Here is a 103,689-nt window from a genome sequence, read left to right as displayed (position 1 = left end):
CTGGCACAGACCGTCGATGACTATGAGGCGCTGCTGCCTTGGAACATCGAGCTCGGCGGCGCGTAGGCCGCCCTGCGCCGATCGGTTCCAACATCACGCGCAAGGGCGTGGTTTATTGACTGCTTACACACGATCGACATCGCCGTACCGTTTCATTGCAACTTCTGCCAACCTCAAAAGGAGTGCGCTGAAGGGCGCAGCGATCGGTTGTTTCTCCGAGCGCTGGCAGAAGTCACACGTGTCTTTCTCGGCCAGGGAACTAACCAACGCGCTGAGAAACTTTTCGTGAACGCATTCCGCGCATACGAACCTTCCCGTCGCGTCGTGCCAGCCTCTTCGATCGATCTCGTTGATGTAGTCCTTGACTCGGCCCATGTGCTCGTCGCTCCTCATACTGTTGCTCACGCCCGGCAGCGAAGGCCGAGGAGACTTGCTGCGCTTCTGGCTTCCTGCGACGGACGGCGAGATTCACGAACTCGCTCGCTTTCCGACGGTGTACCACGGGCGTCGGCGGCATGCATCGCAGAACTGTGAGGAGCTAGGGCGCGTGCGATTCGCCAAGGGTGGGCACACAAGCTGATCGAGGCCGGCAATTGATGCAGCGTCGATCACATCGGTAAACGCGTCCTTGCGCCAACAGCGTTTCAGCTGTCTTGTCGTCAAACGCCGATCGTCTCGTTTCCGCATCAGAAGATGGCGGCCTTGTGGTCACCATCCAAAACCCTGGTCGCCATCTGCGGGAGACGAAGAAAGATGCCTCGACAGGCCTGAGGCGAAGCTTAAGGTCAGCCAAAGATGCTTCGCCAGTCGCAAATCGGCACGCCCTGCATCGCCACAATAGGCGCATGCACCTGCTGCTCATCGAAGACGACCTGGATCTCGGCCGCGCCTTGCAGTCCGCATTGAAGGTCGAGGGCTTGTCCAGCGAGTGGCGACGACGTGCGGCCGATGCGCCGGTCCTGCTCGACGACGAGGCCTTCGATTGCGTGCTGCTGGACCTGGGCCTGCCCGACGGCAGCGGATTCGACCTCTTGGCACGGTGGCGTGAGCAGGGCTGCGTCGCACCCATCATCGTGATTACCGCGCACGGCGCAGTGGAAGACCGCCTGCGCGGACTCAACGGCGGCGCCGACGACTTCGTCCTCAAGCCCTTCGTCACCTCTGAGCTCATTGCCCGCATCCATGCCGTGCTGCGCCGTGCCGCACGACAGGCCAGCGAGCGCTGGGCTATCGGAGACCTTGTTATCGAGCCGCGTCGGCACAGCGTACAGCGGGCCGGCCAGCCGGTGGCGCTGTCGCCGCGCGAATTCCAGATCCTGCTCGAACTTGCGCGCGAGCCCGGCGTGGTGATGGCGAAGAACCTGCTGGCGCAGCGCATGACGCCCTTGGGCGAAGCGCTCGACTCCAGCGCGCTCGAAGTTCATGTCTCCAACCTGCGCCGCAAGATCGGCGCCGACTGCATCCGCACCGTGCGCGGCGTGGGCTACCTGCTGGTGACGCCATGACCCAGGCCTTGTCCCCGCCATCGATGCTCGGCGGACTGCGCGAGCGCGTGACCGAACCCACGCTGCAGCGGCGCGGCGTGGCCTCGGTGCTCGTCGCCTTTCTGGTCATCTGGGCCGTGCTGTTGGGCTACCTCTACGTGCAGGCCCAGCGCATCGAGACCAGCGCTCCAGGCCTCAACCGGTTCAGCGAGGACTTCAGCGAATCGCTGGCGCCGATCAGCGACATCGGCCAGGTGCAGGCCGTGATGGCTGCCACCAGTCAATGGCTCAATGCGCGGCGGCAGGCGGAGGGACGTTTTCCCGGTGTGCGGCTGTTCGAATTGCTGGACAACCAGGGCCGGCGCGTGTGGGCGTCGCCGGCGCTGCGCGACACCGTGTTACCTGATGCGCCTCGCACTCTCGTGGCGGTGGAGGTGGGTGGTGTCGCGCACAACGTGTACGAAGCGCGCTCGAAGCGCTGGACGCTGCGTGTCGTCGAGCCGTTGCGTACCGACGCCGCCTTCCTTGCCTACAACGGCCGCTCCCTGCTGCCCTACCTCGTGCTGGCGCTGCCAATTGTCCTTGGCGCCGTCTGGCTCTCGGTGCGCAACGGCCTCACGCCGCTGCAGCAGGTGGCCCGCACCATTGCTCAACGTGCGCCAGACGATCTCACACCGCTGGCGGTGCATGTGCGGCACCGCGAACTCAAGCCATTGGTGAAAGCGATTGACCACCTCCTTGCGCGACTGAAGCAAAAAGTCGACCGTGAGCGCTTCTTCGTGCAGGATGCGGCGCACGAGATCCGCACGCCGATGGCCGTGATCACCGCGCAGGCCCATGTGCTGGCACGCGCCACCGACGCACAGGTGCGGGAGGAGGGCTTGCAGCACCTGAACCATGCGGTGGTGCGCGCCTCGCACCTGGCCCAGCAACTCCTCTTGCTGGCCTCGCTGGACGAAGGCCAACGTCCCGTCCTGCAGCGCAGCGACGTCGCCCAGGCCCTGCGGCAGTGGCTGGCTCCGATGGCACACGCTGCGATGGTGCGCGGTATCGAGCTCGAACTGGAGGCGCCGGACGCGCTGATGGCCCCGGTCGACCTGCCCGGGCTTGGCTCCATCGTCGGCAACCTTGTCGACAACGCCATCCGCTACGGCCGGACCAACGGGCGCGTCGTCGTGCACCTGCTCGACGAGGGCGAGCGGCTCACTCTGCTGGTGCGCGACGACGGTCCGGGCATCCCCGCGGCAGAGCAAGCGCGCGTGTTCGAGCGTTTCTGGCGCGGCAACAACCACATCGACGTGGCTGGTTCGGGTCTGGGGCTGTCCATCGTGCAACAAGCCGCGCGCGGCATGGGGGGCACCGCGGCCCTCATTGGCGGGCTGGACGATCGCGGTGTGGGATTTCTGGTGAGCGTGCCTAACGCGGATTTCCGAGCTGCCTGAAAAATCAGGAATACCCAATGGACAAATGCATGAAGAAGGCTCGTGACATCCTGCGGTCAAGGCCGCGTCGCGGCACGCTGCTGCTCTCAGGTCTGCTGACCTTCGGTGTGTCTTGGGCGCAGCCACCCAGCTTCGCGACCGACCCTGCGGAACTGGCGCGCATGGGGCTGCGCGATGAACGCGGCTCGGTCTCGGTCGGCGTGCTGCATGCGGGGCAGGCGCGCTTCGCTTTCATGCAGAACGACGAGGCGGCGGCCGCGCGCGATGCCGCGCCGGCCGAAGCAAACGACACAGACGCCCAGCCGCTCTACGAGGTCGGCTCGATCAGCAAGGTCTTCACCGGCCTCCTGCTGGCGCAGAGCGTGGAGCGCGGCGACCTGGCGCTGGACGACAACCTGGGCGCGCTGCTCCAGGGCAAGGCCGTGCTGTCGCCCGAGGTGTCTGCCATCACGCTGCGTCAGCTCATCACGCACAGCGCCTGCCTGCCGTGGGACCCGCCGGATTTCGAGGGTTACGCCTCGGCCGATCCCTTTTCGAGATTCAGCCGCCGCCGCTTGCTGGCGGCGTTGTCCAACCAGCCCATGGCCAAGGCGCCGCCTTGCGTGGCCGGCTACAGCAATTTCGGCCTTGGCGTGGTGGGCCTGCTGCTCTCCGAGCGTTACGGCAAGCCCTGGCAGCAGCTGGTGCGAGAGAACATCACCGGCCCGCTCGGCATGCAGGACACAGTGCAGGACCTCGGCGACAAGGCGGCGCGCATGGCGCCGGCCTTCAACAACACGGTCGCCGCGCCGTTGTGGGACTTCGATGCCCTGGCCAGCGCAGGCGCGTTGCGCTCCACCGCCTCGGATCTGCTGATCTTCAGTCGCGCCCTGATGGCCGGCCGCGACGGCCCGCTAGGACCCGCGGTAGAACGCCTGCTCACGCCGCTGGGGCGCTTTCGCGAAAGCGAGATCGGCTATGCCGTGATGATGCGCGGACCTCCGGAGAAACGCACTTACTTCCACTTCGGTGTGACCGCGGGTTTTCGCACGCTGTGGATGATGGCGCCCGATACGCAGGAGGCCGCAGTGGTTCTCGCCAGCAGCGCGCATGCGCAGCCCGGGCGGGTCTTCATCGGCCTCGCGGCCAGCCGCTATCCGGTGTCGCTGTCTGCCGTCGCGCTCGATGCCGCGTCGCTGGCTACCTATGCGGGCGTCTACCGGATCGATCCGAAGACGGCATTCACTTTCGTGCCGCAGGATGGCAAGCTCTATCGCCGCATCACCGGCAGCGGTTACCGGGCACTGCGACCCGCCGGCAACGACACCTTCATCGACATCGATGCCGGCGCCGTCTACGTGTTCGGCCGTGAGAACGGGGCCTCGGCCCGTGTCGAACTCACGCAGGGCGGCGGCCGCACGCGGGCCGTGCGCACCGACACGGCGGCGCCAGCCCTGGCGGTTGTCGCGCCCGATCAGGCGGCGGGCTATGTGGGCCGCTATCACATGAGCCGGACCTTGCGACGCAACGTCGATCTCGACGTGAAAGTCGAAGACGGCCAGTTGGGCGTGCGCTCGGCCAACTGGGAGCGCAAGCCAGTCTTTCCCATCGTGGATCGACCTGATCGCTTCGCCTACGAGAGCGGGCGCAGCCAACTGCAGTTCGAGCGCGATGCCAGCGGTCGGATCGTCGCGCTCGTGCTGTACGAAGGGGGCGAGTTCCGCATGCAGCGGCTTGCCCACTGAGTTTTCGTAGCTTGTGGCGTATCTCGGTGCAGGGCTACGATCCCCGTTTTGGCTCAGGGGGTTGAACGATGGACGATCCGACAAGCAGTCGAACGCGGCGAGCGCTTTCCATGTGGCCGCCATCACGTGTGCCGCGCTTCGCCGCCGTCCTCGCCTTGAGCTGCACGAGCCTGTTGTCGACGGCGCCCGCCATGGCGCAGTCGGGCAATGCCTCCCTGGCTGCCGCGGCCGGCAGCGCTGTGGAGGTGGCCTCGGGGTCTTCGACGTTCGGTGGCGTGGTCGTCGCGCCTGCCCTGGTCGCAACGCCGTGCCACCGCCTGGGCGCATCGGCATCGCCCTTCAGCGTGCAACAGGGCCAGAACCGATTCCCCGCTGAATTGATCGCCGCCGACGAGGACCGCAACGTCTGCCTGTTGCAGGCGCGCGGCCTGAATGCGCCGGCCGCGCAGATGGGGCGAACCCGCGACAGCTCGACGTTGGGCAACGTGCATGCGATGTCCTTGCAGGAGGGCCTGCTGCGCCGCATCGACTTGCACGTTCCGTATCTGGGCAAGGTGGTGGATGGCCTGTACCTCGGGGTGGCGCAGCCCCTGGTCGCCCCGCCCGCCCCGTTGCGCGACGGTGTCGGCATCTACAACGAGCAGGGTCAGTTGCTCGCGATGGTGGTCATGGAGAGCGCCGATGCCAACGCACTGAGTATGGCGCTCCCGGTCGAATGGATCGGCTACGTGCTCGAGCGCAAGCCGCGCGCGCCGGCGTCGCTGGGCACGACGGCCTGGATGAATCAGGCACGGATCTTCGATGCCAAGGGGGATGCCGCCGGACTGCTCGAGAACAACCTGCGCTGGACCGAGGCCCAACCCCGCAGTGCGTGGGCCTGGAACAACCTCGGCAATGCGCACATGAGCAGCGGCGAGAAAGACCGCGCCACCAAGGCTGTCGAGGCCTATCTGAAGGCCGTCGAGCTGGATCCGCAGCTCGCGCCGGCATGGAACAACCTCGGCAACGTCTACAGCGAAACCCGTCGCTCCCCCTTGGCTATCGAGGCCTACCAGACAGCCACCCGCGTCGACCCCAGCTATGGCATTGCCTGGCGAAACCTTGGCGAGCTGTACCGCAAGAACGGGCAGCAGGATCGCGCGATCGATGCGCTCAAGCAGGCGGCCAAGGCGGGCACGGGCGGCGAACGCGCCATCGCGCTCAATGGCCTGGCGTTCATCTACGGCGAGGGGCCGCAGGCGATCCAGGCGCTCCAGGAAGCCGTGACGGCCGAGCCGCGCTTCGGCCTGGGGTGGAAGAACCTGGGCATCGCCTGGGAGAGGTCGGGGGACAGGCAAAAAGCCATCAAGGCCTACGAAATCGCATTGCGGATCGATCCGCGCGACGGCGTCGCCTGGACGCGGCTGGGAGATGCGTACACCTGGACCAAGCAGCCGGACGCGGCCTTGCAGGCCTACCGCGCGGCGACCGCGCTCGAGCCGGGCAACGGCGCCGCCTGGAAGTGGCAAGGCGTGCAGTACCTGGAGCGCAAGGACTACAAGCAAGCCATTCCCGCACTCACCGAGGCGCTCAAGAACGGGGAGTCGAACGCGTTCGTCTACGAGGAACTCGGAAAGGCCTTCCAGGAGAACGGCCAGGCCTCAAAGGCCGAAGAGAGCTTCCTCAAAGCCATCGAGCTGGCGCCGCTGAACGCCATGCCGAGCATGCGGCTGAGCGAGCTCTATCGAAAGCTCGGTCGGCCCGACGAAAGCCTCAAGCTCGCGGAAAGCGCAGTGAAGCTGGCCCCCACGGACGCCCGTGCGTGGGACCTGCTCGGCACGGTTCGAAGCGGCAAGGGACAGCTCCAGGAAGCCATCCAGGCCTATCAGCGCGCAGTGGCGCTCGATCCGCAAATGCCCACCGCATGGATCAACCTCGGGCTGCACCTCAACGCCGCGCAGCAGATCCCCCAGGCCAAGGAGGCGCTGACGCAGGCGCTTCGCATCGATCCGGACAATCGCGCGGCGCTCACCAACATGGGGGTCTCGCACATTCGCAGCGGAGACCCCGCTACGGCCGTTTCGATCTTCGAGCGCCTCGATGTTGCCAAGCCTTCGGATCCGCTGGTCCTCGCGAACCTGTGCGCGGCCTATAAGCGCGCGGGGCGCATGGACGACGCCATCAAGGCCTATGGACGCCTCCACGCACTGGATCGCAACCTGGCCGCCAAGGTGTACGAGCAAGAACTCAAGGGCCTTACTGCTGCGATCCAGTCGTAGGTTTACTTCCGGTAGTGATTTGCCCGCGACGTCTAGTGCCAAGGCATGGCGCCAGCGGCGCTGACGGGCCTCATCGGTTTCGCCGCATTTCGAGGCCGTCGATCGCGCCCAGCACACGGAGCACCGTCTCCAAGTGGTGGAGGTGGGGATCTTCCGTCTCTGCCCTGAGGAGGCGCGGTCCATCCAAAAGCGGGCGCTAGATGCAGTTGGGTCAAGTTAGCCTACTCTCCCAAGTTCTGCCACCGCCGCGCGCGGCGGCTCCTGGCCCGTGCTGTGCCACTACATCGAACGGCCGGTTTTGGTCGACCTTAGCCGGACGTGTTGCCGTCGAGAGGGGCCTCGACGCTCTGGCAGCCCGCATCATCAATCGCCAGACGTCTCAGGCTTCAAGATTTCCGAGAGGCGAGCAGCGATTTCTGCTTCAGCAACGCCTTCGTCGGAGCCCATATGAAAGACGGCACAACTCGCCGTGTCAACACCGTAGACGCTGCGGTAGACAGCCACTACGCTGCCCGGCCCAGCTCCGGTGTGTCCGCACAAGGTCAAACCCATATTCACGACGCCTTGCATCAGGCCGAGGCCATATCCGGGTGAAGTCCAAGGGCGCTCAAGAAGAGGTCCGCCGAGGATGCGTGCCGTTTGCATCTCCTGCAGTAGAGAACTAGGCAGGAGGTGTCCCGCTAACAGGCGGTCCAAGAAAAGGGCCGCGTCCGAGAGAGGGCCGACAAGCAAGCCGTGATAAACCCATCCTGGGTCATATGCGGTTGCGGCTCCCAGGCACACGCCGTCCAAGTCGGCTCGCGTCTTTGCGGCGCGAACTCGCGACAAGTCCAGCGGCGCCAGCGCTTGTTGCATCAGCGCTTCCTCGAGCGCGAGTCCAGTTACACGTTCGATAAGCCTCGCGACGTACATGTAGCCGACGTTCGAATACCGCCAACCGACTCCAGGCGCATAACGCAATCTCGTCGCATCGAGGCGTTGCAGCATTTCATCCGCCGGCCAGGGCGCTTCGCCGCGAGCAATGGCGGCGTGGTATTCGCCAAGCTCGCTATAGTCCGCCAGCCCGGTTTCATGCCTCAGCAGTTGACGTAGCGTGAATGGACCTTCGAGGACTGGGTCATCGAGTCGAACCAACCCATCACGCACAAGTGACAGGGATGCCGCCGATAGAACTGTCTTCGTAAAGCTCCACCAGGGAACCACCGCATTGTGCTCTCCGGGCCGCACTGGCGACCCGTTCGATACGAGGGAGGAGAACATTGCGGATTGCACTTGATGTGAAACAGGTTGGCGTATCGGAAGGCCGCACGCCCATGCCGAGAGATCTAGCGCCGTTGAGCCGCGAAGATCATGAAGTCAACCTCCTTCAATGAAGAAGTAGGCTTGTTGACTTAAGCAACAGCCGACCTTTCGAACTCAGACAGTAAGAGTTCGATGATTCCCCTTTGGGGTTCACTAAGTTGGTGGATCCGGCGCGTCAGATCTTTAGCAGAAGACGTCCGAGCGCTGCCGTCATGCAGCCCCGATCCTTTAAGGCTCGGATCCGGTCCATACGCGAGCCAATGCTCTGACACGTCAAGCCATCTTGCTAACACGGACAACCGCTCAGGGCGTGGCACCGCGGTGCCGTTGAGCCATTTATGTGTCGTCTGAACGGAAAGAATGTCGGGGAACTCCCCTGCAAGTGCCTCAGCAAGCTGAGTTGCTCCCAGCGAGCCCAGCCCCTTCCGCTGCATCGCTTGGCGAAAGCGCGCGGCAAAAGCGGTTGGATTGTTGGAGAGCATGTTAATCATTTTCGTCAACAATTGATTTTTATCGTTATCTCTATAAAGAGAAATTTATCGTTTCTGAGAGAATTTGCTTGTCCTGACTTCCACCTGCTGCGAGTCAGCTCATGACTTCGCCAACTGAAAACATGTTTTTCGGATCAACGTATCGATAGGGGACGCGCCGTATCCGCTGCAACAGCAAGGGCTGGTCAACGCGTCAAGCCGAAAGCAACTTTGGAGCTGGAAGGACCTGGAGCGCCCGGGCTTCGATCTCCAAATGACATTGGTCATCGTGTTGCCCGGAAATGTCCGGTTCTGGATGGAGGTCTTAGGTCAGTTGGAGGCACTGCCCCGCGCTGCGCCAGCACCGAGCTCAATCATGCGTCAGCTCGGACGAGGCGTCGCCTCCAAGCGGAGACATGACGATGGCCCTTCGCATTCAACTATCAGCCGAACTCCTCAATTCTCAAGGGCGGGAGATTTTTATCTCTCTCACGAACGAGATAAAATTCTCTTCATTCAGAGAAGAGTGAATTTGGCCATCTTTGCCGAAACAAGGACTCGACGAATAGTTTTCTGTAAGCAGTATCAAAAGCAGACAAGGATGTGACCTGATGTCGATGCTTGATTCGCCCACTAGACTAGCTGACGACGGCATAACTTTGTTCAATCTGGAGACTGCTCACCAGCTTGTACGGGAGGGTCATGCAGTCAAGCGCGGGAGTTCAAAATCACGGCATTCTGAGCTTGCCGTAATTGTGAAGCGAGACGACGAAAGTTGCCCCACGGCGGTGTACAACGAATTGGTAGCCGCCCGGCTTGGCGAGTTGATCGGGGTGCCGGTGCCGACCGGCGTTCTCGCTGAAGTGAGCGGCGAAGTTGTCTACGCCAGTCTTGCCATGTCCAAGCCCGATGCTCACGTTTCGCACGTCGATTCCAGACTTGCGCGGGTGACCGCAACGAAGTACCCGTGGGAGGCCGCAGGCCTATTTGTTTTTGACGTCTTGATCGGCAATTGGGATCGACTTGGCAACGTGAAGGCAGTCACCGGTCCCGGCAACATCCGATTTCTCGTTGGCTTCGACCACGCGAATTCATTGCTGATGGCCAGCAGTCCGCGTTACTTTCTAAGTACGAAAGCGCTTCGGGATGGGTGCCCAGTGTTGCATCACCACATGTTCGCGCGCCACCTTTCGATCCCGATGATGGAGGACTGGTTGCAACGCATCGCCAAGGTGCCGGCAGACTTGTTCTGCATGCGTTGTTTCGTGGGTCGGGATGTCAACATTGTGGATACGACCGCTCAGGACTACTTGGCGAGCGCACTCGAATTTCGGTTGCGGATGCTTCGGTCGCTTTGCCATGAAGTCCTTGATCGGGCATGCTCGACGATTGAGCGGGCAAAATAGAACTTGCCAGCAGGCGGGTCGTCGTCAGTTCTTTGAGTCGCAGCGTGACAGCAAATCCAGTGCGGTGGATAAAGAGTGTGGACAGCGGTCTGTAGACGGGTTCATCCTCTGAAACCAAGCGACTCGTCTCGCCTGCGATTGACGCTTGAGAAGGTGCTCAACGATTGCCGCACTACGGCGGTCCTCAAGCCATACTTCAGCGAGCAATGCCGTTGGTGGATTCAACCGGGTGAACATGCTGGCTTTGCCCGCCTTGTGAAGTTGGTAACGACGCTGAGGATTCGCGGAGATGCCGGTGTAGGTCCTGCCGCCGTCGCAGGCAAGGAGGTACACGACGCAGGAGGGCATCAGCGACGTCCGGCTCGCTGCGCGAGCTCCTCTGACACTCGAGGCGCGAAGGCCTCGCTGTACGTGAGGGCAGACTGATCGGAGATCCCTAGACTGCGCACCAGGACCTTGGGGATCTTCAGGCCTGCGCGGTACGCCTCAGCCAATGCGGTAGCAAAGAGTTTGGGCGCGGCCAGGCCCTGGAGGCCCATCACATAGTTCAGTGAGGTGCGACTGAAATGATGTCCTTCGATGTGGCCAGGGAAGACGTATTCTTCCATCAGCAAAAGCCTCCCGCACTTGGCCTCAAGCTGTTCGAGGTATCTGCTCAGTATCCGCGCAGTCTCCTCATCGAGTTCGATGGGCACGCGGCCAAAATTGGCCGTGACGATCCCGCTTGTGGAGATCGAAAAATTGCCACGTTTTAGCTTACAGGCTTGCGTCGCGGTGCGCGCATAGACCAGCATAAATAAGAGCAGCAATGAATTGCGATCTTCGCTTTCTGAGGAGGTGGTCCATTTGCCGATCAGGCTGGACGCCTGGACGGAAGGCAGCAGAAGATGAGCTGCGAACGGCGGTTGCTCACCGAGAATTTTCAGTGCCTTGAAAAGCTTCTCTTTTCTGTTCATGAAATCGACGAACCGCCGTAGGCTGTTGCGCCTGCCTGGACTTTGTGTAAGGAATCGATCCAACAACTCCTGGTCAAGACTTTGCGGCGAGACCGCTGCATCATGGCTGCTCAAAACAAAAAAGTGAGCAGCGCTCAAAGCGGTGGTGATCGTATGCGAGAGGAAGCGTTGGTGTGCACCGGTCCAGCCACGTCGCTGCCAAGCAACTTGATAGGTCTGCAGATGCGCTAGGTAGCGGGTCATCAGCTCGCGTTTCCAACCTTCCGGTGTTCGTTCGAGCAAGCCTGACTGGGACAGGCGTTCCGATTCCTCCGTCAAATTGTCAACGGTCAGGAACTTGAGGTAGCCCTTCTTTCTAAGCCAGGAAAACGGTACGTACGCCCGATGTACCTGCAACGGCGTAAAAGCTTGAAAGAAAGGACCGCCGTCGATGGCCTGGGGTTTGTCTGCGAGCTTGGAAAGATGAGCGAAGATGCTCGCGTGCTTTTTCAAAGCCGCAGGGCGGTGTTGATTAGGGATCGTCGCGTCAATCCACTCCTGCGCGAATGCTTCATACAGCCTCCTGTACTCGACGTTTTCTATGCTTGTGGTCGCCGATGCGGCGGAGATCGTTGCACGCTGTCGCAAGTAGCATGCGGAACACATGGACGCACTGTGCCTGCGCCCTGGTGCATGGCACTTCGGGCAAACAAAAGGGCCTAGCGCGCAGTGCCGGCAGAGTGGCCGACCGGCTTCGTTTAGAACGGCAACCTTGCGATTCTTGCCACAGTCGTCGCACGCTGCATATCGACCAGGGTTCTTGCAATCGCTGCACCTTGTCAGTCCAGGGCTACCCGGGATGTTGAAGACATGCCGCGAGGTTCGTCCGCACGTTGAACAGGTTTTTGGTGGATCGGATTTTTCAGCGCACCGAGAGCAGATCCGGCCGTTGGGTGTCATCCGGGACATCGCACTTACCGGATGCTTCCCGCATGTTGCGCATTGCGCACGTTCTCTACAGTAGGAGCACAAAGCGGGAACTATGCCGCGGTAGCTCTTCGTAGGTCTGGCACATGCGTTGCATTTGACGCTGCAGAAGTCTTTGGCATAGCAAAGCGAACATACAGGGCCATGCTCGTACCGTGTCGCAACGCGGCCAGTGATGGGAAGGAGGCAGATTATGCAAGCGTCGACCATCAATCATCCGTCTTGGTATCTCCGGGCTTGGGCACCACCCGAATGTGGGAGCGAACCGTGGGCGGGCCGAGAACGCCCGGCGGTGTGGCGGGTGGTAGCTCGGGACGATGTGTGACCCTCTTCTTTGCGTCCGATACCAGAGGCGCCTGTGGTTCGACGGCCTCAAGCGTGACGGCACGAATCAATTCGTTCGCGCTGCAGTCGAGCACAGTCATCAAAGCGGACAGCACTTTGGTGTTGAGCCGGTCAGGCATCTTCGCGACGATCCGGGAAAGCTGATGGCTCGTGATCTCGACGCCGTAAGGCTGCAGACGCCGGTGAAGTTCAGTCGCTGTCCGGATGCCGCGATCGGCCATGACAGCGTGCAAGCGCCACTGGAGAGCTTTGATGGGGGAGTCGACAATTTTCGGTTTCGTCGTCATGGCGCGGTGCGATGCTTGCTCGTGACCTGACCGAAGCGGCGGCACGTTGCGGGCACATCCAGGTCGGTGAAGGGAAGATAATTTTTGATGAAGGTCATTCGATGTGCTTCGTACATTCGAACTCTGGAAGGGTCGATGTTGGCCTCTGCGACGTCGCCACGAACGGCCACATCTTGGTGTTTACTGCCCATTGCCCGAGGCCTTGGCATTTTTCATCCTCGCGCGTGTGATGCGGATGTGTTCTCCGCGGACATACTCGTCGGCTAGGTGCGTGTAGGCCTGCGTCGACGAAGCGTACGTGTGACCATGTTTCTTTTGTGTCATGGTCAATGATGAGCCGGCCATCGTGTCGCTGGAGATCGACGTGTGGCGCAGCGAATGGGGCGTCAACTCGACGGGCATGTTGCTCAGCTCTGCACAAATTCGAAAGCGGCTGTAGAGGCCGCTGTAGGTCAGCCGTGTGCCACGCTCCGAGAGAAACATCGCCTTCTCATCGGGATTGTCCGCTGAGAGGAATAACGGGCGTACATTCTCCACGTACCACTTGAGCAATGGAGGAAGCGCGGGATCGTCGATCGGGACGGTGCGCCACGCCTTGATTTTCGCGCCCCAGATGCGAACCATGCCGTAGTCGCCGAACTCTGGGAAATCGGGATTTTCCTCAAACGAGTCGACGTTGACAGTGACCGTTTCTGTTTCTCTGGGTCCCGCGATGGTTTGAAAGAAGAACGTCACTTGATCACGCTGCAGAGACCGCAATGACTTGCTGCCGTTCGCATGAGCAAAAGCGATTCCCTCTTTGATTCCTCGGAAAAATTGTCGCTCTTCCTTTGCGGAGAAGCTGCGGCGCTGCTTGTCCCCGTTGAGCTCGCGCGGTTGACGATGAGTGATCGAATTTTCGGGCGTTGAAACTTGAACGATGTCGCACCCGACCTGTGCACGAACGTTGTTGCGGATCGCGGAGGAATCCACCCAGTACCTGTAGGCTGCACGCACATCGTTTTGATACTTACGCTGCGTTGAGGCGACCACCTGCCGATCCATGACCAGCGAGTTTGTCGACCACTGCTCGAAATCTTCCGGCTGGGTCTCGCCCGGCACTTTTCGACAATAGCTCCAGAAATCCAGGAGCGTGTTTCTTTGCGACCTGATGGACAGAGCGTGGTTGCCTTTGCTCGTGCGGTGATTTCTTAGGGAAACCAGACATCGATCTGCAACAGCAAGCTGCTTGGCGTTCATCCAAGCGGGAAGCGCCGCGGGAAACGCAGGTGTCGGCAGACGTCGAGTGCTGGTGGCCACGCTTCACTGTTACGAGAACTTGGATGCCAGACATCAGACCATGACGTAAAACGCGTGTCAAGGACGTTAAACGTTCAAAACTTGCGTTTTCTGTCATAAAAATCGTTCCGGCAGGGGAGCGACACCGAAACAGGAACCTTAGATGTTCGAAACTCGCACCAAGATCGTTCAGCTCTCGCCTCTAACTCGTTGATTTAAAACTGTTTTTAAGCTCGAGCGACACTGAAGGTTAGACACTGAAACAGTGAATAGTTGGAAATTCGTCGAGGAACAGCACGCCGTGGTGCGCTCTTGAAATCTCGCCCGGTCGCGGCGGCGAGCCGCCGCCCACCAGCGCCACTGCGCTGGAGGTGTGATGCGGCGCCGACGTCGGCCTGCACATCCACCGCTCCGTCGCGAAGCGCCCGCCCAGGCTGGCCACGGCGGCGCTCTCCAGTGCCTCGTCGATGCTCATCGCCGGCAGCAGGCCGGCAAAGCGCTGCGCGAGCATCGACTTGCCCGAGCCCGGCTCGCCCACCATTAACAGGCTGTGGCCGCCAGCCGCGGCGATCTCGAGCGCGCGCTTGGCGCCGGTATGGCCCTTGACCTCGGCCAGATCGGCATACGGCGGTGCGGCGATGGCCGGTGTGACGTGGATCCGCGCCCAGCCATCGTCGGGCGGCTCGGGCGCCGCGGCCTTGTCGTCCTCGGGAACGAACTGCCGCACCACATCGAGGAGGTGCCTCGCGCCGTAGACCTCGCCGCCGGGCACTAGCGCCGCCTCCTGCGCGCTGTCCATCGGCAGCACCAGCTTCGTCGCGACGCCGCGCGTGTGCAGGGCCAGCGCCATGGCGAGCGCACCGCGCACCGGCCGCAGTTCGCCCGACAGCGACAGTTCGCCCGCGAACTCGTGCCCGGCCAGCCGCGCACCCTGGATCTGCCCGCTGGCCGCAAGGATGCCCAGCGCGATCGGCAAGTCAAAGCGGCCGGAATCCTTGTGTGATTGAAAACGATTTATGAGAAACTGGTCAACCGCTATTTGAGAACGGGTATCCGATGAGTCAGGAAAGCGTTCACGATCAGCTGTTGGCCTTCTTTACACAGAAGGAAGAGGCCATGGTGCAAGGTGTGGTGCGTAAAGTGCGCGAGAACCCGTTCAGTGTTACCGCGCGGCTGTCCAGCGGAAAGCTTGGGCGCACGGTTCAAGCAGAGTCACTGCTGGAATACGATTTTTTGAACATTCTCGACTTCGATCCGAGGGTGGAAAAATACGGCGAGCAATGTCTGACCGTTCCGTGGACGGGGCCTGATGGCCGCCATCGTCGCTATACACCAGACGTGCTTGTGAAGTTCACGCGCGAAGCGCGAGAGGCAGACCGTCGACTGGGGGGCACGATCTTTGAGGTCAAGCCTGTGGCTGTGCTGGCCGATACCTTGGCCGAGCTGAAACCGAAGTATCGAGCCACCATGCGCAGTCTGCGAGGGACTGGAGTCCGTTTCAAACTGATTACGGACCGCCAGATCGACAGGGTCTTCGCAGGCAACGTCAGGTTCCTTCTCAACTACAAGGTCGAGCGATTTCAGAACAGGAAGGACCCACAGGAAAAATCCATGGATGCTGCGTTGCTGAAGATGGTCTGGGATTTGAAAGAGCCAACGACCCCGCAGAAACTCCTCGATGAATTCGGGCAGAGCTTTGAGCTACGTGCCCGCCTTTTGACCAGGCTTTGGTACTTTGTCGCGACTTGCACGCTCGACGCAGATCTAGTCGAGCCCTTGACGATGAGCAGCGCTGTATGGCCTGGTGTTTTCCATCGATCGTTCCAAGCTACATATCCAATCCCGAAGTGGAGACAGGAGGCGTATGACTGGTATCGCTAAGGTCGTTGCCGGTGCCATCGTGAAACTGGACGATGACAGGGAATACGTGGTCCGTCGGTTCGAAACGCCAACGCGCGTTGCGATTCGCGACATGGATACCAACGAAGTCAAAGTCGTTCCGCTCGAGCACCTGCGATGCAAGGTTCCGGCTTCCCGCCGTCATAGCGCGGATCTCGATGCAATCGCGGAGCCACGTCTTGATGCTGCACAGGAGAAATATGCCGCGCTCAAGCCGCTGTTGGATGTCGGCAAGTGGACGCCAGCCGATATTGACACTGTGGCAGCACGAGCAGGAGTTGCACGCTCCACGGTCTACCGGTGGTTGAAGGATTTTCAGCAAGGCAATCTCGTCTCGAATCTGATGCGAAAGACGCGCAAAGACGTCGGTGTCCAGCGGTTGCCATCTGAGGTTGAGAAGATCACGCGGGAGGTAATCACCGACTACTGGCTGACGCCCGAACGGCGTAGCGCGACTCGCGCGCACAGAGAAGTCAAGCGGCTCTGCTGGAACGCCAGCCCGCGGCTAACGCCGCCGAGCCTTCCGACTTTCATGGCGCGAATCGCACAGATGGACAGCAAGCATGTTGCCAAGCGGCGGATTGGCCAACCGGCTGCCGACAAGCTCAAACTCGTCGACGGCACGGTGCCCTTTGCTGATCGACCATATGGGATCTTGCAAATCGATCACACGCTGATGGACATCCAGTTGGTCGACGAGGAGCATCGAATCCCAATTGGCCGCCCATGGCTCACTCTTGCCATCGATGTCTATAGCCGCATGGTGGCGGGCTACTACATTTCATTCGACCCGCCCGGCACGTTGGGCACGGGTATCTGCGTGGCCAACGCCATCTTGTCGAAGAAGAGCCTGCTTAGCAGGCTTGGATTGACAAATGAGTACCCTTGCATGGGAAAGCCTCAGATCATCCACATGGACAACGCCCGGGAATTTCATGGCAAGGCGCTTGAACGCGCTTGTCTTGAGTACGGCATCGACCTGGTGTTCCGAAAGATCAAGACCCCACGATATGGAGCGCACATCGAGCGTCACCTGGGAACACTGGGGCGCGAGATTCATGCGCTACCAGGCACTACATTCTCCAACTCCGGGGAGCGCGGCAGCTACGACTCAGAGGGGCGCGCCGCCTTGACACTCAAAGAGCTCGAGCTATGGCTCGGAAACTTGATCATCGGTCTGTACCACAACCGAGTTCACGGCGGCACCGATGAAGAACCCATCAGACGCTACACGCGCGGCATTCTTGGCGATGCCAAAAGTGCTGGCGTCGGCCAGGTGGAGGTCGTCACCGATGAGGAGCGGTTGCGCATCGACTTTCTGCCGTTGTTCGAGCCGACGGTGCAGACCTATGGAATCAAGATTGACCACATCTGTTACCACGCAGACGTGCTCAGGCGGTGGGTCGGTTCGGTCGATCCGAAAAGGAAGGCCGAGCGTCGGAAGTTCATTTGCCGAAGAGATCCACGAGACATCAGCAGCATCCTGTTCTACGACCCGGATGCGGAGACCTATTTCAGGGTCCCCTATCGTGACATGACGCACCCTGCGATCAGTCTCTGGGAACTGCGCGCCATACGTGCTCACCTTCGTGATCAAGGCAAGAAGGATGCCGACGAGGAGCTGATTTTCCGCGCCCTTGACGAGATGCGACGGATCGAGGAAGAGGCCGTGCGGACGACGGCCAAAGCTCGGCGTAGTGAGAGCGCGCGACGTTCCATGCGTCGACGTGACTCCCCGCAGCCGCCCGCCGGCACAATCGGCGCCGTCGAAGGCGATCTGGAAGACGTTAGCGATGACATAGAGTCTCCATTGCCAGGGGCGATCGTGCCGTACGACGAGGTCGAACGTTTTTAAGGGACGCATGGATTCGAGCAACGATCCCGAACTTCGCATTCAAGCGTTGAAGCAGCCGCTGTGGATCGGCTATGGGCGTGCGGTTGCGCTTCGACAGCAAATGGAGGAGTTGTTCAACCACCCCCGCATGCACCGGATGCCTAACCTCGCCGTCATCGGTGAGTCGAACAATGGCAAGTCAATGCTCTTGAACAATTTTGCGCGTCGGCATGACCCAACGCTTGCGCCGGGATACAGCGTCAACGACGACAAAATTGAACGGCCTGTTTTTCTCTTTCAGGCGCCGCCAGAGCCCGACGAGGGGCGCCTCTACAACCGCATGCTCACGGAGCTGTATGCGCCTGGATCGGAGCGCGAGCCGGCGGAAAGCAAGCTGCGGCGAGTCAGCGTTATCCTCAAGGCGTTGAACACGCGCATGGTGCTGATCGATGAGTTCGGCTTCTTTCAGGCGGGCACACCGATGAAGCAGCGAAAGCTGCTCAACGCTTTGAAGTTCCTCGGCAATGAACTACAAATCCCGATCGTCGTCGCAGCGGTGCCGGAGACGTTGAACCTGCTGCAATCCGATCCTCAGGTGGCAAATCGATTCGAGCCAGTGTTCCTGCCAAAATGGAAGATGGGCGAGGACTTCCAGAAGCTCCTCGCCACGATGGAAAAGACGCTCGGCCTGCGGCTTCCTTCCAACCTTGCAGCCGAATCATCCGCTCAGCGCATCCTCGACGAAAGTAACGGCATCATCGGGTACATGAGTGAGCTGCTGCAGAAGCTGGCCATCGATGCGATCAGGAGTGGCGCGGAGAGCGTGACCTTGAACGCGCTGAAGGAGGCGAATCTCAAGCGACTTGGATGGGTTCACCCAAGCCGTCGGCACCGGTACGCGGGCTAATTCGTGACCGCACGTGTTCTGCCCGTGCGATTTCCTCCGTTGCCTGACGAGCTGTTGTCGTCATGGTTTGTTCGACTCGCTCACGCCAACGGCGAAAAGTCGCACAGTTTGGGGTTCAGGATCTTCCGCGGTGAATGCAACTTCCTTCGCGGAGGCGATCAGAAGCTGGATCGCGGGCATGACGTGCAAGCTTTGACGTTGCTGGCTCAAGCGACCAAGACGTCGTTGCAGCGAGTTAAGGCATCCACCCTTGGCGCCTACGCCGGCTACCTCTGGGACGAGATATCAACGCGTGGGGTGCGGCGGTGGGTCATGCCGGTTTTGGACAGAGGCGGGGAGCGAACTCGGCATGGATTACAGGCGTGCGCTGAGTGCTTGCGCGATGATGCCGCACCTTACTTCAGACGATCATGGCGGTTGGCGTTGCAAGTCGCTTGCCCTTTTCATGGCAGGCTGTTGATAGATCATTGCCCTGAGTGCAACGCGCCGTTGGTGATGCATCGTGGTGATGTCGGCATCTTTACGCCGCAGCCTGAATCCTCAGCTCGTTGGTGTAGCTATTGCCGCGCGGATCTCGCGGGAGCGGCGGCCTCGTGCGAAATTTTGGACATCGATGCGCTTGATTTTCAAGTGCTGCTGTTGGATACCTTGCGACGAGGCTGGATCAACATAGCGGGTCGCGTGATTCATTCGCTGCTATTTTTCGAGGGGTTGCGTATGCTCTGGGCGTTCCTCGATGCACCGGCTTGGTCGGCTGACTTCCGTAGATGCCTGGAGTTGCAAGGCTTTCCATTGGGCGAGGTGCCGAGAAAGCGCTACGGTGGCGCCGACGTGCAGCGGAGCGAAGCACGATGCAGGCTGCTTGCGGCCTCCGGATGGTTGCTGGCCGATTGGCCGAGTCGATTTCTGAACATTGCCAGCGAGGCGAATGTCTCAAGCAATCGTCTCCTTCACTTCAGCCTCAAGGGTCAGGTCATGACGCCTTTTTGGCTGTGGGAACCTGTTCATATGCGTTTGGATCGATCGATGTACGTTCCGAGCGAGCAGGAAATCGTGAATGCCTTTCACTATCTTGTTCGCGTTGAAGGAAAGACCCGACACAGAGACCTCTGCTACCTGCTCAACATGAGGACGAACCACAGTCCTAGGGTGGCTATGGTCATCGACTCACTTAAATCTGAATGTAGCCCGTGACAACAAGTGATGGGCTGATTTGACTCACCTCGATGCCCTGCAGTCGTAGGATGTCTCCATTCTGGCATTTCACGGGGGGGGAACCCTTTGATTGGGCAATCCAGTAATCCTCCCGCCGTTGACAAATCTCTGATGCGTTACCCCTTTTAAAGGATCGAGGACAAATTCAAATATTCCGTTTTTCCCATTCATTTGTCCAGGCACCTGGAAAAATGAACGCCAAGACCCATCGCCGCCGCGCATCGTAAAGGAGGTGCCTTGGGCTAATTGCTCACGCGAGAGATAACTGGCCGCTCTATGGACGGGGTCGCTTTTAAGGGCACTTCCGCTTCTGCTCCAGCCAAGTATTTCATTAATCTGCCACCCTGATATATTAAAGGCGGATCTTCCGTATGTTGGAGTTATTGGCGCCTTCAGTCCTTCCAGTAAGCGCGGTGTTATCGTTTTAGGAGCCCGAGGACCCAGCCCGCCAAATATGCCATTGAAAATCTCCCAAGGCGCCATCATTTGATCAAAACGCTCATTCGCCCCGCGGATGTTTGCAATAATCCGAGCATTCTCCACCATGCTCCAAATTGGCAGCGGGTAAATGTGCTCTAAGTCGTATATTCTTTGGGCATTTGCATACAAATCTGCGTTTGACCTGAAGTCCATCAGATTAATTGTTGAGTCACGGTACTTGCTCCCATCTAAGGCTGAACCGAAATCGGTCGCCTCAAAGTATGACTGCCCAGAACCACAAAGGGCTGTTGGGGGCTGAGGGCACAACGATGGAATATTGGGTCCATTTTTCGCAGCAACTTCCTTTAAAAACGCATCGGCATCAGCATTGTTCTCAACATCTTTAAAGCTGATGTCTACATTTTTCAAAGCTTGAATTGTCAATTCTGATTGGGCGAGCTCAATGTCCGCTTGAGTGCATTCATTGATATTCTTGCAAAACCCCCTCTTTACTGCATAGTCTCTTGCGTTTTCGCGAATTAATCTACCTTCCTCCGAATGAAGTTGCCGATTGTTCGTGTCGGAGTTGTAGGCGGCAACGCCGCCGGCAGTTCCGCCAACGGCGATACCTAACCCCGCTGCGATCCCCGCGCCGACAGCCCCTTTGACGCCATCTGGCAGATCCTTGGTCAGTTCGTTGATGGTTGGCGCAGCAGCAGCAGCAAACGCTGCCCCAGCCGCCCCCTGTACATCGCCGGTCAGTCCGCCCACCACAGCATGGGCCAGCACGCGGTAGGTGCCCCCCTCGTCCCACATCTTGGCTTCTTCAATCTTCCCTTCGCGCCGTAGCGCCTCGGCCCTGGCATTGGCATAGTCTCCAATGGCCTTGCTCGCCACCTGCCCGAAGCCCTGGGTAATCCGCGCCTGCGCTGCCACATCCTTTACCAGACTGTCGGTGTTCCAGGTCTTTACCAAGGCATTGGTGCTGTCGACGCCGGTGCGCACGCTCTGGTCACCCGCAATGCCCGAAATACCCGCTTTGGTCACGCTGTCCTGGCTCCCGGACTCCTTGCCGGACCCGGCGCTGCCGCCGGTTCGCGCAGGAACCGTGTTGCCGTTCGCGTCCTTGGTCTGCGAGGTATAGCCAATGCCAACGGTGTAGCCGCTGGCCTTGTAGTTGTCGCGGTTCTCGATGTCGCTGATTGCGAGGCTGGCCGTGTCGAAGCGGTTGCGGCCCGCATTGATCGCCGCTTGCGTGCTTTCGATGACGCCGCCCTTGAGCTCTGTGTGCCCCTTCACGTCGACATCGAAACCGCCATCGCCGGCCTTGATGCCCGACTGCTCTGTCACGCTCGCATGGTCGCCCTTCGCCTTCGCGTTGCTCAGGTTCACGTTGGCGCTCCACACGCCGGCACCAATGCTGATGGAGCCTCCCGCGCTTTGCTGTTTGCTATCGGACTTGCTGGTGTCCTGCAGGCTTTCGATGAGGAGGTTGCCGCCAATGTCGGCGTTCACGCGATTCGCTTCGACCACCCCGCCGCGGATGTTGGTGTCGCCCCCCGAGACGATGTTCACCGTATCGCCCGCCTTCACATGGCTGTTGGTGTAGCTGGTGTCGGAGCCGTCGGACTTGCCCTTGCCGCCACTGGCTCCCGCGTTGAACATCAAGCCGCTGGTGCCGACGCTCACCCCCACACTGGCGGAGCTGCTGCTGTTCTTGCTGTGCCGCTCGGCGTCGTTTTTGGCCGCGAGGATATTGACCTCGTTGTCCGCCACAAGCGTGGCGTTGCGTGCGGCCGTGATGTCGCTGCCTTGCACGGAGATGTTGCTGTCCTTGCCGCCGCCAGTGGCCAGCAGGGTCACGTTGTTGCCAACGACCTTGCTGCCGACGCTGGTGTCCGTGACCTCCGAGCTGTTGCTCTGGCTCTTGCTAGTGCCAAGACTGATGGAGATGTTGATGCCTGTGGCCTGCGAGGGATTGGCAGCGATCGATTTGGCGAGCTCCCTGGTCTGCAGGGCAATGGTGGCCGCGCCCAGGGCTTGCATGCGCGCATTGGAGGTCTCGCCCATGGTCGTCACGGTCTGGACGGCGCTTTGCGCAGCATCGAGGATCGGGTTGGAGAGTGCCACCGTCAGCCCGGAGGTTCGCTGGCGCTGCTCGGTGTCAGTGCGACTGGTCTCCCGCGCCTCCTGAATGCGAATGTTCTTCGCGGCAATGGTCACATCCCCCTGTGGGGACATGACATCGCTGCCAGTCTGGACGTATTGGTTGCCCGCCACCAGGGTCGTGTTGCCGTTGACGCTGCCTACCGTGCTACGCGCAGCCGTGGTGGTTTGCGTTCGTCCGTCCTGGGCCTGTTGCTGTGTCCCGATCATGAACCCAATGCCACCGGTCCCGAGAAGGCCGGATCGCTTTTCCTGGCGGTCGTGACGCTCGCTGCCTTCGTTGATCGCGGCCTCGATGCTGAGGTTGTTCTTCGCAACAAGGGTCGTGCCGTTGTCAGACACGACGTTGCTGCCAACCACCCGGATGTCATTGCCACCGGCTACGCTGACAGTGGAGCCACCGACGTTGCTGGCGACGCTGTCGGTCCTGTCGACCTGGTCGCGCGTCGCGATCTTCTCTTTGAACAGGAAGCCCTTGGTGGTGTACTGGTGCGCTTCGTCCAGGCTCAGCGTGCTCTTTCCGTCTTCGATAGCTACATCACGCCCGGCTGTCGCGACCACCGCACCTTTCGCGTCCACACTGGCCGCCCGAAGCCGGATGTCGTTGCCGGCAGAAATCTGCACCGCACCTGCCGTTTGGACCTGGCTGCCGACTTCAGCGCTCAGGTTTTCGGAGCGGAAGTTCTTTGGATCCCAGACAGTCCTGTCGCTGCTGGCCGTCGTCACCGTGCCGAGCTTCACGTTGCGCTCGGCGGCCAGCACGGTGTTTCCGTCCTTGCCGGCGTTGACCAGGATGGCGCCGACCACATTGAGATCGTTGCCGGCGCTGGCCACCAGCAGGCCACCGGGATTGGTCACGTAGACACCCGCCACCCGGTCGATGCCGGTGCGTATGCCCTGTACACCGGCCTGTGTAGTCGTGGTGGTCTGAATATTGATGTCGCGTCCAGCTTGGAGCACCGCTGAATCGCGGGCGGTGATGCTGCCGCCGATATTGTTCAGGTCCCTGGCTGCATCGAGGCGGACGCTGCTGCCGTCGATGCGGCCGCCGAGGTTGTCAATGTTGTCTGCGTGGATCGCGACGATGTTGCGCCCGGCGATCGTGCCGGTGTTGGTCACGTCCCCGCGACTTTTGATCAACGTGGCGCCGGCGCTGATCAAGGCGCCACTGCCGTTGATGTCGCCAGGGCGCACGCGCACATACACCTGCGGCGCGAGCACCTTCTGCGAGGTGCCATCTGGCAGGGTGACGGTCTGTTCCACCAGCCAGACAATGTCGCTGGTGAGCTGCGCCATCTGTGCTGCGCTGAGTGCCACGCCAGGGCGCAATCCGTATTGCTTGGCGAAGGCCGCGCCCGAGTCCATCAGGGCGGCGTATTGATCTTCGTCGCTCTGGAATCCATCGAGATAACGGTAGCCTGTGAGTTGCGCGACCTGCTCGCGAATGAGCTTCTGCTCGTAGAAGCCGTCGCCTAGGCGCTTGAGCGTGTTGTTCGGGTCGGTACCGAGGCTGTTGAGCAGATAGTCGCTGCTGAGCCAGTTTCGGTAGTTGGCAAAGCGCGGATCTGTCTCGACGAGATAGCCTCCTCCGGCACTTCGAACGCCGAACAGGCTGGCGGTGGGCACCGTCAGATTCGGCAGGCTCGTGCGCACGACCATCGGAGGCGCGCTCGCACCGCCGGTGCCCTTCGGCCCGGTGGTACCGCCATTCGTCTCCACCCCATTGACGTTCAACGCGGTGGCCGTTCCGTTGACCGGGTCGGTGTTCGACTTGGCGGCCTCGCCGGTCATCGCATTGACCGTATCGCCGGCCGATTTTTCGACGGCACCGATAGCCGACGGCACTTCGACGATGGCGCCGTTGCGATTGGCTCCATCGACTTCGCCCGCTGCCCCAGCTTGCGCACTGACGCTCACCGCGCGTGCGGCGCCGGGCCTCTTGTCGGACGCCTCGTTGGCATGCTCCTTGAAGACGAATTCGTCCAGCGTGAATGTGCGGTCGGGCTGCTGGACGTCGTAGTCGGTTGTGTCGTTGACGCGTATGTCCTTCCTTGGTCCGAAGAACCCGTACTTTCGCCCCCCCTTTTTCGTGTACGAGTAGGTGACTTTGCCAACATCACGAGTTCTCTCCACGCCGTCGATGCCGATGTTGCGCAGAGCGCCAACATCGCCCGTCAAGGCACCTCCAATGACGATCTTGCTGCTTTCGTTGCGCAGCTCATCGCCCTTGAACGTCAGGTTGCCACCAGCGACGATTCGTCCAGGATCCGCGCTGCCAGGGACGATCTCGGTTGTGGTTTTGGTCCGATCGTATTCCCAGATGTACCAGTTTTTTGCCACGATCCTCTGACCGTCAATCGTGGTGTAGTAAGCGTCTTTTGGCTTTGGTGTAAAGCTGCCACCACTCAGACGATCGGTTTCTCCCTTTGGCGCGTGTTCAACGCGATGCTCCGGAGCTCCGGTGACTTCCTCTGTGCGAATGTGCGCATCGAGATTGCGAACACGGCTCGCTGCCAAAGACATGTCGCCGAGCGATTCGATGCTGGCACTGGCGTTGACGATTTCCGTGGCACGACCCGTAGCCTCGCGCTTGCTGTCCAGTGCGCCGCCAACGAATAGGGTATCGCCGCTGAAGATCATGGCGTGTTCGCGGTTGTTGACCGTCTGCGCGCCGATGTCCAGTCGCTTGCGCGCTGCAATGGTCCCGGCCTTGGTCTCACCGTTGACGGTTTCGGCGTCGTTGTCGAGGGAGCCCGCGACAATCGAGATCCGATCGCCATAGATGCGCCCTGTTCCGATGTTTCGGACGGTACCGGTTCCCGTGAGGGTCCCGTCCGCGTCGCTCGTGGCGCCCGCATTGATCTGCGTCTGCCCCACGCTGTCGATCAGGCCGCGGTTCTCCAGCTTCGACGCGGCATTGACGATCGTGTTCGCCCCGGACATCTCCGCGTTGGCGTTGTTGAACACCTCGTTGCCGCCGACCGTGAGCGTCTGCCCCGCGAGAAGTTTGCCGTCGTTGACGAACGTGCCCGTGGTGGTGTAGCTGAGATTGCCGTTGGCCGCGACTTCGGATCTGTTGGTTGTGTCGCCCACGAGCGCCACGCCCAGATCGTTGGCCGATACCAGCTTGCCGTCATTGACGAAGCTCCTGGCGTCGAGCCACACGCCGCCGAAGCCCGCTGTCTGCACCTTGCCATCGGCATCTCGTACGGCGGCCGTGCCGCCCACCAGGGTCCCGTTGGTGTTCGTGATCGAGAGCGTCTTGGCACCAGGGTTGCCCGCGTTCGGGTCCTTGATGGCCAGTGTGTCCATTGCGGAAATCAATCCCTGGTCGTTCCTGACGTTGCCGCCGCTGGTGATCGTGACGTTCTGGTCCGCGCGAATGCCCCCCTTGGCGTTGTTCAAGTCGTCAGCGCCAATCACGACGTTCTTTCCTTCGATCCCCCGATTGGCGATGAGCGTGTCGGCATTGACGAGCGTGCGGGCATTCAGCGAGGTCGTCGCCGAAGACCGGATCAGGCCATCGGCATTGTTGATGCTGCCGGCGTCGATGCTCAGATCGCCCGCGGCCAACGTCTGGCCCCCGCCGTTGTCGTAGGCCGCGCCGGCCGTGTCGATCGCGACCGTCGATCGGCCAAGCACCGTGCCGCCACCGGTGTTGGAGAACTCCTTGGTGCTGGCTGTCAGTGCGCCTGCCGCACCGATGAATCCAGCCTTGTTGTTCACCACACCAGCGTCGATGGTGAGCGCATCGCTGCTGCTAATGCCGCCCATCGGATCTTCGGGATCTGTCCTGTAGCCCGCCGCGTTGGTGTTGACGAGCGCCTGGCCGTGGGTGTCGATGGTCATCGCCCCGCCCGACTGGATCAGCCCGGCGTCGTTGTTCAAGACCCCGGAGTTGACTGCAACGGTGGTGGTCGCGGCCAGAGTGCCTTTGGCGCTGTTGTCCAGCGTGTTGCCACGCGTGTCGACGGACAGGCTGTCGCCAAAAATCTTGCCGCCGACATTGTTCAGGCCGTTGTTGGCGAGCGCGGTTTTGCCGCCTGCCTGCAATGTGCCCCCGTTGTTCGTCGTCGTGCCCGTGGTCGTGACAGTCAGGTCACCGTTGACGGCAGCGACGACGCCCAGGTTGCTGTTGTCCAGCGTCCCTGCAATAACCGTGGTGTTGCCATTCGCCGCCAATGTGCCGCCGACGTTTATCGCGGCACCGCCGATGGTGGCCACGAGATCGCCGGCGGCAGTGATGCCGCCAAAAGTGTTGTTCAGGCTTCCCGCCGAGATGACGGCATTTCCGCCCGCGCCGATCTCGCCTCCTTTGTCCTTGTCTCCGTCCTTGATCTGGCTGTTGTCCAGCGCACCGGTCACGGCAACGTCCAGGTCCGATGTTCCGGCCGCGCGGATCGTGCCGCCGCGGTTGGTCAGGCTGTCGGCCGCGATGATTGTCTTGCCGTTGCTCGCGATGGTCCCGAGGGTGTTATCCAAAGCGTCGGCGACCGTGATGCGCATCGCGTCGGCACCGGTCTGGACGATCTGGCCGCCGCGATTGCTCAACGAGCCGGCATCGATGGCAATCTGCTCGGCGCCGGTCGTTCCGCCGTCCTGCCTGAAGGCGCCTTCCATGGCGACCGTCAGCATTTTGTTGGTTGTGATCTGGCCATCGACGCCGCTGTAGTCGCCGCCCGCGATGCTGAGCGTGCCGCTGCCGGCATGTTCGATCTTGCCGCTGGTGTTGGTCAATGTGGCGGCGCTCAAGCTCAGGTCCTGGCCGTTGCTGGCGATGCGTCCACCGTCGTTGTTCAACATACCGGAGACTGCGATGGTCGTCGCACCGTCGCCGACCTGCACGATCTCCCCACCATGGGTGTTGGCGATGTTCGAGACTCGTAAGTTCAGTTGCCCGGCGCTAAGTTGACCCGCATCGTTTACCAAGGTCTGGCCGGTCTGGGCATTCGCCGTGACGCTCAAGGTGCCCGGCGTGACCACCTTGGCCGTGCTGGTGATAACGCTGCTCTGCGTGGCTGTGATCGCGATGTTCGCCGCGCTGGTCTGACTGCCCGTGAGGTCGACGTTCGCGCCTTGCAGCGTGGCTTGGCCGGCTGCGAGATTCGTCCCCTGCGCCAACAGCGCGCCACTGGCGCTGACGCTCAAGTCACCCACCACGCCGACATTGCCGTCGCTCTGGATGCCGGCCCCCAGCACACTGCTCCCCCCGCTTTGCACGCTGCCGGCTGTGATGCCGGTATTTCGGCCCGCCGTGATACTGCCGTCATTGGTCAACCGCTCAGTCACAGTCACCGAGGTGTCGTTGCCACCATGCAGGCTGCCGCTGTTGGTCAGTTGGTCGGCCTGAATGCTCAGGTCGGCTGCGGCACCGATGGCGCCCTGTTCGTTGGTCAGCCCACCGGTCACATCCAAGCGGGTGGAGGCTTGAAGCGACTGGATCGAGCCCTTGCCGTTGGTCAACAAACCTGCATCGACCTCTAACGCCTGGTTGGCGACGAGCGTGCCCGCTGCGTTGTCTAGCGCCCCCTGAACGGTCGTCGCTAAGTTGCTCAGCGCTGAAACCGTACCCCCGGTGTTGTTCAGGTTTCCGGCAGTCAGGGTCGTATTGCCGTTCGCGGCAATCGAACCGCCTTGATTGCTGGTTGCGCCGCTCGTGGTGCTCGACACATCGCCCACGGCCACGATACGCCCGGTGTCGTTGTCGAGGCTGGCCGCTTGCACCGTGGCGTTGCCGCCAGCACCGATCTCACCCTTGCTGCTGTTGTCCAGAAGACCTGTCACGGTGATCGCCAGGTCTGTTCCTGGGGCGGTTCGGATGGTCCCGCCCTTGTTGCTTAGGCTCGCGGCGGCGAGGGCAAGCCTGCCATTACTGGCCAGAGTGCCACCGCTGTTGTCGAGGGTGCCTGAGATCGCAACGGTTGTAGTGCCGGTGCCGGTCTGAATGATCTCTGCGCCATTTGTGTTGGCAAGATTCGAGATGTTCAGACTCCATTGAGCCGCATTCAGCTTTCCGGCATCGTTGACCAGCGTCTGCTCCGATTGCGCATTGGCCGCGATGTTCAGAATTCCCGGCGTGACGACCACGGCTTTGCTCGTCGTCACATCGTCTTGGGTGGCCGTGATCGCTATGTTGGCCGCGCTGGTCTGACTGCCAGCGAGGTCAACGTTCGCACCTTGCAGCGTGACATTGCCGCCCGCGAGATTGTTCCCCTGGGCAATCAATGCGCCGGTGGTCGTAATGTGCAAATCACCGATACCTCCGAGACTGCCATCGGCCTGGATGCCCGCCCCGAGCACGCCGGCACTGTTGCTTTGCAGACTGCGGGCTGCGATCGCCGCATGGCGGCCGGCGGTGATGGTGCCCTCATTGCCCACCACGTCACTGACGGCGATGTTCACGTCGTTCGCGCCGCGCAAGCTGCCAGCGTTGACGAGCGAACCGGCCTGAACGTTGAGATCCGTGGCTGCACCGATGACACCGCCGCCACCGTTGGCCAGTTGGTTGGCTACAGCAAGCCGCACACCGGCCTGTACTGACTGGATGCTTCCCTTGCTGTTGTCCAGCGATGCGGTCTGAAGCGTAAGCCCTTGGTTGGCAATGAGCGTCCCGGCATCGTTGGTCGTGGCGCCGGTTACGTTGGCGGCGAGCGTGCCGACTGCCGAGACGGTTCCTTGCGTGTTGTCAGCCTTGCCGCCGATAGAGAGGTGGACATCGGCAGCGCTGGCAAGCGTGCCATCGACGTTGATCAGATCCCCGCTGCTCGCAATGTTCAGACTGCCTGCATTCAGCTTGCCTCCGGTGTTGTCGAAGCGATCGACATGGGCGTTGAAACCATTGCTGATGTTCAGCGTGCCGCCATGGTTGTCGAAGGTGGGCTGATTGACCGTCATGCTGGCGAGGCCCATGGTCCCGCCGTTGTTGTTGATGTTCGCGCTCTGCAGCGAGATCGGACCGCCGGCATAGATGCGGCCACCGTTGTCGTTTCGGATTGCGCCTGCCGCGGTGACGGCGCCCGGCGACGGTGGGGTATATGGGGCAGGGGCTATGGTGCTGGTGGACCCGGTGCCGCTTTCCGCGGGGGGCGTGCTGGTTCCAGGCGTACCCGGGGTACCCGTGCCGCTTCCCTCGCCATTGGGTTGCGTTGCCCCCTGCGAAACAGGCTCAAGGCCGATAACGCCATTGCTTGTGTTGCTGAGGGTTGCTGCGCTCAACGCGAGTCCGGTGGAACTGGTCTGGCGGATCAGTCCCGCTCGGTTGTCGATGTCGCCGGCTGCGCTGCTCAACTCCAGCCGTCCGCCCTCGAGCGTGCCGCCCGCGCCATGAAGAGAATTGGTCAGGTTGTCCTGCGTGGCGATCTTGAGGTTCCCGCCACTGACAACACGACCGCTATTGGCGAAGCTGGGTGCCGCGAGGTTCGCATCGGCAGTGGCCTGGATAGATCCAGTGTTCTCCAGCCGGCCGGCATGGGTCACAACCAATTGACCTGCACCCGCCAGGTTGTTGCCGGACGCTGCACCGGGCACGGCCTGGATGGTGCCCGCGTTGCGCGCACCAAGACCAGCCTCAGTCCCGACAAGCACGATCTTGCCGGCATACATGCCGCCGAGCGCGGCGACGTCCAGGGCGAAGGTGGGTGCGGCGCCGGTGCCGGCAGTCGGTGCGATCTGGCTGTGGTCGGCCGACACCTGGTTGGCGCCGGTCACCACCTTCAGTTCGCTGGCCCAGATGCCGGCGTTGGCCTCCACCGCGCGTGCCAGGATGGCCGCATAGTCGGTCTTGCTGGCGTCGAGGCCCGCACCGTTGATGGCGACGGTACCGCCGCGCACAAGGAAGCTCTCCAGGCCGCCGAAGGCGTTGAGCTGCGGTGTACCCGTGGTCAGCGTGGCGCGGCTCGCGTTGATGAAGCCGCCACCGTCCACGCTGATGCCGGCGGGGTTGGCAATGATCACCTCCGCACGTTGACCGCCGACTTCGACATAACCCCGCAACTGGCTCGGATTCCCGCCGTTGATTTCGTTGAGGATGATTCGCGCCGGCCCGTTGGCAAGCCATGGATTGCCCTGCACCCAGCCGCCGAGTTGGGTCTGCACATTGCCCCGGCTGTTGTTCAGGATGGCGCCGTTGCGCATCACGTCGAACTGGTTGTAGACGTTGCGGCTGACGCCGCCTGCCGAAGGTGTCCGGATGTTGACGAGCGGCACGCCGTTGGGTGCCACGAGCACGTTCGGGCGCAGATTACTGGGTGCCATCGGGCTCGGCACGATCTGTGCACGCGCCGGGCTTGCAGTCAGTACGCCGGTCAGGCCGGCGCCAACGAACATCGGACCAAGCAACGCGACAGTTCCCACCGCGGCAGAAACCGTCGCCTTGGCCGCTCCCTTGCCGATGCTGGTCGCTGTCTCCTGGACCACCATGCGCATGCCCCGCGCGGCGTTGAAGATGATGCGGTGAAGATGCTTGTTCATTGCTTTTCTCCCTGCAGCTCAGAAACTGAAATTGAGGTTGAACCCCGTCGTGACCTTGGCCGTTTGGTAGCCCTCGGGCTTGCTGATCGGCGCTCCGACGAAGACGTCGTAGCTCAGCCCCTTCCACGCTCCGCGCACACCGACCACGCCACCCGCCAGGTGATTGCCTTGAAGCAGCGCGACCGACTTGCCGCCCACGTGGCCGTAGTCGATGCCGACATAGACCTCCGCACCGCTCTGCCCCACGGCCCAGCCGATGTCGTTGCGCAACAGCCAGCCCCGCTCGCCGAGCAGGCTGGTCTCGCCGTCAAAGCCGCGCACGGTGTAGCGCCCGCCGATGCCGAAGCGGTCCTGGGGCGTGAGCTGAGTCTGATTCCACTGCGCTCGCCACTGGCCGGCGTAGCGGAACTTCTGCTCACCGAGCTTGAAGGGCGCGTTGAGGCTCACGTCGGCCATCATGAGCCGGAAGCGGCTGGTGCCTTCGTCGAAAGCTTCTTCGGGCGCGCGCTTGGCGCCAAAGGCACCGGTGCCTTGGCGAAATGCGAAGGTGCCGTCCAGCGTGGCTTCGCCAATGAACTCCTTGTGGCTCAGGCTGGCCTCCCAGCCGCCGACCACGCGGTGCTGGTTCTCGATCTCGGTATCGTCGATGACATTGCGCGACTCGCGGCGAAAGGCGCGGATCGCGAGAGTAGTCTTGCGGTGCTGGTCGCGATAGATCAAGCGCGAAAGCTTGATTTCGGCGTTGTTGGTCTTGCCGGCGTAGATGTAGTCCTGGTTCAGACCGGCCACGGTCTGGTGGTACTGGTTGTTCGATGCGGTAAAGCCCAGCAGCCAGTAGCCCCAGGGCAGCGAATAGTGAGCCGTCTGTCCTTCGGTGCCACGGCGTTGATTGCCAAGAAAATGCCCGTCGATGCTGTGGTTGGCGTTGATGTAGAGAAGGTCGTTGAGACCAAAGAGGTTGTCGGCCGAGACAGTGGCTCCGGCCTGGTACTTGCCGGTGGCTTCGGTGCCACTGTCGTCCAGACTCAGCGTGCCGCGCAGCATGCGGCTCTGCACATACTTGACTACAAGGTCGCTGTCACCAGGCCGAGCATCGACGGCGGTCGACGGCTCGATCTGGATGTCGGCTTCGGCCGTGGGGGCGCGCTTGAGGTTCTCCAGGCCCTGCTCGATGTCGCGGAGGTTGAGCAGGTCGCCGGGGCGCGCGGGGATGGCGCCCAGCAGCAACAGGCGGTTGCTGCCGAAGCGAGTGCTCGAATCGGGTGTGGCTCGGATGGCGGCGATGCGGCCGGGAACGAGTGTGACCGTAAGGGTGCCGGTAGCCAGGTCCTGCGGCGCAGCCAGCACGCGGGTTGTGACAAAGCCCTTGGCGATGACGGCCTGCTGCAAGCGGGCCATGACGGTGTTGACGCCCTGGGTGCCCATGCAGCGGCCGATCGGGCCGTCGTTCGCCTCGGGGCCGGCGGCAGCGTCCAGCGCCCACTGAAACTCGTCGGCTCGCTCGCCGGCGAGCACAAGACGCTCGATGCGAAAACACGGCGACTCGGTCTCGGGCAGGCGACTCGCATCGGCTTTCGGCGCTTCCTGCAGGCGGCTGTCGACCGACTTCTCTTGCTGTTCCCGCAGGGCACGCTCACGCTCTTGCTGGCGCAGTTGCTCAACGAAGGGATTGGGGGTCGACGGGTTGGTTTGCGCATAGGCGCCGCTTGATGCAGCTATCAATGCAGCTGCGAAGATATACAAATGCGGCTCGAACGCGAAAAATCCCGGCGACTTTGCACCGAAGCCTTGAATTGGCACATGTTTCTCCCTGATCGCTAGCGACATTACGTTGCGATACGGAGGTTGCCTAGTGCGAAGTTGTCAACTCAGCATTGGCTGACAAAGATTTTTGAACTGATCGTTGAAAAATTCCGGACGCTATATCCAACTAGGGGAAGCGGGCTCAATTCAATGAGGTATTAAGTACTGCAAACAACAAGCGCTGCGTTAGTGAACATCAGCGCAATTGTCGGGCGACACGAAAAGTGAAAAACGCGCCAAGTAAGTGAAAAAGCTCCGACGCGGAAAGTGAAAAATTCCCGCATCCTCTATCCGGATGCGAGATCGCGCCTCTCAGAAGTCCATGGGAAGAAAAGCATGGCTGTTCTGTGGGAGCAAGTTGGCCGGTCAACGCGCATCCGTGGTCATGAGCCTGGTGCATTCAGCACGCCTGCACGGCCATGATCCTCATGCCTACCTGCGCGATGTTCTCGAGCGCTTGCCCACGCATCTGAACAGCCGCATCGACGAGTTGCTTCCCCAACAACTGGCAGCGTAAGCCTCCAGAAACTTGAGGCTTGTAGCGAGCGGGTCGGCGTTTCCGATGGCAGGCGTTCGCCGCGGCATCCAAGCCACTATTCCATCGTCGTCTCCAGAACTTCGCAGGTTCTGCGCAAACCGTCCTGACTCTCCATTTGCGTGGCCAGTTGCTCACAAGTGAGCCGTATCGAGGCGTCGCCCGACAGCGCCTGTAGCGACTTGTCCAGCCGCGAGCCACGGTACGCTCTTGGCAGCAACTCCTTTGCCGCACCCAGGCGGCATGCCCGGCTGGAGTTATCGAACTGGTCATAGGCCATTGGCCGGATGAGTTGCGGGATTCCAGCTCGGAGTGCCTGGCTAAGAGTTCCTATGCCCCCATGGTGAACCACGACCGCGGAGCGCGAGAACAGTTGGCTGAACGGGGCATACGCGACATGGATGACGCCCTGCGGCAGAACTGCGGGGAGCTGACTGCGCTGGCCTGCCACCAGAATGCCTCGCATGTTGAGGCGCTGACACGCCAACGTTGACTCCGCGTAGAAACTTTCGGAGGTGGTATTGGCCGTTCCGGCAGTGAACACGACCGGCGCTGGGCCGGAGGACAGAAATGCCTGCACTTCGGGCGACAGCACTTCTTCCTGATGGCCGTCGTACATCGGGAATCCTGTAAGTTTCAAGTGGACTGGCCAGTCAGGTTGACGTGGCGCCAGCCAGTCCGGAAAGAGGCCCACAGTCACGGTTGCCTGGTGAATCCACTCGTGCAGAACGCGTCGAACAGGCGGCAGACCAAGATCTGCCCGGATTTGATTGAGCGGCGCGCCGAATGCCGGGTCCAGAAAGCGGCGGTCCATAAGCGCCCACGTTGCATGCTTGATGGCGCGCGGCCAACGTTCGAAGTGCCCGAGAGGCGACATGCGAGGTGCCAGGTAGTCGGAGCGAAACATCGACGGTGCCAGGTGCACTGCTGCAAAGGGCAGTCGCTCGACTTCGGCCAACAGACGCGGCGCGAAGGCCAGTGATGAACCCACAAGCAACGTCTTCTCCGGCAACACGTCGCGAGCCATTGCTTGGTAGGCGGACATGACGGTCGTCATGACGCCTTGCGCGACCATGCCCAAGCCCGACTTGGTCTGGGTGGCGCGTTTGTCGGCCAATGCGTCGCGGGCCAACTGTGCATCGCTCGTCTCGACAAAGGTAAGACCAGCTTTGTCAATCAGCGTGCCGAACATGCCGTTTCCATAGAGCCGAACTTCATGACCGCGGTCACGCAAGGCACAGCCGAGGCCGATGAAGGGCAGCACATCGCCGTGACTACCGACGGCAGAAATGAGAACGCGCATGGCAAAATCCCTCAATGTGTACGTGTGTTAACTTTGGATAATATAAACGATGTCGACCTCCTATACGCCGAACTCGCGCGAGACCTACCATCACGGAGACCTTCGCACCGCGTTGCTGGATGTGGCCGATCGTCTGTTGGACGAAGGCGGGCCCGAGGCCGTCAGCTTGCGCGAAGCTGCTCGGCGCGCGGGCGTTTCTGCCACCGCCGCCTATAGGCACTTTGCCGACAAGGAGTCGATGCAAGCAGCCTTGGCCGTACGTGGATTCGACGCATTTGCAGCCGCTTTGGCCGAGGCGGCATCGAACAATTCAGAGGAGCCTCTGACTGCCATGGGCCAAGCCTACGTGCGCTTTGCGGTGGCGCGTCCAGGCCGCTTTCGATTGATGTTCGGCACCTCCGTCGCGGAGCGCGAGCGCCATCCTGAATTGCTGGCCGCCGTCGAGCGCGCATCGGTGGGCTTCCGCAGTGCAGTGACCTCTCCCGCATCGTCCGACAACAGGCTGGCGATGCTTCGCGCCTGGTCCATGATTCATGGACTGGCGCAGTTGATCATTGACGGGCTGCTGCCTGGCTACGACCCGGAATTCCTGGCGCGAGCGGTGACGACAGAGAAGTAGTGGACGAGAGCGACCATGGAAGGCCCCGCACAACTTTCACTTCTGGTCGTGGAAGTCTGGCCTTCATGCCCGAGACCCACTTTGTCAAGACGCAATGGCTAGCCGTACGGCTCTGGAGCCGAAGCTTGAAGCCCGAGATTGCCGCCTCAGGCTTTTTGCGTTTCTGGGCAGGATCAGGGGGTGGTTGAACTTGGGCTGCTTCCGAGGTCTCCTTTCTTCGACGAACGGATGGGGAACTCGGCGGCCGCGAAGTGCACCTGGGCGATCCACCCGGCGACCTCTTGGGTAAGCGCGAAGTAGCCGCGGCGCTTCGGCAACGTGAACGGGGCACTTCGATCGTGCCGCGCCGGCGTGCCTGGCGCAGTAACGCCGTGCTCACGTGGCCGTGCGCGAGCGTCGTGCCGGTGAGCATCGGGCCAGCAGAGCTGGCCGCACTCTGTCTATCTCGTCTCCGCCCGAGTTGCCACAAGCGAGGCGATTCGTGTCCACGTCTTCCCGCCATCGGTACTGGATTCACTCTCCCAACCAAAGCCGTTGTGCGTGATATTGCTGAATCGGATTCTCGTTCTGATGCTTCTGCCTGACCGTGAACGCTATCCCAGTTAGACGGCTCTGACCTAGAAGACGTCGCCGCGCCCATCGAGGAAAGGCTTGTCGAGCTTGCCGCAGCGCCAGGCTGGGTCACATCAAGGCCGACCGTCGTAAATCAGAAGACGGAAGTGTCCGCCAGTCACCCTGATGACTTGCCCGACTGGGACCTTGGCATCAACTTGGCACTACCAGACTCAGGCAACGAGCCTGAAGGATGGTTCGGAGACGTTGAGCGCGTCGCCGGGTGCTTGGCGAAGCTGCACTCGACATTCGCCCGCGAGTTCGTCATCGGCATTGCCGACAACGTGACGGGTGTCACCGAGGACCTCTTCTTCGTCGAGTCCGATGCGCCGGACCTTGGCAGGCTGCGGAGCGCCATCGGTGTTCGCGGCGGCTAGTATCAGCGCCTTCCGGCCATCACCGGTCGGTCGCTGCGTCGGGCACACTCGGCGAAAAGCAGCCCTTCAACTATCGACTCAGCCACATCAAATGCTCGAACTGAATCCTTCGGAATACCATCGTGTCGCTTCCTTTTTCGATAGTCTTCCGTACGGTCTTAGCGTTCCCAACTCGGTCATTGCAGGCATCGGGCATGGCAGGGCGTTTGCGAACGACCTAGCAAGGCCAACCGCGGCCCTCGTCTACAACAACGGCGCATGTACGGTCGCCGGTATCGTTGACGACTTCGTTTTTGCCAAGCAGGTGTGCCAGTGGCTACTCGAATACCACGGCTCGGACTATTTCATCTTGTATGCATTTCCCGAGGCGTGGGAGCCCGTGTTGGAGGGCTTTCTCGGGAGCGCCACGAAAAGGCGGCGGCGTTTCGACTTCGACTTCAACCGTGCAAAGTTCATCCAACATGGTGGCCGTGTGGAAGGTGTTCCGACGGGGTATGAAATTCGTCGGATTGATGAGCCGTTGATGCAGCAGATACGAGACGTGGCGAATCCATACAGCCGCAGCTATTGGAAGTCGGCTGCGGCATTTGCACAGCACGGCATCGGCTTTTGCGCTCTGCACAACGATGCCATCGTCGGCATGTGCTACACGGCGTTCGCTTGGCAAGGTCATCATGACATTGACATCCTGACCGTTGAGGGGCACCAACGCAGAGGGCTTGGTACGTTGATGGCGCGTGCGTTCATCGAGGACTGCCTGCAGCATGGCCTTGACCCAAATTGGGATTGCTGGACCGACAACCAGCCTTCCGTGGCCTTGGCCGAGAAACTAGGCTTTGAACCGCGAGTCGAGGTTCAGACCTTCCACGGTGTGCGGCCCTGAGGGCATGTGATAGCAACTACCGCTCTCGGAAAGGTCGAACGGCAGGTCAGGCCCTAACCTGCCGCTGGATATTGCCGAAAGCGGTCGTTGCATCGCTTTCAGGTCACCAAATCAAGGCACCGAAGATCGTCCACCGCGTCCTGAATGCGGGTGAGCTGCGGCCACCATACATACGCGGACATCTTCCTTACAAATCGCGCGATGGGCGTGCGCATATGCAAGAGGACCGCGAGCCGATAGTCTTCTTGAAGCGTCTCGCGCGAATAGCCTGTAACCCCCGAAGCAGAGAGTGCCGTGTGATAGCGATCCAGCAGCGGCATCTCGAAGCGTTGGCGTACTCCACGGTCCCACTGCACTGCCATCATGTATGCAAGGTCCCAGGCACCGACGCCGAGATGCCACCCGTCCCAGTCGAGAAGCTTCGGCTCGTCATTTATGCCCTCGCGCGGCAACATCCAGTTCCAGACGTGGGCATCCCCATGAATGAGCGTCCTCCCCCGGAGCCGCTCGGCCTGCTCAATGAGCGCAGGAAAGCCGAGTCGGAATCGCGCATAGGCATTTCGTGTGCGGTCGTCTACCGCGTCACCAGCTTGAGCGAACAGCTGATCGCATCCGGCCTCAAGCCAATCTGACGATCGAAGCCGCGCCCACATCGTCGGGCCCATGTCGTGCCAGCCATCCTTATTCCATCCGGCGGCATGAAACCGTGCCAATGCTTCCACGATCTGAACGTTTCGCGCGAAGCTCGGCGGCAACGGGGCATCGCTGGGGCGCTCGTGCGAGGCAGACAGGTCCTCCATCAGCAGCCATGTTCGCCCCGTCGATTCGTCAATTCCACCGCCGTAGAAATCGGGCACGACGGGGCAGTTCAAGCGCTTCGCCACGTTCTCGTAGAACGGCAGTTCCGGCTGACCAAATCCGGCATGAGACACCTTCAGCACAGCGCGAGTCGGTGCGTCATTCCGGCCGGTCCACGTCAGCGTCACCCCAGCCAAGTCAGAGAGGTAGCCAGGAGCATCGACATCTCTTGGTTCTGCCGATAGCAGCAGGGCACCGTCCAGCTGAACGTGCCGTGCAATCTGTTGCATCAGGTCTGTCGGGGCGAGCAAACGCTCCAAAATCAAACTGTCCAATGTGATTCCTTGAAAAGCCATGAGCGGCTGCTTCTGGCCGATTGTGTTGAAAAACTCGCCTCGAATCTTGCTTGCATTAGCGATCGCGCAGGATTCGCGTAAGCGACTGGTCGTCCCATCTTGACGCGCGGCGCAGCAACCGGGCCAAGCGCTAGGAGCTGACTCCCTTGCAACGGCTGGCCGTTTTTAGCTGAGACCAAGCGGAGTCAGGGCAAGTGGTCTTCCGACATATCCGGCAGTGTGGTGCTATGGTGCTATTCCACGCCCGACCGAGCCGCGCTGCAAAAGGATGCGCGCCAACCTCTCAACGTGATGAAGCCATGGACGAGACAATGCCAACGGATCAAGAGTTCCACGATGGGTGGAGTTTCCTGTATTTCATTTCTCGAGACGCCGAGGATGGCATGTTCGTCGGCATTGCAGAGATCCAAAAGCAGGGCAAGTTGCATTGCAAATTGGTCTCCGTCCGCCGAGAAACCACCAACCAATTTGCCATCGACCATTTGCGGGAGCAGTGTCGAGCGTGGACGGCCGATTGGGCGGCTCGTGCTCACAGAGGCGACACGGACACTATCCCGCGGGAATAGTCGCGGTGGCCAATCGGGCCGCGTCGGCTTGGCACGGTGCGGTTATCGCGCTCGAGCTTTCCACTGCTTCTGCCCTACCTCTCACAATCGGTCGAGTGCTGCCATGCCGTCGTCGGTGATGCGGGCCACGATGGGGCCGTTGCTTGCCGTTCGCGCAGAGCGACGGCGTGAATGCCGATGCATCGCGATAGCCAGATCGCTGAACTTCTGCCACATCACTGGCGGCCTGCGGCGATAGCGCGCTGCTTCACTTCATTCGCCAACGGCGATCTGCGCTGCGCGTCCAGCCCTTGTGTGGGGTAGCGCACAGAGCGTGAGACCAGGAAGTGCCACCATCGCCGCATGGCAAAGATTCCCGCTACGACGAGCAAGCCGATTCAGCAGTGTCCGCGCCGAAGTAGAACTGAGCCACCGGGGATGCGGACAAAAACTTGGACTACCAGGAGGTAGTTCATGTATTCATACGAAGACAGAATTCGAGCGGTCGAGCTGTACATCAAGTTCGGCAAACGCATCAGGGGTAAGCAGTCAATAAATCACGCCCTTGCGCGTGGTGTTGGACCCGACGTGTGCGGACGGTCTACGCTACGCCGAGTTCGATGTTCCAGGCAGCAACGCCTCGTAGTCGTCGACGGTCTGCGCCAGAGGCAGCTTCTTGAAGAGCGCGGCGAGATAGCGATAGGGCTCAATGCTGTTGGCCTTGGCTGTCTCAATCAGCGAATAAAGGTTTGCGCTTGCGTTGGCGCCGCCGACGGTGTCGGCGAACAACCACGACCGTCTTCCGACGACGAAGGGTCTGATCGCGTTTTCCACCGGGTTGGAGTCTAGCGGCCATGTGCCGTTGTGCAGGAAGCGCAAGAACTTGGGCCACTGCCCGTGCAGGTACCGTCAGGGGTTGTAAGCCCTAAGCAGATTTTTTTCCGCGGCTCTATCGCCGCTGGCCGCCGAAGGCCTCGCGCAGCTGGCCCGCTCGCTTCGCCTCGTCGGTATGAAGGTAGGTCGAGGTGGGTGGATTTTGCAAAATTGAAGGGGCATTCGTCGAAGTGTTCGCCGCTCGGCAGAGGTGCGGCGGAAATTTTGGGTAATTTGGGCATTGATCCATGATGGTCGGACCTTTCAGCGGGGCGGGACCACCGTGTTCCGTCAGCTCTCGTCAGCTCTCGTCAGCTCTCGTCAGGCCCGCAGTGTTCCCGCCCCGTTCCGGGGGCGTTCGATGGCCCGTTGCGCCGAGGATGAGGCGCCGTGCCCATGATCTGCCGGACGCCAGAAGCAGTCAGCGGCTGCAACAGCTGGGCCAGGAAACCGGGCGCGACATGGCCGTCGATGCCAATGTCCGCCGGTGGCCGCCGCGGAGGATGGAAGTAGGTACCGAACAGCAGGTCCCATAGCACGAGGTTCTCGCCGTAGTTGCGGTTTCCTTCCTCGAGTACCTTCGAGTGGTGCCAGCGGTGGAGGGCGGGCGTGCTGAAGATTCGGTCGAGCCAGCCAGTGTGCAGTTCGATGTTGCAGTGGGTCAGCAGTCCGGTGATGGCGGTGACCGCGCCGACCCAGGCGAACACTGCAAGCGGCGCACCGAGCAGGTACAGCGGGATCTGTCCGAGCGCGGCCTTGAAGGCGCTGTCGATCAGGTGAAAGCGCCCGGTGTTCACCACCCAGAGCCGCTGCACGCTGTGATGCAGCGCATGGAAGCGCCATAGCGGCGGCCACTCGTGGGCCGAACGGTGCGCGAAGTACAGGCCCAGTTCGGCGACCACGAGCGCCAGCACCACCTGTGCCAGCAGCGGCCAGTGCGCGGGCCAGAGGTCGAACATTGCGGGGGCAGACGGCCGGACGATCGTCGCCACGGCCATGGGCGCGCTCGCTGCCGCTGCCGCGGCGAGCTGTGCGCCGCCCTTGGTGAGCAGGGTGTGGGCCAAATTGCAGGGGGTCTCCCCGTCGTCGACGAGCCAGCGTAGCTCGTGCGGCATCCAGCGTTCCAGCACCGCGATCACCAACGCCACCGACAGGTAGACTAGGTTGAACCACGACAACGGCGCGTGGCTGGCGAAGGCCAGCCCGGCGCCGAACAGACCCAGCCCGTAGAGAGTGGGCCACAGCAGCCATGGCAGCGCGGCGCGCACCCGCCGCTGGATGTCGCCAGCCGGTGTGTTCATGCGGGTGCTCAGCGAAGGGACAAGGAGGGAAGGCGATCCGCCGGAACCGGCGGCAAATGCATGCGGAACTGCGTGCCGCCGCCGTTGGGCGCGTCGTGCACCGAGATATCGCCTTGGTGCATCTGCACGATCTCCTGTACCAGACTCAGCCCGAGCCCGGCACCGGGTCCAGTGGCGTGCACGCGATAGAAGGGTTTGAAAACCTGCGCGCGCAAGGCCGAGGGAATACCCGGTCCGTCGTCGATCACATCGATGTTGCCGGCGGCATTGACCCGCACCACCACGCTGCCTTGGCCGCCGGCATGATCGATCGCGTTCTGCACGAGGTTGGTCAGCGCGCGCGCCAGCGCATCGCGATCGCCTTCCGCTTCGACGCCTTCGGTCGCAGGCTCGAACGAGATCTCGTAACCGGCGGCCAGCGCTAGCGGAGCCATCTCGGCGACCACGTCGCGCGCCAGCTCCAGCAGATCGACGCGCTGGAGCCGGCTGCCACTGCCCTTCATCCGCTGCAGGTCCAGCAGTTGTCCCGCCAGCACCGACAGCCGCGCGGCATCGGACAGCAGCCGCACCTTGTCGGGACTGTCGGGCAGGTTCTCGAGCCGGGTGTTGAGGATCGCGAGTGGCGTGCGCAGTTCGTGCGCGGCATCGGCCAGGAAGCGCTCGTGGCGCGCATAGCCGTCGTCGAGGCGCTGTAGCGCGTCGTTGAAGGCGCCCACCAGCGTCGCCACCTCGTTAGGGACATCGGTCAAAGGCAGCCGAACGCCGCGCTGGTCGATGTCGATCTGGCCGGCGCGCGCCGCGGCCGCGTTCAGTCCGGCCAGGGTCCGCTTCACCACGAAGTGCGTGGCCAGCAGCGTGGCCGTGATGGTGATGGCCATGATCGGCAGCACCAGTTGGGCCAGGAGCAGCAACAGCGCTAGGCCCAGGTTGCGCCAGGTGACGGGGCTGTCGGGTCCGGTGAGTATCTGCACGTCGCCCGCGGCAGAGTCCACCCAGCGCATGCGCGCGGCCTGCCGTGGCGGATCGCCGATATTCCAGCCCAGCCGTGCCTGGCGCACCGCGTCTAGTGTGTCGCCGATGCGTGCGAACTCGGACGGTATCCGGCCTTCCACCACTTGGCCGCCCTGGTGGTCGCGGATGGAGAACCAGAGATGTGGCACGGTCTCGCGCAGCGTAACCAGGCGTTGGGTCGACCGCACGATGAGCTTGCCGGTCGCATCGTGCGCCACCGCCTCCTGCAGGATCTCGACGGTGTTTTCTGGCGAGCTGAAGTCGATCAGGTAACCCGATGCGGCCAGCGTGCCGATGACCAGCAATTGGATCGCAACTTGCAACAGCACCAGCTGGCGGATCAGCCGGCGCTTGAGCGAAGGCGATGCCGGGGTCATGGCAAGGGCCGCAGCAGGTAGCCGACGCCGCGGATGCTGCAGATCTCGACGCCCGCACCGAGCTCCGCGAGCTTCTTGCGCAGGCGTGAGAGATGGGTGTCGAGGGCGTTGGACTGGATCTCGGTGTCCAGCCCGAAGACGGCATGCTCGAGCGCGCCGCGCAGCACGGTGCGGCCGGCGCGCCGGACCAGCGTCTCAAGCGCCAGCAGTTCGCGGCGCGGCAGGTCGAGCCGGTGGTTCGCGACGCTGGCCTCGCAGTGCGTGAAGTCGAACGCGAGGTCTCGGATGCGCGAGATGTCGGGCTGTGCCGTAGCGGGCCTGCGCAGCAGCGCGCGCAGCCGTGCCAGCAGCTCCTCGACCGCGAAGGGCTTGCCGAGGTAGTCGTCGGCGCCCGCGTCGAGCCCTGCCACGCGGTCGTCGAGGGCATCGCGCGCCGTGAGCATGAGCACCGGCACGTGCTGTCCGGCGCGGCGCAGGTCCGACAACAGCGAAAGGCCGTCGCCATCGGGCAGCCGGCGATCGAGCACCAGCGCGTCGTAGGACGTGGCGCGGACATGGCGCGCGCCATCGGCCAGCGTGCAGGCATGGTCGATCAGGATGCCGCGCTTGTGCAGCGCCGTGCGAAGCACCGACACCATTTCGGGCTCGTCTTCCACCAGCAGGATACGCACCGTGAGATTCCTTCCACAAGCCAACCGCCGGACCGGCGGCGTGCAGGACTTTAGGCAGGGCGCATTGCGACAGCATTGCGCGCGGGTCGCCGCCCCGACGTCATGTTCACTCCATGTGGCTGGACAAGGATCGGCCGCATGTCCGTCCTTCGAGCGGACGTTCTGGAGCACTCGCATGCGCATCTTCCAAACCACGTTCATTGTCGAGGTGATCATCCTGGCGGCGGCGGTCCTTCTGGCATCGACGGCGGCCGCCGAGGTGCGGTTGGGCTTCGAGGCGCCGCCACCGGCCTACGACCCCTGCAGGGATGGTCGCTACAGCTACGGCCGGGCGATGAGCTGCGATGAACTGCTGCAGCAACTGGACCATGCGGAGGGGGCGCGGCGCCTACGCTTTCGCGACGCGGATCGCCGGATCGACGATCCGTGTCGCGACGGGCGCTACAGCACCGGGCGGGCCATGACTTGCGGGGAGTTGCACGAGCGACTGGGCCACCGCGAGCGACGGCGGTACGCTCCTTAGTGTTACTGTGCCAGAAGAGAGTCTTACGCTTACCCTTCCGCAGCAGGGGCACTGTTCAAGACGAACGATCAACTGGTAGCTTACCCCTCATCCGTCGAGATCGAGCCCTCGCAGGATGGCGTCCAGATCGATGGCTTGAGCGCCTTCGCGGAAGGCGTAGCGTCCGTTCAGATGCACGTGCCGCTAGGCCACCGGCGACGTTGTCGTGATGAGTGCCAGCGCCGTCTCGTTCCCGCTGGCCTGGTACCTGCTCAGTAGGCGCGACAGGATCGCGGAGTTGTAGTACACGATCGCGTTGGCGATCAGCCTGGCGCATTGGTTGCTGATCTCGATGTCGAGGTCGGTACGCCCGGTGAGTTCTTTCTTGCCGCCGACCTGTGCGATGGCCGAACGCAGCTGATGGTAGGACTCCAGGCGGTTCTGCGAGCGGTGGACATGGCGTTGCAGTTGCGGGTCGCGCAGATAGCGCAGGGTGTAGATGCTGCGGATGAGCTTGTCGTACTCGAAGATCGCCTGGCGCGTCGGGTCCGCGTCGTAGGTGCACAGCTTGCGCACGAGCGTGCCCTGGGTCATTTCCTTCAGGCTGCGCGGCCGCCCCTGCTCCGCCGCATCGGCATGCGCGATGTCCTTGCCGAGCAGCTCGACCTTGCCCGCGGTCGGCGCATCGAGCCCGCCCATCAGGTGCAGCAGCGTGCTCTTGCCCGAGCCCGAGGCGCCGACGATCGCCAGCGTTTCGCCGGCGTGCACGTCCAGGTCCACGCTGTGCAGCACCGTGAGGTCGATGCGTCCTTCGTGGAATCGCTTGGTGAGGCTTCACTCATAGCGCAGCGCCTCCGCGGGGTTGACGCGACTGGCGCGCCAGCTCGGGTACAGCGTTGCAAGGAAAGCCAGGACGAGGGAGATGATCGCGATGGGCATGATGTCGCTCTGCTGCGGGTCGCTCGGCATCTTGCTGATCAGGTAGATGTCCTTGGGCAAAAAGCTCGCGTGAAAGAGCTGTTCGAGGAAGGGCACGATCACGTCGATGTTGTAGGCAATGCCCAGGCCCAGCAGCAGGCCGGCCACGGTGCCGATCACGCCCACCATCGCGCCCTGCACCACGAAGATGCCCATGATGCTGCGCGGTGAGCTGCCCAGCGTGCGCAGGATGGCGATGTCGGCGCGCTTGTCGGTCACCGTCATCACGAGCGTGGAAACCAGGTTGAACGCCGCCACCGCCACGATCAGCGTGAGGATGATGAACATCATGCGTTTCTCGACCTGCACGGCCGCGAACCAGGTCTTGTTCTGGCGCGTCCAGTCGCGGATCAAAAATTCACCCGGCAGGCTCACGGCCAGCTGGTCGGCCACGTCGCGGGCTTCGTTCAGGTCCTTGAGCTTCAGGCGGATGCCGGTCGGGCCTTCGAGGCGGAACACCTTGGCCGCATCCTGCTCGTGCACCATCGCCAACGCCGAGTCGTACTCGTAGTGGCCCGAATCGAAGGTGCCCACCACGGTGAACTGCTTCAGGCGCGGCACCACGCCAGCCGGCGTGACCTGGCCGCCCGGCGCCACCAGCGTGACCTTGTCTCCCGGCTGCACGAACATCGAGCGCGCGAGCTCGATGCCCAGCACGATGCCGAATTCGCCCGGCACCAGCTTGTCGAAGGTGCCCTTGCTCGCGATGCCGCCGGTGTCGGTGACCTCGGGCTCGAACTTGGGATCGATGCCGCGGATGATCGCGCCCTTCATGTCCTCGCCGCGCGCAATCAGCGCCTGCGTGTTGATGAAGGGGGCCGCGCCGATGACCTCTGGGTTCTTGCGCGCGGCGGCCATGATCTCGTCGAGGCTCTGCAGCGCCTGGCCGTCGCGCGAGAAGATCTCGATGTGCGACACCACGCCGAGCATGCGGTCGCGCACCTCTTTCTGGAAGCCGTTCATCACACTGAGCACAATGATCAGCGCCGCCACGCCCAGCGCGATGCCAAGCATCGAGACACCGGAGATGAAGGAGATGAAGCCGTTGCGCCGCGTCGCCCGGCCTGCGCGCGTGTAGCGCCAGCCGAGCTGCAGTTCATAAGGGAGTCGCATAGGGGCGGGATTGGAGGTCCTTTTGCTCTTCGTGCGTTTTAGGACGTGAGCCCCCCCAGCATTCATGCGGGTTTCCAGAGCAGACCCTCTTGCAACCCGCATGAATGCTTGACTTTCTGAAACCCTTTGCATCGCGTTTTATCTCCAGTTCGTTCCCAAGGAGAAACATTGCAAGATCAACCTCGATTTGCCCTGGTGCGCGCAGCAAACAAAGGGATCCCAGCATGAGCGCCGGATGCCTTGCAGATCCACCGGCGGTCCTTTACCCGAAAAAATGGCTCAGTTTCCGGACGGTGTCAACAGATGACATTTACATCGGCGGCGCCGAGACCTCTTGACTCCGATGGTCCTGCTAGAGGATTCACTCCAATCAACACGTTGCTGCCAAATCCTTCCAAATTGCTGCCCGTTGTGGCGGTTCGATTTTCAACGCAAACCTTCAGCAGCGAAATCAAGCTGAGCAGCGAAGTGACTTTGATCTAAAAGATTAACCGCAATTACTTCCGAGACTGCGCAAACAACCAATCTCGCCACCAATATCCTGGATAGATTTCACCAGGCAATTGATGCTCCAAACCTTTGTACTCCCTGAATTGGATATTTTTCCACCTATGCGTAGAACTTCATTGAAAAACCTGCGATTGGAGGCTATCGAGTTTTCATTGTCCGCGCTTCCGTGAATCACCAGTGTAGGAGTATTTTTAAAGACGGGGGCAAACGAATCTGCTGGTGCGACTCCAGAAATTGGCATCACTGCCGCAAATAGGTTTGATCGGAGAGTCGGTGAAAGCCATGCCGCCGAGCCGCCCATTGAAAATCCAATGGCGTAGATTCTAGATTTGTCAACGGCATGATGTGCAGCGAAGTCTTCCACCAGTTCAAGAGCAGCAATTAAAGCCGAGCTTGGCTCTGCATGTTGCTCTGGCGACGGCGGCCCATAATTGGCACTTCTAATTGGAAATTGGGGAATTAAAATGTAAGTTTGATAACGTTCGCGCACATCTGACACCGCCCATGTTTTGGCGAGCCGATCGAGTTGCGTCACATTGTTTGTACCAACACCACCAGAACCATGTAGTTGCAGCACAAGCGGGTAGGACTCTCCTTGGACTCTATGCGACGGGGGCAAGAACCTGTATCGCAGTATTGTTCCGTCAGAAGACCGAAACTCGGCCGCGTCAAATTCTGACGGTTCGATTGAGATAAAAGCATTTTTGGAAATGGACGTAGAATTTTCGATGACGTTGTATTTTTGAGTTCTATATGCGCAACTACTTGCGACAATGCACGACATCAAAATAAGGCCGGACAGCCAAATATTTTTCATTAACAACCTTTATTTTTGATGCGCCACCCGATTTGGATTAGATCGAAAATTGGTAAAAATTAATTTTTCAATTAAACTGCGATTTTGTACGGGCACAACTAAAATCACAAAAACAAGGCTCCCAATTAGAAATTTGGGCTTGCAATGAAATAGAGTCATGCAGGTTTATATCGAGTGTGAGAGTGGCAGGATTATTTGGTTTACTCCGCAGGCGATTCAGTCTGCTTGGACTCGCCCGATAAATAACGGTGTCGGCCTTGGTGACGTGAGTGCGCGACATCGTGAACTGCCGTCGGTCGTTGCGCTGCGTACGGCCTTCAGGACAAGCATATTCATTGCACTCGGGCTGCCACTGGAACTCGCGAATCGACAGACGTCCATCGTTGTGGACCGTCTTGTCCACGCACACGGGCGTGGCGCTCGATCTGCTTCTCTTCGACTGTCCAGCCGAGCAGCGGGGCTATGCCGTACGCGGTGTCGCCCACGAGCCGTCGCGACCTGATGTCGAAGCGCTGCACTACACGAGCAATCATCGTGCGAGTGGAGTCAACCTCCGGCGTGCGGTGCGCCGTTGCCTCCACGTCCATGATGATTCCGCCGACTGATCGATCATGTCGTTGGTCGAGTAAGCGTAGAACGCCGGACCACCAAGTGCTGCGCTCTGCTGCGTAGCGAAGTCAGTCGAGCAGACGTTCTGTGATGCAGCCGCCACGTTGTGCGTCTCATCAAGTACATCCTCACGTGTCAACGACGATCTGGTAGAGCTGATGCCGTTCTTCGAACAGTTCGAGCAAGAGCTGTCTTGCGCGGTTTTTTCACGCGATGAGGCCAACAGCGCGTCAGCCATCTCGATCAATGCGGCATCGGCGCGAAGGTGCGACACGAGTTCAACCCCTACGCCCGAACGCTCGGTTCAATGGTTCGGAAAAAAATTGCGCCACGGCTTGCCCTAGCAGGCCCGAAGCTGCGACCGTTGCCATGAACCACAGCGGAATCCACGCAGCCGGCACGCCGGCCTGCTGGTAAAGCCAGGCACCGGGAATCACGACGAACATGTGGGTCAAATAGATCTCGTAGCTGTTGCGCCCGAACCATCGCAGCGGCGCGGTGGCCGCAATGCCGCACCACCTCCACGGCCGCCAGTGGCTCGTCACCAACAGCAGCGCGATGCCCAGTTCCAGCAGCGTCACCTGCAGGCTGAAGCGCGTCAGGCCGAGCTGGAACACCTCCTTGCGAAAACAGAAAACTGTCACACTCAAAACTATGCCCGAGAGCAGCATCAGTCGCTGCACCGCAGCCGACGGCACCTTCGGCACGCGGTGTGCGAGCAGCGCTGCGAGGCAACCGAAGGCGATGCCGTCCATGCCCGACAGGTACGAATGGTCCTGCCACAGTTCGTTGTCGCTGAATACGCTGCGCGCGAGCGGGCCGAGCATGATCGGCACGAGCAACATCAGGCGCAGCCGGCGCTCGCTGCCGCTCAGCACGCAAAGCAAGGGAAATATCAGATAGAAGGCCTCTTCCACCGACAGTGACCACAGTACGCCCCACGGCCCCGGCAGGTAGCCGACCTGCGCTTCCAGCCAGTTGAGGTGCAGTCCGAGCGCTGCCAGAAGCGCACGCCACAGTGGCACCTTATCCGCGTCCAGCGCGAACCACGTGCTACCTGCCAGATGCAGCCCGCTCAGTACCGCCAGCAGCAACAACAAAGTCGGCAGGATGCGCGCGGCGCGCATGCGGTAGAAGGCCTCCAGCCGAACCTGCGACAGATCGCCCCAACGCCGAATCGATGCGCTCGTGATCAGGTAGCCCGAGAGGACAAAGAACACGATCACCGCGTAGTAGCCGCTGCGAAAAAGAATGCCCGTGAGCCGCAACCCGAGGACCTGTGCCAGCTCCGGTGGCCCGAATGGAATGCGCAGATTCGCATGCAGCAGGATGACGAACACCACCAGCAGCCCGCGTAGCGTGTCGATATGCGCCAAGCGCGGTAGCATCGTTGCGCGAGGAGTCGAGGATGATGAAAGGGCAACGGAAAGAGCCATCGCCAAGCATTCTGTGCGAGCCTGAGGCTTCGTCCCTGAAGGGCTGCTGAAGCGTCGGCAACGATGCGCTTGCCCGGCCGATGTGGCGCGGCTGAGAAGGCGATTCGAGCACGGGCGTAGTCACATTCGATCGACTGCCTCTAGCATCGATTTCAAAAAACGATGCGGCGTCATACCTGTTGGCGGATGATTTCGAGTTCTACCTTCCAGGCCATCCATAGCTTCCTTGGGAATGCCGGCCTGTCCTTTCTTTGCGATCGCTTTCACCAGGTTGCGTATGCAGCGGGCTTCTCCCGGAAGGGCAGTATTTTCCATGTTCCAGAAGAAAAGGATGCTCGTTTGCCGGAAGGTTCCACCAGTTGCTCTTGGCTCAAAGTCCAGCAGGTAACGCGTAATCGAGCGGCCAGATCGTTCCCGTGTGAAGGTGACGCGAATGCACAGGGCCCGCTTACGGAACAATTTTTCCTCATCGCGATAGAGCCAAGCCAAGGCCATGCCATCGACCAGGGCGGGAACCGGAAAATAGTAGCCTTGTTGCCGCGGCATGACAACTAGTGAGGGCTCTGCTGTCCATTTGGCTTCTCCATCCAGGACCTCAAAATGCTCGCCGGAAAGCAGTGCATGAGCAAGCTCGCTGATATCGCCGCGAACAGGTGTGATGTCGTCGCTATCGAAGGCGTCTGTGTGATTCTCTCCCCGGATCAATCCTTCTGGTGCCAGATCTCCCGACGACAGAGCATCTGTCAAGGTTGAGATCTCTTCGGCCCACTGCTGTAGCCGGATCACGGCCTCTTGTTGATTGACGTACTGTGTATCCGTTTGCGGGAGCTTTTCCACGCTGATGAAGCTCAATCCTGGGAGTGAGTCCGAAAGATGCGCCATGCTGATTTCAATGGAGCCTTTCTGACTGGCATGTGGGTCGCTCGTCATCGTGGCTGATTGATCGAGCAACGTCACAGGCGGCCCGCCGAACTGGGGCCGGTTTATGGGTAGCTTGTCGCCTTGGTCGCCGTGCGCGACCTCGTCAATGGTTCGTCCATCGTTGTCTCTATCGAACTTCAATTCCTTGATCGAGGGGGTATAGCCGCAGTTCGAGATGCATTGAATCAGCATGGCTGGACCATGCCTGGTCGTGATCGGCTGCTGCAACACGCGTAGTGGGATATGGCCTTGGTAGGGCGGCAGCGCGCGAATGCATCGGCGATCCGTTTCGCGAGGCGCTTGAGCAAGATACCTGTAAATGTCAGCGCCGGCGCCGAGCGCATATTCGTCGAACGCCAGCGTTGCAATGAACGCAGCATCGTCGTCTAGCATCCACTGTCTGAGCCAGAGTCGGGCCTCGCGGCCATCACTGCTCAAGTACGATTTTCTTGCGTCGAATATGTAGCGGTTGTAGTCGACAAAGCGCCCATCGACCATGAGTTGGGCCCACTTACTGGAACGCGCCCAGAAGAATTGGAAGATGGTTGTGCAGGGGAAGACAAAGGCGTGGGGGTTGGCGTTGTCTCCGGCCGTCAGCAGGAGGCCCTCGTATTCCTGATCCCCTACAGGGGTGCGTCGCCCGCGAGGCAAGAATCGTCTGCCGTCTGGCTCAAGTGCGACTCGCTCAACGAGACGAAGATTTTGGCGCGTAAGGTCGACTGTGATGTCCTCCCACGTCGCAGTGGGGTGCAACGGCATTGCTGGGATGATGAGTCGATCGGCGAAGACGGTGCCGAGTGGCAATGCCGGGAGATCTGAGACCGGAAGGTCGACATGCACCACATCCGGTAGTCGGTCAACGATTTGGCCTTCCAACAACTCGACGCGGGCCAGATATGCCCGGATAAAGGGCGTTTGCTTAGCATTCGGGCTGTCGGTGAGACGGCCGAACCAGAAGAGTTGCCAGGCACCTGCAGGAATATTCAGTGCCTTTAGCAGGTGGATTGGCTTCCGCTTCTGCTGGGCGTTCACTCCGAATGCTCTTACCACGCGTCCTCCTCGGCCTGAATCGGCGTCGACGATGGAGGGCTATGGTATTCGCAGAAATCGCTTTCTTTTCTCGAACATCGCTTTCTATTCCTGAATAGCGTTTTCGGTGATACCTTGGGCAAGTCGGCCGGCGCAAGGCTGACCACGATCTTTTTATTGTTTGGAAACTCCAGCCCCGCGTTCTGGATGGCCGAGCGCACGCGGTCGCGCGATTCCTTCACCTCGGTCTCCGCCAGCCCGACGAGCGTGAAACTGGGCAAACCGTTCGCCAGATGCACCTCGACCGTGACATCGGCCGCTTCCAGCCCTAGCAAAGCACGGCTTTGCACCAAAGACAGACTCATTCTTCCCTCTCTCCCCAAGATGGTGCATCCATCTTTTGTTGACCCACGGCCGCGCGGCACGCTGGTGCCTGCAACCGATCGAAACATTCCTTGTAACGAATTGGCGCTCATCGGCGGCCGCTCGTTCCCTCTGGTACGGGCCGTATTCGTGCACTTTGGCACGCTCCCTGCTTTGAGCGTGTCAGGTCCCACAACACTTACTTACTTGCGAGGAGTTTCCCGATGACGCACCGTTCCGCCGCTCAGGCGCTGATCGTTCTGGCCACTGCATTGACCACGTCGGGCGCCGCCCTGGCGCAGACAGCTCCGGCGGATCCGGCGCCCGCCCCGGCCCCCTCGCTGACCGGCAACATCTCACTGACCAGCAACTACAAGTTCCGTGGCCAGGACCAGGACATGATCGGCCGCAACGACTACGCCAAGACCAAGGGCTTCAAGCCCGCCATCCAGGGCGGTTTCGACTACGCCTTCGGCGACAGCGGCTTCTACGTGGGCAACTGGAACTCGAGCGTCAACTGGCTCAAGGGCAACAGCATCGAGACCGACCTGTACGGTGGCTACAAGTTCAAGGCCGGTCCGGTCGATCTGGACGTCGGTGCGCTCACCTACATCTACCCGGGCAACTCCGTGGGCAACACCACCGAGCTCTACATCGGCGCCACCTTCGCCACCGAAACCATCGGTTCGTTCACCGCCAAGTACTCGCACACCGTCTCCAAGGACTACTTCGGCTACGCCGGCAACAAGCTCGGCTCGGGCCTGAAGGGCCAGAACACCGGCTACCTGAACCTCGCGTACAGCAAGGAAATCGTGCCCAAGGTCACGCTGAAGGCGGCCGTCGGCTTCACGAACATGTCCAGCGACATCCGCAGCCTCGGCTACAAGAGCTACGTCGACTACAACGTCGGCGCCTCGTACGACTTCGGCAACGGCCTGTCGCTCACCGGCTCGGTGCAGGGCGCCAACAAGAAGACGAACTACCAGGTCGTGGCGAACCCGGGCCTCGAGATCCCCGACTTCGGCACCTTCAGCCCCACCTACTACTCGCCGAACAAGGCGCGCTTCATCCTCACGCTGACGAAGACGCTCTAAATAAAACAACGAGGTGCGGCCCAAGCTGCCGCACCATCCCATTTCCATCCAAAGGAGAAGTTCACATGAAGCTGGTCACAGCCATCATCAAACCGTTCAAGCTCGACGAAGTGCGTGAAGCACTCTCGGCGATCGGCGTGCAGGGGATCACCGTCACCGAAGTGAAGGGCTTCGGCCGCCAGAAGGGCCACACCGAGCTCTACCGCGGCGCGGAGTACGTGGTCGACTTCCTGCCCAAGGTCAAGATCGAAGCGGCCGTCTCCGACGACCTGGTCGATCGCGTGATCGAAGCCGTCGAAGGTGCCGCGCGCACCGGCAAGATCGGCGACGGAAAGATCTTTGTCTACAACCTCGAGCAGGTCGTACGCATCCGCACCGGCGAAACGGGCCGCGAAGCCCTCTGATCGTGTTTGGCACTAAAGAACAACGACTATGAAAAAACTGCTTGTCTCTCTTGCGCTCGGCCTGAGCGTTCTCGCCGCCGGCACGACCGGCTTCGCACAGACGCCCGCCGCGCCTGCTGCAGCGCCCGCCGCATCCGCGCCGGCTGCCGCAGCACCCGCGGCCGCTCCCGCTGCTGCAGCGCCTGCCGCTGCCGCAGCAGCACCCGCCGCGGCCGAAGCAGCCCCTGCTGCCGCACCCGCGCCGTCCTTCAACAAGGGCGACACCAGCTGGATGATGCTGTCCACGCTGCTCGTCATCATGATGACCATCCCCGGCCTCGCGCTGTTCTACGGCGGCCTGGTCCGCAGCAAGAACATGCTGTCGGTGCTGATGCAGGTGATGGTCACCTTCTCGCTGATCGTGGTGCTGTGGCTCATCTACGGCTACAGCATTGCCTTCACCGAGGGGAACGCCTTCTTCGGCGGATTCGACCGGCTCTTCATGAAGGGGATCTTCGATCCGGCCACCGGCGTGTTCGCCGCTGGTGCAACCTTCAGCAAGGGCGTCTACATCCCCGAGCTGCTGTTCGCCGCCTTCCAGGCCACGTTCGCCGGCATCACCTGCTGCCTGATCGTGGGCGCCTTTGCGGAACGCGCCAAGTTCTCGGCCGTGCTGCTGTTCATGGTGATCTGGTTCACCTTCAGCTACGCACCGCTGGCCCACATGGTCTGGTTCTGGATGGGCCCTGACGCCTACACCGCCGCCAACGTGGTGGACGCACAGAACGCCAAGGCCGGCCTGATCTGGCAATGGGGCGCGCTGGACTTCGCAGGCGGCACCGTGGTGCACATCAACGCAGCCGTCGCCGGCCTCGTGGGCGCCTTCGTGATCGGCAAGCGCGTGGGCTACGGCAAGGAAGCCTTCACGCCGCACTCGCTCACGCTCACCATGGTCGGCGCCTCGCTGCTGTGGGTCGGCTGGTTCGGCTTCAACGCAGGTTCGGCCCTCGAAGCCGGCACCAGCGCCGTGCTCGCCTTCATGAACACCTTCTCGGCCACCGCCGCTGCCGTGCTCGCATGGTGCATCGGTGAAGCGCTGATGCGCGGCAAGGCCTCGATGCTGGGTGCCGCCTCGGGTGCCGTTGCAGGCCTCGTGGCCATCACCCCGGCCGCCGGCAACGTCGGCCTGATGGGTGCCCTCGTGATCGGCTTCGTCGCCGGCTTTGCCTGCCTCTGGGGCGTCAACGGTCTGAAGAAGCTGCTCGGCGCGGACGACTCGCTCGACGTGTTCGGCGTGCACGGTGTCGGCGGTATCGTCGGCGCGCTGCTCACCGGCGTGTTCAACACCCAGGCACTCGGCGGCCCCGGCCTCGTGGGCGACTGGGTCACGGCCAGCGTCGTGTCCAACGGCATCGGTGCCCAGGTCTGGATCCAGCTGAAGGGCGTGCTGCTGACCATCGTCTGGTCGGGCGTGGTGGCGTTCATCGCCTTCAAGATCGCCGACCTCACCATCGGCCTGCGTGTGTCGGAAGAAGAAGAGCGCGAAGGCCTCGACATCTCCGCCCACGGCGAGACTGCCTACAACCGTTGATCGGCCACTGCGGAGCCCTCCGGGGCTTCGCAGCCGGATGACCACCATCCTTTTTCTTCACAAGAACAATTCTTCGTCACGAGTTTTCAAGCGAGGTCTCCTTTGGATGTTCAGCCCGCGAGCGCTCCGGCGCCAGCGGGCTTTTTTTTGCCCGTCGCCGTCATCGCGAGGGGCACAATCGCCACACCATGTGGACCTCCATCGAAGACAGCCTCTGCGCGCTCGGCGAATCGCCGTTCTGGCACCCTGAAGAACGCGCCCTCTACTGGCTCGACATTCCGGGCCGCGCCGTGTTGCGAACGCGCGGCGACATCGGAACGCCATCCGCCACGGTCGAGCGATGGGCGCTCTCCACCGAACCCGGCTGCATGGCGCCGGCCAAAAGCGGCGGCCTCGTGATCGCGCTGCGCGACGGTATCTACCGTGCGCGCGAATGGGGCGGTGAACTGGTCGCGATGGCGCGCGTGGAGCACGACGTGCGCACCATGCGTTTCAACGACGGCAAGTGCGACCCGCTCGGGCGCTTCTGGGGCGGTTCGCTCAACGAGGCGAAAGACCGCGCCAACGCCGCGCTCTACTGCTTCGATGCGCGCCCCGGCACCGACATCGCGCCCACGCTTTCGCAGATGGCCAACGAGTCCACCACCGCCAACGGCCTCGCGTTCTCCCCCGACGCACGCACCCTCTACTGGGCCGACACCGCCGCGCACGTGGTGTGCGCGTGGGACTGGGACGCCGAAGCCAACGCGCTCTCGCACGCCCGCGTGTTCCACCAGTTCGATGCCAAGCCTGAAGGCTGGACGCCCGATTCGTCCGTTCGCTACGAAGGCCGTCCCGATGGTGCGACGGTCGATGCAGAGGGTCACTACTGGGTCGCCATGTTCGAAGGCGCGCAGCTGCTGCGCTTTGCGCCGTCCGGTGAAATCGTGGCCTCGGTGCCCGTGCCTGTTCAATGTCCGACCATGCCGTGCTTTGGTGGCGACGATCTGAAGACGTTGTTCGTCACCAGCGGTCGCAAGGGGCGGCCTGCGGCGGAGATCGAGCGGCTTCCCGCATCGGGCACCGTGATCTCGATGCGCGTCGATACGCCTGGGTTGCCCGTCAGCTTCTTCGAGGACTAGGGTGAGCCGTTCAGGGCGCGAGCACGCCGACGGGGTACCTTGCTCCGCGAATGTCCCCGGTGGCCTGTGCACTCGCCCCGAACAAGAGGCCAAAGCGTAGGACCATGGCCCTCCAGCACATCCCACCGATCCAGTGCCTCCTCACCTTCGAAGCCGTGGCCAGATTGCGCCACGCTGGTCGCGCAGCCGACGAGTTGTGCGTCACCCCCAGCGCAGTCAGCCACCGCATCAGGCAACTCGAAGCGCACGTCGGCTTCAAGCTTTTCGGCCGCAGTGATTTCAGCCTGACGGCCGACGGCGCTGCCTACCTCGCGAACGTGCGCACCGGCCTCGCCGCATTGCAGGCCACGCCACTCGCCAACGCCGCACCGCGTGCCACGCGCCTGCGCATTGCCGTCACACCCACCTTCAGCCGCCAGTTCCTGATGCCTCGGCTGGAACTGTTCCGCAACATCTACCCGGACATCGAACTCGTGCTGCAGGTGTCGATCCCGTTGCTCGACGTGACGGCGGAACAGGCCGACCTCGAAGTGCGCTACGGCACCGGCGCATATGCCGACTGCGAACACCGCCTGCTGCTCGAGGAAGAAGTGGTGCCCGCCTGCAGCCCCAGCTACCTCAACGAGTTCGGCCCGTTCGATGGCTTCCGCACCGCGGTCGAGATCGCGAGCGCGCGGCTCATCCGCAGCCCGCTCGAACCCTGGGGCACCTGGTTCGCGCACTGCGGTATCGACCAGCCCGAGCCGCATGTCGGCTCCCAGTTCAACGACCTGGGCCTGGTCTACGACGCGGCTGCGAGCGGCTTCGGCGTGGCGCTGGTGCGGCAGAAGATGGGCGCTGCGTGGTTCGAATCGGGGCGCCTCGTGGCGCTCTCTGACCTGGCGGTGCCGTCGCCGCACCGGCACACCATCTGCTGGCAGCCCGGCACGCTCGAGCGCTGGGAATGCGCGGCCTTCGTCGACTGGCTCGCGCAGAGCCTGCGCTGACGGTTTCGCTCCGGTTCGGTCCGCCGGCAAAGTTCTCTCAAGCGCCGCGCGAAAAAGCTTCAACCCGGTGCGGCCGCATTTCCGTAGAGTGCGGTACACCACGAGACATCCGCCAGAACAAGAGAAAGACGAGGCCCGCCGCATGAATGCGCCGCTCACTGCCGTCCAGAACGACTCGCTACAGAAAACGGAGCGCCAGTCGCAGGTGGTGCGCGCGCTGCAAGCGCACTTGCCCGCGCATGCGTTGATCTGGCACGCCGAGGACACCACGCCCTACGAGTGCGACGGCCTCACCGCTTACCGGCAGCGGCCGCTCGTCGTGGCCCTGCCCGAGACCGAGGCGCAGGTCGCCGCCGTACTCAAGACCTGCCATCAGCTTTCTGTGCCGGTGGTTGCGCGCGGCGCGGGTACCGGGCTCTCGGGCGGCGCGATGCCGCATGCACTGGGCGTGACGCTTTCGCTCGCCAAGTTCAACCGCATCCTGAAGATCGATCCGGTGAGCCGCACGGCCGTCGTGCAGTGCGGCGTGCGCAACCTCGCGATCAGCGAGACGGCTGCCCCCTTCAACCTCTACTACGCACCCGACCCGTCGAGCCAGATCGCCTGCACCATCGGCGGCAACGTGGCCGAGAACTCGGGCGGCGTGCATTGCCTGAAATACGGCCTCACGCTGCACAACGTGCTGCGCGTGCGCGGCTTCACCGCGGAGGGCGACGCCATCGAATTCGGCGGCGAGGCGCTCGATGCGCCGGGGCTCGACCTGCTCGCGCTGGTCATCGGCAGCGAAGGCATGCTGGCCGTGACCACCGAAGTCACCGTCAAGCTCGTGCCCAAGCCGCAGCTCGCGCGCTGCATCATGGCCAGCTTCGACGATGTGCGCAAAGCCGGCGATGCGGTCGCGGCGGTGATCGCGGCCGGCATCATTCCCGCAGGGCTCGAGATGATGGACAAGCCCATGACCGCCGCCGTCGAGGACTTCGTGCGCGCGGGCTACGACCTGGACGCCGCCGCCATCCTGCTGTGCGAATCCGACGGCACGCCCGAAGAAGTGGAAGAAGAAATCGGCCGCATGACCGCCGTGCTGCGCGGCTGCGGCGCCACTGCCATCGCGGTAAGCAACAGCGAAGAAGAGCGCATGAAATTCTGGAGCGGCCGCAAGAACGCCTTTCCGGCGTCGGGCCGCATCAGCCCCGACTACATGTGCCTGGATTCGACCATCCCGCGCAAGCGGCTGGCGGACATCCTGCTTGCGATTCAGGAGATGGAGAAAAAGTACAACCTGCGCTGCTGCAACGTGTTCCACGCGGGCGACGGCAACCTGCATCCGCTGGTGCTGTTCGATGCGAACGACCCCGACGAGCTGCACCGCTGCGAGCTCTTCGGCGCCGACATCCTGGAGACCAGCGTCGCGATGGGCGGCACGGTGTCGGGGGAGCACGGCGTGGGCGTGGAGAAGCTCAACAGCATGTGCGTGCAGTTCACCGCGGCCGAGAACGAGCAGATGTTCGGCGTGAAGCGCGCCTTCGATCCAGCCGGGCTGCTGAATCCCGGCAAGGTGATCCCGACGCTGCAGCGCTGTGCCGAATACGGCAAGCAGGTGGTGCGCGGGGGGAGGCTGCCGCATCCCGATCTGCCGCGCTTCTGAGAACAACAAGAAGAGACCATGGATCAAGCCCTCAGCCAGATCGTCGAGCGCATCCGCGCCGCAGCCGCCGACGCCACGCCCCTTTGCATTCGCGGTGGCGGCACCAAGGATTTCTACGGCGAGGCGCTGCAAGGCAGCATCCTCGACACCACAGCGCTCGCGGGCATCACGAGCTACGAGCCGAGCGAGCTTGTCGTCACCGTGCGCGCCGGCACGCCGCTCGCCGAACTCGAAGCCGCATTGGCCGAGAAGGGGCAATGCCTGCCCTTCGAGCCGCCGCACTTCGGCAGCAACGGCACGGTGGGCGGCATGGTCGCCGCCGGCTTGAGCGGCCCCGCGCGCGCCAGCGTGGGCGCGGTGCGCGACTACGTGCTCGGCGCCACGCTCGTCAACGGCCGCGCAGAGGTGTTGAGCTTCGGCGGACAGGTGATGAAGAACGTCGCGGGCTACGACGTCTCGCGCGTGCTGGCCGGCTCGCTCGGCACGCTGGGCGTGATCGCCGAAGTGAGCCTCAAGGTGCTGCCCGTCGCGCCCGCCGAGGCCACGCTGGAGTTCGCGTGCAGCCAGGCCGATGCGCTGCGCCTGCTCAACGAATGGGGCGGCCGGCCGTTGCCGCTGAATGCGAGTTGCTGGTTCGAATACGCGGGCGCCGGCGTGCTCTACCTGCGATTGCGTGGCGCGGTCGCGGCCGTGGAGGCGGCGTGCACGCACCTCGGCGGCGAGCGCAAGGACAACGCACGCGCCGCGGCCGACTGGCAGGCGCTGCGCGACCAGCAGTTGTCGTGGTTCGGCATCGCCGATGGGCCGGATGCACTCTGGCGTCTCTCGGTGCCGCAGACCGCACCGGCGCTCGCCATCGACGGCAACGCGCCGCTGATCGAATGGCACGGCGGACAGCGCTGGTACAAGGCGCCGCCAGATCGAGCCGCACGCATTCGCGAGATTGCGCACGCGGCGGGCGGGCATGCCACGTTGTTCAGAGCACCCGCTTCCAATATCTCCCGCTTCGATGCAATGAGCGCTCCGATCGCCCGCATCCACCGCGCGCTGATGCACGAGTTCGATCCGCACCGCATCTTCAATCGCGGCCGGCTCTTCGCAGACGAATAGGAAAAGAAACGACACCCCCGCGATGCAAACCGAACTCGCCCCCGAATTCCGCGACACCGACGAAGGCCGCGAGGCCGAAGCCATCCTGCGCAAGTGCGTGCACTGCGGCTTCTGCACAGCCACCTGTCCGACCTACCAGCTGCTGGGCGACGAGCTCGACGGCCCGCGCGGGCGCATCTACCTCATCAAGCAGGTGCTCGAAGGCAAGGCGCCGACGCGCAGCACGCAACTGCACCTGGACCGGTGCCTGACCTGCCGCAACTGCGAGAGCACCTGCCCGAGCGGCGTGCAGTACGGCAACCTCGTGGACATCGGCCGCAGGATCGTCGACGAGAAGGTGCCGCGTCCCGCGATGGAATCGGCCACGCGCTGGCTGCTGAAGGAAGGCTTGCCGTCGCCGCTCTTCGGCCCTGCGATGAAGCTCGGGCAATCGGTGCGCGGCTTGTTGCCCGATGCGCTCAAGGCCAAGGTGCCCGTCAGGCAGGAAGCCGGCGCCTGGCCCACCGCCACGCATGCACGCAAGGTGCTGATGCTCGCGGGCTGCGTGCAGCCGTCGATGATGCCCAACATCAACAGCGCCACCGCGCGCGTGCTCGATGCGGCCGGCATCCAGGTCGTGATCGCGAAGGAGGCCGGCTGTTGCGGCGCGGTGAAATTCCACCTCAACGACCAGGAGGGCGGCAAGGCGCAGATGCGCGCCAACATCGATGCGTGGTGGCCGCAGGTCGAACGCAACGAAGTCGAGGCCATCGTGATGAACGCGTCGGGCTGCGGCGTCACCGTGCGCGACTACGGCCACCTGCTGCAGCACGACGCGGCCTACGCGGCGAAGGCCGCACGCATCAGCGAACTGACGCGCGACCTGAGCGAGCTGCTGCCCGATCTCGTGCCCGCATTGAAGGCACGCGTGCGTGCACCTGAAGGCGTGGTCGCCTATCACCCGCCGTGCACGCTGCAGCATGGCCAGAAGCTGCGCGGCGGCGTCGAGACGCACCTGCGCGCGCTGGGCTTCGATGTGCGCGTGGCCATGAACGAATCGCACCTGTGCTGTGGCTCGGCCGGCACGTATTCGGTGTTGCAGCCCGAGCTGGCCTACCCGCTGCGCGACCGCAAGCTGGGGCACCTGAAGCAGCTGCAGCCCACCACCATCGCCTCGGCCAACATCGGCTGCATCACGCACCTGCAAAGCGGCAGCGGGGAAACGCCGGTGCGGCACTGGGTGGAGCTGCTGGACGCCGCATTGAACGCGCAGGGTAGGGCCTGATCGCACAGCAGCGCAGGGCGTGGTCCGACTCCCGCTGCGGGCGTTGGCGGCGCAACATGGCAGCACCGAATCTGCAAGGAGCCTGTGCCATGTCCCACCCTATTCAACTTCCGCTGCGACGCGTTCTGCTGGCCTGTGCTTGCGCGGCCGGTGCCGTGGCGGCGCACGCCCAGTCCGGGATGCCTGCATGGCAGGGCGAGGGCTCGACGCGCTACGTCTGCGGCGGCATCGGCTCCGACGAATCGAACGCGATGCGCGCGGCCATGAAAGAGCATCCGCTCTCGCTGCTGTTCGCGCGCGCCGACGGCGCCTACATGGCCAGCGTGGACGTCGCGATCAAGGGCGGCAATGCCAACTCGTCCGCCGCCATGGCCTTTCGCGCCGGCGGGCCGGTCTGCCTGATCGACATTCCCGATGGGCGCTACACCATCGACGTCACCGCGCCCGGCGGAGAAGCCAAGAGCCAGACGGTGACGGTGGGCGGCGGCGCGAAGACCGCCAGCTTCCGCTTCTGAAGAGGGCGGTCAGCCCGCTGCGAGCGCCGCCTCGACATCGCGCGTGAGCGAGGCGGGTGTGTCGAGCGGTGCATAGCGCTTGAGCACCGTGCCGTCGCGCCCGACGAGGAACTTGGTGAAGTTCCACTTGATGGCCGTGAGGCCCAGCAGGCCCGGCTTCTCCTTGGTGAGCCATTGGTAGAGCGGCGCGGCATTGCTGCCGTTCACGTCGATCTTCTCCATCATCGGAAAACTCACGCCGTAGTTCTTGGTGCAGAAGGCGCCGATTTCCTCATTGGTGCCCGGGTCCTGCGAGCCGAACTGGTTCGACGGAAAGCCCAGCACCGCAAGGCCCTGGTCGGCGTACTTCTCGTGCAGCATCTCCAGCCCGGCGAACTGCGGCGTGAAGCCGCATTTGCTCGCCGTGTTGACGATCAGCAGCACCTTGCCCTTGAAGGCGGAGAGCTTCACCGGCTTGCCGTCGATCTGGTTGGCCTCGAAGTCGTAGACGCTGGTCATGGGGTCTCCTCAGTGAGTGGCGCAAGCGCTGGAGCGCGCGATCATCGCCCCGCACGGGCGTTCGCGCAAACGCCGACCAGACCGCGCCCGCCACGATCAGCGCACCGCCCAGGAGGATGCGCGAGTCCATGGTGGCCGCGCCCAGCGCCACCGACGAGACGCTGGCGAACAGCACTTCCGACAACATGATCACCGAGGCCGCGCTGGAGGTGAGCCGCGCGGCACCGTACTGCAGGCACACATTGGCCACGATGAAGCCGCTGCCCAGCAGTACCGCCCAGCCGAGCCAGCCGGGTGTGGCCAGCAGCGGGGAGGCGATGCCGCCGACGCTGGAGCCGATCAGGGCCGTGGTGCCGCCCACTACGGCGCAGCCGCAGAACATCGCCAGCGCGCGCGACTCCCCCGGCGCTTCGCGCAGATGGCGCAACGTGATGTTCGTCACCGCGAAACTGAAGCCCGCCGCCACGCCCAGCCAGTCGGACAGGCTCGACGGCACGGGCCAGTCGGTGCCGGGCGCCTTGAGCACCACGACCACGCCGGTCAGCGCCAGTGCCACCCGAGCGAGCGCGCCGCCTGTGGGGCGTTCACCGAGCAGCAGCCAGGCCAGCAGCACGTTCCACAGCGGCATCAGGTAGAACAGCAGCACCACGCGCACCACATCGCCCTGTGTCGCGGCCCAGTTGAAGCCCATGTTGGTGAAGCCCGCCGCAAGGCCCAGCACCATCAGCATCGGGAACGCCGTGAAGGCCTTCCATGCATGCCGGCGCAGGAGCCCCATCGCGACCGCGATGACCAGGTAGATCAGGCAGGTGGTCCACAGCGGATGCAGCCCGTGGCCGGCGAGCTGGCGGAACGGAAACCAGGAAACGCCCCAGACGAAGGCGTTGAAGACAAGTGCGAGCGCGGGCATTGCGGCGTTGGAAAGGTGAAGGCTTCGGCGCGCCGGCCGTCTCACCAACGCAGTTGCGCGAGGTCAGTGATGTTTGTCGCTGCGGGCGATGGCCAAGAGGTGCTCGACTTCTTCCGGGTACTTCTTCAGGTTGTTCTCGTGCCAGCGCTTGATGAGCCACATGCAGCCCGCCACCACGAGGCCGAAGGCGCTGATCGCGCCGTAGGCCGACAGACCCAGCCCGGTACACACGCTGTAGAAGCCGCCCAGCAGAAGAATGCAGGCCTGCTCGTTGAAGTTCTGCACCGCGATCGAGCGGCCCGCGCCCATCAGGTTGTGGCCGCGGTGTTGCAGCAACGCATTCATCGGCACCACCAGGAAGCCGCCGAGGCCACCCAGGATGATGAGGAACGGCACCGCCAGCCACACGTTGCCGATGAAGTTCATGCAGATGACCATCAGCCCCATCGCGATGCCCATCGGGATCACGCGGGTGGCCATGTCCAGCCGCATGCGCATCGAGGCCACGATGGCGCCCACGGCCGTGCCGATGGTCACTACGCCGGTGAGCGCCGAGGCCTGCGTCGTGTTGTAGCCCAGTGCCAGCGATGCCCAGGCCAGCACGATGTACTTGAGGTTGCCGCCCGCGCCCCAGAAGAGCGTGGTGGTGGCCAGCGAGATCTGGCCCAGGCGGTCGCGCCACAGGCGCGCATTGCAATGCCAGAAGTCGGGCAGCAGCGCGGCGATGTTGCGCGCGAAGCTGTGCTCGGGGTTGGAGCGCAGCGGGCGCATCTCGACGCCGGTGTGCGGGATGCGCGTGTTGAACCAGGCGGCCAGCATGTAGACCAGGATCAGCACCGAGATCGCCGCTTCGGCCGGCGAGTCGATGCCCGTGTCGATGAACGGAAAGTCGAAAGCCAGCAGCTTGGCGGAGATCGCATGGCCGACCAGCGTGCCGCCGAGCACGATGCCCAGCAGGATGGAGGCAATGGTCAGCCCTTCGATCCACCCGTTGGCCTTGACCAGCTGCGAGGCGGGCAGCAGCTCGGTGAGGATGCCGTACTTGGCGGGCGAGTAGGCTGCGGCGCCCAGGCCCACGATGGAGTACGACAGAAGGGGGTGCGAGCCGAACAGCATCATCAGGCAGCCGATCACCTTGATCGCATTGCTGATGAACATCACCTTGCCCTTGGGCAGCGCATCCGCGAACGCACCGACCAGCGGCGCGAGCACCACATAGAAGACCGCGAAGATCGGCACCAGGGCCGCGCGTTGCCATTCGGGCGCGCCCGAACTTCGCATGAGATCGACGGCAACAACGAAAAGCGCTTGGTCGGCCAGCGACGAAAAGAACTGGGCCGACATGATCGTGTAGAAACCGCGCTTCATCGATGGGCTGGCTGGCCAGAGGGGTCTGCTGGCGGTAGTGAAAAAGTGTCGCGTCCGGAGCGAATGGGCGGTTATAGCATGGGGGTACGACGCGGAAATGGGCATCCCTTCCGTATTCGACCCCATTCCCGGAAATGCTAAAACGTGGTCTGAACTTCCCCCCAGTCCGCCTGCAGCCTGCCCAGAGCACCCCATGCCGCGCCCCATTCTCGCCACCGTCCACACCGCAGCCCTCCGCAACAACCTCGAGCGGGTCCGCCGCTCGGCCCTCGACGCCCGTGTCTGGGCGGTGGTCAAGGCCAACGCCTATGGCCACGGCATCGAGCGGGTCTATGAAGGCCTGCGCGGCGCCGACGGTTTTGCGCTGCTCGATCTGGCCGAGGCCGAGCGCGTGCGCGCCTTGGGCTGGCGCGGTCCGGTGCTGCTGCTCGAAGGCGTGTTCGATGCGCGCGACCTGGAGCTTTGCTCGCGCCTGGACCTCTGGCACACCGTGCATTGCGACGAGCAGATCGACATGCTCGCGGCGCACAAGACCCTGAAGCCGCAGCGTGTTTTCCTGAAGATGAACTCGGGCATGAACCGCCTGGGCTTCACGCCCGAGCGCTTCGGCTCGGCCTGGACGCGCCTGAACGCGCTCACGCAGGTCGACGAGATTTCGCTGATGACGCACTTCAGCGATGCCGACGGCGCCCGCGGCATTGCGCACCAGCTCGAGGCCTTCGAGCGCGCGACGCGCGACCTGCCGGGCGAGCGCTCCATCGCCAACAGCGCCGCCACCCTGCGCCACCCCGATCAGACGCGCGGCGACTGGGTGCGCCCCGGCATCATTCTGTACGGCAGCGCCCCCGACTTCCCGGTGAACGACGCGGCGCACTGGCAGCTGCAGCCGACGATGACGCTGTCGACGCAACTGCTCTCGGTGCAGACGCTCAAGGCCGGCGACACCATCGGCTACGGCTCCAACTTCACGGCCGAAGGGCCGCTCACCATCGGCATCGCCGCGGTCGGCTATGCCGACGGCTATCCGCGCCACTGCAACACCGGCACGCCGGTGCTGGTGAACGGCGTGCGCACCCGCATGGTGGGGCGCGTGAGCATGGACATGATCACCGTCGACCTCACGCCGGTGCCCGATGCGAAGTTCGGCTCCGAGGTCACGCTGTGGGGCCGCTCGACGGTCACCGATGCGGTGCTCTCCATCGATGAAGTCGCGCAGGCCGCGGGCACCGTCGGCTACGAACTCATGTGCGCCGTGGCGCAACGCGTGCCTTTCGCCGCTCCCGCCGACGAATGAAGATTCTTTCCAACTGGCGCTCGGTGCGCCTTTGGGAAACGGAGGTCGAGCGCGACCTGCACCGCAACTACAGCCTGCGCACGCACGGCATCCTGATCGGTACGTTCACGCTCCTCTTGATGTGGGCCGTGTCGGCGCTGCAGATGCACCTGTTGCATGTGGACTCGCTGGCGGTTCGCTATTTCCTCACGCTGGGCGTGGGGTATCTGGGCTACCTGCTGGTGCTGCGCTGGTGGGCGAAGCGGTTGGTCGAGGGGCGCAGCGTCGATGTCGATGCCAATGCCGATGCCGATGCGCCCGATATGGACTTCAGCGGCGGAAGCTCGTGCGATCACGTGAGCGTTGCCGACGCCGCCGATGGCGGCAGCGTGCTGTCCGACGTGGCCGGTGGCGTGCTCGACGTGGCGGGCGGCGCGGACGAAGGCGCCATCATCGTGGTGCCGGTGCTTGCCATCTTCGCGATCTGCGTGGCCGTGCTGTTCGGCGCCGGCTATCTTGCGCTCTTGTACTTCAGTTGGGACGCGCTGCTGGCCGTGGCGGTCGAGGTGGCGTTCTCGTATGTCTCGGCTCGCGCCGCGGTGCGCGTGGCGCGCGAGGGCTGGTTGATGGCCGCGGTGCGGCTGACCTGGAAGCCGCTGCTCGGCGCGGTGATCTCCGCCGTGATCCTGGGCGCCGTGCTCGACCGCTTCATGCCGCAGGTCAATTCCTTGCCCGAGGCGGTGCGGGTCTTGCTCAAGAAGCACTGAGCTTCTTGTGCTGGCGACTCGCCGGGCACCACGCGATGCCGGCGCTGACGCTCACCGCGGTGCAGTCGGGTGTGATGGCGGTCGGTGCGATGGCGATATCGCTCGTTGCCTCCAACGGCGCCTGGCACATGCCGCCCGCAACGGCTTCCTTCTGGTGGGGCATGGCGTACCTCGTGCTGCTGTGCACGGTGTTCGCCTTCTTCGCGCAGAACCATGCGGCCTCGCGCTCGAGCCCGAGCCGGGTGTCGCTGCTGATGGGGAGCGAGCCGGTGTTCGGTGCGCTGATCGCGGTGTACGGGTTCGGGGAAACGGTCGGGGTGTGGGGGTGGGCCGGCGGGTTGTTGATCGTGGGGGCGGCGTGGTGGGTGACGATGCCGCAGAAGCCTGTTGTACGGCCGCAAATCCCGTGAATTTGTAGCCGTGCGGTGTCGAGCAGTGCCCTCCGCCCAATGAAAATGCCGGCCGGAGGAAGAACAACCCAAATGATCTCGACGCACAAGACCCGCGCTGCATTCACTGCTTGCAGCATTGCGATGGCAACCCTTGGCTTCTCGGCGTACGCCGCAGAGCCGGACGTGCCGGCGCCACCCGCCCCGTCCGCGGCGATTGCCGCGGACATTCCCGCTCTCTCGCAGCCATCCGTTGCGCCGCCCGCTGAAGCGGCAGTCGCGCCGCAGACCCGCGTGCGCTTCAACCGCGCCGCCTACAAGTCGGGCATCGAACGGCTTCGCGTGGTCCGGCGCGAGAACACGGGCAACCAGATTGCAGGGCAGATCGCGCTGAACGTGGCGCTGTCGCTGATCGCCGGCGGGGTGTCCGTCGGCGCGCAAGGCTTCTCGAAAGACGAACTCGCGGGCACGACGCTGGAAGAGCTCAAGGACGATCCGGTGAGCGCCAACCCGGCCATCGTCGAACTCACCGACGCCCTGAGCAAGGTCGCCACCGACATCTACCGCAAGCGTGCCGAGGCTGCGCATGCCCTCGCGCTGACCGACGGCTCCACGCCCGAGGAAATCGAGGAGGCCGGTCGCGTGCAGAAGGAAGCCGACACGCCGCTGAACCCGGGCGCCTGGCACCTGGTCTACGAGAACCTGACGGGAACGGACGAGTTGTTCCGCCTGAAGTTCGGCGCCCAGCTCGGCCGCGCGGGCTTCATGCGACCGCCGGCTGCGTGCTTCTACCAGTCGGAACCCATCGCCTGGACGCAATGGCAAGCCGACAACTGGCAGCGGCTGCGCGAGGAGCGCGCCAAGGCGGTGGCGAGCTGCACCGAGACGCTGGCCGCCACGCCCGAGAAGTTTTGGTAAGCGGAGCGGCGCTCAGTACAGGCCGAGCTGCCGCGTTCTCAACCGCGCCAGCCCCAGCAGCGCATCGGTGAACGGCGTGGCCACGCCCGTCAGCACACCCAGCTCGCGCACCACCGTCACCAGCGCATCGAGTTCCACCGAGCGCCCGGCTTCCACGTCCTGAAGCATCGAAGTCTTGAACGCGCCGAGTTTCTTGGTCACCTCGTGACGGTCTTCGGGGCTCTGCGTGATCTCGATGCCGATGCGGCGCCCGATCTCCTTGGCTTCGAGCATCACGGCCGAGATGAACCCGCGCACATAGTCGTCGCCCATGATGAGGTCGGTGGTGGCACCGGTCAGCGCGCTGATCGGGTTCACCGTCATGTTGCCCCAGAGCTTGAACCACACGTCCTTCTGGATCTGCGGCGACAGCGTGGTGTTGATGCCCGCGCGGGTCAGCAGCTCGACCAGTGCCTGCACGCGCGGCGTGGCTTCGCCCGAAGGCTCGCCGACTATCAGCCCGTTGCCGAAGTGATGCCGCACCACGCCCGGCCCGTCGAGCGAGCAGCTCGCGTGCACCACGCAGCCGATCACGTTGCGGGCCGGAATGGCCTTGGCGATGGCGCCATCGGGGTCGACCGCCGCCAGCCGGTGGCCCGTGATCTCGCCGCCGAAGCCGCCTTCGAGAAACCACCACGGCACGCCGTTCATCGCGACCAGCACGATGGTGTCGGGCCCGATCAGCGGCCCGATGCGTTCGGCCACGGCGGCCAGCGCGGGCGCCTTCACGGCGATGACCACCAGGTCCTGCTCGCCGAGCGCCTCGGGGTCGGCCACTGCGTTGACGGGCACGCGCGTGCGCACGTCGCCGCGCATCAGCGAGAGGCCGTCCTGCTGCAGGGCTTCGAGCGTGGCGCCGCGCGCCACCACATTGAGCCGTTCGCCGGCCTGCGCGAGGCCGGCACCGATCCAGCCGCCGATCGCGCCGGCGCCGTAAATACAAATCTTCATGGGAAAGCTCGCTTCGATTTCTTCAGTTTCTGTAGCCCGGATCGATGCGGTCCACCTGCCGCACCAGCGCATTGAACACGTCCTGCCCGGCGCCGTGCGCGGGGCTGAACTGCAGCGCATCGCGCGTGCAGCGCTGCGCGATTTCTTCGCTCACCGGAATGGCCGCACCCATCGAGAAGGTCGCCATCTGGATCTCGCAGGCGCGTTGCAGCGTCCACAGGATCGCGAAGGTCTGCGGCAGCGTCTGGCCCCAGGCCAGGAGGCCGTGGTTGCGCAGGATGACCGCGTTGCGGTTGCCGATGCTCTGGAGGAGGCGCGGGCCTTCGTCGGCATGGATCGTGATGCCTTCGAAGTCGTGATACGCCACCATGCCGTGCAGCTGGGCGGTATAGAAATTGGTCTGCTGCAGGCCGCCCTGCAGGCACGCCACGGCCACGCCGGCCGTGGTGTGCGTGTGCATCACGCAGTGCGCGCCGGGCAGGCCGTCGTGGATGGCCGCGTGCACCGTGAAGCCGGCGGGGTTCACCGGGTACGACGAGCCATCGAGCACCTTGCCCTGCAGGTCGATCTTCACGAGGTTGCTGGCCGTCACTTCGCTGTAGTGCAGGCCGAAGGGGTTGATGAGGAACTGCGGAGACCTACGGGCTCCTTCGCTCGCCGTGCCACCCGTCACGCTGTCGGGCAGCCGCACCGTGATGTGGTTGTAGATCATCTCGACCCAGCCCAGCATCGCGAAAACGCGATAGCAGGCCGCGAGCTCTTCGCGCGCGGCGCGCTCGTCCGGGTGGATCGAGGGATGGACCAGCGCCGAAGGCGTGGTGGCGAGTGGGGTGTTCATTGCAGTTCCTTCATACGGTTAACCCTCCGCGGTGAAGCCGACTTCTTTCACGATCGGCGCCCACTTGGCGGTGTCTTTCTTGAGCAGCTCGGTCAGCTCGGCGGGCGTGGAAGACATGGCTTCCAGCCCGAAGGTGCCCAGGCCGTCGATCACGTCTTTCTGTGCAAGCGTGTTCTTCATCGCGGTGTTCAGCCGCGTCACCAGTTCGGGCGATGCCTTGGCCGGCAGGAAGAAGGCGAACCATTCGCTGTGCGCCATGTTCTTGATACCTTGCTCGCCGAAGGTCGGCACATCGGGCGCGAAGCGGCTGCGCTTGGCACCCGACACGCCCAGGATGCGCACCTTGCCCGAGGGCAGGTGCTGCGTGATGTCGCCGATGGGGCCCGACACCGCCGAGATGTTGCCGCCCAGGAGGTCGAGCATGGCCGGCTGCGTACCGCGGTAGCCGGCGTGCTTCAGATCGACGCCGCCCTGCATGCCCAGCAGCGCGCCGATGAAATGCGGCGTGGAGCCCGCGGCCGGCGAGCCGTAGTTGGCGCCGGCCGGATTGGCCTTGGCCCAGGCCAGGAACTCGGGCACGCTCTTCACGCTGGCCGGCACCGACGGGCCGACCGCAAACCCGAAGTCGAAGATGCAGCCGATGGTGACGGGGGTGAGGTCCACCATCGGGTCGTACGGCAGCTTCTTGTAGATGTGCGGATAGATCGTGAGGATCGAGGTCGGCGTCTGCAGGATGGTGGTGCCGTCGGCCGGCCGGCCCTTCACGTAGGTGACCGCGATCTGGCCGCCCGCGCCGGTGCGGTTCTCGACCACGACCGCCTTGGCGTACTCGGGGCTGAGCTTCTGCGCCACGCGGCGGCAGATGGTGTCCGAGGTGCCGCCGGCCGCGAAGCCGGTGACGATGGTCGCGGTCTCGATGCCGGCCTGCGCATAGGCCTGCTGGCCGATGCTTGCAAGCAGCGCCGAGGCGCCGGTGGTCTGAAGGATCTGGCGGCGTGTGAAGCTCATGATGGGTCTCTCTCCGGGTGGTGGTGGTTCGGGAGCGCTTATTTTTCCAGCAAGGCGTGGCGCGGGACCCCCGCGTTTACCTCACGTTTGAAGCGCTGCGACACGATTTCTTCACCCGGCTAGTTCGCTGTCAGAACATCCCGTTCTTGTTGGCCGCGGTTTCGGGCACGGGCTGGTTCACGTCCCAGTGCTCGACGATCTTGCCGTTCTCCAGCTTGAAGATGTCCACGATGGCGTTGCCGCGCGTGCCCGGCTCGCGCACCGAGTTCACATGCAGGATCACGTAGTCGCCGTCGACAAAGGAGCGCTTGATCTCGTTGCGCGACTTCGGAAACTTCTCGCGCAGGAAGGCGACGAACTTGCGAAAACCCTCGGGGCCGTCGGCTGCCGTGGGGTTGTGCTGCACGTAGCGGTTGCCGACGTACTGCAGGGCGGCGTCGGCGTCCTTCTGGTTCAGGCCCTTCTCGTAGAAGGCGAGCACGGTCTGGCGGTTCGCTTCCTGCTGCGAAGTGGCGCCTTGCGTGGCCGCGCTCATGGGGGCGCAGGCTGCGAGGAACAGGGTCGCGGTCGCGGCCATGGCCGTCCAGGTGATACGTTGCATTGAATAACCCCCTTGGTTGAAAAATCAGTAGCTATTGACAGCCTCGGTCTTCGCCGAGTTCTTGTACTTCGCGAGCAATTGCCTTGCCGCCGTCGCGAGCACGATGGTGTCCACACCCACGGCCACGAACAGCGCGCCGGCTGCGAGCCACTTGCGCGCCTGCTCCTCGGTGGTCGAGAGAATGCCCGGCGCCTTGCCGGCTTTCAGGATGCGCGCGATGGCATCGGCGATCACGGCCTGCACCTCCGGGTGGTTGGGTTGGCCCACGAAGCCCATCGACGCCGACAGGTCGGCCGGCCCGATGAACACGCCGTCCACGCCCGGCGTGGCCGCGATGGCATCGAGGTTCTTCATCGCCTCGACCGTCTCGGCCTGCACCAGCAGGCAGGTCTGCGCGTTGGCTTCATGCAGGTACTGCGGATAGGCCTGCCAGCGCGAGGCGCGCGCGAGCGCACTGCCCATGCCGCGGATGCCTTCGGGCGGATAGCGCATGCCCTGCACCATGCGCGCGGCCTGCTCGGCGGTATCGACCATGGGCACCAGCAGCGTCTGCGCGCCGATGTCCAGGTACTGCTTGATCAGCGTGGTGTCGCCGGTCGGGATGCGCACGATGGGATGCGAGCGCTCCGCTTCGGGCTGTGCCGACCACGCGCTCGAAATGCTCTGCAACTGCCCGAGCACCGAGCGCACGTCGTTGGGCGCGTGCTCGCCGTCGACCAGCAGCCAGTCGTAGCCGCAGCCGGCGAGGATTTCGGTGACATAACTGTCCGCGAGGCCGACCCAGAGGCCGATCTTCGGCTGGCCAGCCTGCATGGCCTGCTTGAAGGTGTTGATGGGGGTGTGCATGAACGTCTTTCTTTCAGACAAGGCGGAATGAGATGGCGCCGAGCGGGCCGTAGTCGGCGTGGAAGGTGTCGCCCGGCAGCGCGGTGGTCGGGCGCGTGAACGAGCCGGCCAAGACCACTTCACCGGCTTCGAGGTATTCGTCCCACGGCGCGAGCTTGTTCGCGAGCCAGGCCACGCCGGTGGCTGGATGGTTGAGCACGCCCGCGGCCACGCCCGTTTCCTCGATCACGCCGTTCTTGTAGAGCAGGGCGCTCACCCAGCGCAGGTCGACCGCATCGGGCTTCACCGGCCGCCCGCCCATCACGATGCCGGCATTGGCCGCGTTGTCGGAGATGGTGTCGAACACCTTGCGCGGCGCCTTGGTGTGGCGGTCGAACTGCTCGATGCGCGCATCGATGATCTCGATGGCGGGCACGACGTAGTCGGTGGCGGCCAGCACGTCGAAGATCGTCACGTTCGGCCCCTGCAGCTTCTTGCCGAGGATGAACGCCAGCTCCACCTCGATGCGCGGCGCGATGAAGCGCGCGAAGGGAATGTCGCCGCCCTGCTCGAAGAACATGTCGTCCAGCAGCGTGCCGTAGTCGGGCTCGTCGATCTGGCTGGACTGCTGCATCGCGCGCGAGGTGAGGCCGATCTTGTGGCCCTTCAAAGTGCGGCCTTCGGCGATCTTGTGCTTCACCCATGCGCGCGAGATGGCGTAGCCGTCCTCGACGGTCATCTCGGGAAAACGCTTGGAGAAATGCTCGACCTGCACGCGCGACTTCTCGCTCTCGTGTAGCTCGGCGGCCAGTTGGGCGATGGTGGCTTGGGACAGCATGGCGGCTCGCTTTTCTCTTCTTATGGCTTGTTGAACAGGGGATGCAGGTTGCTGTGCTTGCCGTCGTACACCTGACCCGCGCTCTCGTCGATCTGCAGCGTGATGCCGATGTGGCGCTGGTCGAAGATCGGCGCGAAATGCGCGCGCACATCGGCGAGCAGTTCGTCGCCGGCCTTCTTCTTCACCGTCTCGGAGCGACCCGCGGCCATGCGGATGTTGAGGTACACGAAGGCGTAGTCGGCCTTGCCGTCGGCCACCGCGTAGTGCGCCGCGGGGTAGGCCAGCACGCGCGTGCCGCCGATGGGGAACACGGGCTTGTCCGCCTCGTCACGTTGCTTCAGCATCGTGTCGGCGAGCGTGCGGCACAGGGCCGACATGTCGGTCTCGGCTTCGATGTTGGGCGTGTACAGGATCACCAGGTGCGGCATGCGTGTTCTCTTTCTTTCATGCCACCGTCATCGTGGCGGCTGTGCAGGTCACCGCGAAGATCGGAATGGCCTTCATGTGAAGGATCTCGCCCTTGCCGCGCGCGGCCGCGGCCACGCTAAGGAAGGTGCGGATCTCGAAACCGCCCTGGCCCGCTTCGCGGTAGGTGGCCTCGTCGCTGTAGTCGTCCTGCGAGAGCAGCGCCTCGCGGTCGTTGGCGCACCAGCGGCGCATGAACTCGGCGTCCCACTCGGCATTGACCTTGCCCGAATCGGGCGTGGCCGGCCAGTGCGAGATGCCGCCCGTTCCCACCAGCGCGATGCGCTCGGGCGCCTTGTCGCAGGCACGGCGCAAGGCTTCGCCGAAGGCCCAGGCGCGGTGCAGCGGCGTGAGCGGCGGGCCCTGGCAGTTGATGTTCACGGGGATGACCTTGGTGTCGAACGCCGGCGTGAGGAAGTGCAGCGGCACCATGATCCCGTGGTCGAACTTCCATTCTTCCGCGTAGGCCACGTCCACCGTCTGCATCACCTCGCGGATCAGGCGCTGCGAGAGCGCCGCATCGCCGGGCACCCTCGTCTTCTCGATGCCGAGCCACTTCGGATCTTCGATCGGGCCTTCGTAGCTGTCGGCCATGCCGATGGCGTAGGCCGGCATGTTGTTCATGAAGAAGTTCGCGAAGTGCTCGGCGGCGATGACGATCACCGCGTCGGGCTTCGTCGCGCGCATCGCTTCGCCGAAGCGGTGGAACTGCGCGTGGAACTCGTCCTTCACCGCCGGGTCGGCGAGGTGCGCGCGGCCTGTGATGCCGGGGGCGTGGCTGCACACGCCTGCGAATACGAGACTCATCTCGATGCCCGCCCGGCCGCCCGAAGGGCATCGAGCGCCCCCTCGGGGGGCAGCGAACCACACGAAGTGGGGAGCGTGGGGGTCTTCATATTCCTGCCACCTTTTCGTCTGTGCCTGTCGTCATTGCGTAGATGCCTGCGCGGACCGGGCCGTACTTGCGCACGCCTTCACGCATGGCTTCGAGGTAGTCGGCCCATGCGATGCCCAGCAGCGGCGCGAAGTGCATCAGCAACTGACCGTTGCAGCCGAGCACATAGAGTTTGCCGATGTCGCCGGTGGCGATGGCTTCGCGCTCTTCGCCGTCAAGGTCGTAGTCGGCGAGCAGCGCGGCACGCACCTCGCCGCCCTCCGCGTACCGGCGCTGCACCTCGGCTTCGCGGTTCAGCGCGAAGAGGAATTTCTGCATCGCATAGAGGCTCATCGTTCTTCAGCCCTCGATCTGGATGTTGGCCTTGCGGATCACGTCGCCGTACTTCGCGATCTCGCTCTGGATGAAGGCCGCGAAGCGCTCGGGCGTGCCCGACAGCGACGCGATCCCGCCCTTGCGGAAAGCCTCGGTCACGGCAGGGCCCGCGAGCGCGCGGTTCACCTCGTCGTTCATGCGCAGCACGATGGCGTCGGGCGTACCGGCGGGCGCCAGCAGGCCGTTCCACGAATTGGACTCGATGGCCACGCCCTGTTCGGCCAGTGTGGGTATGGCGGGCGCGTACTGCGAGCGCTGCGCGGTCGCCATGCCGAGCGCGACCAGCTTGCCGCTCTGGATGTGGCCGCGGAACTCGGGCCAGTTGCCGAACATCATCGTCACCTGTCCGCCGAGCAGGTCGGTGAGCGCGGGGCCCTGGCCCTTGTAGGGCACATGCACGATGTCCAGGCCCATCTGCAGCTTGAGCATTTCGCCCGACAGGTGGGCCGAGGTGCCGTTGCCGAAGGAGGCGAAGCTCAACGTGCCGGGTTTGGCCTTCGCCAGGTTGCGCAGGTCGGCGAGCGTCTTCAGGCCGCTCGATGGATGCGTGGCGAGCACGTGTTCCGACATGCCCATGAGCGCGACCGGGCGCAGGTCTTTCTGCGTGTCGTAGGGGAGCTTGCGCACCAGCGTCTGGTTGGCCGTGAAGCTGTTGGCCACGCAGATGAAGGTGTAGCCATCGGGCGCGGACTTGGCGACCGAATCGACGCCGATCACCGTGCCCGCGCCGGGCTTGTTCTCGACGATCACGGCCTGCTCCAGCGTCTTGCCGAGTTCGACCGCCACGAGCCGCGCGACGAAGTCGGTGGTGCCGCCGGGCGAGAAGGGCACGACGATGCGCACTGGCTTGTTGGGCCAGTCGCCGCGTGCATGCGCAAGCGAAGGCAGGGCCGCGAGTGCAGCGGCGCCTTGCAGCAACGCACGGCGGCTGGTGTTCACGCCACGCCCCAATGCGGAATGTGATGCGAGCCCATCGACACCGCGATGTTCTTCGGCTCGCAGAACACTTCGTAGCTCCAGGTGCCGCCTTCGCGTCCCGTGCCCGAGGCCTTGGTGCCGCCGAAGGGCTGGCGCAGGTCACGCACGTTCTGGCTGTTGACGAAGCACATGCCCGCCTCGACTGCTGCGGCCACGCGGTGCGCCTTGCCGATGTTCTCGGTCCACACGTAGCTCGAGAGGCCGTATTGGATGTTGTTGGCCAGGCGGATCGCGTCGGCCTCGTCCTTGAAAGGGATCAGGCACGCGACCGGACCGAAGATTTCGTCCTGCGCGATCTTCATGCGGTTGTCGACGTCGGCGAACACGGTGGGCATCACGTAGTTGCCCTTCTTCACGCGGTCGGGCAGGTTCGACGGCGCATCGAGGCCGCCGCACAGCAGCGTCGCGCCTTCCTTCGGGCCGAGCTCGATGTAGCTGCGCACCTTGGCCAGATGCGCCTGCGAAATCATCGGGCCGACGATGGTCTTCTCGTCGAGCGGATCGCCCACCGTGATGCGCTTGGCGCGCTCGGCGAACTTCGCGGCGAAGTCCGCATAGATCGACTGCTGCACCAGGATGCGCGAGCCCGCTGTGCAGCGCTCGCCGTTGTTGCTGAAGATCATGAACACGGCTGCATCGAGCGCGCGGTCGAGGTCGGCGTCGTCGAAGATCACGAAGGGGCTCTTGCCGCCCAGCTCCATGCTGAACTTCTTGAGGCCCGCGCTCTTCACGATGCGGTTGCCCGTGGCGGTGGAACCGGTGAACGAAATGGCGCGCACGTCGGGGTGCGCTACCAGTGGCTCGCCGGCCTCCTTGCCGTAGCCGTGCACCAGGTTCAGCACGCCGGGCGGAATGCCGGCTTCGAGCGCGAGCTCGCCCAGGCGCGCGGCCGTGAGCGGCGAGAGCTCGCTCATCTTCAGCACGGCCGTGTTGCCGAAGGCCAGGCACGGCGCGACTTTCCAGGTGGCGGTCATGAAGGGCACGTTCCACGGGCTGATGAGCGCGCACACGCCCACGGGATGGAACAGCGTGTAGTTCAGGTGCGTGGGCGTGGGGTAGGTGTGGCCGTCCACGCGGGTGCACATCTCGGCGAAGTAATAGAAGTTGTCGGCCGCACGCGGCACCAGTTGCTTGCCCGTCTGCGCGATGACCTGGCCGCAGTCATTGGTCTCGGTCTGCGCGATCTCGAGCACGTTCGCAGCGATCAGGTCGCCGAGTTTGCGGATGAGCTTGGCGCGTTCGGGCGCGGGCATGCCGGCCCATTTCGGAAAGGCTTCCTTGGCGGCGGCGACGGCTGCGTTCACCTCGGCTTCGCCTCCCGAGGCGACTTCGGCCAGCACCTCCTGCGTGGCGGGGTTGACGGTTTTGAAGTAGTCCGTGCCGGCAACGCTCTTGCCGTTGATCAGGTGATCGACTCTCATGCTTTTCCTTGAATGGTCTCGATGGTGTTCATGAGCGCGCCGACGTGTTCGATCTCGGTGACGATCACGTCGCCCGGCTTGCAATCGACCACGCCGTCGGGCGTGCCCGTGAGGATCAGGTCGCCGGGCGAGAGCGTCATGAAGCGGCTGAAGTATTCGATGAGGAAGGGCGCATCGAAGATCATGTCGCGCGTGTTGCCCTGCTGCGTGACGGTGCCATTGACGGTGGTGCGCAACGCGAGCGCCATCGGGTCGGGCACATCGGCGGCATCGACGAACCAGGGGCCGAGCGGCGTGCAGGTGTCGCGGTTCTTCACGCGCAGGTTGGGGCGGTACCAGTTCTCCAGGTAGTCGCGGATCGCGTAGTCGTTGGCCACGGTGTAGCCGCCGATGAAGTCGTAGGCATCGTCGCGCTTCACGTGGCGTGCGGTCTTGCCGATCACGATGGCGAGCTCGCATTCGTAGTGCATGAACTGCACGCCGGCCGGGCGGTGCGTGAGTTGGCGGTGACCGATCAGCGTGCTCTGGCCCTTGACGAAAACCAGTGGTTCTTCGGGCGCCTTGAATTCGAGTTCCTTCGCATGGTCGGCGTAGTTGAGGCCGAGCGCGAGGATGGTGCGCGGGCGTGCAGTCGGTGCGAGCGGAGGCAGCCAGGTGAGTTGCTCTTGCGGCACGATGCGGCCGTCTTCGAGACGCACCGCAGCGTCTGGCTGGCCGTTGAATTCGTGGCTCGTGCCGGTGTGCTCGCGGCCTTCGTGGATGACGCGTGCGTGCTTCATGCGGCGGTCTCCTGAACCAGCGTGCTGATCAGTGTCTCGAAGCCCGGCGAGGAGATTTCGATGCGGTCGCCAGCGCGTGCGAGCGGACGGCCTGCGTCGCAGCCCAGCATCAACACGTCGCCGTGCGCGAGCGTCATGAATTCGCCGACGTCGGCGAGCAGCTGCCGCGCCGGACGCACGAGTTGCGAGAAGTCGATCGACTGCTTCAGCGCGCCGTTGATACGCACCTCGATGCGGAAGTTCGCGGGGTCGGCCACCTCTTGCGCATCGCGCAGCGCGGGGCCGATGCCCAGGAAGCCATCGAGGCATTTGAATTTCACCGGCGGGCGGAAGAAGCTCGCATGCGGAATCGACAAGTCGTTCAGTAGCACGAAGCCTTCGACATCGCCCTCGGCGCCGATCACCATGCCGATGCTCGCGCCGACCTCCACTTCGGGCACCGACGAAGGCACGGCGATGGCGCTGCCGTGCGGGCTCCAGGTGTTGGCGGTCTTCACGTAGAGCACGGGTGCTTTGGGCGGCGCCTTGTAGGGCGGCTCGGTCATCTGCGGCGCGAGCGCTTCGACCTCGGCGCGGAAGTTCAGCAGCGTGCCGTACACGGTGCCGGTCGGAAGGAAATGCGAGGAGGTGCTCATGAAGGCTGCTCCAGTGCGATCAGTTCGTCGAGCAGACCGTAGAGCTGCGTGAGCTTGGCCTTGCCGAGCGACTTTTCCATCCAGTCGTAGTGCGCCTCGATGCTGGTTCCCAGGCGCTTGACCAGCTTCATGCCGTGCGGCGTGGCCTCGACCACGGTGCGGCGCTGGTCGGCCGGATCGCGGGCGCGCGTGATGAGGTTGTCGCGCTCCATGCGCGCGAGCACGCCGGTGAGGCTGGGCCCGAGGATGAAGGCTTCGCGCGCGACGCGGCCGGTGTCGACCGCGCCGTGTTCGCCGAGCACGCGCAGCACGCGCCATTGCTGGTCGGACAGCGCGTGTTCGCGCAGGCTCGGCCGCGTGTGGGCCATCACGGCTTCGCGGGCCTGCAGCAGCAGGCGCGGCAAATTGCGGTGGGTGAAGGTGGTGCTCAAGAGCGGTGCCTCATCATCAAATTAGTTAACATGTTAAATGAATGGCGATTTCTTTCCAAGCCGCCAGTCATCAGGGTTTGTGCGGACACCTAAACTCGTCGCATGGCCAAGGACAAATCTCTTTTCGTCTGCAGTGAATGCGGCGGCACCAGCCCCAAGTGGCTCGGCAAATGCCCGAGCTGCGGTGCGTGGAACACGTTGATCGAACAGGTGGCCGGCAGCAACGCGCCGACCAACAATCGCTTCGGCACGCAGTTCTCGCCGCTGGCGGGTGTGTCCGAGCTCGCCACGCTGTCGGAAATCGAAGCCACCGACATCGCGCGCACGCCCACAGGTCTCGACGAGCTCGACCGCGTGCTGGGCGGCGGTATCGTGTCGGGCGGCGTCACGCTGATCGGCGGCGACCCGGGCATCGGCAAGTCGACGCTGCTGTTGCAGGCGGTCGATGCGCTGCAGCGTGCAGGGCAGAACGCGCTCTACGTCACCGGTGAAGAAAGCGGCGCGCAGGTCGCGCTGCGCTCGCGTCGGCTCGGGCTTGACCACTCGCAGGTGCAGGTGCTCGCCGAGATCCAGCTTGAAAAAATCATCGCCACGCTCGACGCCACGCGGCCCGCGATCGCGGTGATCGACTCGATCCAGACGGTGTACTCCGACCAGCTCACATCAGCGCCAGGCTCCGTGGCGCAGGTGCGCGAATGCGCGGCGCATCTCACGCGTTTTGCCAAGACCAGCGGCACGGCCGTGGTGCTGGTGGGCCATGTCACCAAAGAAGGCGCGCTCGCAGGCCCGCGCGTGCTGGAGCACATGGTCGACACGGTGCTGTATTTCGAGGGCGACACGCATTCGAGCTTTCGCCTCGTGCGCGCCATCAAGAACCGCTTCGGTGCGGTGAACGAGATCGGCGTGTTCGCGATGACCGAGCGGGGCTTGAAGGGCGTGGCCAACCCGAGCGCGATCTTCCTGAGCCAGCATGCCGAGCCGGTGCCCGGCAGCGTGGTGCTGGTCACGCTGGAGGGCACGCGGCCGATGCTGGTGGAAATCCAGGCGCTGGTCGACAACGGCGGGCCGAGCCCGCGGCGCCTCTCGGTGGGCCTGGACCGCGACCGCCTTGCGATGCTGCTCGCGGTGCTGCACCGCCACGCGGGCGTGGCGTGCATGGACCAGGACGTGTTCGTGAATGCGGTGGGCGGCGTGCGCATCAGCGAGCCCGCGGCCGACCTGGCCGTGATGCTGGCCATCACCTCGAGCCTGCGCGGCAAGCCGCTGCCCAAGGGTTTCATCGCGTTCGGAGAAGTGGGCCTGGCCGGTGAGGTGCGCCCCGCGCCGCGTGGGCAGGAGCGTTTGCGCGAAGCCGCCAAGCTGGGCTTCAGCATCGCGGTGGTGCCCAAGGCGAATGCGCCGCGCAAGGGCACCAAGGAGATCGAAGGTCTGACGATCCACGCCGTAGAACGCATCGAAGAGGCGATGGACATCGTCCGCCGCCTCGATTGATTGCTGGGTTGATTCCGCGGGCAAAAAAATGCCCGGCGCGTCTGTGACGCGCCGGGCCACCCTCCCTTTCCCCCGATGTGCGACGTGAACGCCGGCCCGCTGTTCGGCGTGGCCGCATTCATCGTTGACTGGCGATCCGGGTTGCCGCCGCGATGGCCGTTGGCGTTTGCCACACCGGCTTTTCGCGAATCCGCAACCTGGATCGCCTCTCCCTGAAAACTGTTCTTTGTCGATCCGTGGGATGAAATGTGCCTTCTCGCGCCACCGTGGCGTGCGCATTTCGAGGCGAGTACCGTTTTTTGCCCCTGGTGGTAGCCACGGTCGATACAGCAAAATCGCGCCCCGACCGATATGCGAACTTTCGAATGAAACCCCTGCCTTCCCCCATCGCCGCGGTGATGATTCATGTCCCCGACGTGGAACTTGCACTGCGTTGGTATCAGCGCGCGCTACCGGGAGCCGAGCGCGTATCGATTGGTTCGCCGGCCTTCGAGTGCCTTTCGCTCCATGGCGTGCTGATCGAGATCGTTCCCCAGGACGAGAAGGTCGGCTCGGGTGCGTTCGGGTCGGTCGTCTATTGGCAGGTCGACGACTTCGATGCGGCACTGGCCAGGCTTCAATCGCTCGGCGGGACGCTGTACCGCGGTCCGCTGCAGATCGAGGATGCGGAATGCATGTGCCAGGTGCAGGACCCGTGGGGCAACTGCATCGGCCTTCGCGGCCCGTCATCGGAAAGCGGAGAGGCCGCGTGATGGGCACCCCCGTGGTCAGGTCGCGAAAAGCCAGGCGGCGACAATGCGCGCCATGAATTTTCAGAAATTGCTGGTGCCCGTGGGCGGCATCGTCCTTCTCGCTCTGGCGTGGCGCAGCTACGGCTGGGCCGGCGTCGCACTGACCGGCGGGGTCATCGTGATGTTCCTGCTCCTGCACTTCAACCGCGCGATGCAGGTGCTCAAGCGGGCGGCCGACCGGCCGGTGGGCTATGTCGCCAGCGCGGTGATGCTCAACGCCAAGCTCAAGCAGGGCGTGACCCTGATGCACGTCATCGCCATGACCCGCGCACTCGGAGAACTGCGTTCACCCGCGGACGCGCAGCCCGAGCTCTACCGCTGGACCGACACGGGCGGCTCGTACGTCGATGCCGTGTTCAACGCCGGCAAGCTGCAGAGCTGGGAAATGACGCGGCCTGAGGCGCCCGAAGAAGAAACCCCGGCCAGCTAATCCGCACCGGCCTTGCGGCGCGGCCGGCGCCACAGCGGATTCACCTTCGCGTGGTGGCGCACTTCCTTGACGAACTCCGCGCACATGTGGGTCATCAGGTCGGCCGAGCGGTAGACCAGGTAGACATCGAAGTCCGGCACCTCGTCGGTGATCGGCAGGCGCTCCAGCAGGCCGGGTTGCATCCGCACCGCGCCGGCGTCGTGGAACACGGTGTCCGACCACATGCTCACGAGGTCGGTCTGCGTGGCCAACTGCAGGCCCAGCAGGTTCGACGCGCTCTGCACCATGCGCTTGGGCATCTCCAGCCCGTTCACGCGCATCGTGGACACCAGCGGGCTGCCGGGTTCGTCGATGGGGTCCAGCACCAGCCAGTCGGCCTCCAGCAGCGTGCGGAGCTTGCGCACCCGCCGCAGCGGATGGCCAGTGCGCACCGCCACATGCATCGACAGCGAGAACAACGGCTCCCACTGAAAGACGTTGGTGCCCGGGCCGTTGCAGGTCGAGACCAGCGCCAGGTCGAGCCGGCCTTCGCGCAGCCCTTCGAAGAGCTGCTGCGGCCGCTGTTCGTAGGCGCGCAGCGCCACATTGGGAAAGCGCTGCCTGAACGACGCCATCGTATTGGGCAGCGGCCCGCCCGAGGCCACGGCCGTGAAGCCGATGTTGAGCTGCGCCTCGTCATGCCCGCGAATCGCCTCGATGTCTTCGAGCGCGTGCCGCAGCTCCTGCTCGACCAGGCTGGCCCGCTTGACCAGCGCCGTGCCATAGGCCGTGAGGGTCACGCCGCGCGTGGTGCGCAGCATCAGCGTCACGCCGAGTTCGCGTTCCAGTTCGGCAATCGTCTTGGACAGCGCCGGCTGCGTGATGTGCAGGCTGCGCGCGGCCTCATGGATGCTTCCGTTCTGGGCGACCGCCAGGAGAACGCGCAGTTGTTGCAGCTTCATCGTGCCTCCGTGATCTCCAGTGGAACCCGGGCGATTCCATTTGGTTATCAGCATGAAAATATGTGATTCTGCGCTGGCGCGCTTTGCCTGAATACTCCGCCGCAAATCCTGTTCGTGGAGACGATTCGATGAGTGACGCCGCTTTGCCCGCAAGCCAGATGCGTGGCGCTCGACCGGCGACTGCCGCGCCTGCTTCCGATACCGTGCCCGCCACCAAGGGCAAGCAAAGCCAGTTCCGCCTGATCGCCGCCTGCTCGCTGGGCAATGCGCTCGAGATGTACGACTTCACCGTCTACAGCTTCTTCGCGCTCCTGATCGGCAAGCTGTTCTTTCCGTCGGACAGCCCGTATGGCTCGCTGTTGCTGGCCGTGGCCACCTTCGGCATCGGCTTCGTGATGCGGCCGCTGGGCGGCGTGATCATCGGCGACTATGCCGACCGCAAGGGGCGCAAGGCCGCGTTGACGCTCACCATCGGCCTGATGGTGGTCGGCACGCTGTGCATCGCGCTCGCGCCCACGTACGCCTCGGCCGGCGTGTTCGGCTCGCTGATGATCCTGGCGGGGCGCCTCTTGCAGGGCTTTTCGCTCGGCGGCGAGGTGGGCGCCGCCACCTCGATGCTGATGGAGTCGGGCGGCATCCGGGGTCGCGGCTTTCGCGTGAGCTGGCAACTCGCGAGCCAGGGCGTGGCGGCGGTGCTGGGCGCGCTCACCGGCGCCGCGCTGTACGCCGCACTGCCGCAGGCCTCGCTCGAAAGCTGGGGCTGGCGCCTGCCCTTCCTGTTCGGCCTGCTGATCGCGCCGGTCGGCCTCTACATCCGCGCCAACCTGGAGGAAACGCACCAGGCCCGCCGCCACGAATCCAGCCCCATGGGCCGGCTGCTGCGCGAGCACGGAGGCACGGTGCTCAAGGGCATCTTCTCCATCACCGCGGGCACGGCCGCCATGTACCTGGTCGTGTTCTTCATGCCGACCTACATGATCCGCGTGCTGCACATGCCGCCGTCGTTGTCGCTGCTGTCGGGCTGCGCCACCGGCATCACGATGTTCGTGGTGGCGCTGTTGGCGGGGCGCCTGGCCGACAGGTTGCCGAACCGCAAGCCGCTGGTGATTGGCTCGCTGGTGCTCGGCGTGCTGGCGGTGTACCCGGCGTTCTGGCTCATCAATCACCACCCGAGCGTGCCGCTGGTGCTGTGCCTGTCGGTGCTGCTGACGGCAATCGTCAACCTCGGCACCACGCCCCTGTTCCTGATCCTGCTCGAGATGCTGCCGATCGGGGTGCGCGCCAGCGGCATCTCGGTGATCTACAGCGTCGGCGTGACGGTGTTCGGCGGCTCCTCGCAATTCATCGTGACCTGGCTGCTCGCCACGACCGGCAACCCGATGGCGCCGGCCTTCTACATGATGGCCTGCGGCGTGTTGAGCATCTGCGCGCTCGTGAGCCTGCGCGCACGCCGGGCCGACTGAAATTTCCTCCCCGCATCGAAGAACAACAGACCAACACATCCATGACCCGCGAACTCAGTCTCCAGACCACCCGGCTCCTGTCCCGATTGCTGCCGCAGGCCGACGTCGACACCCAGGCCTTTGTCGACATCCGCCGCCAGATCCACGCCAACCCCGAACTCGGCTTCGAGGTGAGCGCGACCGGCGAACTGGTCGCCAACCTGCTGCGCGAATGGGGCTACGCGGTGCACACGGGCATCGGCAAGACCGGCATCGTGGCCCAGCTCAAGGTCGGCAATGGCACGCGGCGCCTGGGCATTCGCGCCGACATGGACGCGCTCCCCATCGTCGAGGCCACGGGCCTGCCGTATGCGAGCAAGACCCATGGCCGCATGCATGCCTGCGGCCACGACGGCCACACCGCCATCCTGCTCGCGGCCGCCAAGGCGCTCGCGAAGCGCCGCGATTTCGACGGCACGCTGAACCTGATCTTCCAGCCCGACGAAGAAAACCTCTGCGGCGCGCGCGCGATGATCGAGGACGGCCTGTTCGAGCGCTTTCCCTGCGATGCGGTCTACGCGCTGCACAACGCGCCGGGCGTTCCGGTCGGCAGCTTCCTGGTGATCGAGGGGCCGGTCACGCTGTCTTCGGACGTGGCCGACGTCACCATCAAGGGCGTGGGCGGGCATGGCGCCATGCCGCACCTCTCGCGCGATCCCGTGCCGGCCGCCGCCGCGGTGGTGACGGCCCTGCAGACCGTGGTGGCGCGCAACGTGACGCCGGGCGATACGGCTGTCGTGTCGGTCGGCTTCATCCGCGGCGGTGCGACGCACAACGTGATTCCGCAGTCGGTGACGCTCGGCCTCAACATGCGGGCGGCGCGGCCCGAGACGCGCGGGGTGGTCGAGCAGCGCATCCGCGAGATCGTGAGCCTCACGGCGCAGGCCCACGGCGTGGAGGCCGAGATCGACTATCGCCAGCTCGTGCCGCCGGTGGTCAACACTGCGGCCGAGTGCCGGTTGATGGAACAGGTCTGCGCCGAGCTGGTCGGCGCGGAGCATGTCGTCACCGAGGCGCCGAAGGGCTTTGCGGGCAGCGAGGACTTCGCCTGGATGCTCGCCGAGTTGCCGGGCTGCTATGTGCTGCTCGGCAACGGGGAGGGCGAGTTCGGCGGCTGCATGGTGCACAACCCCGGCTATGACTTCAACGACCAGGTGCTGCCGCTCGGCGCGGCCTGCTGGGTGCGTTTGGCACAGACTTACCTGGCGAAGACATGAATAAACCTACTGCGCAACCCGATCTCGCATCTGCGGTCCTCACCGTACGCGAGTACGGTTCCGGTCCTCGATGCAAGCTCGGGCTGCTCGCTACGGTTTCTTCACGTCTTCGGAGCGCCTTGACTTAAAACGGCGCGTCTTCTTCCTCGACGGCGTCGGCCGGCGTCGTGGTGGTTGGTGCTGCTTTGGCGGCCGGCTTCGGTGCTTCGTCCGCCGGAGCCGCGCCGAACGCCGCCTCGCCGCCCAACGCATCGAGCAACGCCGGCACCAGCTGGCCGAGCTCGCCGGTGGCGATCGCCACGTCGGCGTCGTAGTTGTCTTCCTTCTTGCCGCCGGCCGCGCCGTCGCCCGTGCCTTCGAGGAACACGATCTTGCGGATCAGCATGCCGTGCGTCAGCTCGAACGACACGCGGTCGTCCCAGGTGAGCGCCAAGCGCGTGGGCCGCTTGCCGTCGGTGATGTGCTTCTGCACTTCCTCGATATCGAGCGGGTGCTTGGCGTAGCGCACCACGGCCTTCGAATCGTCCGAGGCCTTGAGCTCGCACTCGCGGTCGATGGTGAAGCCGGCCGGCGGCTCCTGCGTCAGCAGCCAATTGGCCATGGCGGCGGCCGGCTCGATCTGCGTGTTGATGAGCGCCACCGCAAAGCCGTCGAGCGACTTCACCAGGCTGGTGACCACTTCGTCGGCGCGCGAGGCGTTGCCGCTGTTGATCACGAGGCGGTTCTCGGCCTTGTCGATCCACACCGCCACGCGCGCGCTGCGGGTGAAGGCCATCGGCAGCAGCTCCAGGGTGATGTCTTCCTTGAGCTCCTTCTTTTCCTTCTTGCCGGGCTTGCGACCGGTGGTGGTCTCGATCTGCGCGCAGCGCTCGTCGAGCTTGCGGAGCACCACGGAGCCGGGGACCTGCTTGCTCTCGATCATGTATTCGACGAGCCACTGGCCGTCGATGGATTCGACCAGCGGGCCGCCGGCTTCGCCGCGGGGCTCGGCCCAGCCGGCGGACTTTTCCTGCGAGGGGCCGCAGGGCTCGAAGCGGTGCTTGCCCAGCCCCTCTTCCGCCTCGGTCAGTGATTGGGACCAGGCAGGTTCGATGCGATAGACGATGACGTTCTTGAATACGGACACGGAAACCCTTTTTCCACTGGTTTGGACAACCGGGGATTGTCGGGCACCCCGTTCCAGCCCCGGCCGTAAAATCGCAAGCTTTTGCGACTGGCCCTCTGTCGCACCCCCCACACCGCTCCCAAAGGAATCAGGAAATGAGCTCGATCCCCCCCTCGCTGGACGACCGTGACGGCAAGATCTGGATGGACGGCGAACTCGTGGACTGGCGCGACGCCAAGATCCACGTGCTGAGCCACACGCTGCACTACGGCTGCGGCGCCTTCGAGGGCGTGCGCGCCTACAAGACGGCGGACGGCGGCACGTCCATCTTCCGCCTGGCCGAGCACACCGAGCGGCTGTTCAACAGCGCCAAGATCCTGCGCATGAAGATCCCCTTCACGCACGAACAGCTCAACGAAGCGCAAAAGCAGGTCGTTCGCGAGAACAAGCTCGAGAGCTGCTACCTGCGCCCCCTGATCTGGATCGGCTCCGAAAAGCTCGGCGTGAGCCCCAAGGGCAACAAGATCCACGCCATGGTCGCGGCCTGGTCCTGGGGCGCCTACCTGGGTGAAGAAGGCATGCGCCGCGGCATCCGCGTGAAGACATCGAGCTACACCCGCCACCACGTCAACATCACGATGACGCAGGCCAAGTCGGTGAGCAACTACACGAACTCGATCCTCGCCAACATGGAAGCGCTGGACGACGGCTACGACGAAGCGCTGCTGCTCGACGCGAGCGGCTTCGTGTCGGAGGGCGCGGGCGAGAACATCTTCGTGGTCAAGGGCGGCGTGGTCTACACGCCCGACCTGTCGGCCGGCGCGCTCAACGGCATCACGCGCAACACGATCCTGCACATCTGCAAGGACCTCGGTATCGAACTCGTGCAGAAGCGCATCACGCGCGACGAGGTCTACATCTCCGACGAAGCCTTCTTCACCGGCACGGCCGCCGAAGTGACGCCGATTCGCGAGCTCGACCGCATCGAGATCGGCAACCGTGGCGACGGCGGCTCGCGCGGCCCGATCACCGAGAAGATCCAGTCTGCCTTCTTCGACATCGTGAACGGCAAGAATCCCAAGTACGCCCACTGGCTCACGAAAGTCTGAGAAAACCCATGTCTACCAATGCAGTCGTCGAACTCCTGGCCAAGGAACTCAACCATCAGGGCGGCGTGTTCTGCCCCAGCCCCAAGGCCGACATGAAGCTCTGGAACAGCCACCCGAAGGTCTACCTCGATGTGGCGCGTACCGGCGAAGCCAAGTGCCCGTACTGCGGCACGGTGTACCGGCTGAAGGCCGGTGAAGCGGTCTCGGCGCGGCATTGACGCTCCGGGCCCTGCTGTGGCGCTTCGCCGCGGCTTACTTGGTGCTGCTGGTCGTCGTCGGCGTCGCGCTGAACCTGGCGGGCGCCACGTCCAGCATGGGCGGCAACATGGCCGCCTTGCTCGGCACCGTGACGTGGGTGTGCATGGACTTCGCGAAGAAGAACGGCCGCTACTTCACCCCAGAGGAAAAGAAGCGTGCCGTCCTGGGCATGCTCGTCATCGACATGGCGATGCAGACGGTCGTGACGGTGGCGGTCGGGCTGTTCGCCGGCGCGACGGGCCTGTCGCTGGGGCCGGCTCTGCTGGTGCTGCTTTTCGTCGGCGTGCTGCACGCGCTGGTGATCTGGTTCTTCGTCGGCTTTGCGGGCAAGCAGCACGCGGCGGCCGAGGCCCGGCGCAACAAGATCGGTTGAATCAGGGCGCCAGGACCATCGGCAACGTCTTCTGGCCGCTGGTCCATTCGCCGCGCAGCGCGAGGCCTTCGGACTTGAGCCGCAGTCGCGCCTTGGACTCGCCTTCCTCGAGCGTCAGCACACCGTCCTTGTATTGGCCTGACACCGGGATCGGCGTGCGATAGCGGTCGTAGAAGTAGACCGCGTTCACCTGTCCATCGCCACCGCCGATCAGCGGCAGACGCAGCGTGATTGGTAGCTTTCCGTCGATGGTGCCGTGCAGCACCTGGCCGAAGGGCGACGTGGGCGCCAGGGCGCTGCCCTCGCCGAGCAGCAGCCTGCGGCCGTAGCCGGTCAGCCATGGTCCCAACTGCGAAGCTGGAATGCGGGTGCTGAAATCGCCGATATCGTCGAGTGCGCGCATGGCGTGGTTGCTGCAGCGGTCCTGCGCGAACAAGACCGAGCCCGCTTCGATCTCCATCCGCCCCACGCCTGCGATCCTGCGGTACTCGATGTCCCCCCGGCTGGACAGACAGTCTTCGTAGAGCCCGATCACGGCGTCCAGGCCGTCGGCCGAGGGGCCGTCCTTGGGTTGAGGCGCCTTCTTTGCCTTCTGCAGCGACGCAATTTCCTTGCGTAGCGTTGCGGCGTTGTTTGCACCGATCTTGCGGGCGATCGCCTGCAGGCCTTGCGACGTAAACAGGTCTGCGGCCTCCAGGTGGCGGCCGGTCGCCGCATCGAAGGCATGCGCGTAGGTGAAATTCTCGCAATAGGCGCCGCAGCCTTCGCCCTCGATGCGCAGCGACAACACGCGCGCGTCGTTGCGCAGCACCGTGTAGCCGAGCTCCGGCATGTTCTGCCAGGTCTGCGCGTCCACCCCGCGCAGGCCGTCGGCCATACGCGCTGGCGCCGGGATCTCGAATGTCTTTAGGAAGAGCCACTGGTTGATGCGGGCGGCGAGTCGGGTGTTTTCGGACTGGACGAACGGGAATTTCTGAACCGTGGAGACGTCCATTCGATGCGAGAGCGGCTGCACGCTCAGCGCTGCGGCATGTACGCCGAGGCCCCACGCGAGCGATGCCGCAATCAGGCCGTGCCAGAGCCGAAGGCGAGGGAGCCGCATGGGATGCCTTTCAGGTTGGCGCAGCGAGCGCCGGTTTTTTCGGCCACGGCCACAGGTCGCGCCACGGTGCGGGGTCCTGCGTTTCCTGTGCAAGCCGCAGGTACACCATCGCGATCCAGAGCAGCGCGAGGCCGATCTGCGCGTCGCGCATGGCCGAGTTCACGCTCGATGCGATCAGCGCGATCAGCGTTGCGGCCAAGGCATAGCGGCCCGCGATGTCGGGGCGTTTCCACGCCTGCCACACGGCCGCCAGCATGATCACCAGCAGGCTCAGCAGCGCGGGCAAGCCGCCCTGCGCGCCCACCCAGAGGAAGTCGTTGTGCGGCATGTTCGAGTCCGCGAACATGGCCGGGCCGCGCTTGTGCCACTGCTCGGTCCAGCCGCCGATGCCCCAGCCGGTGAGGGGCCGGTCGACGATCATGCGGCCCGTGTCGCGGTACATGTAATAGCGGATGACCCAACTGCCCTTGAAGACGGCGCCGGCCTGCGCCTCTTCGATTTCCTGCACGCCGGTCTCGACCTTCTGCTGCAGCTGCGGCAACTGGTAGAGCCCGGCCGCGAGCACCACGGTACCCAGCACCAGCGCGCTCACCAGCATCTTCAGATGGTTGCGCCACTGGTGGATGCACACCACCGGAATCACCAGCAGCAGTGCGAGCACGGAGGTGCGCGATGTCAGCGGGAGCGCCACCACGAAGCCCAGCCCGAGCATCAGCACGAAGGCCGGGATGGCGCGCAGCGGCCTGTGCGCGGCGATCTGCGCAATGCCCCACACGGCGGCCGTGGCCGCCACCACGCTGAACAGCAGCGCGTTGCTGATCGACTTGTTGCCCACCTCCATGACCACCGCGCGCAGCGGCGACCAGACTGGAAAGCCGATGGCGTAGTGCAGGACGATCAGCAGGATGTTCAACGCCGCGATCAACAGGAAGCCGCGCAACGCCCAGATTGCTTCCTCGCGCGTGAGCGCCATCGCCATCAGGATCGTGAGGCCGATGCGCACGCCGTGAAAGAGGTTGGAGCCGGTCTCGGGGTAGTGCCGCCCGAAGGCCAGCACGAGCAGCGTCCAGGCCAGGTAGGCGACCACCGGCCACCACAGCGGATTGCCGCGCAGGCGCGCGAAGCGCTCGCTGTACCCGCCGGCAACCAGCATCGTCAGCAGCAACAGGATGGCCGACAGGTAGGTGACGCCGACCGGCATGAACACCACCAGCCCCCAGAACATGGCCGCGGGCCGAACGATGTGCGATCTCTGCATAGGGGCCGGATTTTAGGTGGACAGTCTTAGTACTCCCCCAGGCTTCGCGCACTTCGTGTCGCTTCTCCTTCCCCCTCGCCGGGGGCGACGCCTGCGGCCCGGCGAAGCCGGTTCCGCGGCGTTCCGCGAAAGGGATTCGGAGGGATTCGGGTGTGTCAGTGCGCGGTCGCGGCGACCGGCAGACGGATCACGAAGCTCGCGCCGCCTTCCGGCGCGTCTTCGCAGCGCACAGTGCCGCCGTGCCGCTCGGCAATCGACTTCACCAGCGCGAGCCCGAGGCCCACGCCGCCATTGCGCTCGCTGGCGCCGGGCAGGCGATAGAAGGGCTCGAAGATGCGTTCGCGCAGGGCCGGCGGGACGCCCGGGCCGCGGTCGTTCACGCGCACCGTGGCAAAGCCGTTGGCGCTGCCCAGTTCCACGCTGATGCTGCCGGCGCCGTAGCGGCGGGCGTTCTCCAGCAGGTTGCGGATCGCGCGGCGCAAGAGGCGCGACACGCCCGGCACGGTGAGCGCCGCGTTGTCGGTGCCTTCGGCCAGGTCGAGCTCGGCGTTCACCTGCGCGCATTCCTCGGCGGCCAGGCCGGTCAGGTCGACGGCTTCGATGGTGCCCATGTCGGCTTCGCTGGCGTCCAGCCGGCTGGCGAGCAGGATCTCGTCGATCAGCTGGTCGAGCTCGCCGATGTTGCGCGAGATTTCCTCGCGCGACTTGGGGCTCGGCTGGTCGCCCATCAGTTCGAGGCTCATGCGGATGCGGGTGAGCGGCGAGCGCAGCTCGTGCGATGCGTTGGCCAGCAGCGACTTGTGCGAGCGCACCAGCTGTTCGATGCGTTCGGCCGACGCGTTGAATCGTTTGGAGAGATCAGTCACTTCGTCTTGCCCTTCTTCGGTCACGCGCACCGAGAGATCCCCCTCGCCCCATCGCTGAACGCCGCGCTGCAACGACTCCAGCCGCTGGGTGATGCGCCGCACGATCGGGTACACGCCCAGCGCCACCGCCACGCCCACCAGGGCGATCATCCAGCCCAGCCCGAAGGGCGTGCGCCACGGCGCGAAGCCGCCGGTGCCGGTGGCGCGCTCCCGCGGCGCCACGCGCAGCGTGATGGCCTTGCCGTCGCTCAGCGTCACGTCGAACTCCAGGCCCTGGCCCGGTACGCGAAGTGCGGTGCCGGCGCCGATCTTCTTGTCCTGCGCGTCGAGCACGACCACCTCGCGCGGCACCGGCGCCAGGCGTTCGCGCTCGGCCTCCGCGGCCTCGCGCACGATCCAGTTGGCCATCAGCGTGAGGATGACCACGCCGCCCACCACCGCGAGCCAGATGCGGACGTAGAGGTGACGGGAGTAGAGCTTGCGCAGCATCACGAGAAGAGGCGGCCGCCGCCGGGCCGCCCCAAGGCGAGCCGCGCCTCCCCCATGGGGGGTGGCGAATTACACGGAGCGCAGCGAGTGAAAAGCCGGGGGGCTGACATTCTTTCAGTCTTGCTGCTTGGCAAATACATAACCGACGCCGCGCACGGTGAGGATGCGCTTCGGGTTCTTCGCGTCGACTTCTATCGCGGCGCGGATGCGGCCCATGTGCACGTCGATCGAGCGGTCGAAGGCTTCCAGCTCGCGGCCGCGCACGGCTTCCATGATCTGGTCGCGCGTGAGCACGCGGCCCGCGCGCTCGGCCATCGCCACCAGCAGGTCGAACTGGTAGGAGGTGAGGTCGGCCAGCGCGCCGGCCACCGACACGGTGCGCGCGTTGCGGTCGATCTCCAGCGTGCCGAAGCGCATCACGGTGGAGGCTTCGCTCTCGGTGGCGTTCTCGCTGCGACGGCGCAGCACGGCGCGAATGCGCGCCAGCAGCTCGCGCGGCTCGAAGGGCTTGGGCAGGTAGTCGTCGGCGCCGATTTCCAGGCCGATGATGCGGTCCATCGGATCGCCCTTGGCGGTGAGCATCAGCACCGACACCTTGGAGATGGGACCGGGCAGCGCGCGGATGCGGCGGCAGACCTCCAGGCCGTCGGTGTCGGGCAGCATCAGGTCGAGGATCACGAGGTCGGGGGCGTGCTGCTGCAGCTGCTCGAGGCCGCTGGCGCCGTCACCGGCATGGTTGAAGGCGAAGCCCGACTGCGTCAGGTATTCGCCCACCATCTGCGCCAGGCGGGCGTCGTCTTCGATCATCAGGAGTTGGGGGGTGCTCATGCGCTTCATGGTCGTCCACAGGGAGCAAGCGGGCTTGAACGCTCCGTAAAGTTGGGTAAACCTCAGGCATGCGTGTCAACCGGAGGTGCTGCGAAAAACATAGCGCCAAGGCCAGGGGCCGCGGTGGTGCTCCTGGATTTTCTTCGAATATGGCCTGTTGCAGTTGCCGCTCGGAAGCGGCCTCCCCGGGAGCACCCGGGGATAGCGTGCATCAGCTCCGGGAGAGCGGCCGCAGCTGCAGCCGCAGCGACAGGGTGGGCGAGAGCTGCAGCGAAACGGGCGACGGGCCCGCGCCATCGTCCAGATGCGCCAGCGACTCGAACAGGCCGAGCGCCTGCGCCATCGGGTTGATCCTGGCCAGCGACTGCGCGGCTTGCGAGCGCGGCGGCGTATCGGCAGGTGCCGCTTCACCGCCTTTGCTGCCGTTCCCGGCCACCATCGACCAGTCCAGCGCGGCCACGCTGCGGTCGCTGCGTTCCGGGGCGAGCACCATCGCCACCGCCAGCAGCCCGCGGCTGTCGGTCACCGAGGTCAGCGCGCCGACCGTGGGCGTGTCGTAGCCCACCACCAGCACGGGGCTGTGGTCGGCCGCGCATTGCACGGCCGCTTCGAGCAGGCCGGTCGCAAAGCTGTGCTCGAAGGCCGAGACCGAATTGCTCGCCGCCATGCAGCCGGTGCCGATGGTCCAGTAGCCCACGGCGGCGTTGTGCACCGAGTTGTGAAAGCGCGTGGGTGACAGCACCGTCGGGTCGGTCGCGAGCGTGCTGCACATGTAGTCGTTGATCGAGAGATCGCCGTGCGCCGAGACGAACACGCAGGGCACGTCGGCTGCGTTGCGGCCCGAGGCGGCCATTGCTGCGGCAGCCACTTCGAGCGCCAGCGCCACGGTGTCGGGCGCGCGCCGGCGCTCGGCCGGGGCCAGCACCTGCGGCGACGGACGCTTGGCCGGCGGATCGGTCAGCGCGCCTTCGCCGCGGAAGGCCGCGCGCGCGGCGTCCCAGCCGGGGAGCGTCGGCGTCCAGAAGGCCGGGCCTTCGATGTAGAGGGTGGGTGGCACGGGGCGCGTCGGGGTCGTGCTCATGCGGCTTCCGCCTTGCCGAACACGAGGGAGCAGTTGTTGCCGCCGAAGCCGAAGGAGTTCGAGAGCGCATAGCGCACCTCGCCGTGCGCGGGCGCGAGCCTGATCTGCGGACCGAAGCCCTCGTCGATCGTGCGGGTGCCCACCGTGCCCGGCTTCAGGCCGCGCTCGATCGCGAGCAGGCTGATCACCGCCTCGACGATGCCTGCGGCGCCCAGCGTGTGGCCCATGAAGCCCTTGGTCGAGCTCGCGTGCGTGGTGGCGGGGAAGCGGCGCGCCACCAGCGCGCCTTCGACCTCGTCGTTCTTCTGGCTCGCGGTGCCGTGCATGTTGATGTAGTCGATGGCCTCGGGGGCGAGGCCGGCGCGCGCCAGCGCCTCATCGAGCGCGCGTTCGGCACCCAGGCCCTCGGGGTGCGGGGTCGACATGTGGTGCGCGTCACTGGCCTCGCCGTAGCCCAGGAGGTGCAGCGCCGAAGCAGCCGCGCCGGTCTGCACGCGCTCGACCAGCGCGAAGCCCGCGGCCTCGCCCAGGCTGATGCCGTTGCGGCCGGCGTCGAACGGACGGCAGGGCTCCTTCGACACCAGCTCGAGCGAGTTGAAGCCGAACAGCACGCTGCCGCAGAGCGTGTCCGCCCCCCCCACCACGGCCGCATCGGCCAGGCCCAGGCGGATCAGCCGCTCGGCCGAGGCGAACACCTTGGCGCTCGACGAGCAGGCGGTCGAGATCGTCTCGCTCGGGCCTTCCAGGCCCAGCACTTGCTGAACGAACATCGCGAGCGAATGGGGCGTGTGCACTTCGGCGCGGCGCTGGGCCGGCTGGAACATGCCGTTCTCGTCGAGCTGGGTGTAGGCCAGCTCGGTCTCGCCGATGCTGGCGGTCGAGGTGCCCAGGATCAGCGCGACGCGCGAGGCGCCGTATTTCTCGCGCGCGGCCGCGACCGCTTCGAGAAAACCGTCAGCCTGCAGGCCCAGCCAGGCGAGGCGGTTGTTGCGGCAGTCCCACGAAGCCAGCGCCTCGGGCAACCGGATGTCTTCGAGCCCATCAACGCGGCCGATCCACGTGGGCAGCGGCGCATTGCCGAAATCGTTGGCGCGCAGGCCGCTGCGGGAGTTTTCGAGCGCTTCGGCCAGGGGCGCCTTGCCAACGCCGACGGCCGAGGTGGCCGTGTAGGCGCTGATCTGAAGGGGGGAAATACGGGAGAGCACGATGAATCTTGTGGGCACGCGGCGAACGGAAAGGCGTCGGTGGGCAAAGGCGTAATTTTCACGCAATGAATGTCACGCAGCCTACCAGCAGTGCGCGCCCCTCAGCGTCGGCTGTTTCCCATGGATGCAGCCTAGGGCGAGGGCCCTATTGACGGTCGGCGGTGCTTGTGGTCGTCGTCAGCCGCGAGGCCAGCGCGACCAGCAGCAGCACGGGCACGCCCAGCAGCGCGGTGGCGGTGAAGAACTGGCTGTAGCCGTAGGCGTCGACGAAGGCGCCCGAGTAGCCGGCAATGAACTTGGGCAGCAGCAGCATCAGCGAGCTGAAGAGGGCGTACTGCGTGGCCGAGTAGCTGATGTTGGTCAGGCTCGACAGGTAGGCGATGAAGGCGGCCGAGGCGATGCCGCCGGCCAGGTTGTCGGCCGAGACCACCGCGATGAGCGCCGTGAGGTCGTGCCCGCGCGAGGCCAGCCAGGCGAACAGCAGGTTGCTCGCGGCGCTGAGCACTGCGCCCAGCATCAGCACGCGCATCACGCCCAGGCGCATCGACAGCACGCCGCCCACGAAGGCGCCGACCAGCGTCATGACCACGCCGTAGATCTTGCTGACCGTGGCCACTTCGTCCTTGGTGAAGCCCATGTCCACGTAGAACGGATTGGCCATGATGCCCATCACCACGTCGCTGATGCGGTAGATGGCGATCAGCGCGAGGATCAGCGCGGCCTGCCACTTGTAGCGGCGGATGAAGTCGGCAAAAGGGTCGATCAGCACGTTCTGCAGCCACTCGGCCGCGTTCTTTGCCTTCGGCAGCACCAGCCGCACGGGCTCGGGCGACAGCAGCACCGTGAGCACGCCGACGCCCATCGAGGCGGCCATCACGAGGTAGGCGGTTTTCCAGGCGCCGTTCTGGTAGGCCGCCGCGCCGGTGGCGGCGACGGCGGGTGTCACTTCGGCCCAGGCCGCGACCCACAGCACGCCGGCGCCGGCCCAGATCATCGCGAGCCGGTAGCCCGTTTGGTACGCGGCGGCGAGCGCGGCCTGCTTGCGCGTCTCGGCCGATTCGATGCGGAAGGCGTCCAGCGCGATGTCCTGCGTGGCCGAGCCGAAGGCCACCAGCAACGCGCACCAGACCAGCGGGGCGAGGCCGTTTCGCGGATCGTTCATCGCCATGCCGACCAGCCCCACGATCACCAGAGCCTGCGCCAGCAGCAGCCAGCCGCGGCGCCGCCCGAGCAGCGTGGTCAATGGCGGCAGCGGCATCCGGTCGACCAGCGGCGCCCAGACCCACTTGAAGCCGTAGGCCAGGCCCACCCAGCTCAGGTAGCCGATGGTGGTGCGGTCGACGCCCGCTTCGCGCAGGCGAAAGCTCAGGGTGCCCAGCACCAGCAGCAGCGGCAGCCCGGCGGAGAAGCCCAGCGCCAGCATGCGCAGCGTGGCTGGCTCGAGGTAGACCCTCAGCGTGTCGCGCCAGGGCGGTGAGGGGGGGGTGGAGGTTTCGAGCGGCGGGGCGGACATGAACCCCGGATTGTCCATGAGCCGCCACGGGAATCGGCCCGCCTGTTTGTCTTCATTTGTTCCTATGATCCGGCCCATGTGCACACGCTGCGAACGCCCCATTTCCTCCACGTCTCCCGTCTCGCCCTGGCAGTTGCGCAGGGCCTTCCTGTTGATCGCGGCCGGTGTGGCCTTCAGCCGCCCGGCGCTCTCGCAGGTCAACGTCGGCAACGCATCGGTGGCGCGCAACCTGGTGCCGGCGGACAAGATCGAGGCGGCCGGCGTCCAGCAGTACGGCCAACTGCTTGCGCAAGCCCGCGCCAAGAATGCGCTCGCCGGCGACAACAACGCGCAACTGCAGCGGCTGCGCGCCATCGCGCAGCGGCTCATTCCCTTCGCCACGCCCTGGAACACGCGGGCGCGCGAATGGAAGTGGGAGGTCAACCTGATCGGCAGCAAGCAGATCAACGCCTTCTGCATGCCCGGCGGCAAGATCGCCTTCTTCACCGGCATCCTCGAGCAGCTCAAGCTGAGCGACGACGAGGTCGCGATGGTGATGGGCCACGAGATGGCCCACGCGCTGCGCGAACACGCCCGCGCCCGCATGGCCAAGAGCGCCGGCACCGGCGCGGCGCTGTCCATCGGTGCGCAGCTGCTGGGCCTCGGGCAGGTGGGCGACCTTGCGGCGCGCGCCGGCACGCAGCTCATCACGCTCAAGTTCAGCCGCAGCGACGAGACCGAGGCCGACCTCGTAGGCCTCGAACTCGCGGCGCGCGCGGGCTACGACCCGAAGGCCTCGGTGTCGCTGTGGAACAAGATGGCGACCGCCTCGAAGAACCAGGGCGGGCTGAGCTTTCTGTCGACGCACCCGAGCGGGACGGACCGGATCGCGAAGCTCGAGGCGAACATCCCCAAGGTCGAAAGCCTTTACCGCAGCGCCAAGCGGAGCTGAGTCCGGCTCCCTGCATGACTCCCTCTCCCTCTGGGAGAGGGCGGGGGTGAGGGCAGTGGCCTTCATATAAGAGCTGCGCCTCACCCCAACCCTCCCCCCAAGGGGAGAGGGAGCAAATCTCCCAATCCCCGGGCCTGCATCACAGCCTCCGTTCCGGCTGGCACATTGCTTGCATCTCGACTTGTACACAAGTTTGGATGCCTGATGATGGTGCATGACCCCAACCCGCTGACCGCCGCTGCCTGGATCGCGAAATTCGCGACGCCCGTGGCCGGTGCCGAAACCGCCGACACCCCCGGCGTGACCCTGCCGCTCGCCGGGTTGCGCTTCGCGGTCAAGGACAACATCGACGTGGCAGGCGTGCCCACCACCGCCGCCTGCCCGGCCTTCGACCGCCGGCCCACGGCACATGCGGCCGTGGTGCAGCGGCTGCTCGAAGCCGGTGCATCGCTGGCCGGCAAGACCAACCTCGACCAGTTCGCTTGCGGCCTGAACGGCACGCGCTCGCCGTATGGCGAAGTGCCCAACGCGTTCGATGCGCGCTATGTCTCCGGCGGCTCCAGTTCCGGTTCGGCGTATGTAGTGGCTGCGGGCGAGGTCGACTTCGCCCTCGGCACCGACACCGCCGGCTCGGGCCGCGTGCCCGCCGGGCTCAACAACATCGTCGGCCTCAAGCCTTCGCGCGGGCTGCTCAGCACATTCGGCGTGGTGCCGGCAGCGCAGAGCGCGGACTGCGTTTCGATCTTCGCGCGCACCGTGGCGCTGGCCGTCGATGTGATGCTCGCTGCCGCCGGCCACGATCCGCGCGACCCGTACTCGCGCGACATCGCCATGCGCCGCCGGCCGCTGCCCGCGCGCTTCTGCTTCGGCGTGCCCGACACGCTGAGCTTTTTCGGCGACACCGCGGCCGAAGAAGCCTTTCGCGACGCGCAGGCGAAGCTCGTGGCGCTGGGCGGCACGGCCGTCACCATTCCCTACGCACCGCTCGCCGAGGCCGCCGCACTGCTCTATGAAAGCGCACTCGTCGCCGAACGCTACGCCGCGGTGCGCGAGTTCTTCGACGCGCACGCCGACGAGGTGATCGAGCCCGTGCGCAGCATTCTCGCGAGCGGAAAGAAATATGTCGCGGCCGATGTGTTCGACGCGCAGACCCGCCTTCGCGCCATCGCGCAACAGGTCGAGCCGATGTGGCGCGACATCGACGTGCTGCTGGTGCCCACCGCGCCCACGCACTACACGCGCGAAGCCATGCGCGCCGACCCGGTCGTGCTCAACCGCAACCTCGGCGCGTACACCAACTTCGTCAACCTGCTCGATTACGCGGCCCTTTCTGTGCCGAGCAGCCTGCGTGTGGACGGCCTGCCGTTCGGCATCACGCTGATCGGCCCGAGCGGCAGCGATCTCGCATTGGCCGACCTCGGCCAGCGCTACCACCACGCGACCGGCCTCCCGCAGGGCGCTACCGGCTTGCCGCTGCCCGCACCGCGCCCGGTGCCCGGCCTCACGGCGCCGGCGCCGCAGACGCTCGCCATTGCTGTGGTCGGCGCGCATCTGTCGGGCATGCCACTCAACGGCCAGCTCACCGAGCGCGGCGCCACGTTGCTGCGCGCCACGACCACATCGCCCGCGTACCGCCTCTTCGCGTTACCCGGCACCACGCCGCCCAAGCCCGGCTTGCAGCGCAGCGCGGAAGGCGGCGCAGCCATCGCGCTCGAAGTGTGGGACGTTCCCATCGCGCAGGTCGGCAGCTTCCTCGCGTTGATTCCGCCACCGCTCGGCCTCGGCAGCGTCGAGCTGGCCGACGGCAGTTGGGTCCACGGCTTCATCTGCGAAGGCCACGCACTGGCCGGCGCACAGGACGTGACCCATCACGGCGGCTGGCGTGCCTATGTCGCGAGCCGTGCCGCTGCCCTTGCCAATTGACCGACCGACCGACTGATCCAGGAGTCCCGATGAGCACCTTCGAAAAATCTTCCGCATCGCGCCGGCAGTTGCTGCAAGCCGGCATCGGTGCAGCGGGCCTGGCCGTGCTGGCTGCGCCCGCCATCGTGCGCGCACAGGCCGCACCCAAGCTGCGCATCGGCTACTGGCCCGTGGCCGCCGGCTTGCCGTTTTTTGTGGCGGTGGACCGCGGCTACTTCAAGGAAGCGGGGCTCGACGTGGAGCCGCTCAAGTTCGCCGCCGCGCAACAGATCATGGAAGGCATGCTCGCGGGCCGCTGCGACGGCAGTGCCAACGGCACTGGCTCGGCCAACCTCGCCATTGGCGAGATCGCGCAGCCGGGCCTCTTCAAGATCTTCTGCACCAACCCGAGCAACGCGAAGTTCGTGCTCGACGAGTTCATCGTCGCGAAGGACAGCCCCGTCAAGACCATGGCCGAGCTGGCCGGCAAGAAGGTCGCCTCGGGCCCCGGCATCCAGAACGTCACGCTCTGCAAGACCATGCTCGAGCGCGCCGGCGCCAAGGGCGCGGTGGTGAGCGAGCTGCCCATCGGCCAGCATGTGGCCGCGCTCGTCGCGGGCCAGGTCGATGCCTGCTACACGCTGGAGCCGACCGGCACCATCGGCCGCATGAACGGCACCACACGGGTGATCGAGGCGGGCGTGGTTGCCAAGTACATCCTCGGCGACCCGATGGCGCCCTGGCACGGCGGTGCCGCCAGCCTCACCACCGAGTTCATCAAGAAGAACCCCGAGGTCGCGAAGAAGTACATCGCGGCGTACGCGCGCGGCGTCGAGCTGGTGCGCACCAAGCCCGACGACGCACGCCAGCACATGAAGGGCTACACCGCCATCGAGGGCAAGCTCACGGCCGAAGTGCCGCTCGCTTCGTACATGCTCTACAACGAGTTCAAGCCGAGCGACGTTGCGTACTTCCAGAAGTTCTACGACCTGTTCACCGAAAAAGGCATCTTCGAGAAGAAGGTGCTGGTGGATAGTCTTCTCTACAAGGCCTGACCATGGCCGACGCAAGCACGACCACGGCCGCGCCGTGGACACCGCCGGCCAGCCTCAATGCCGCCGCGCCCAAGCCCCCGTTGCGCGACCGGCTGCTGCCCTTCATCGGCCCCGTGGTGCTGTTCATCGTGTGGGACTTGGTGGTGCGCCTGGGCTTCATCAAGCCCATCCTGCTGCCCTCGCCAGCCGACACCATCGCCGCGCTGATCACGGGGCTCGCGGGCGGACCGCTGCTCACCGACTTCGCGATGACGGTGTGGCGCACGCTGCAGGCCTTCCTCATCGCGGCGGTGGTCGGCGTGCCGCTGGGCGTGCTGCTCGGCAGCAACGAGAAGGCGTACCGCAGCGTGGAGTTTCTGATCGACTTCTTCCGCTCCACGCCGTCGTCCGCGCTCATTCCGCTGTTCCTCTTGATCTTCGGCGTGAGCGACGTCAACAAGATCGCCATCGCCGCGTTCGGCGCGCTGCTCATCGTGGTGTTCAACAGCGCCTACGGTGTCATCAATGCGCGCAAGCAACGCGTGATGGCGGCGAAGGTCATGGGTGCCTCGCGCTGGCAGGTCTTCAAGGATGTGCTGATCTGGGAGAGCCTGCAGCCCAGCTTTGTCGGCCTGCGTTCGGCGGTGTCGATGGCGCTGGTGATCGTCATCGTGGCGGAGATGTTCATCGGCTCCGACACGGGGCTCGGCCATCGGATCATCGATGCGCAGCAGGTGCTCAACGTGAAGAGCATGTACGCGGCGATCCTGGCTGCTGGTGCCCTCGGCTACGCCCTCAACATTCTTTTTCTCGTCGCCGAGCGCCGCATCGTGCACTGGAGCGGAAGATGAAAGTCACACCCGACATCGTCATCAACGGCCCGGTGTACGCCGACGTGCCAAAGCCGGTCTTCAAGCCCGGCCCGGCCGGCACCCACATCACCATCCGCGGCCTGACCAAGTACTTCGCGGGCTGGCCGCTGTACGAGAACTTCGACCTCGACATTCCCAAGCACCGCATCGTCTCGGTGTTCGGGCCCAACGGCTGCGGCAAGTCCACGCTCATCAACATGATCGCGGGGCTGGTTCCCATCGACTCGGGCGAGATCCTGTTCGACGGCAAGCAGCGCAAGGACACCAAGATCGGCTACGTGTTCCAGAACTACCGCGAGGCGATGTTCCCGTGGATGCGCACCATCGACAACATCGCCTACCCGCTGAAGCTCGAAGGCCGCAGCAAGGCCGAGGTCGACCGGCGCATGGAAGAACTCGTGGCGTCGTTCGACGTCAAGTTCGACCTCAAGCGCTTTCCGTACGAGCTCTCGGGCGGCCAGCAGCAGACCGCATCGATCATGCGGGCCCTCGCACCGAACCCCGAGGTGCTGTTCCTCGACGAGCCCTTCTCCGCGCTCGACTTCGAGATGACGCTCTTCATCCGCGAGAAGCTGCAGGAGGTTTTCATGCAGACCGGCACCACGATGCTGCTGGTGTCGCACGACCTCGAAGAAGCCGTGTACCTCGCCGACGAAGTGCTGCTGCTGACCAAGCGGCCCACCAAGGTGGCGGAGATCCTGCGCTATGGCGATGCGCGCCCGCGCACCATCGAGACGCTGAGCACCGAGAGCTTCGTCGCGACGAAGAAGCTCAGCCTCGACATCTTCCAGCGCGAGGTGCGCCGATGAGCATGGAGATCAACATCCCCGAGGTGCACGCCGAAGTCAGTGCCGTCTTCGCGCGCTACGAAGAAGCCCTGGTGACCAACCAGCGCGCGGTGCTCGACGAACTGTTCTGGAACAGCCCGTACACGCTGCGCTACGGCTTCTCCGAGAACCACTACGGCCACGCCGACATCCGCATCTTCCGTGCCTCGCTGCCGGTGCAGAGCCCGCCGCGCGAACTGCTGCGCACCGTCATCACCACCTACGGCCGCGACTTCGCGACGGCAAACGTCGAGTTCCGGCGCGAAGGCAGCCGCGTGATCGGTCGCCAGAGCCAGACCTGGATCCGCACCGCCGAGGGCTGGCGCGTCGTTGCCGCCCACGTGAGCATGCCGGCTTGATCGCGCGGCACATTTTTTGCACTTCCTCCCCACTCCTCGAAAGAACGCCATGGCCAGCCAAATCAATCGTCGCGATTCCCTCAAGTCCCTGGCCGCGCTCGGCGCCGCCGGCACCCTCGGCGGCTGGAGCGCCCTGGCCCATGCGCAGGCCAAGCCGCTCACGGTCGGCGTGATCTACGTCGGCGCGCGCGACGACTACGGCTACAACCAGGCGCACGCCATGGCAGCCGCCGAAATCAAGAAGCTGCCCGGCATCAAGGTGGTCGAGGAAGAGAACGTGCCCGAGACCGCCGCCGTGCAGAAGACCATGGCCGGCATGATCTCGCAGGACGGTGCGAAGCTGTTGTTCCCCACCTCCTTCGGCTACTTCGATCCGCACATCCTGGCCGTGGCGCCCAAGTATCCCGACGTGCGCTTCTCGCACTGCGGCGGCCTCTGGACCGAAGGCAAGCACCCGAAGAACGCCGGCAGCTTCTTCGGCTACATCGACGAGTGCCAGTTCCTCAACGGCGTGATCGCGGCGCACATGACCAAGAGCAACAAGATCGCCTTCGTTGCCGCCAAGCCGATCCCGCAGGTGCTGCGCAACATCAACGCCTTCACGCTCGGTGCGCGCTCGGTCAAGCCGAACATCACCTGCAGCGTGATCTTCACCGGCGACTGGTCGATGGCCGTGAAGGAGGCCGAGGCCACCAACAGCCTGGCCGACCAGGGCTGCGACGTGTTCACCATGCACGTCGATGGTCCCAAGGTGGTGGTCGAGACCGCGGCCAAACGCGGCAAGATGGTCTGCGGCTACCACGCGAGCCAGGCCAAGCTCGCACCGAACGCATACCTCACCGGCGCCGAATGGAACTGGCTCACTGCCTACAAGACCGCCATCGAAGCCGCACAAACCGGCAAGCCGCATCCCAACTTCCTGCGCGGTGGTCTGAAGGAAGGCTACGTGAAGATGTCCGCCTACGGCCCCATGGTGCCGGACGCCGCGAAGAAACAGGCCGACGACATCAAGGCCAAGATGATCGCGGGCACCTTCGACATCTTCAAGGACGGCATCAAGGACAACAAGGGCGCGGTCGTGGTGCCGGCCGGCAAGGTCTTGAAGCAGACGGACCTTGAACTCGAGAAGATGAACTACCTGGTCGAAGGCGTCATCGGCCAGGCCTGAGTTCCGCCCATGCGTCACGCGCTCAAGGAATTCGCCCTGCCGGTGTTCGCCATCGCGGCGGCGCTGCTGCTGTTCGGCGTGCTGGTGGCTTTTGCCGGCGTCGATCCGGTGGAAGTGTGGGCGACGCTCTTCAAGGGCGCGTTCGGCGACTGGTTCTCGTGGCAGAACACCTTGCAGCGCGCTGCACCGCTGATGCTCACCGCGTTGTGCGTGGCGCTGCCGGCGCGCGCGGGGCTGATCGTCATCGGCGGTGAAGGTGCGCTGGTGCTGGGCGGGCTGGCCTGCGCGGCACTCGCGCATGCGGTGCCGCTGCCCGGCAACGTCGTGGGCACGGTGGTCGTCTGTATCGCCGGTGCATTGGCCGGCGCACTGTGGATCGTGCTCGCGGGGTGGCTGCGCCAGTACCGCGGCATCAACGAAACCATCAGCAGCCTGCTGCTGGCCTACATCGCCATCGGCATCTTCAAGCACCTGGTCGAAGGGCCGCTGCGCGATCCGGCAAGCCTGAACAAGCCATCGACGTATGCACTGAACGACGGGTTGCTGATCGGCGGCATCGGCGGCTCGGATGTGCACTGGGGCCTGGCGATCGGCGTCGTGGCGTGCCTGGGGCTCGGCTGGTGGCTGCGCGCGACCGCCTCGGGCTTCTCGGTGCGCGTGGTCGGCGGCAATCCGCGCACCGCGCAGCTCGTGGGCCTGCCGGCCACGCGGCTCATTCTCGGCAGCTGCGCACTGGGCGGCGCGTGCGCGGGGCTCGCGGGCGCGGTCGAAGTGGCGGCGGTGCACACCAACGCCAACGCCTCGCTGATCGCGGGCTATGGCTACGCGGGCATCCTCGTGTCGTTCATCGCGCGGCACAACCCGGTGGCCATCGTGCCGGTGGCGATTCTGTTCGGCGGCTTCGGCGCGGCGGGCAGCCTGCTGCAGCGGCGGCTCGGGCTGCCCGATGCCTCGGT

The 103,689-nt window shown here is 64.2% G+C and carries 86 protein-coding genes and 5 pseudogenes (1 of these 91 cut by a window edge); 44 read left to right on the top strand and 47 right to left on the bottom strand.

Going from position 1 to position 103,689, the window contains the following annotated elements; translation table 11 throughout:
- Nucleotides 1–845 precede the first annotated feature (845 nt).
- From NU688_RS30055 to NU688_RS30040, 4 genes are all read left to right on the top strand, one after another.
- Nucleotides 846–1,505 (top strand): response regulator transcription factor, encoded by a 660-nt coding sequence (locus tag NU688_RS30055; RefSeq protein ID WP_257864496.1) that lies wholly within the window; start codon nt 846–848, stop codon nt 1,503–1,505.
- Nucleotides 1,502–2,926: an ATP-binding protein gene (locus tag NU688_RS30050; RefSeq protein WP_257864495.1), complete on the top strand. Its 1,425-nt coding sequence runs from the start codon at nt 1,502–1,504 to the stop codon at nt 2,924–2,926. The genes NU688_RS30055 and NU688_RS30050 overlap by 4 nt, the downstream gene beginning before the upstream one ends.
- Nucleotides 2,927–2,955: 29 nt before the next feature.
- Nucleotides 2,956–4,650, top strand: coding sequence for a serine hydrolase (locus NU688_RS30045; protein ID WP_257864494.1), 1,695 nt, complete (start codon nt 2,956–2,958; stop codon nt 4,648–4,650).
- 110 nt (nt 4,651–4,760) lie between these two features.
- Entirely contained in the window at nt 4,761–6,908 is a 2,148-nt protein-coding gene (locus NU688_RS30040; RefSeq protein WP_257864493.1) for a tetratricopeptide repeat protein, read from the top strand.
- A gap of 363 nt (nt 6,909–7,271) precedes the next feature.
- Here the strand turns inward: NU688_RS30040 and NU688_RS30035 are convergent, their stop codons facing one another.
- Nucleotides 7,272–8,168: a serine hydrolase gene (locus NU688_RS30035; protein ID WP_257864492.1), complete on the bottom strand. Its 897-nt coding sequence runs from the start codon at nt 8,166–8,168 to the stop codon at nt 7,272–7,274.
- Between the two features lie 131 nt (nt 8,169–8,299).
- The gene (locus tag NU688_RS30030) at nt 8,300–8,692 is read right to left on the bottom strand and encodes a hypothetical protein (RefSeq protein WP_257864490.1); all 393 of its coding nucleotides are present in this window, start codon (nt 8,690–8,692) and stop codon (nt 8,300–8,302) included.
- Between the two features lie 599 nt (nt 8,693–9,291).
- Here NU688_RS30030 and NU688_RS30025 point away from each other — a divergent pair.
- Nucleotides 9,292–10,086, top strand: coding sequence for a hypothetical protein (locus tag NU688_RS30025; protein ID WP_257864489.1), 795 nt, complete (start codon nt 9,292–9,294; stop codon nt 10,084–10,086).
- Nucleotides 10,087–10,110: 24 nt separating this feature from the next.
- On the opposite strand, the gene NU688_RS34100 is transcribed toward NU688_RS30025, so the two are convergent.
- From NU688_RS34100 to NU688_RS30005, 5 genes and pseudogenes are all read right to left on the bottom strand, one after another.
- Nucleotides 10,111–10,434, bottom strand: coding sequence for a GIY-YIG nuclease family protein (locus NU688_RS34100; RefSeq protein WP_374684711.1), 324 nt, complete (start codon nt 10,432–10,434; stop codon nt 10,111–10,113).
- Entirely contained in the window at nt 10,434–11,669 is a 1,236-nt protein-coding gene (locus NU688_RS30020) for a hypothetical protein (protein ID WP_257864488.1), read from the bottom strand. Before NU688_RS30020 ends, NU688_RS34100 begins: the two co-directional genes overlap by 1 nt.
- A 548-nt stretch (nt 11,670–12,217) precedes the next feature.
- Nucleotides 12,218–12,640, bottom strand: coding sequence for a helix-turn-helix transcriptional regulator (locus NU688_RS30015; protein ID WP_257864487.1), 423 nt, complete (start codon nt 12,638–12,640; stop codon nt 12,218–12,220).
- Between the two features lie 180 nt (nt 12,641–12,820).
- The gene (locus NU688_RS30010; RefSeq protein WP_257864486.1) at nt 12,821–13,939 is read right to left on the bottom strand and encodes a tyrosine-type recombinase/integrase; all 1,119 of its coding nucleotides are present in this window, start codon (nt 13,937–13,939) and stop codon (nt 12,821–12,823) included.
- Nucleotides 13,940–14,192: 253 nt separating this feature from the next.
- Nucleotides 14,193–14,915, bottom strand: a pseudogene (locus NU688_RS30005) (ATP-binding protein); the annotation flags it as partial.
- A gap of 59 nt (nt 14,916–14,974) precedes the next feature.
- Between NU688_RS30005 and NU688_RS30000 the strand changes: the two are divergent.
- The 4 genes from NU688_RS30000 to NU688_RS29985 are packed head-to-tail and all read left to right on the top strand — an operon-like array spanning nt 14,975 to nt 19,752.
- Nucleotides 14,975–15,799 (top strand): TnsA endonuclease N-terminal domain-containing protein, encoded by an 825-nt coding sequence (locus NU688_RS30000; RefSeq protein ID WP_257864484.1) that lies wholly within the window; start codon nt 14,975–14,977, stop codon nt 15,797–15,799.
- Entirely contained in the window at nt 15,783–17,672 is a 1,890-nt protein-coding gene (locus tag NU688_RS29995) for a Mu transposase C-terminal domain-containing protein (protein WP_257864483.1), read from the top strand. The genes NU688_RS30000 and NU688_RS29995 overlap by 17 nt, the downstream gene beginning before the upstream one ends.
- A 7-nt stretch (nt 17,673–17,679) precedes the next feature.
- Nucleotides 17,680–18,558 carry a TniB family NTP-binding protein gene (locus NU688_RS29990; protein WP_257864482.1) on the top strand — a complete coding sequence of 293 codons (879 nt, stop codon included), beginning with the start codon at nt 17,680–17,682 and terminating at the stop codon, nt 18,556–18,558.
- A 3-nt stretch (nt 18,559–18,561) separates the two neighbouring features.
- On the top strand, nt 18,562–19,752 hold the full coding sequence (locus NU688_RS29985) for a TniQ family protein (protein WP_257864480.1): 1,191 nt from the start codon (nt 18,562–18,564) through the stop codon (nt 19,750–19,752).
- Between the two features lie 69 nt (nt 19,753–19,821).
- Here NU688_RS29985 and NU688_RS29980 read toward each other — a convergent pair whose 3' ends face one another.
- Nucleotides 19,822–30,828, bottom strand: coding sequence for a hemagglutinin repeat-containing protein (locus NU688_RS29980; protein WP_257864479.1), 11,007 nt, complete (start codon nt 30,826–30,828; stop codon nt 19,822–19,824).
- Between the two features lie 18 nt (nt 30,829–30,846).
- Nucleotides 30,847–32,655, bottom strand: coding sequence for a ShlB/FhaC/HecB family hemolysin secretion/activation protein (locus tag NU688_RS29975; RefSeq protein ID WP_374684710.1), 1,809 nt, complete (start codon nt 32,653–32,655; stop codon nt 30,847–30,849).
- 361 nt (nt 32,656–33,016) lie between these two features.
- Between NU688_RS29975 and NU688_RS29970 the strand changes: the two genes are divergently transcribed.
- Nucleotides 33,017–33,148 (top strand): transposase domain-containing protein, encoded by a 132-nt coding sequence (locus NU688_RS29970; RefSeq protein ID WP_374684709.1) that lies wholly within the window; start codon nt 33,017–33,019, stop codon nt 33,146–33,148.
- A 76-nt stretch (nt 33,149–33,224) separates the two neighbouring features.
- Here NU688_RS29970 and NU688_RS29965 read toward each other — a convergent pair whose 3' ends face one another.
- Nucleotides 33,225–34,469, bottom strand: a complete 1,245-nt coding sequence (locus NU688_RS29965) for a glycosyltransferase (RefSeq protein ID WP_257864478.1) — start codon at nt 34,467–34,469, stop codon at nt 33,225–33,227.
- Nucleotides 34,470–34,518: 49 nt separating this feature from the next.
- Here NU688_RS29965 and NU688_RS29960 point away from each other — a divergent pair, with 49 nt between their 5' ends.
- The 3 genes from NU688_RS29960 (at nt 34,519) to NU688_RS29950 (ending at nt 36,960) form a co-directional block, all read left to right on the top strand.
- Nucleotides 34,519–35,088: a TetR/AcrR family transcriptional regulator gene (locus NU688_RS29960; RefSeq protein ID WP_257864477.1), complete on the top strand. Its 570-nt coding sequence runs from the start codon at nt 34,519–34,521 to the stop codon at nt 35,086–35,088.
- A 743-nt stretch (nt 35,089–35,831) separates the two neighbouring features.
- Entirely contained in the window at nt 35,832–36,077 is a 246-nt protein-coding gene (locus tag NU688_RS29955; RefSeq protein WP_257864476.1) for a hypothetical protein, read from the top strand.
- 91 nt (nt 36,078–36,168) lie between these two features.
- Entirely contained in the window at nt 36,169–36,960 is a 792-nt protein-coding gene (locus tag NU688_RS29950) for a GNAT family N-acetyltransferase (RefSeq protein WP_257864475.1), read from the top strand.
- A gap of 98 nt (nt 36,961–37,058) precedes the next feature.
- On the opposite strand, the gene NU688_RS29945 is transcribed toward NU688_RS29950, so the two are convergent.
- Nucleotides 37,059–38,114, bottom strand: coding sequence for a phosphotransferase family protein (locus tag NU688_RS29945; protein WP_257864474.1), 1,056 nt, complete (start codon nt 38,112–38,114; stop codon nt 37,059–37,061).
- 299 nt (nt 38,115–38,413) lie between these two features.
- Between NU688_RS29945 and NU688_RS29940 the strand changes: the two genes are divergently transcribed.
- Complete coding sequence (locus NU688_RS29940) at nt 38,414–38,680, top strand: hypothetical protein (RefSeq protein ID WP_257864473.1); 267 nt, start codon at nt 38,414–38,416, stop codon at nt 38,678–38,680.
- A gap of 585 nt (nt 38,681–39,265) precedes the next feature.
- Here the strand turns inward: NU688_RS29940 and NU688_RS29935 are convergent.
- The 4 genes and pseudogenes from NU688_RS29935 to NU688_RS29920 form a co-directional block, all read right to left on the bottom strand.
- Nucleotides 39,266–39,568 (bottom strand): annotated as a pseudogene (locus NU688_RS29935) (transposase); the annotation flags it as partial.
- 275 nt (nt 39,569–39,843) lie between these two features.
- On the bottom strand, nt 39,844–40,833 hold the full coding sequence (locus NU688_RS29930) for a sterol desaturase family protein (protein ID WP_257864472.1): 990 nt from the start codon (nt 40,831–40,833) through the stop codon (nt 39,844–39,846).
- Between the two features lie 8 nt (nt 40,834–40,841).
- Nucleotides 40,842–42,221: a HAMP domain-containing sensor histidine kinase gene (locus NU688_RS29925; protein ID WP_257864470.1), complete on the bottom strand. Its 1,380-nt coding sequence runs from the start codon at nt 42,219–42,221 to the stop codon at nt 40,842–40,844.
- Complete coding sequence (locus tag NU688_RS29920) at nt 42,218–42,892, bottom strand: response regulator transcription factor (protein WP_257864469.1); 675 nt, start codon at nt 42,890–42,892, stop codon at nt 42,218–42,220. The genes NU688_RS29925 and NU688_RS29920 overlap by 4 nt, the downstream gene beginning before the upstream one ends.
- A gap of 175 nt (nt 42,893–43,067) precedes the next feature.
- On the opposite strand from NU688_RS29920, the gene NU688_RS29915 reads away from it, so the two are divergent.
- Complete coding sequence (locus tag NU688_RS29915) at nt 43,068–43,415, top strand: hypothetical protein (RefSeq protein ID WP_257864468.1); 348 nt, start codon at nt 43,068–43,070, stop codon at nt 43,413–43,415.
- Nucleotides 43,416–43,502: 87 nt separating this feature from the next.
- On the opposite strand, the pseudogene NU688_RS29910 reads toward NU688_RS29915, so the two are convergent.
- The 6 genes and pseudogenes from NU688_RS29910 to NU688_RS29885 form a co-directional block, all read right to left on the bottom strand.
- Nucleotides 43,503–44,174: pseudogene (locus NU688_RS29910) on the bottom strand (Tn3 family transposase).
- Nucleotides 44,175–44,228: 54 nt separating this feature from the next.
- Nucleotides 44,229–45,485 carry a lipoprotein-releasing ABC transporter permease subunit gene (locus tag NU688_RS29905; RefSeq protein WP_257864467.1) on the bottom strand — a complete coding sequence of 419 codons (1,257 nt, stop codon included), beginning with the start codon at nt 45,483–45,485 and terminating at the stop codon, nt 44,229–44,231.
- A gap of 487 nt (nt 45,486–45,972) precedes the next feature.
- Nucleotides 45,973–46,572, bottom strand: a complete 600-nt coding sequence (locus tag NU688_RS29900) for a hypothetical protein (RefSeq protein ID WP_374684708.1) — start codon at nt 46,570–46,572, stop codon at nt 45,973–45,975.
- 1,127 nt (nt 46,573–47,699) lie between these two features.
- The gene (locus NU688_RS29895) at nt 47,700–48,797 is read right to left on the bottom strand and encodes an acyltransferase (RefSeq protein ID WP_257864466.1); all 1,098 of its coding nucleotides are present in this window, start codon (nt 48,795–48,797) and stop codon (nt 47,700–47,702) included.
- A gap of 180 nt (nt 48,798–48,977) precedes the next feature.
- Entirely contained in the window at nt 48,978–50,810 is a 1,833-nt protein-coding gene (locus tag NU688_RS29890; RefSeq protein WP_257864465.1) for a hypothetical protein, read from the bottom strand.
- Between the two features lie 125 nt (nt 50,811–50,935).
- A pseudogene (locus NU688_RS29885) lies at nt 50,936–51,172 on the bottom strand (magnesium chelatase domain-containing protein); the annotation flags it as partial.
- 222 nt (nt 51,173–51,394) lie between these two features.
- Between NU688_RS29885 and NU688_RS29880 the strand changes: the two are divergent.
- From NU688_RS29880 to NU688_RS29840, 9 genes are all read left to right on the top strand, one after another.
- Nucleotides 51,395–52,264, top strand: coding sequence for a TorF family putative porin (locus NU688_RS29880; protein ID WP_257864464.1), 870 nt, complete (start codon nt 51,395–51,397; stop codon nt 52,262–52,264).
- A 65-nt stretch (nt 52,265–52,329) separates the two neighbouring features.
- Nucleotides 52,330–52,668 (top strand): P-II family nitrogen regulator, encoded by a 339-nt coding sequence (gene glnK, locus NU688_RS29875; RefSeq protein ID WP_007833403.1) that lies wholly within the window; start codon nt 52,330–52,332, stop codon nt 52,666–52,668.
- Nucleotides 52,669–52,696: 28 nt separating this feature from the next.
- Nucleotides 52,697–54,238 (top strand): ammonium transporter, encoded by a 1,542-nt coding sequence (locus tag NU688_RS29870; RefSeq protein ID WP_257864453.1) that lies wholly within the window; start codon nt 52,697–52,699, stop codon nt 54,236–54,238.
- 188 nt (nt 54,239–54,426) lie between these two features.
- Entirely contained in the window at nt 54,427–55,359 is a 933-nt protein-coding gene (locus NU688_RS29865; protein ID WP_257864452.1) for an SMP-30/gluconolactonase/LRE family protein, read from the top strand.
- Nucleotides 55,360–55,463: 104 nt separating this feature from the next.
- The gene (locus NU688_RS29860; RefSeq protein ID WP_257864451.1) at nt 55,464–56,345 is read left to right on the top strand and encodes a LysR substrate-binding domain-containing protein; all 882 of its coding nucleotides are present in this window, start codon (nt 55,464–55,466) and stop codon (nt 56,343–56,345) included.
- 142 nt (nt 56,346–56,487) lie between these two features.
- Nucleotides 56,488–57,990 (top strand): FAD-linked oxidase C-terminal domain-containing protein, encoded by a 1,503-nt coding sequence (locus NU688_RS29855; RefSeq protein WP_257864450.1) that lies wholly within the window; start codon nt 56,488–56,490, stop codon nt 57,988–57,990.
- An 18-nt stretch (nt 57,991–58,008) separates the two neighbouring features.
- Nucleotides 58,009–59,100, top strand: coding sequence for a glycolate oxidase subunit GlcE (glcE, locus tag NU688_RS29850; protein ID WP_257864449.1), 1,092 nt, complete (start codon nt 58,009–58,011; stop codon nt 59,098–59,100).
- Nucleotides 59,101–59,122: 22 nt separating this feature from the next.
- Nucleotides 59,123–60,364: a glycolate oxidase subunit GlcF gene (gene glcF, locus NU688_RS29845; RefSeq protein ID WP_257864448.1), complete on the top strand. Its 1,242-nt coding sequence runs from the start codon at nt 59,123–59,125 to the stop codon at nt 60,362–60,364.
- A gap of 89 nt (nt 60,365–60,453) precedes the next feature.
- Nucleotides 60,454–60,879 carry a carboxypeptidase regulatory-like domain-containing protein gene (locus NU688_RS29840; RefSeq protein WP_257864447.1) on the top strand — a complete coding sequence of 142 codons (426 nt, stop codon included), beginning with the start codon at nt 60,454–60,456 and terminating at the stop codon, nt 60,877–60,879.
- A 9-nt stretch (nt 60,880–60,888) separates the two neighbouring features.
- Here the strand turns inward: NU688_RS29840 and NU688_RS29835 are convergent, their stop codons facing one another.
- From NU688_RS29835 to lplT, 3 genes and pseudogenes are all read right to left on the bottom strand, one after another.
- Nucleotides 60,889–61,377: a glutathione peroxidase gene (locus NU688_RS29835; protein WP_257864446.1), complete on the bottom strand. Its 489-nt coding sequence runs from the start codon at nt 61,375–61,377 to the stop codon at nt 60,889–60,891.
- A gap of 37 nt (nt 61,378–61,414) precedes the next feature.
- Nucleotides 61,415–62,287: pseudogene (locus tag NU688_RS29830) on the bottom strand (DMT family transporter); the annotation flags it as partial.
- Between the two features lie 63 nt (nt 62,288–62,350).
- Complete coding sequence (lplT, locus tag NU688_RS29825; protein ID WP_257864445.1) at nt 62,351–63,655, bottom strand: lysophospholipid transporter LplT; 1,305 nt, start codon at nt 63,653–63,655, stop codon at nt 62,351–62,353.
- 193 nt (nt 63,656–63,848) lie between these two features.
- Between lplT and alr the strand changes: the two genes are divergently transcribed.
- The 4 genes from alr to NU688_RS29805 all read left to right on the top strand — a co-directional run bounded on the left by alr (nt 63,849) and on the right by NU688_RS29805 (nt 67,002).
- The gene (gene alr, locus NU688_RS29820) at nt 63,849–64,949 is read left to right on the top strand and encodes an alanine racemase (protein WP_257864444.1); all 1,101 of its coding nucleotides are present in this window, start codon (nt 63,849–63,851) and stop codon (nt 64,947–64,949) included.
- Nucleotides 64,946–65,695, top strand: coding sequence for a hypothetical protein (locus NU688_RS29815; protein WP_257864443.1), 750 nt, complete (start codon nt 64,946–64,948; stop codon nt 65,693–65,695). The genes alr and NU688_RS29815 overlap by 4 nt, the downstream gene beginning before the upstream one ends.
- A 5-nt stretch (nt 65,696–65,700) precedes the next feature.
- The gene (locus NU688_RS29810) at nt 65,701–66,105 is read left to right on the top strand and encodes a DMT family transporter (protein ID WP_374684707.1); all 405 of its coding nucleotides are present in this window, start codon (nt 65,701–65,703) and stop codon (nt 66,103–66,105) included.
- Nucleotides 66,106–66,228: 123 nt separating this feature from the next.
- Nucleotides 66,229–67,002 carry a hypothetical protein gene (locus NU688_RS29805; protein WP_257864441.1) on the top strand — a complete coding sequence of 258 codons (774 nt, stop codon included), beginning with the start codon at nt 66,229–66,231 and terminating at the stop codon, nt 67,000–67,002.
- A gap of 12 nt (nt 67,003–67,014) precedes the next feature.
- On the opposite strand, the gene NU688_RS29800 is transcribed toward NU688_RS29805, so the two are convergent.
- From NU688_RS29800 to hpaR, 14 genes are all read right to left on the bottom strand, one after another.
- Complete coding sequence (locus NU688_RS29800) at nt 67,015–67,992, bottom strand: 2-dehydropantoate 2-reductase (RefSeq protein WP_257864440.1); 978 nt, start codon at nt 67,990–67,992, stop codon at nt 67,015–67,017.
- Nucleotides 67,993–68,014: 22 nt separating this feature from the next.
- Nucleotides 68,015–68,830, bottom strand: a complete 816-nt coding sequence (locus NU688_RS29795; RefSeq protein ID WP_257864439.1) for a class II aldolase/adducin family protein — start codon at nt 68,828–68,830, stop codon at nt 68,015–68,017.
- Between the two features lie 18 nt (nt 68,831–68,848).
- Nucleotides 68,849–69,838 (bottom strand): Bug family tripartite tricarboxylate transporter substrate binding protein, encoded by a 990-nt coding sequence (locus tag NU688_RS29790; protein ID WP_257864438.1) that lies wholly within the window; start codon nt 69,836–69,838, stop codon nt 68,849–68,851.
- Between the two features lie 130 nt (nt 69,839–69,968).
- Nucleotides 69,969–70,439, bottom strand: coding sequence for a nuclear transport factor 2 family protein (locus tag NU688_RS29785; RefSeq protein WP_257864437.1), 471 nt, complete (start codon nt 70,437–70,439; stop codon nt 69,969–69,971).
- 24 nt (nt 70,440–70,463) lie between these two features.
- Nucleotides 70,464–71,285: a 4-hydroxy-2-oxoheptanedioate aldolase gene (gene hpaI, locus NU688_RS29780; RefSeq protein ID WP_257864436.1), complete on the bottom strand. Its 822-nt coding sequence runs from the start codon at nt 71,283–71,285 to the stop codon at nt 70,464–70,466.
- Between the two features lie 13 nt (nt 71,286–71,298).
- A complete protein-coding gene (gene hpaH, locus NU688_RS29775) occupies nt 71,299–72,102 on the bottom strand; it encodes a 2-oxo-hept-4-ene-1,7-dioate hydratase (RefSeq protein WP_257864435.1) in 804 nt (267 codons plus the stop codon).
- Nucleotides 72,103–72,122: 20 nt separating this feature from the next.
- Nucleotides 72,123–72,530, bottom strand: coding sequence for a 5-carboxymethyl-2-hydroxymuconate Delta-isomerase (locus tag NU688_RS29770; protein ID WP_257864434.1), 408 nt, complete (start codon nt 72,528–72,530; stop codon nt 72,123–72,125).
- Nucleotides 72,531–72,546: 16 nt separating this feature from the next.
- Nucleotides 72,547–73,374, bottom strand: coding sequence for an extradiol ring-cleavage dioxygenase (locus NU688_RS29765; protein WP_257864433.1), 828 nt, complete (start codon nt 73,372–73,374; stop codon nt 72,547–72,549).
- An 85-nt stretch (nt 73,375–73,459) separates the two neighbouring features.
- Nucleotides 73,460–73,795, bottom strand: a complete 336-nt coding sequence (locus tag NU688_RS29760; protein ID WP_257864431.1) for an aromatic ring-opening dioxygenase subunit LigA — start codon at nt 73,793–73,795, stop codon at nt 73,460–73,462.
- Nucleotides 73,796–73,801: 6 nt separating this feature from the next.
- A complete protein-coding gene (locus tag NU688_RS29755) occupies nt 73,802–74,776 on the bottom strand; it encodes a tripartite tricarboxylate transporter substrate binding protein (protein WP_257864430.1) in 975 nt (324 codons plus the stop codon).
- The gene (hpaE, locus tag NU688_RS29750) at nt 74,773–76,236 is read right to left on the bottom strand and encodes a 5-carboxymethyl-2-hydroxymuconate semialdehyde dehydrogenase (RefSeq protein ID WP_257864429.1); all 1,464 of its coding nucleotides are present in this window, start codon (nt 76,234–76,236) and stop codon (nt 74,773–74,775) included. Before hpaE ends, NU688_RS29755 begins: the two co-directional genes overlap by 4 nt.
- Nucleotides 76,233–77,015, bottom strand: coding sequence for a fumarylacetoacetate hydrolase family protein (locus NU688_RS29745; RefSeq protein ID WP_257864428.1), 783 nt, complete (start codon nt 77,013–77,015; stop codon nt 76,233–76,235). The genes hpaE and NU688_RS29745 overlap by 4 nt, the downstream gene beginning before the upstream one ends.
- Nucleotides 77,012–77,650, bottom strand: a complete 639-nt coding sequence (locus tag NU688_RS29740; protein WP_257864427.1) for a fumarylacetoacetate hydrolase family protein — start codon at nt 77,648–77,650, stop codon at nt 77,012–77,014. Before NU688_RS29740 ends, NU688_RS29745 begins: the two co-directional genes overlap by 4 nt.
- Complete coding sequence (gene hpaR / locus NU688_RS29735) at nt 77,647–78,081, bottom strand: homoprotocatechuate degradation operon regulator HpaR (protein WP_013538719.1); 435 nt, start codon at nt 78,079–78,081, stop codon at nt 77,647–77,649. The genes NU688_RS29740 and hpaR overlap by 4 nt, the downstream gene beginning before the upstream one ends.
- 102 nt (nt 78,082–78,183) lie before the next feature.
- Between hpaR and radA the strand changes: the two genes are divergently transcribed.
- The 3 genes from radA to NU688_RS29720 all read left to right on the top strand — a co-directional run bounded on the left by radA (nt 78,184) and on the right by NU688_RS29720 (nt 80,793).
- Nucleotides 78,184–79,572, top strand: a complete 1,389-nt coding sequence (radA, locus tag NU688_RS29730; protein WP_257864426.1) for a DNA repair protein RadA — start codon at nt 78,184–78,186, stop codon at nt 79,570–79,572.
- Nucleotides 79,573–79,937: 365 nt separating this feature from the next.
- Nucleotides 79,938–80,324, top strand: coding sequence for a VOC family protein (locus NU688_RS29725; RefSeq protein WP_257864425.1), 387 nt, complete (start codon nt 79,938–79,940; stop codon nt 80,322–80,324).
- Between the two features lie 43 nt (nt 80,325–80,367).
- A complete protein-coding gene (locus NU688_RS29720) occupies nt 80,368–80,793 on the top strand; it encodes a glycerate kinase (RefSeq protein WP_257864424.1) in 426 nt (141 codons plus the stop codon).
- On the opposite strand, the gene NU688_RS29715 is transcribed toward NU688_RS29720, so the two are convergent.
- The gene (locus tag NU688_RS29715) at nt 80,790–81,734 is read right to left on the bottom strand and encodes a LysR family transcriptional regulator (protein ID WP_257864423.1); all 945 of its coding nucleotides are present in this window, start codon (nt 81,732–81,734) and stop codon (nt 80,790–80,792) included. The two genes, NU688_RS29720 and NU688_RS29715, sit on opposite strands and share 4 nt — an antisense overlap.
- A 128-nt stretch (nt 81,735–81,862) precedes the next feature.
- Between NU688_RS29715 and NU688_RS29710 the strand changes: the two genes are divergently transcribed.
- Nucleotides 81,863–83,197, top strand: coding sequence for an MFS transporter (locus NU688_RS29710; protein ID WP_257864422.1), 1,335 nt, complete (start codon nt 81,863–81,865; stop codon nt 83,195–83,197).
- Nucleotides 83,198–83,238: 41 nt separating this feature from the next.
- Nucleotides 83,239–84,453, top strand: a complete 1,215-nt coding sequence (locus NU688_RS29705) for a M20 aminoacylase family protein (protein WP_257864421.1) — start codon at nt 83,239–83,241, stop codon at nt 84,451–84,453.
- A gap of 124 nt (nt 84,454–84,577) precedes the next feature.
- Here NU688_RS29705 and NU688_RS29700 read toward each other — a convergent pair whose 3' ends face one another.
- A complete protein-coding gene (locus NU688_RS29700; protein WP_257864420.1) occupies nt 84,578–85,579 on the bottom strand; it encodes a recombination-associated protein RdgC in 1,002 nt (333 codons plus the stop codon).
- 134 nt (nt 85,580–85,713) lie between these two features.
- Here NU688_RS29700 and NU688_RS29695 point away from each other — a divergent pair, with 134 nt between their 5' ends.
- Genes NU688_RS29695 through NU688_RS29685 form a run of 3 tightly spaced genes read left to right on the top strand, consistent with a single transcriptional unit; the run spans nt 85,714 to nt 87,298 of the window.
- The gene (locus tag NU688_RS29695) at nt 85,714–86,667 is read left to right on the top strand and encodes a branched-chain amino acid transaminase (RefSeq protein WP_257864419.1); all 954 of its coding nucleotides are present in this window, start codon (nt 85,714–85,716) and stop codon (nt 86,665–86,667) included.
- An 8-nt stretch (nt 86,668–86,675) separates the two neighbouring features.
- Nucleotides 86,676–86,885, top strand: coding sequence for a zinc-finger domain-containing protein (locus NU688_RS29690; RefSeq protein WP_013538728.1), 210 nt, complete (start codon nt 86,676–86,678; stop codon nt 86,883–86,885).
- Nucleotides 86,882–87,298, top strand: a complete 417-nt coding sequence (locus tag NU688_RS29685) for an ABZJ_00895 family protein (protein ID WP_257864418.1) — start codon at nt 86,882–86,884, stop codon at nt 87,296–87,298. Before NU688_RS29690 ends, NU688_RS29685 begins: the two co-directional genes overlap by 4 nt.
- A gap of 1 nt (nt 87,299) precedes the next feature.
- Here the strand turns inward: NU688_RS29685 and NU688_RS29680 are convergent, their stop codons facing one another.
- The 7 genes from NU688_RS29680 to NU688_RS29650 form a co-directional block, all read right to left on the bottom strand.
- Nucleotides 87,300–88,400: a hypothetical protein gene (locus NU688_RS29680; RefSeq protein ID WP_257864417.1), complete on the bottom strand. Its 1,101-nt coding sequence runs from the start codon at nt 88,398–88,400 to the stop codon at nt 87,300–87,302.
- Nucleotides 88,401–88,410: 10 nt separating this feature from the next.
- Nucleotides 88,411–89,658, bottom strand: coding sequence for an O-antigen ligase (locus tag NU688_RS29675; protein ID WP_257864416.1), 1,248 nt, complete (start codon nt 89,656–89,658; stop codon nt 88,411–88,413).
- A gap of 155 nt (nt 89,659–89,813) precedes the next feature.
- The gene (locus NU688_RS29670; protein ID WP_257864415.1) at nt 89,814–91,013 is read right to left on the bottom strand and encodes an ATP-binding protein; all 1,200 of its coding nucleotides are present in this window, start codon (nt 91,011–91,013) and stop codon (nt 89,814–89,816) included.
- A 114-nt stretch (nt 91,014–91,127) separates the two neighbouring features.
- Nucleotides 91,128–91,850, bottom strand: coding sequence for a response regulator transcription factor (locus tag NU688_RS29665; protein ID WP_013538733.1), 723 nt, complete (start codon nt 91,848–91,850; stop codon nt 91,128–91,130).
- 202 nt (nt 91,851–92,052) lie between these two features.
- Nucleotides 92,053–92,922, bottom strand: a complete 870-nt coding sequence (locus tag NU688_RS29660; protein WP_257864414.1) for a beta-ketoacyl synthase chain length factor — start codon at nt 92,920–92,922, stop codon at nt 92,053–92,055.
- On the bottom strand, nt 92,919–94,127 hold the full coding sequence (locus NU688_RS29655; protein ID WP_257864499.1) for a beta-ketoacyl-[acyl-carrier-protein] synthase family protein: 1,209 nt from the start codon (nt 94,125–94,127) through the stop codon (nt 92,919–92,921). The genes NU688_RS29660 and NU688_RS29655 overlap by 4 nt, the downstream gene beginning before the upstream one ends.
- Nucleotides 94,128–94,272: 145 nt before the next feature.
- A complete protein-coding gene (locus tag NU688_RS29650; RefSeq protein ID WP_257864413.1) occupies nt 94,273–95,640 on the bottom strand; it encodes an AmpG family muropeptide MFS transporter in 1,368 nt (455 codons plus the stop codon).
- Between the two features lie 76 nt (nt 95,641–95,716).
- Between NU688_RS29650 and NU688_RS29645 the strand changes: the two genes are divergently transcribed.
- From NU688_RS29645 to NU688_RS29610, 8 genes are all read left to right on the top strand, one after another.
- Nucleotides 95,717–96,571, top strand: a complete 855-nt coding sequence (locus NU688_RS29645) for a M48 family metallopeptidase (protein ID WP_257864412.1) — start codon at nt 95,717–95,719, stop codon at nt 96,569–96,571.
- 204 nt (nt 96,572–96,775) lie between these two features.
- The gene (gene atzF, locus NU688_RS29640) at nt 96,776–98,494 is read left to right on the top strand and encodes an allophanate hydrolase (RefSeq protein WP_257864411.1); all 1,719 of its coding nucleotides are present in this window, start codon (nt 96,776–96,778) and stop codon (nt 98,492–98,494) included.
- Nucleotides 98,495–98,523: 29 nt separating this feature from the next.
- On the top strand, nt 98,524–99,528 hold the full coding sequence (locus NU688_RS29635; RefSeq protein WP_257864410.1) for an ABC transporter substrate-binding protein: 1,005 nt from the start codon (nt 98,524–98,526) through the stop codon (nt 99,526–99,528).
- Nucleotides 99,529–99,530: 2 nt separating this feature from the next.
- Complete coding sequence (locus NU688_RS29630) at nt 99,531–100,358, top strand: ABC transporter permease (RefSeq protein WP_257864409.1); 828 nt, start codon at nt 99,531–99,533, stop codon at nt 100,356–100,358.
- The gene (locus NU688_RS29625) at nt 100,355–101,188 is read left to right on the top strand and encodes an ABC transporter ATP-binding protein (RefSeq protein ID WP_257864408.1); all 834 of its coding nucleotides are present in this window, start codon (nt 100,355–100,357) and stop codon (nt 101,186–101,188) included. The genes NU688_RS29630 and NU688_RS29625 overlap by 4 nt, the downstream gene beginning before the upstream one ends.
- Nucleotides 101,185–101,565, top strand: coding sequence for an oxalurate catabolism protein HpxZ (hpxZ, locus tag NU688_RS29620; protein ID WP_257864407.1), 381 nt, complete (start codon nt 101,185–101,187; stop codon nt 101,563–101,565). Before NU688_RS29625 ends, hpxZ begins: the two co-directional genes overlap by 4 nt.
- Nucleotides 101,566–101,614: 49 nt before the next feature.
- Nucleotides 101,615–102,733 carry a BMP family ABC transporter substrate-binding protein gene (locus NU688_RS29615; protein ID WP_257864406.1) on the top strand — a complete coding sequence of 373 codons (1,119 nt, stop codon included), beginning with the start codon at nt 101,615–101,617 and terminating at the stop codon, nt 102,731–102,733.
- A gap of 9 nt (nt 102,734–102,742) precedes the next feature.
- Nucleotides 102,743–103,689, top strand: partial view of an ABC transporter permease gene (locus tag NU688_RS29610; RefSeq protein ID WP_257864405.1) — the 5' portion only. The gene runs 115 nt beyond the window's last position; 947 of the gene's 1,062 nt are visible here — the first part of the coding sequence; the start codon lies at nt 102,743–102,745; its stop codon lies beyond the right edge, outside the window.

Origin of the sequence: Variovorax sp. ZS18.2.2 (assembly GCF_024701975.1) — a bacterium.
Lineage (GTDB): Bacteria > Pseudomonadota > Gammaproteobacteria > Burkholderiales > Burkholderiaceae_C > Variovorax.
The sequence above is the reverse complement of the archived record's forward strand: the minus strand, read 5'-3'. Positions and strand labels throughout refer to the sequence as shown.

Coding starts and splice junctions, on each gene's coding strand:
- NU688_RS29705 (WP_257864421.1), top strand. CDS start 83,239: ATGACCCGCGAACTCAGTCTCCAGACCACCCGGCTCCTGTCCCGATTG.
- NU688_RS29690 (WP_013538728.1), top strand. CDS start 86,676: ATGTCTACCAATGCAGTCGTCGAACTCCTGGCCAAGGAACTCAACCAT.
- NU688_RS29675 (WP_257864416.1), bottom strand. CDS start 89,658: ATGCAGAGATCGCACATCGTTCGGCCCGCGGCCATGTTCTGGGGGCTG.
- NU688_RS29950 (WP_257864475.1), top strand. CDS start 36,169: ATGCTCGAACTGAATCCTTCGGAATACCATCGTGTCGCTTCCTTTTTC.
- NU688_RS29725 (WP_257864425.1), top strand. CDS start 79,938: ATGAAACCCCTGCCTTCCCCCATCGCCGCGGTGATGATTCATGTCCCC.
- NU688_RS29815 (WP_257864443.1), top strand. CDS start 64,946: ATGAAGATTCTTTCCAACTGGCGCTCGGTGCGCCTTTGGGAAACGGAG.
- NU688_RS34100 (WP_374684711.1), bottom strand. CDS start 10,434: ATGCCCTCCTGCGTCGTGTACCTCCTTGCCTGCGACGGCGGCAGGACC.
- NU688_RS29740 (WP_257864427.1), bottom strand. CDS start 77,650: ATGAGCACCTCCTCGCATTTCCTTCCGACCGGCACCGTGTACGGCACG.
- NU688_RS30045 (WP_257864494.1), top strand. CDS start 2,956: ATGAAGAAGGCTCGTGACATCCTGCGGTCAAGGCCGCGTCGCGGCACG.
- NU688_RS29970 (WP_374684709.1), top strand. CDS start 33,017: ATGAGCCTGGTGCATTCAGCACGCCTGCACGGCCATGATCCTCATGCC.
- NU688_RS29800 (WP_257864440.1), bottom strand. CDS start 67,992: ATGAAGATTTGTATTTACGGCGCCGGCGCGATCGGCGGCTGGATCGGT.
- radA (WP_257864426.1), top strand. CDS start 78,184: ATGGCCAAGGACAAATCTCTTTTCGTCTGCAGTGAATGCGGCGGCACC.
- NU688_RS29670 (WP_257864415.1), bottom strand. CDS start 91,013: ATGCTGCGCAAGCTCTACTCCCGTCACCTCTACGTCCGCATCTGGCTC.
- NU688_RS29980 (WP_257864479.1), bottom strand. CDS start 30,828: ATGAACAAGCATCTTCACCGCATCATCTTCAACGCCGCGCGGGGCATG.
- alr (WP_257864444.1), top strand. CDS start 63,849: ATGCCGCGCCCCATTCTCGCCACCGTCCACACCGCAGCCCTCCGCAAC.
- NU688_RS29860 (WP_257864451.1), top strand. CDS start 55,464: ATGGCCCTCCAGCACATCCCACCGATCCAGTGCCTCCTCACCTTCGAA.
- NU688_RS30050 (WP_257864495.1), top strand. CDS start 1,502: ATGACCCAGGCCTTGTCCCCGCCATCGATGCTCGGCGGACTGCGCGAG.
- NU688_RS30015 (WP_257864487.1), bottom strand. CDS start 12,640: ATGACGACGAAACCGAAAATTGTCGACTCCCCCATCAAAGCTCTCCAG.
- NU688_RS29790 (WP_257864438.1), bottom strand. CDS start 69,838: ATGAGCTTCACACGCCGCCAGATCCTTCAGACCACCGGCGCCTCGGCG.
- NU688_RS29905 (WP_257864467.1), bottom strand. CDS start 45,485: ATGCGACTCCCTTATGAACTGCAGCTCGGCTGGCGCTACACGCGCGCA.
- NU688_RS30040 (WP_257864493.1), top strand. CDS start 4,761: ATGTGGCCGCCATCACGTGTGCCGCGCTTCGCCGCCGTCCTCGCCTTG.
- NU688_RS29990 (WP_257864482.1), top strand. CDS start 17,680: ATGGATTCGAGCAACGATCCCGAACTTCGCATTCAAGCGTTGAAGCAG.
- NU688_RS29660 (WP_257864414.1), bottom strand. CDS start 92,922: ATGAGCACGACCCCGACGCGCCCCGTGCCACCCACCCTCTACATCGAA.
- NU688_RS29720 (WP_257864424.1), top strand. CDS start 80,368: ATGCGCGCCATGAATTTTCAGAAATTGCTGGTGCCCGTGGGCGGCATC.
- NU688_RS29930 (WP_257864472.1), bottom strand. CDS start 40,833: ATGAACACACCGGCTGGCGACATCCAGCGGCGGGTGCGCGCCGCGCTG.
- NU688_RS30000 (WP_257864484.1), top strand. CDS start 14,975: ATGAGTCAGGAAAGCGTTCACGATCAGCTGTTGGCCTTCTTTACACAG.
- NU688_RS29840 (WP_257864447.1), top strand. CDS start 60,454: ATGTCCCACCCTATTCAACTTCCGCTGCGACGCGTTCTGCTGGCCTGT.
- NU688_RS29835 (WP_257864446.1), bottom strand. CDS start 61,377: ATGACCAGCGTCTACGACTTCGAGGCCAACCAGATCGACGGCAAGCCG.
- NU688_RS29635 (WP_257864410.1), top strand. CDS start 98,524: ATGAGCACCTTCGAAAAATCTTCCGCATCGCGCCGGCAGTTGCTGCAA.
- NU688_RS30025 (WP_257864489.1), top strand. CDS start 9,292: ATGTCGATGCTTGATTCGCCCACTAGACTAGCTGACGACGGCATAACT.
- NU688_RS29975 (WP_374684710.1), bottom strand. CDS start 32,655: ATGTCGCTAGCGATCAGGGAGAAACATGTGCCAATTCAAGGCTTCGGT.
- NU688_RS29865 (WP_257864452.1), top strand. CDS start 54,427: ATGTGGACCTCCATCGAAGACAGCCTCTGCGCGCTCGGCGAATCGCCG.
- NU688_RS29645 (WP_257864412.1), top strand. CDS start 95,717: ATGTGCACACGCTGCGAACGCCCCATTTCCTCCACGTCTCCCGTCTCG.
- NU688_RS29615 (WP_257864406.1), top strand. CDS start 101,615: ATGGCCAGCCAAATCAATCGTCGCGATTCCCTCAAGTCCCTGGCCGCG.
- NU688_RS29760 (WP_257864431.1), bottom strand. CDS start 73,795: ATGAGCCTCTATGCGATGCAGAAATTCCTCTTCGCGCTGAACCGCGAA.
- NU688_RS29695 (WP_257864419.1), top strand. CDS start 85,714: ATGAGCTCGATCCCCCCCTCGCTGGACGACCGTGACGGCAAGATCTGG.
- atzF (WP_257864411.1), top strand. CDS start 96,776: ATGATGGTGCATGACCCCAACCCGCTGACCGCCGCTGCCTGGATCGCG.
- glcE (WP_257864449.1), top strand. CDS start 58,009: ATGGATCAAGCCCTCAGCCAGATCGTCGAGCGCATCCGCGCCGCAGCC.
- glcF (WP_257864448.1), top strand. CDS start 59,123: ATGCAAACCGAACTCGCCCCCGAATTCCGCGACACCGACGAAGGCCGC.
- NU688_RS29745 (WP_257864428.1), bottom strand. CDS start 77,015: ATGAAGCACGCACGCGTCATCCACGAAGGCCGCGAGCACACCGGCACG.
- NU688_RS29855 (WP_257864450.1), top strand. CDS start 56,488: ATGAATGCGCCGCTCACTGCCGTCCAGAACGACTCGCTACAGAAAACG.
- NU688_RS29765 (WP_257864433.1), bottom strand. CDS start 73,374: ATGAGTCTCGTATTCGCAGGCGTGTGCAGCCACGCCCCCGGCATCACA.
- NU688_RS29925 (WP_257864470.1), bottom strand. CDS start 42,221: ATGACCCCGGCATCGCCTTCGCTCAAGCGCCGGCTGATCCGCCAGCTG.
- NU688_RS29940 (WP_257864473.1), top strand. CDS start 38,414: ATGGACGAGACAATGCCAACGGATCAAGAGTTCCACGATGGGTGGAGT.
- NU688_RS29995 (WP_257864483.1), top strand. CDS start 15,783: ATGACTGGTATCGCTAAGGTCGTTGCCGGTGCCATCGTGAAACTGGAC.
- NU688_RS29710 (WP_257864422.1), top strand. CDS start 81,863: ATGAGTGACGCCGCTTTGCCCGCAAGCCAGATGCGTGGCGCTCGACCG.
- NU688_RS29680 (WP_257864417.1), bottom strand. CDS start 88,400: ATGCGGCTCCCTCGCCTTCGGCTCTGGCACGGCCTGATTGCGGCATCG.
- NU688_RS29945 (WP_257864474.1), bottom strand. CDS start 38,114: ATGGCTTTTCAAGGAATCACATTGGACAGTTTGATTTTGGAGCGTTTG.
- hpaE (WP_257864429.1), bottom strand. CDS start 76,236: ATGAGAGTCGATCACCTGATCAACGGCAAGAGCGTTGCCGGCACGGAC.
- NU688_RS29805 (WP_257864441.1), top strand. CDS start 66,229: ATGGCAACCCTTGGCTTCTCGGCGTACGCCGCAGAGCCGGACGTGCCG.
- NU688_RS29795 (WP_257864439.1), bottom strand. CDS start 68,830: ATGAACACCCCACTCGCCACCACGCCTTCGGCGCTGGTCCATCCCTCG.
- NU688_RS29870 (WP_257864453.1), top strand. CDS start 52,697: ATGAAAAAACTGCTTGTCTCTCTTGCGCTCGGCCTGAGCGTTCTCGCC.
- glnK (WP_007833403.1), top strand. CDS start 52,330: ATGAAGCTGGTCACAGCCATCATCAAACCGTTCAAGCTCGACGAAGTG.
- NU688_RS30030 (WP_257864490.1), bottom strand. CDS start 8,692: ATGCTCTCCAACAATCCAACCGCTTTTGCCGCGCGCTTTCGCCAAGCG.
- NU688_RS29880 (WP_257864464.1), top strand. CDS start 51,395: ATGACGCACCGTTCCGCCGCTCAGGCGCTGATCGTTCTGGCCACTGCA.
- hpaI (WP_257864436.1), bottom strand. CDS start 71,285: ATGCACACCCCCATCAACACCTTCAAGCAGGCCATGCAGGCTGGCCAG.
- NU688_RS30055 (WP_257864496.1), top strand. CDS start 846: ATGCACCTGCTGCTCATCGAAGACGACCTGGATCTCGGCCGCGCCTTG.
- NU688_RS29650 (WP_257864413.1), bottom strand. CDS start 95,640: ATGTCCGCCCCGCCGCTCGAAACCTCCACCCCCCCCTCACCGCCCTGG.
- NU688_RS29965 (WP_257864478.1), bottom strand. CDS start 34,469: ATGCGCGTTCTCATTTCTGCCGTCGGTAGTCACGGCGATGTGCTGCCC.
- NU688_RS30035 (WP_257864492.1), bottom strand. CDS start 8,168: ATGTTCTCCTCCCTCGTATCGAACGGGTCGCCAGTGCGGCCCGGAGAG.
- NU688_RS29625 (WP_257864408.1), top strand. CDS start 100,355: ATGAAAGTCACACCCGACATCGTCATCAACGGCCCGGTGTACGCCGAC.
- hpxZ (WP_257864407.1), top strand. CDS start 101,185: ATGAGCATGGAGATCAACATCCCCGAGGTGCACGCCGAAGTCAGTGCC.
- NU688_RS29785 (WP_257864437.1), bottom strand. CDS start 70,439: ATGCAACGTATCACCTGGACGGCCATGGCCGCGACCGCGACCCTGTTC.
- NU688_RS29960 (WP_257864477.1), top strand. CDS start 34,519: ATGTCGACCTCCTATACGCCGAACTCGCGCGAGACCTACCATCACGGA.
- lplT (WP_257864445.1), bottom strand. CDS start 63,655: ATGAAGCGCGGTTTCTACACGATCATGTCGGCCCAGTTCTTTTCGTCG.
- hpaH (WP_257864435.1), bottom strand. CDS start 72,102: ATGCTGTCCCAAGCCACCATCGCCCAACTGGCCGCCGAGCTACACGAG.
- NU688_RS29770 (WP_257864434.1), bottom strand. CDS start 72,530: ATGCCGCACCTGGTGATCCTGTACACGCCCAACATCGAAGCCGAGACC.
- NU688_RS29630 (WP_257864409.1), top strand. CDS start 99,531: ATGGCCGACGCAAGCACGACCACGGCCGCGCCGTGGACACCGCCGGCC.
- NU688_RS29665 (WP_013538733.1), bottom strand. CDS start 91,850: ATGAAGCGCATGAGCACCCCCCAACTCCTGATGATCGAAGACGACGCC.
- NU688_RS29915 (WP_257864468.1), top strand. CDS start 43,068: ATGCGCATCTTCCAAACCACGTTCATTGTCGAGGTGATCATCCTGGCG.
- NU688_RS29715 (WP_257864423.1), bottom strand. CDS start 81,734: ATGAAGCTGCAACAACTGCGCGTTCTCCTGGCGGTCGCCCAGAACGGA.